The organism is Blastomonas sp. (assembly GCF_030373265.1).
In the GTDB taxonomy this organism is placed as follows: domain Bacteria; phylum Pseudomonadota; class Alphaproteobacteria; order Sphingomonadales; family Sphingomonadaceae; genus Blastomonas.
In genome coordinates, this window is the sequence record NZ_JAUCZC010000013.1 from 1 (window position 1) to 109,615 (window position 109,615).

101 protein-coding genes and 1 tRNA gene are annotated in these 109,615 nt (G+C 63.0%); 56 read left to right on the forward strand and 46 right to left on the reverse strand.

Translation table 11 applies throughout. The features are described 5' to 3' along the window. Window positions 1–124: 124 nt before the first annotated feature. From QUV11_RS09255 to gatC, 6 genes are all read right to left on the reverse strand, one after another. Window positions 125–1,387, reverse strand: a complete 1,263-nt coding sequence (locus QUV11_RS09255; RefSeq protein ID WP_300881917.1) for an HD-GYP domain-containing protein — start codon at window positions 1,385–1,387, stop codon at window positions 125–127. Window positions 1,388–1,578: 191 nt separating this feature from the next. Continuing rightward, entirely contained in the window at window positions 1,579–3,081 is a 1,503-nt protein-coding gene (gatB, locus tag QUV11_RS09260) for an Asp-tRNA(Asn)/Glu-tRNA(Gln) amidotransferase subunit GatB (RefSeq protein ID WP_300881920.1), read from the reverse strand. Then, window positions 3,078–3,494, reverse strand: coding sequence for a type II toxin-antitoxin system VapC family toxin (locus QUV11_RS09265; RefSeq protein WP_300881922.1), 417 nt, complete (start codon window positions 3,492–3,494; stop codon window positions 3,078–3,080). The genes gatB and QUV11_RS09265 overlap by 4 nt, the downstream gene beginning before the upstream one ends. Then, on the reverse strand, window positions 3,491–3,790 hold the full coding sequence (locus tag QUV11_RS09270; RefSeq protein ID WP_300881924.1) for an AbrB/MazE/SpoVT family DNA-binding domain-containing protein: 300 nt from the start codon (window positions 3,788–3,790) through the stop codon (window positions 3,491–3,493). Before QUV11_RS09270 ends, QUV11_RS09265 begins: the two co-directional genes overlap by 4 nt. Window positions 3,791–3,856: 66 nt before the next feature. Further along, window positions 3,857–5,341, reverse strand: coding sequence for an Asp-tRNA(Asn)/Glu-tRNA(Gln) amidotransferase subunit GatA (gene gatA, locus QUV11_RS09275; RefSeq protein ID WP_300881926.1), 1,485 nt, complete (start codon window positions 5,339–5,341; stop codon window positions 3,857–3,859). Window positions 5,342–5,343: 2 nt separating this feature from the next. Further along, entirely contained in the window at window positions 5,344–5,631 is a 288-nt protein-coding gene (gene gatC, locus QUV11_RS09280; protein WP_300881928.1) for an Asp-tRNA(Asn)/Glu-tRNA(Gln) amidotransferase subunit GatC, read from the reverse strand. Window positions 5,632–5,802: 171 nt separating this feature from the next. Here gatC and QUV11_RS09285 point away from each other — a divergent pair, with 171 nt between their 5' ends. Further along, complete coding sequence (locus QUV11_RS09285; RefSeq protein WP_300881930.1) at window positions 5,803–6,915, forward strand: DUF3089 domain-containing protein; 1,113 nt, start codon at window positions 5,803–5,805, stop codon at window positions 6,913–6,915. Next, window positions 6,912–7,370 (forward strand): Holliday junction resolvase RuvX, encoded by a 459-nt coding sequence (gene ruvX / locus QUV11_RS09290; protein ID WP_300882110.1) that lies wholly within the window; start codon window positions 6,912–6,914, stop codon window positions 7,368–7,370. Before QUV11_RS09285 ends, ruvX begins: the two co-directional genes overlap by 4 nt. Before the next feature lie 36 nt (window positions 7,371–7,406). On the opposite strand, the gene QUV11_RS09295 is transcribed toward ruvX, so the two are convergent. The 5 genes from QUV11_RS09295 to QUV11_RS09315 all read right to left on the reverse strand — a co-directional run bounded on the left by QUV11_RS09295 (window position 7,407) and on the right by QUV11_RS09315 (window position 13,540). Beyond that, complete coding sequence (locus QUV11_RS09295) at window positions 7,407–7,685, reverse strand: NADH dehydrogenase ubiquinone Fe-S protein 4 (RefSeq protein ID WP_300881932.1); 279 nt, start codon at window positions 7,683–7,685, stop codon at window positions 7,407–7,409. Window positions 7,686–7,913: 228 nt separating this feature from the next. Beyond that, window positions 7,914–10,355: an ATP-dependent helicase HrpB gene (gene hrpB, locus QUV11_RS09300; RefSeq protein ID WP_300881934.1), complete on the reverse strand. Its 2,442-nt coding sequence runs from the start codon at window positions 10,353–10,355 to the stop codon at window positions 7,914–7,916. Between the two features lie 158 nt (window positions 10,356–10,513). After that, a complete protein-coding gene (locus tag QUV11_RS09305) occupies window positions 10,514–11,920 on the reverse strand; it encodes an MATE family efflux transporter (protein ID WP_300881936.1) in 1,407 nt (468 codons plus the stop codon). A gap of 213 nt (window positions 11,921–12,133) precedes the next feature. Further along, window positions 12,134–12,418 carry a hypothetical protein gene (locus QUV11_RS09310; RefSeq protein WP_300881938.1) on the reverse strand — a complete coding sequence of 95 codons (285 nt, stop codon included), beginning with the start codon at window positions 12,416–12,418 and terminating at the stop codon, window positions 12,134–12,136. A gap of 93 nt (window positions 12,419–12,511) precedes the next feature. Beyond that, complete coding sequence (locus tag QUV11_RS09315) at window positions 12,512–13,540, reverse strand: polyprenyl synthetase family protein (RefSeq protein ID WP_300881940.1); 1,029 nt, start codon at window positions 13,538–13,540, stop codon at window positions 12,512–12,514. A 105-nt stretch (window positions 13,541–13,645) separates the two neighbouring features. On the opposite strand from QUV11_RS09315, the gene QUV11_RS09320 reads away from it, so the two are divergent. After that, window positions 13,646–13,933, forward strand: a complete 288-nt coding sequence (locus tag QUV11_RS09320; RefSeq protein ID WP_300881942.1) for a chorismate mutase — start codon at window positions 13,646–13,648, stop codon at window positions 13,931–13,933. 159 nt (window positions 13,934–14,092) lie between these two features. Here QUV11_RS09320 and QUV11_RS09325 read toward each other — a convergent pair whose 3' ends face one another. The 5 genes from QUV11_RS09325 to QUV11_RS09345 all read right to left on the reverse strand — a co-directional run bounded on the left by QUV11_RS09325 (window position 14,093) and on the right by QUV11_RS09345 (window position 18,604). Continuing rightward, complete coding sequence (locus QUV11_RS09325) at window positions 14,093–15,412, reverse strand: sensor histidine kinase (protein ID WP_300882112.1); 1,320 nt, start codon at window positions 15,410–15,412, stop codon at window positions 14,093–14,095. 64 nt (window positions 15,413–15,476) lie between these two features. Beyond that, window positions 15,477–16,154, reverse strand: a complete 678-nt coding sequence (locus QUV11_RS09330; protein WP_300881944.1) for a response regulator transcription factor — start codon at window positions 16,152–16,154, stop codon at window positions 15,477–15,479. A 124-nt stretch (window positions 16,155–16,278) separates the two neighbouring features. Then, entirely contained in the window at window positions 16,279–16,599 is a 321-nt protein-coding gene (locus tag QUV11_RS09335; RefSeq protein ID WP_300881946.1) for a PepSY domain-containing protein, read from the reverse strand. Between the two features lie 197 nt (window positions 16,600–16,796). Then, window positions 16,797–17,528, reverse strand: a complete 732-nt coding sequence (locus QUV11_RS09340) for an SIMPL domain-containing protein (RefSeq protein ID WP_300881948.1) — start codon at window positions 17,526–17,528, stop codon at window positions 16,797–16,799. Between the two features lie 176 nt (window positions 17,529–17,704). Then, entirely contained in the window at window positions 17,705–18,604 is a 900-nt protein-coding gene (locus QUV11_RS09345; protein ID WP_300882114.1) for a D-amino-acid transaminase, read from the reverse strand. A gap of 71 nt (window positions 18,605–18,675) precedes the next feature. Between QUV11_RS09345 and QUV11_RS09350 the strand changes: the two genes are divergently transcribed. After that, window positions 18,676–20,496: an ABC-F family ATP-binding cassette domain-containing protein gene (locus tag QUV11_RS09350; RefSeq protein WP_300881950.1), complete on the forward strand. Its 1,821-nt coding sequence runs from the start codon at window positions 18,676–18,678 to the stop codon at window positions 20,494–20,496. Window positions 20,497–20,866: 370 nt separating this feature from the next. On the opposite strand, the gene QUV11_RS09355 is transcribed toward QUV11_RS09350, so the two are convergent. After that, a complete protein-coding gene (locus QUV11_RS09355) occupies window positions 20,867–21,391 on the reverse strand; it encodes a DUF6456 domain-containing protein (protein ID WP_300881952.1) in 525 nt (174 codons plus the stop codon). A 102-nt stretch (window positions 21,392–21,493) separates the two neighbouring features. On the opposite strand from QUV11_RS09355, the gene QUV11_RS09360 reads away from it, so the two are divergent. Together QUV11_RS09360 and QUV11_RS09365 are read left to right on the forward strand one after the other, a co-directional pair. Continuing rightward, window positions 21,494–22,057 (forward strand): helix-turn-helix transcriptional regulator, encoded by a 564-nt coding sequence (locus QUV11_RS09360; protein ID WP_300881954.1) that lies wholly within the window; start codon window positions 21,494–21,496, stop codon window positions 22,055–22,057. Between the two features lie 12 nt (window positions 22,058–22,069). After that, window positions 22,070–23,230 (forward strand): glycosyltransferase, encoded by a 1,161-nt coding sequence (locus tag QUV11_RS09365; protein ID WP_300881956.1) that lies wholly within the window; start codon window positions 22,070–22,072, stop codon window positions 23,228–23,230. On the opposite strand, the gene QUV11_RS09370 is transcribed toward QUV11_RS09365, so the two are convergent. Both QUV11_RS09370 and QUV11_RS09375 read right to left on the reverse strand, forming a co-directional pair. Next, a complete protein-coding gene (locus tag QUV11_RS09370) occupies window positions 23,227–23,574 on the reverse strand; it encodes a PilZ domain-containing protein (RefSeq protein WP_300881959.1) in 348 nt (115 codons plus the stop codon). The two genes, QUV11_RS09365 and QUV11_RS09370, sit on opposite strands and share 4 nt — an antisense overlap. A 206-nt stretch (window positions 23,575–23,780) precedes the next feature. Continuing rightward, window positions 23,781–24,041: a hypothetical protein gene (locus QUV11_RS09375; RefSeq protein ID WP_300881961.1), complete on the reverse strand. Its 261-nt coding sequence runs from the start codon at window positions 24,039–24,041 to the stop codon at window positions 23,781–23,783. Window positions 24,042–24,587: 546 nt separating this feature from the next. On the opposite strand from QUV11_RS09375, the gene QUV11_RS09380 reads away from it, so the two are divergent. From QUV11_RS09380 to QUV11_RS09405, 6 genes are all read left to right on the forward strand, one after another. Then, window positions 24,588–25,577, forward strand: coding sequence for an aldo/keto reductase (locus QUV11_RS09380; RefSeq protein WP_300881963.1), 990 nt, complete (start codon window positions 24,588–24,590; stop codon window positions 25,575–25,577). Window positions 25,578–25,823: 246 nt separating this feature from the next. Then, window positions 25,824–27,143: a site-specific integrase gene (locus QUV11_RS09385; RefSeq protein WP_300881965.1), complete on the forward strand. Its 1,320-nt coding sequence runs from the start codon at window positions 25,824–25,826 to the stop codon at window positions 27,141–27,143. Beyond that, complete coding sequence (locus tag QUV11_RS09390; protein ID WP_300881967.1) at window positions 27,140–27,442, forward strand: hypothetical protein; 303 nt, start codon at window positions 27,140–27,142, stop codon at window positions 27,440–27,442. The genes QUV11_RS09385 and QUV11_RS09390 overlap by 4 nt, the downstream gene beginning before the upstream one ends. Before the next feature lie 84 nt (window positions 27,443–27,526). Continuing rightward, on the forward strand, window positions 27,527–27,751 hold the full coding sequence (locus QUV11_RS09395) for a DNA-binding protein (protein ID WP_300881969.1): 225 nt from the start codon (window positions 27,527–27,529) through the stop codon (window positions 27,749–27,751). Window positions 27,752–27,770: 19 nt separating this feature from the next. After that, entirely contained in the window at window positions 27,771–29,249 is a 1,479-nt protein-coding gene (locus QUV11_RS09400; protein ID WP_300881971.1) for a DUF3987 domain-containing protein, read from the forward strand. A 346-nt stretch (window positions 29,250–29,595) separates the two neighbouring features. Beyond that, complete coding sequence (locus tag QUV11_RS09405) at window positions 29,596–30,222, forward strand: hypothetical protein (RefSeq protein ID WP_300881973.1); 627 nt, start codon at window positions 29,596–29,598, stop codon at window positions 30,220–30,222. A gap of 140 nt (window positions 30,223–30,362) precedes the next feature. Here the strand turns inward: QUV11_RS09405 and QUV11_RS09410 are convergent, their stop codons facing one another. Then, on the reverse strand, window positions 30,363–30,812 hold the full coding sequence (locus QUV11_RS09410; protein ID WP_300881975.1) for a hypothetical protein: 450 nt from the start codon (window positions 30,810–30,812) through the stop codon (window positions 30,363–30,365). Here QUV11_RS09410 and QUV11_RS09415 point away from each other — a divergent pair. Next, window positions 30,805–31,512: a hypothetical protein gene (locus QUV11_RS09415; RefSeq protein WP_300881976.1), complete on the forward strand. Its 708-nt coding sequence runs from the start codon at window positions 30,805–30,807 to the stop codon at window positions 31,510–31,512. The two genes, QUV11_RS09410 and QUV11_RS09415, sit on opposite strands and share 8 nt — an antisense overlap. Next, window positions 31,509–32,093, forward strand: a complete 585-nt coding sequence (locus QUV11_RS09420; protein WP_300881978.1) for a hypothetical protein — start codon at window positions 31,509–31,511, stop codon at window positions 32,091–32,093. The genes QUV11_RS09415 and QUV11_RS09420 overlap by 4 nt, the downstream gene beginning before the upstream one ends. 212 nt (window positions 32,094–32,305) lie before the next feature. Here QUV11_RS09420 and QUV11_RS09425 read toward each other — a convergent pair whose 3' ends face one another. Further along, window positions 32,306–33,895 carry an ATP-binding protein gene (locus QUV11_RS09425; protein ID WP_300881980.1) on the reverse strand — a complete coding sequence of 530 codons (1,590 nt, stop codon included), beginning with the start codon at window positions 33,893–33,895 and terminating at the stop codon, window positions 32,306–32,308. Window positions 33,896–34,138: 243 nt separating this feature from the next. Then, window positions 34,139–34,215: transfer RNA gene (locus QUV11_RS09430), tRNA-Pro, on the reverse strand. Between the two features lie 208 nt (window positions 34,216–34,423). On the opposite strand from QUV11_RS09430, the gene yajC reads away from it, so the two are divergent. The 6 genes from yajC (at window position 34,424) to QUV11_RS09460 (ending at window position 39,184) form a co-directional block, all read left to right on the forward strand. Continuing rightward, window positions 34,424–34,750, forward strand: coding sequence for a preprotein translocase subunit YajC (gene yajC / locus QUV11_RS09435; protein WP_300881982.1), 327 nt, complete (start codon window positions 34,424–34,426; stop codon window positions 34,748–34,750). A gap of 117 nt (window positions 34,751–34,867) precedes the next feature. Next, window positions 34,868–36,472, forward strand: a complete 1,605-nt coding sequence (secD, locus tag QUV11_RS09440) for a protein translocase subunit SecD (protein ID WP_300881984.1) — start codon at window positions 34,868–34,870, stop codon at window positions 36,470–36,472. Between the two features lie 11 nt (window positions 36,473–36,483). After that, entirely contained in the window at window positions 36,484–37,476 is a 993-nt protein-coding gene (gene secF, locus QUV11_RS09445; protein WP_300881986.1) for a protein translocase subunit SecF, read from the forward strand. Window positions 37,477–37,491: 15 nt separating this feature from the next. Continuing rightward, window positions 37,492–37,884: an Mth938-like domain-containing protein gene (locus QUV11_RS09450; RefSeq protein WP_300881988.1), complete on the forward strand. Its 393-nt coding sequence runs from the start codon at window positions 37,492–37,494 to the stop codon at window positions 37,882–37,884. Window positions 37,885–37,976: 92 nt separating this feature from the next. After that, complete coding sequence (locus tag QUV11_RS09455) at window positions 37,977–38,903, forward strand: hypothetical protein (RefSeq protein ID WP_300881990.1); 927 nt, start codon at window positions 37,977–37,979, stop codon at window positions 38,901–38,903. After that, window positions 38,900–39,184 carry a hypothetical protein gene (locus QUV11_RS09460; protein WP_300881992.1) on the forward strand — a complete coding sequence of 95 codons (285 nt, stop codon included), beginning with the start codon at window positions 38,900–38,902 and terminating at the stop codon, window positions 39,182–39,184. Before QUV11_RS09455 ends, QUV11_RS09460 begins: the two co-directional genes overlap by 4 nt. Before the next feature lie 17 nt (window positions 39,185–39,201). On the opposite strand, the gene QUV11_RS09465 is transcribed toward QUV11_RS09460, so the two are convergent. Continuing rightward, window positions 39,202–39,972: a sulfite exporter TauE/SafE family protein gene (locus QUV11_RS09465; protein WP_300881994.1), complete on the reverse strand. Its 771-nt coding sequence runs from the start codon at window positions 39,970–39,972 to the stop codon at window positions 39,202–39,204. A gap of 248 nt (window positions 39,973–40,220) precedes the next feature. On the opposite strand from QUV11_RS09465, the gene katG reads away from it, so the two are divergent. After that, window positions 40,221–42,422: a catalase/peroxidase HPI gene (gene katG / locus QUV11_RS09470; protein ID WP_300881996.1), complete on the forward strand. Its 2,202-nt coding sequence runs from the start codon at window positions 40,221–40,223 to the stop codon at window positions 42,420–42,422. Between the two features lie 71 nt (window positions 42,423–42,493). On the opposite strand, the gene QUV11_RS09475 is transcribed toward katG, so the two are convergent. Both QUV11_RS09475 and QUV11_RS09480 read right to left on the reverse strand, forming a co-directional pair. Then, a complete protein-coding gene (locus QUV11_RS09475) occupies window positions 42,494–42,904 on the reverse strand; it encodes a metalloregulator ArsR/SmtB family transcription factor (protein ID WP_300881998.1) in 411 nt (136 codons plus the stop codon). Then, the gene (locus QUV11_RS09480; protein WP_300882000.1) at window positions 42,901–43,530 is read right to left on the reverse strand and encodes a peroxiredoxin; all 630 of its coding nucleotides are present in this window, start codon (window positions 43,528–43,530) and stop codon (window positions 42,901–42,903) included. Before QUV11_RS09480 ends, QUV11_RS09475 begins: the two co-directional genes overlap by 4 nt. A gap of 104 nt (window positions 43,531–43,634) precedes the next feature. On the opposite strand from QUV11_RS09480, the gene QUV11_RS09485 reads away from it, so the two are divergent. Genes QUV11_RS09485 through QUV11_RS09505 form a run of 5 tightly spaced genes read left to right on the forward strand, consistent with a single transcriptional unit; the run spans window position 43,635 to window position 48,491 of the window. Beyond that, entirely contained in the window at window positions 43,635–44,552 is a 918-nt protein-coding gene (locus tag QUV11_RS09485) for an MBL fold metallo-hydrolase (RefSeq protein ID WP_300882002.1), read from the forward strand. Further along, window positions 44,552–44,992, forward strand: a complete 441-nt coding sequence (locus QUV11_RS09490) for a YeeE/YedE thiosulfate transporter family protein (protein ID WP_300882004.1) — start codon at window positions 44,552–44,554, stop codon at window positions 44,990–44,992. The genes QUV11_RS09485 and QUV11_RS09490 overlap by 1 nt, the downstream gene beginning before the upstream one ends. Then, the gene (locus QUV11_RS09495; protein WP_300882006.1) at window positions 44,989–45,399 is read left to right on the forward strand and encodes a DUF6691 family protein; all 411 of its coding nucleotides are present in this window, start codon (window positions 44,989–44,991) and stop codon (window positions 45,397–45,399) included. The genes QUV11_RS09490 and QUV11_RS09495 overlap by 4 nt, the downstream gene beginning before the upstream one ends. Before the next feature lie 44 nt (window positions 45,400–45,443). Next, window positions 45,444–46,718, forward strand: a complete 1,275-nt coding sequence (locus tag QUV11_RS09500; RefSeq protein ID WP_300882116.1) for an FAD/NAD(P)-binding oxidoreductase — start codon at window positions 45,444–45,446, stop codon at window positions 46,716–46,718. Window positions 46,719–46,721: 3 nt separating this feature from the next. Then, window positions 46,722–48,491 carry a SulP family inorganic anion transporter gene (locus QUV11_RS09505; RefSeq protein ID WP_300882008.1) on the forward strand — a complete coding sequence of 590 codons (1,770 nt, stop codon included), beginning with the start codon at window positions 46,722–46,724 and terminating at the stop codon, window positions 48,489–48,491. A 90-nt stretch (window positions 48,492–48,581) separates the two neighbouring features. Here QUV11_RS09505 and QUV11_RS09510 read toward each other — a convergent pair whose 3' ends face one another. Next, complete coding sequence (locus QUV11_RS09510; RefSeq protein ID WP_300882010.1) at window positions 48,582–48,863, reverse strand: hypothetical protein; 282 nt, start codon at window positions 48,861–48,863, stop codon at window positions 48,582–48,584. A gap of 264 nt (window positions 48,864–49,127) precedes the next feature. On the opposite strand from QUV11_RS09510, the gene QUV11_RS09515 reads away from it, so the two are divergent. The 6 genes from QUV11_RS09515 (at window position 49,128) to QUV11_RS09540 (ending at window position 56,226) form a co-directional block, all read left to right on the forward strand. Then, entirely contained in the window at window positions 49,128–50,636 is a 1,509-nt protein-coding gene (locus QUV11_RS09515; protein ID WP_300882012.1) for a lipopolysaccharide biosynthesis protein, read from the forward strand. A 289-nt stretch (window positions 50,637–50,925) separates the two neighbouring features. After that, entirely contained in the window at window positions 50,926–51,645 is a 720-nt protein-coding gene (locus QUV11_RS09520; RefSeq protein WP_300882014.1) for an ABC transporter ATP-binding protein, read from the forward strand. Next, entirely contained in the window at window positions 51,642–53,090 is a 1,449-nt protein-coding gene (locus QUV11_RS09525; RefSeq protein ID WP_300882016.1) for a DUF3526 domain-containing protein, read from the forward strand. Before QUV11_RS09520 ends, QUV11_RS09525 begins: the two co-directional genes overlap by 4 nt. After that, window positions 53,087–53,425, forward strand: coding sequence for a hypothetical protein (locus QUV11_RS09530; protein ID WP_300882018.1), 339 nt, complete (start codon window positions 53,087–53,089; stop codon window positions 53,423–53,425). The genes QUV11_RS09525 and QUV11_RS09530 overlap by 4 nt, the downstream gene beginning before the upstream one ends. Window positions 53,426–53,957: 532 nt before the next feature. Continuing rightward, entirely contained in the window at window positions 53,958–54,356 is a 399-nt protein-coding gene (locus tag QUV11_RS09535) for a DUF3526 domain-containing protein (protein WP_300882118.1), read from the forward strand. After that, complete coding sequence (locus QUV11_RS09540) at window positions 54,289–56,226, forward strand: TonB-dependent siderophore receptor (RefSeq protein WP_300882020.1); 1,938 nt, start codon at window positions 54,289–54,291, stop codon at window positions 56,224–56,226. Before QUV11_RS09535 ends, QUV11_RS09540 begins: the two co-directional genes overlap by 68 nt. A gap of 49 nt (window positions 56,227–56,275) precedes the next feature. Here the strand turns inward: QUV11_RS09540 and QUV11_RS09545 are convergent, their stop codons facing one another. The 4 genes from QUV11_RS09545 to QUV11_RS09560 form a co-directional block, all read right to left on the reverse strand. Then, a complete protein-coding gene (locus QUV11_RS09545; RefSeq protein WP_300882022.1) occupies window positions 56,276–58,408 on the reverse strand; it encodes a S46 family peptidase in 2,133 nt (710 codons plus the stop codon). Window positions 58,409–58,607: 199 nt separating this feature from the next. Then, window positions 58,608–60,512 (reverse strand): TonB-dependent receptor, encoded by a 1,905-nt coding sequence (locus QUV11_RS09550; protein WP_300882023.1) that lies wholly within the window; start codon window positions 60,510–60,512, stop codon window positions 58,608–58,610. Continuing rightward, complete coding sequence (locus QUV11_RS09555) at window positions 60,505–61,071, reverse strand: DUF1826 domain-containing protein (protein ID WP_300882025.1); 567 nt, start codon at window positions 61,069–61,071, stop codon at window positions 60,505–60,507. The genes QUV11_RS09550 and QUV11_RS09555 overlap by 8 nt, the downstream gene beginning before the upstream one ends. 3 nt (window positions 61,072–61,074) lie before the next feature. After that, window positions 61,075–62,316, reverse strand: a complete 1,242-nt coding sequence (locus QUV11_RS09560) for a GTP-binding protein (protein ID WP_300882028.1) — start codon at window positions 62,314–62,316, stop codon at window positions 61,075–61,077. An 82-nt stretch (window positions 62,317–62,398) separates the two neighbouring features. On the opposite strand from QUV11_RS09560, the gene QUV11_RS09565 reads away from it, so the two are divergent. The 5 genes from QUV11_RS09565 (at window position 62,399) to QUV11_RS09585 (ending at window position 65,760) form a co-directional block, all read left to right on the forward strand. Beyond that, entirely contained in the window at window positions 62,399–62,815 is a 417-nt protein-coding gene (locus tag QUV11_RS09565) for a MerC domain-containing protein (RefSeq protein WP_300882030.1), read from the forward strand. Window positions 62,816–62,918: 103 nt separating this feature from the next. Next, on the forward strand, window positions 62,919–63,275 hold the full coding sequence (locus QUV11_RS09570; RefSeq protein ID WP_300882037.1) for a hypothetical protein: 357 nt from the start codon (window positions 62,919–62,921) through the stop codon (window positions 63,273–63,275). A gap of 16 nt (window positions 63,276–63,291) precedes the next feature. Further along, window positions 63,292–63,948: an ABC transporter ATP-binding protein gene (locus tag QUV11_RS09575; protein ID WP_300882039.1), complete on the forward strand. Its 657-nt coding sequence runs from the start codon at window positions 63,292–63,294 to the stop codon at window positions 63,946–63,948. After that, entirely contained in the window at window positions 63,945–65,243 is a 1,299-nt protein-coding gene (locus tag QUV11_RS09580) for an ABC transporter permease (protein WP_300882041.1), read from the forward strand. Before QUV11_RS09575 ends, QUV11_RS09580 begins: the two co-directional genes overlap by 4 nt. Before the next feature lie 13 nt (window positions 65,244–65,256). After that, complete coding sequence (locus QUV11_RS09585; RefSeq protein ID WP_300882043.1) at window positions 65,257–65,760, forward strand: DUF3299 domain-containing protein; 504 nt, start codon at window positions 65,257–65,259, stop codon at window positions 65,758–65,760. 42 nt (window positions 65,761–65,802) lie between these two features. Here QUV11_RS09585 and paoC read toward each other — a convergent pair whose 3' ends face one another. The 7 genes from paoC to QUV11_RS09620 all read right to left on the reverse strand — a co-directional run bounded on the left by paoC (window position 65,803) and on the right by QUV11_RS09620 (window position 77,957). Then, complete coding sequence (gene paoC, locus QUV11_RS09590) at window positions 65,803–68,001, reverse strand: aldehyde oxidoreductase molybdenum-binding subunit PaoC (RefSeq protein ID WP_300882045.1); 2,199 nt, start codon at window positions 67,999–68,001, stop codon at window positions 65,803–65,805. Between the two features lie 5 nt (window positions 68,002–68,006). Continuing rightward, window positions 68,007–68,957: a xanthine dehydrogenase family protein subunit M gene (locus QUV11_RS09595; RefSeq protein ID WP_300882047.1), complete on the reverse strand. Its 951-nt coding sequence runs from the start codon at window positions 68,955–68,957 to the stop codon at window positions 68,007–68,009. Then, window positions 68,954–69,601, reverse strand: coding sequence for an aldehyde dehydrogenase iron-sulfur subunit PaoA (gene paoA / locus QUV11_RS09600; RefSeq protein ID WP_300882049.1), 648 nt, complete (start codon window positions 69,599–69,601; stop codon window positions 68,954–68,956). The genes QUV11_RS09595 and paoA overlap by 4 nt, the downstream gene beginning before the upstream one ends. Window positions 69,602–70,027: 426 nt before the next feature. After that, window positions 70,028–71,311: a sugar MFS transporter gene (locus QUV11_RS09605; protein WP_300882051.1), complete on the reverse strand. Its 1,284-nt coding sequence runs from the start codon at window positions 71,309–71,311 to the stop codon at window positions 70,028–70,030. A gap of 116 nt (window positions 71,312–71,427) precedes the next feature. Continuing rightward, window positions 71,428–72,654 carry an MFS transporter gene (locus QUV11_RS09610; RefSeq protein WP_300882052.1) on the reverse strand — a complete coding sequence of 409 codons (1,227 nt, stop codon included), beginning with the start codon at window positions 72,652–72,654 and terminating at the stop codon, window positions 71,428–71,430. A gap of 178 nt (window positions 72,655–72,832) precedes the next feature. Beyond that, a complete protein-coding gene (locus tag QUV11_RS09615) occupies window positions 72,833–75,457 on the reverse strand; it encodes a TonB-dependent receptor (RefSeq protein ID WP_300882054.1) in 2,625 nt (874 codons plus the stop codon). A gap of 22 nt (window positions 75,458–75,479) precedes the next feature. Next, on the reverse strand, window positions 75,480–77,957 hold the full coding sequence (locus QUV11_RS09620; protein ID WP_300882056.1) for an exo 1,3/1,4-beta-D-glucan glucohydrolase: 2,478 nt from the start codon (window positions 77,955–77,957) through the stop codon (window positions 75,480–75,482). A gap of 223 nt (window positions 77,958–78,180) precedes the next feature. Here QUV11_RS09620 and QUV11_RS09625 point away from each other — a divergent pair, with 223 nt between their 5' ends. Next, window positions 78,181–79,227 (forward strand): LacI family DNA-binding transcriptional regulator, encoded by a 1,047-nt coding sequence (locus QUV11_RS09625; protein WP_300882058.1) that lies wholly within the window; start codon window positions 78,181–78,183, stop codon window positions 79,225–79,227. A gap of 7 nt (window positions 79,228–79,234) precedes the next feature. On the opposite strand, the gene QUV11_RS09630 is transcribed toward QUV11_RS09625, so the two are convergent. The 3 genes from QUV11_RS09630 to QUV11_RS09640 all read right to left on the reverse strand — a co-directional run bounded on the left by QUV11_RS09630 (window position 79,235) and on the right by QUV11_RS09640 (window position 83,258). Beyond that, window positions 79,235–80,449, reverse strand: coding sequence for a glycoside hydrolase family 6 protein (locus QUV11_RS09630; RefSeq protein ID WP_300882060.1), 1,215 nt, complete (start codon window positions 80,447–80,449; stop codon window positions 79,235–79,237). Between the two features lie 1,108 nt (window positions 80,450–81,557). Next, the gene (locus tag QUV11_RS09635) at window positions 81,558–82,379 is read right to left on the reverse strand and encodes an alpha/beta fold hydrolase (RefSeq protein ID WP_300882062.1); all 822 of its coding nucleotides are present in this window, start codon (window positions 82,377–82,379) and stop codon (window positions 81,558–81,560) included. A 117-nt stretch (window positions 82,380–82,496) separates the two neighbouring features. Beyond that, window positions 82,497–83,258 (reverse strand): crotonase/enoyl-CoA hydratase family protein, encoded by a 762-nt coding sequence (locus tag QUV11_RS09640; protein WP_300882064.1) that lies wholly within the window; start codon window positions 83,256–83,258, stop codon window positions 82,497–82,499. Window positions 83,259–83,579: 321 nt separating this feature from the next. On the opposite strand from QUV11_RS09640, the gene QUV11_RS09645 reads away from it, so the two are divergent. Beyond that, window positions 83,580–85,214 (forward strand): acyl-CoA synthetase, encoded by a 1,635-nt coding sequence (locus QUV11_RS09645; protein WP_367279850.1) that lies wholly within the window; start codon window positions 83,580–83,582, stop codon window positions 85,212–85,214. 105 nt (window positions 85,215–85,319) lie between these two features. After that, on the forward strand, window positions 85,320–86,150 hold the full coding sequence (locus tag QUV11_RS09650; protein ID WP_300882066.1) for a coniferyl-alcohol dehydrogenase: 831 nt from the start codon (window positions 85,320–85,322) through the stop codon (window positions 86,148–86,150). Here the strand turns inward: QUV11_RS09650 and QUV11_RS09655 are convergent. Next, the gene (locus QUV11_RS09655) at window positions 86,147–86,812 is read right to left on the reverse strand and encodes a TetR/AcrR family transcriptional regulator (protein ID WP_300882068.1); all 666 of its coding nucleotides are present in this window, start codon (window positions 86,810–86,812) and stop codon (window positions 86,147–86,149) included. The two genes, QUV11_RS09650 and QUV11_RS09655, sit on opposite strands and share 4 nt — an antisense overlap. A 135-nt stretch (window positions 86,813–86,947) precedes the next feature. On the opposite strand from QUV11_RS09655, the gene QUV11_RS09660 reads away from it, so the two are divergent. Further along, a complete protein-coding gene (locus QUV11_RS09660) occupies window positions 86,948–87,721 on the forward strand; it encodes an SDR family oxidoreductase (protein ID WP_300882070.1) in 774 nt (257 codons plus the stop codon). 3 nt (window positions 87,722–87,724) lie between these two features. Here QUV11_RS09660 and QUV11_RS09665 read toward each other — a convergent pair whose 3' ends face one another. After that, window positions 87,725–88,120 (reverse strand): OB-fold domain-containing protein, encoded by a 396-nt coding sequence (locus QUV11_RS09665; RefSeq protein ID WP_300882072.1) that lies wholly within the window; start codon window positions 88,118–88,120, stop codon window positions 87,725–87,727. Between the two features lie 79 nt (window positions 88,121–88,199). On the opposite strand from QUV11_RS09665, the gene QUV11_RS09670 reads away from it, so the two are divergent. Genes QUV11_RS09670 through QUV11_RS09685 form a run of 4 tightly spaced genes read left to right on the forward strand, consistent with a single transcriptional unit; the run spans window position 88,200 to window position 92,408 of the window. Next, entirely contained in the window at window positions 88,200–89,369 is a 1,170-nt protein-coding gene (locus QUV11_RS09670) for a thiolase family protein (protein WP_300882074.1), read from the forward strand. Continuing rightward, a complete protein-coding gene (locus tag QUV11_RS09675) occupies window positions 89,366–90,814 on the forward strand; it encodes an MFS transporter (protein WP_300882076.1) in 1,449 nt (482 codons plus the stop codon). The genes QUV11_RS09670 and QUV11_RS09675 overlap by 4 nt, the downstream gene beginning before the upstream one ends. Continuing rightward, complete coding sequence (locus tag QUV11_RS09680) at window positions 90,811–91,227, forward strand: OB-fold domain-containing protein (protein ID WP_300882078.1); 417 nt, start codon at window positions 90,811–90,813, stop codon at window positions 91,225–91,227. Before QUV11_RS09675 ends, QUV11_RS09680 begins: the two co-directional genes overlap by 4 nt. Beyond that, complete coding sequence (locus tag QUV11_RS09685; RefSeq protein ID WP_300882080.1) at window positions 91,224–92,408, forward strand: thiolase family protein; 1,185 nt, start codon at window positions 91,224–91,226, stop codon at window positions 92,406–92,408. Before QUV11_RS09680 ends, QUV11_RS09685 begins: the two co-directional genes overlap by 4 nt. Window positions 92,409–92,492: 84 nt before the next feature. On the opposite strand, the gene QUV11_RS09690 is transcribed toward QUV11_RS09685, so the two are convergent. Beyond that, on the reverse strand, window positions 92,493–93,278 hold the full coding sequence (locus QUV11_RS09690; protein ID WP_300882082.1) for an SDR family oxidoreductase: 786 nt from the start codon (window positions 93,276–93,278) through the stop codon (window positions 92,493–92,495). Between the two features lie 14 nt (window positions 93,279–93,292). After that, window positions 93,293–94,744 carry an aldehyde dehydrogenase gene (locus tag QUV11_RS09695; protein ID WP_300882084.1) on the reverse strand — a complete coding sequence of 484 codons (1,452 nt, stop codon included), beginning with the start codon at window positions 94,742–94,744 and terminating at the stop codon, window positions 93,293–93,295. 187 nt (window positions 94,745–94,931) lie between these two features. Between QUV11_RS09695 and QUV11_RS09700 the strand changes: the two genes are divergently transcribed. The 11 genes from QUV11_RS09700 to QUV11_RS09750 all read left to right on the forward strand — a co-directional run bounded on the left by QUV11_RS09700 (window position 94,932) and on the right by QUV11_RS09750 (window position 108,073). Beyond that, window positions 94,932–96,407 carry an aldehyde dehydrogenase family protein gene (locus tag QUV11_RS09700; protein ID WP_300882085.1) on the forward strand — a complete coding sequence of 492 codons (1,476 nt, stop codon included), beginning with the start codon at window positions 94,932–94,934 and terminating at the stop codon, window positions 96,405–96,407. Between the two features lie 11 nt (window positions 96,408–96,418). After that, window positions 96,419–97,654: a CaiB/BaiF CoA-transferase family protein gene (locus QUV11_RS09705; RefSeq protein ID WP_300882087.1), complete on the forward strand. Its 1,236-nt coding sequence runs from the start codon at window positions 96,419–96,421 to the stop codon at window positions 97,652–97,654. Continuing rightward, window positions 97,654–97,962: a hypothetical protein gene (locus tag QUV11_RS09710; protein WP_300882089.1), complete on the forward strand. Its 309-nt coding sequence runs from the start codon at window positions 97,654–97,656 to the stop codon at window positions 97,960–97,962. Before QUV11_RS09705 ends, QUV11_RS09710 begins: the two co-directional genes overlap by 1 nt. Window positions 97,963–97,968: 6 nt before the next feature. Continuing rightward, the gene (locus QUV11_RS09715) at window positions 97,969–99,465 is read left to right on the forward strand and encodes a class I adenylate-forming enzyme family protein (RefSeq protein WP_300882091.1); all 1,497 of its coding nucleotides are present in this window, start codon (window positions 97,969–97,971) and stop codon (window positions 99,463–99,465) included. A 15-nt stretch (window positions 99,466–99,480) separates the two neighbouring features. Then, entirely contained in the window at window positions 99,481–100,473 is a 993-nt protein-coding gene (locus QUV11_RS09720) for an enoyl-CoA hydratase/isomerase family protein (protein ID WP_300882093.1), read from the forward strand. Further along, window positions 100,470–101,462: a CoA transferase gene (locus QUV11_RS09725; RefSeq protein ID WP_300882095.1), complete on the forward strand. Its 993-nt coding sequence runs from the start codon at window positions 100,470–100,472 to the stop codon at window positions 101,460–101,462. The genes QUV11_RS09720 and QUV11_RS09725 overlap by 4 nt, the downstream gene beginning before the upstream one ends. Beyond that, entirely contained in the window at window positions 101,459–102,886 is a 1,428-nt protein-coding gene (locus QUV11_RS09730) for an amidohydrolase family protein (RefSeq protein ID WP_300882097.1), read from the forward strand. Before QUV11_RS09725 ends, QUV11_RS09730 begins: the two co-directional genes overlap by 4 nt. Window positions 102,887–102,975: 89 nt before the next feature. After that, entirely contained in the window at window positions 102,976–104,283 is a 1,308-nt protein-coding gene (locus tag QUV11_RS09735; RefSeq protein WP_300882099.1) for an amidohydrolase family protein, read from the forward strand. Between the two features lie 128 nt (window positions 104,284–104,411). Then, window positions 104,412–105,602 carry a cytochrome P450 gene (locus tag QUV11_RS09740; RefSeq protein WP_300882101.1) on the forward strand — a complete coding sequence of 397 codons (1,191 nt, stop codon included), beginning with the start codon at window positions 104,412–104,414 and terminating at the stop codon, window positions 105,600–105,602. A 27-nt stretch (window positions 105,603–105,629) separates the two neighbouring features. Continuing rightward, window positions 105,630–106,688, forward strand: coding sequence for a hypothetical protein (locus QUV11_RS09745; protein ID WP_300882104.1), 1,059 nt, complete (start codon window positions 105,630–105,632; stop codon window positions 106,686–106,688). Beyond that, window positions 106,688–108,073: a phosphotransferase family protein gene (locus QUV11_RS09750; RefSeq protein ID WP_300882106.1), complete on the forward strand. Its 1,386-nt coding sequence runs from the start codon at window positions 106,688–106,690 to the stop codon at window positions 108,071–108,073. Before QUV11_RS09745 ends, QUV11_RS09750 begins: the two co-directional genes overlap by 1 nt. Here the strand turns inward: QUV11_RS09750 and QUV11_RS09755 are convergent, their stop codons facing one another. Together QUV11_RS09755 and QUV11_RS09760 are read right to left on the reverse strand one after the other, a co-directional pair. Beyond that, window positions 108,074–108,853: a tyrosine-protein phosphatase gene (locus tag QUV11_RS09755; protein WP_300882108.1), complete on the reverse strand. Its 780-nt coding sequence runs from the start codon at window positions 108,851–108,853 to the stop codon at window positions 108,074–108,076. It lies immediately after the preceding gene. A gap of 5 nt (window positions 108,854–108,858) precedes the next feature. Further along, window positions 108,859–109,615: enoyl-CoA hydratase/isomerase family protein (locus tag QUV11_RS09760; RefSeq protein WP_367279851.1), on the reverse strand; the 757-nt coding region annotated here is incomplete at its 5' end.

The following is a 109,615-nucleotide window of genomic DNA, read 5'->3' on the forward strand; positions in this document are numbered from 1 at the left end:
ATGGTGGAGGCTCCGCCTTTGTCCCACCCGCACCTGACGCCAGTGTCGTGCTAATTTCCGGAGCATGGGACGCAATACGCCCCGGCAACCGAAGCGCGGCCCTTAACGGCGATTCCTCGTCCGGTCAAGCCGCAGCGGAGCGTGGCATCGACTGAGACAGGATCGCATGGCGCATTCCTTCCCAATTGTCGAAATGCCAGAACTCCGGCCGCTCGGTGCCCAGGATCTGGACGCCCTGATCCGGAGTGATGGTGATTTCCTCCGGCTCGAGCTCCTGCAGCCGCGAGGTGCAGTAGAACGGAAGCACTCTGACGCCGGTGGGATCTTCGGTGCAGTTGTCCACCACCAAGGCCAGCCGGTGGTCGTTGAGGCGTACCAGGCCGCCGGCGGGATACAGCCCCATGCTGTTGATGAAGACCTGCATCAGCCGCTCGTCGAAATGGCCCTTCCATTGCAGCATCCGGGCAAGCGCGGTGCAGGGTGTCCAGGGATCCTTGTACGGCCGGTTTGAGGTGACCGCGTCGTAGACGTCGCAGATCGCCCCCATCCGCGCCGCGAGGCTGATCTCGTTGCCCTGCAGGCCGAACGGATAGCCGGAGCCATCGATCTTTTCGTGATGGTGCAGGCACACATCGCGCGCGATGTCCGGTATGTCCGGATTGTCGCCGATCAGCGCATGGCCCCGCACCGGATGGCTGCGGATCGTGATCAGCTCGTCATCGGTCAGTCGCTCGACCTTGTCGAGGATGATCTGCGGCACGGCCATCTTGCCCAGATCATGCAGCAGCCCGGCCACCCCCATCGAGCGGATGGTACTTTCGTCCAGATCGAGCTTGCAGGCAAAGTTGATCATCAAGGTGCACACCGCGACCGAGTGCATATAGGTGTACTCGTCCTTGTTCTTCAGCCGGACAAGGTTGGTCAGCGCCTTGTTGTTGCGCTCGACCGAATCGCGGATCTCGTCGATCAGCGGCAGGATCTCGGGCACCTTGAGCGCCTGGCCCAGGCGCGCGGCCTCGAACATTGCGCCGACCTTCTTTTTCGATTTCTCGACGATTTTGGCCGCGCGGCGCGTTTCCTGACGAAAGCTGGTCGGGCGCGGCGCATGGCTGGCAGGCGTATAACGGCCGGTAACCGGAGGCAGGCGCGGCGGGAGCGCACTGGCTGGCGCAAGCACCGGCACCGCGGGCGCTGCAGACTGGGGCGCAGATCCCAGCGCGACATCGACAATCACCGCGGACACTTTGCTCTCGCGGATCTTGATGGCATCGGCCTCCTCGGTGAGAAGGAACTTTTTGCGCCAGAACGGATGGTCAAACCACGAGCCGACAAAGCCCTGGACGAACATCCCCGTTTCAACCTCGGCCGGTTTGATATGTTTCAGCAACAGCCCGCTTCCTGCTCATGACCAAGCACGGGGTTATTGCAACACGCACCCTTTTTCACAGATGCCCCCCGGCGTTCTATCCCTTGTTCGAGACACCGGTATCAGGCAAATTTGTTAACGCGGGGTAACTGCCGATAAGCCGTCAGATAATGTTACAAAATGGCACTGTCCTGCGGGCTAGCGGACTGCAATCAGTTAAGGGCTTTCTTCAGCAGCTCGTTAACCATCTGCGGGTTGGCCTTGCCCTGCATCGCCTTCATCGTCTGCCCGACGAAGAAGCCGAACAGAGCCTCCTTGCCACCGCGATACTGTTCCACCTTGTCGGCATTGTCGGCCAAGACCTTGGCGATGGCAGCATCGATCGCGCCGGTGTCCGACGTCTGCTTGAGGCCGCGCGCCTCGACGATGGCGCCTGCCCCCTCCCCGGTCTCGAGCATGATCTCAAAAACCTGCTTGGCGATGGTGCCCGAGATCGTGCCATCGGCAACCAGAGCGATCAGCTCAGCGCCCGCCGCCGGGGTGACCGGACTGTCGTCGATCGTCTTGCCCGTGCGATTCAGCGCGCCGTAGAGTTCGGACAGCAGCCAGTTGGCCGCAGCCTTGGCGACCTCGGTTTCCGGCTTGCCCTGCGCCTTGACGCATTCGGCGAGCAACGCTTCGAACCAGCGCGCGGTCTCTGCCTCGGCGGTCAGCACCGCAGCGTTGTAGGCGGACAAGCCCAGTTCGCTTTCATAGCGCTTCCGCTTGGCATCGGGGAGCTCCGGCAGCGATGCCTTGCAGCTTTCCACAAACGCCTCGTCCAGCTCGAGCGGGAGCAGGTCAGGATCGGGGAAGTAGCGATAATCGTGCGCGTCTTCCTTCGACCGCATCGAACGGGTCTCGTTCTTGTCGGGATCGTACAGCCGAGTTTCCTGGACGATCGTCCCGCCGCTTTCCAGCACATCGACCTGGCGATTCGCCTCGTGCTCGATCGTCGCCATGACATAGCGCACCGAATTGACGTTCTTGGTCTCGGTGCGGGTGCCGAATTCGTCGCCGGGCTTGCGCACCGAGACGTTGACGTCGGCGCGCATCGAGCCTTCTTCCATGTTGCCGTCGCACGAGCCGACATAGCGCAGGATCGAGCGCAGCTTCTTCAGATACGCCCCGGCCTCGGCGGGCGAGCGCATGTCGGGCCGCGAGACGATCTCCATCAGCGCGACGCCGCAGCGGTTGAGATCGACATAGGACATCGTGGGATGCTGATCGTGCATCAGCTTGCCCGCGTCCTGCTCGAGATGCAGCCGCTCGATGCCGATCGTCTTGGTGTGCGCGTCGGGGTTCTTTTCGTCGAGACTGATCTCGATCCCGCCCTCGCCCACGATCGGATGATAGAGCTGGCTGATCTGATAGCCCTGCGGCAGATCGGCATAGAAATAGTTCTTGCGATCGAACCGCGAATAGCGGTTGATCTGGGCGTTCAACGCCATGCCCGTACGCACCGCCTGGCGGACGCATTCGCCATTGAGCACCGGCAGCATGCCCGGCATCGCGGCATCGACGAGGCTCACCTGCGCATTGGGCTCCGCCCCGAAGGTGGTCGACGCGCCCGAGAACAATTTGGCGTGGCTGGTGACCTGGGCGTGCACCTCAAGCCCGATCACGACCTCCCACTCACCGGTGGCGCCCTGGATACGATAGGTTGATTCGGTCATGCTGATTCCGCTTCGGGTGTTATGAGAGGAACGGTGGGAAAATAGCTGCGATAGAACCGCGGATCGCGGGTCAGCACAGTGGCATTGAGCGCCTGAGCGTGTCCCCCGATCAGAAAATCGGCCAGGATGGATTTGGCACCCTCGCGCCTGCGTTGTCGGTAAGCACGAAAAGCGCGGCCTGCGAGAAAGGCCGCATCGGCGTCGATCGACTCGATTGTCACATCGATGCGCTCCATTTCGCGGCGAAAGGCTTCGAGCGTTGCCATTCCAGGCGCCGCTTCTGCAATGACGACCTCGTTGATCGCGACATCATGCTCGGCAGACAGCTGGACGATCTGTTCGATCGACCAGTCGCTCCATCTGGGATCGTTTTCGATGATGTCGATGATGATATTGGAATCGATCAGGATCACGGCTCCCAATCACCCCGCAGATCGCGCATGATATCATCTGTCGCTCTGCCGCTCGCGTATTTGCCGCGCAAGGCTTCCAGCCCGAGCCTGATGCGGGCCTTGCGCTGATCTGGCGTTTCGGCGGGCTGTGGAACGGGCGGCAGGATGACCGTCTCGCCCCGATCATTGATGCCCACCCGCACCGGGCCATTCGGCACCAGGCCATTGCGATCGCGCAGGGCCTTTGGGATCAATACCTGACCCTTGCTCGTCATGTTGACCAGCGTTTCGTGCTCGATTTTGCTGTGAGCGTTCATTGTGGGCCTCCGGTGTTACCCAAGGTAACACCTCTTTTCCAGCGGTTCAACTAGCGTTGCGTTTGGTCACCACCATTGTTGCGGGCGCGCGGTAAACCCTGCGCGTTCTTCAATTGCCAGACCTGCATTCAGCACGCCCTGCTCGTCCATCGGCTTGCCGATGATCTGCAGGCCAAGCGGCAGGCCCTGGCTGTCGAGACCCCCGGGCACCGACATCGCGGGCAGGCCCGCGAGCGAAGCTGGCACCGCGAACACGTCGTTGAGATACATCGCGATCGGATCGTCCGATTCCTGGCCCAGCGCGAAGGCGGCGCTCGGCGCGGTCGGCGCGAGCAATACATCGCACTTTTCCCACACGGCTTCGAAATCCCGCGCGATCAGGGTGCGGACCTTTTGCGCCTGGGTGTAATAGGCATCATAGAAGCCGGCGGACAGCACATAGGTGCCGATCAGGATGCGGCGCTTGACCTCTCCCCCGAAGCCTGCGGCGCGGGTGGCGGCATACATGTCCTGCAGCCCCGCGCCATCGGGCAGGTTGCGCTGGCCATAGCGCACGCCGTCATAGCGCGCGAGGTTGGACGAGGCTTCGGCCGGGGCGATGATGTAATAGGCCGGCAGGGCGTGACGGGTGTGCGGCAGCGAGACATCGACGATCTCGGCGCCCGCGTCGCGCAGCCACGCGATGCCCTGGTCCCAAACGGCAGCCACTTCGGCGTCCATCCCGTCGAGGCGATATTCCTTGGGAATACCGACGCGCTTGCCCTTGAGATTGCTCGACAAACCGGCTTCCCACTGCGGCACGGGCAGATCAAGCGAGGTCGAATCCTTAGGATCGAAGCCGCTCATCGCTTCCAGCATGATCGCGCAGTCGCGCACGTCGCGCGCCATCGGGCCGGCCTGATCGAGCGACGAGGCGAAGGCGATCACGCCCCAGCGCGAGCAGCGGCCATAGGTCGGCTTGATGCCGCTGATCCCGGTGAACGCGGCGGGCTGGCGGATCGATCCGCCGGTATCGGTGCCGGTCGCCGCCGGACACAGCCGCGCCGAGACCGCCGCCGCGCTGCCGCCAGACGAACCGCCGGGGGCGAGCGCGGCACTGCCGCCATCGTTGCGCCGCCAGGGCGAGATCACATTGCCGAACGCGCTGGTCTCGTTCGACGATCCCATCGCGAACTGGTCCATGTTGAGCTTGCCGAGCATGCCGGCGCCCGCGTCCCACAATTTCTGGCTGACCGTCGATTCATAGGTCGGCTTGAAGCCGTTGAGGATTTCGCTCGCCGAGCGCGCTTCCACGCCGACGGTGCAGAACAGATCCTTCATGCCGATCGGCACCCCGGCCATGATCGGCAGGTCCTCGCCGGCGGCGCGCTTGGTGTCGATCGCATCGGCAGCAGCCAGCGCGTGGTCGGGCGTGTCGATCAGAAACGCATTGAGCGCCTTGGCTTCGGCGACGCGTGCGTTGAAGGCGCTCGCCACGTCGCGTGCGCTGAAGGTCCCGGCGCGCACGCCGTTGCGGATGTCGGCGATGCCGAGGTCGGTCAGGTCGGTCATGTTTATTCGATCACTTTCGGGACGCCGAAGAAGCCGTGCTCGGCGGCGGGCGCATTGGCCAGCACCTTGTCGCGGATGTTGCCGTCGGTGACGACATCGTCGCGCAGGCGCAACGTGTTGGGGATGACGGCGGTCATCGGCTCTACGCCGGTCACGTCGACCTCGGCCAATTGCTCCACCCAGCCCAATATGCCGTTGAATTCGGGGACCATGGCCTCGATCTCGGCGTCGGTCATCGCGATCCGGGCGAGGCTGGCGATTTTTTTCACGGTTTTGCTATCTACTGACATGGCTAAAGCGGCTAGCACCGCCCCGCCCGGCCATCAAGCGGGCAAATGCTGCGCCAGCACGAACAATTGTGGCGTCAAACACTGCTGGCGGTGTTCACAACCCGCACCTATATGCGCGCATTCACAGGGTGCGTCGGCGGACGGCCCCTGCCTGCCGTTCGGAGAGTGTTTTTGGCCCGCAAGTTTCTGTATGTGATCGCGACGATCATCTTCCTGCTCGTCGCAGCCTTTGCGATCTACCGATTGTTCCCGCAGCAGATTTTCGCCGCCGCGTTTGTGCCGTCGACCGAATTCGTCAAACCCGAGGCGGTCGAAACCAGCGCCTATGCCGACGAGGCCATGTGGTTCTCGCGGCCCGAAATCACCGGCAGCGCCAACCCGTCGCTGTGGACACCCGAGGGGTTCGAGCCGACCACCGACCCCAAGGTGGCGGTGTTCTACATCCACCCCACCTCCTACATGAAGCGCAATTACTGGAATGCTCCGCTGGGCGACAAGGAATCGCAGGACCGCGCACGCATTTTCCTGCGCAGCCAGGCCAGCGTTTTCAACGGCATCGGCCAGATCTGGGCACCCCGCTACCGCCAGGCCGCGATCGGCGCGTTCCTGACCCAGAAGCCCGAAGCACAAATGGCGTTCGATGCGGCCTATTCCGATGTGCTTGCCGCGTTCGATGAATTCCTGCTCGAGATCCCCGATGACATGCCGATCATCATAGCTGGGCACAGCCAGGGCGCGCTGCATCTGACGACGCTGATGCGCCAGCGCGTCGTGACCCGCCCGCTCGCCGACCGGATCGTTGCCGCTTATGTCATCGGCTGGCCAGTCTCGCTGACCACCGATCTGCTCGCGCTGGGTCTGCCGGGGTGCGCCGATCCTGACCAGGCCAACTGCCTGCTCGCCTGGCAAAGCTTCGGCGAACCGGCAGAACCCGGGCTGATCCTTTCGGTCTACGATGTCAGCGTGGGCTTTGATGGCGAACTGCGCGGAACTTCGCCGATGCTGTGCGTCAATCCGATCACCGGCGTGATGGGCGATGAGGCTGCTGCAGACCAGAACCTGGGCACGCTTGTTCCCAATGACGAACTGACCGATGGTGTCATCACCCCGAGCCTGGTGCCGGCACGCTGCGATGATCGCGGGCTGCTGCTGCTGGGCGGGGAGCCCAAGATGGGCAATTACGTGCTGCCCGGCAACAACTACCACGTGTATGACTACCCCCTGTTCTGGGCGAACATTCGCGCGGACGCCGAGCGGAGGGTCGCAGCATTTCTGGCGCGCTGATCACGACCAAGCCCGCGGAATTTCGTGAGGCATTGCCTGAATACGGGCGGCTGATCGGGCTCGATGTCGGCAGCAAGACCATCGGCACGGCGTTCTGCGATGCCGGCTGGAGCTTTGCCACCGCCGCCAAGACGATCAAGCGCGCCAAGTTCGGCAAGGACAAGGCGGCGATCGAGCAGCTGGTCAGCGAGCAGCACATCGTCGGGCTGGTCATCGGCCTGCCGCTCAACATGGACAGTTCGGACAGCCCGCAAACCCAGAGCGTTCGGGCCTTCGCACGCAACATCGCGGTGCTGGGACTGCCGATCCTGCTGCAGGACGAACGCTGGTCGACTCAAGCAGTCGAACGCGCGCTGATCGATGCCGATGTCAGCCGCGCCAAGCGCGCCGAGCGAGTCGACTCGGCGGCTGCAGCGTTCATCCTGCAAGGCGCGATCGACGCGATGGTGGGCTGAAGGGGCCGCTTGGAGGCCAGCCCTCAGCGCAGAAAATCAGCGAAAATTATCGGCATAAGCCTGAATCTTCAGGCGGCGTGGAGGTGTCTGCTCGATGCGCGCTTCGATGCCGTATTTGTCGGCATAGGCCTTGGCGGCCGCCAGATCTGGGAAGCGCAGGTTGACCTGCTGCTGGGTATCGCCCGAGCCCGCCCATCCGGTCAGCGGATCGGGCTTCTTCGCCTCGGCAGGCTCGAACTCGAGCACCCACAAATCGGTAAGCGCGCGGCCCGACTGCATCGCGTTCTTGGGGCGCTGATAGATTCGTGCGGCCATTGGTCTTCGTCCTGGGAAAGATTGCTACGCCGTGCCCATGCTACAGCGGGGGCGCTCGGGTCAAGGCTGGTGTGGATGGTTCAGGGATCTCTCCCCTTTAGGAGAGAGATACGCAGGCTTGGCAGCTTGCTGCCTCGTCGAAGTTGAGAGTGGCAGCAGATCACACGGAATGTCGCTTAACTGCCCCTCTCCCAACCCTCTCCCCTGAAGGGGAGAGGGCTTTTCAGATCAAATTGCCTGCCGCTTCTTTGTCGCCAGACTAGCCTGCGCCTCCCAGGGGGCGTCGGGCCAGTGGTGGCGAGGGTAGCGGCCGCGCATGTCCTTGGCGACATCGCGCCAGCTGCCGCGCCAGAAGCCGGGCAGATCGCGCGTGGTCTGGATCGGGCGGCCGGCGGGCGAAGTCAGCGACAGCACCAACGGAATGCGGTCGCGCCCGACCGCCGGGTGCTTGTCGAGGCCATAGAGCGCCTGCACCCGCAGTTCGACCGTCGGCCCGGCGGTGGCGGAATAGTCGATGGCGTGGCGGGTACCAGCGGGGCTGGCGAACTCGGGCGGCGCGATCCGGTCGATCGTCGGCGCCGCATCCCAGCCCAGCCGGTTCTGCAGCGCCGTGTGCAGGTGCCCCGGCGTTGCCGCTGCCAGCGATCGGTGCCCGGCAAGCAGCGGGGCGAGCCAGTCGTCGAGCATATCGAGCAGGTCCGCATCGTCCAGCGCGGTCACCCCGGCAAATCGCGCACGCTGGCGCAACGCCTGCGCCTTGTCGCCCCAATGCAGCAGGTCGAGGCCATGCTCGCGCACCCCTTCGATCAACGCGGCGCACAGTGCATCGGGGGAAGGCGAAGGGTCGGGCCCGCTCGTCAGCCGGATCGCGCCCAGCCTGCGTTCGAGCCGGGCTTCGGCGCGGCGTTCGGCGAGCGCAAAGCTGCAGCGGCTGACCCGCTCGATTCGCGCCGCCAGATGCGTTTCGACATCGGCCACGTCGAGCGCCATCGCGCTGAGGACGCGCGCGTCGGCGGCCTTGCCCTGCACCTCGCCGATCGCCAGCCACTGTGCGGTGATCAATGACGACGTGGAATCGAGCCGGAAGCTGCGCCCGCCCGCGCTCGCCCAAGCCTCGCCCGATCCGTCGCGGCGCTTGGCCACCCGGTCGGGATAAGCGAGCGCGAGCAGGATCGCGGGCGGAAGATCGGCAGGCCGGGCGTTACCCACCTGCCGCTGCGCCAGCGTCGCCCAGCGCTCGGCGAGCTTGCGCGACTTGCGCGCGCGCTCGCTGCGGTCGGAGCGCCAGCGCATCAGCCGCGCGTCGAGATCCTCGCCCTGCCCGCCCAGCCCGCGCTCCTGCAACAGCAGGGCGATTTCGGCTGCGAGCATCGCGACACCGGCGCGCGCGCCGCACAGCAGCATGTGCGCCAGATGCGGCGGCAGCGGCAGCGCCGCGATCGCGCGGCCATTCGGCGTGATCGCGCCGCTACCATCCACCGCGTCGAGTGCCTGCAGCCGCTTGCGCGCTTCGGCGAGCAAAGGCGCAGGCGGCGGATCGAGCCAGCGCAACCGCAGCGGATCGCTCTCTCCCCAGGCGGCGCATTGCAGCACCAATGGGGCCAGATCGCTGTCGAGGATCTCGGGCGGATCGAAGCGCGGTAGTCCGCCGGTCGCGGCTTCCTCCCACAGCCGATAGGCGACGCCCGGCCCCTGGCGCGCGGCGCGGCCCGCGCGCTGGGTGGCGGCGGCCTGGCTGGCGCGTTCGGTCACCAGCCGACTGGTCGCGGCGAGCGGATCATAGCGCGCGCGCCGCGCCATGCCGCTATCGACGACGATGCGGACGCCATCGATGGTCAGGCTGGTCTCGGCGATGCTGGTGGCGAGGATGACCTTGCGGCGGCCCTCGGGATCACGGCGGATCGCGGCGCGCTGCTCGGGCGGGGTCAAAGTGCCGTGCAGCGGGAGCACCGCGATGGCATCGCCCAGGTTCGCCAGCCGTTCCTGAGTCCGCGCGATCTCGGCGACTCCGGGCAGGAAGGCGAGGACGTCGCCCTGCTCCTCGCGCAGCGCGGTGCGGATCGCCTGCGCCATCGCATCCTCGAGCCGCTGTTCGCCGCGCCGCCCCAGATAGCGCAAATCGAGCGGGTGCGAGCGGCCTTCGCTCTCGATCACCGGCGCATCGCCCATCAGGGTCGAAAACCGCGCGCCATCAAGCGTCGCCGACATCGCGAGCAGGCGCAGGTCCGGCCGGAACGCGCCTTGCGCCTCGAGCGCCAGCGCGAGCCCGAAGTCGCTGTCGAGGCTGCGCTCGTGGACCTCGTCAAACAGCACTGCCGACACCCCCGCGAGTTCCGGGTCGGTCTGGATGCGGTTGACGAAAATCCCCTCGGTCAGCACCAGCACCCGCGTCGCCAGGCTGCTCTTGCTGTCCATCCGGGTGGCGTAACCGATGGTCTGCCCGACGCTTTCGCCCGCCAGCTCCGCCATCCGTTCGGCCGCCGCGCGCGCGGCAAGGCGGCGCGGGGAGAGCAGCAGGATCTGCCCGGTGCACCAGGGCTGATCGAGCAGCGCAGGGGCGACAGAGGTGGTCTTGCCCGCGCCGGGAGGGGCGACGAGGACAGCATTAGGGCTGGTCGCGAGCGCGGATATCAGATCGAGCAGAACTGCGTGAATGGGAAGCACCGTCATGCTAGCTGCCCTCACCGCGTTCCCGAGCCCCTCGGCTGGCTGGCAAGCCAGCCGCTCGGGATAAACTTCCCGGCCATGCCGGGAAGTCGAGGGACCTTCCGCAACCCTCGCGCATGCGTCCCTCGACTTCGCTCGGGAACGCGGTGAGGTTGGATGGCCTAGCCATAAACCCCCAGCCCCAGGCGCTGGCGCATCATCCAGCGCGAGACAACCAGCACCGACACCACTGCAAGCCCCGCTGCAAGGCCGACCCATACCCCTATGCCGTCCCAGCCCAGGTTGAAGGCGAAGAACCACGCGGTCCCCATGCCGACCACCCAATATCCGAACGCGGCAAACAGCATCGGCCAGCGGGTATCCTGCAATCCGCGGAGCACCCCTGCCCCCACCGCCTGCACGGCATCGACCAATTGGAAGATCGCGGCGACGACGATGAAGCTCAGCGCGAGCTGGAACGCCACCGCGGCGGTCTTGTCCGCCGGATCGATGAACAGCCCGACGAGGAAGTTTGGAAACGCGGTCATGATCGCCGACATCGCACACGCCGCGATCACCCCAAGCCCCAAAGCCGCCCAGCCCGCACGACCCGCTGCAACGGCATCGCGCGCACCATGGTGCAACCCGACCCGGACCGTCGCCGCCTGCGAGATGCTGAACGGCACCATGAACGCGAACGAGGCGATCTGGATCGCGACCGCATGCGCCGCGAGCGAATCGCGGCTGATCAGCCCCATCAGGAAGGCTGCTGCGCTGAAAATCGCGACCTCGAAGGCAAAGGTGATCGCGATCGGCAGGCCGAGCTGGAAAAGCCCGGTGTACCGCGGCCAATCCGGCACCCAGAACCGCCCGAAAAGCCGGTAGCGGCGGAACGGCCGTACCGTGGTCACCACCAGCGCCATAACGATGAACAAGGTGCAGTTGGCGATCAGATTGGCATAGGCCGCACCCATCAGCCCCATTTCGGGGAATCCGAGATTGCCGAACACCAGCGCCCAGCAGGCGACCAGATTGACCGCGACGCCGCACAAAGTGACGATGACGCCCCAGATCGGGCGCTCAAGCGCGGAGACATACATCCGCAGCACGAACTGCAGCAGCCAGGGCAAAAGACCCCACATCGCGACGCGCATGAATTGCCCGGCGTCGCGCGACAGATCGGGCTGCTGGCCCATCAGCAGAAACAAGGCTTCGGCCTGCCACAGCACCACCCAGATCGGCACACAGGCGGTCAGCGCCACCCAGAAGCCCTGCCGCACGGTGCGGCGGATATCGCGAACCGAATGCGCGCGGCGTCCGCGCTCGGCCGCGATCATCGGCGAGGCCGCGGTCATCAGCCCCATGCCGAAGGTGCCGCACGCGAAATACAGGTTCACCGCCAGCGCCGCTGCCGCCAGCGCCTGCACGCTGTAGCGGCCCAGAATGATCACCTCGGTGGTGTGGATCGCCATCTGCGCGAGGTTGCCCAGCACCAGGGGACCTGCGAGCCAGAGCAGCGCACGGATTTCGATCCGCAAGGAAGCGGGGCGGGCATCGCCAGGAAGGGAAGTGGCTGAAAGCGCCGTCATGATTGACTACCTACACCAGCCGCGCGGTGACAGGCTTGGTCGTGTGTGTTGGGAATGAATTTTGGCCAAGGAATTTGCTGTGTTTGACCGCTCAGCGCAGAACAGGGCCTTAGCGCAAGTGGTTGCGCTGCTTCTGCCAGTAAAAGCCCGCCACCATTGCTGCTACGGCGACGACATTGCCAACAATGGCCATTGCAAGGAATACCGACTGGGTCATGGCACGAATTTCTCACATCTTCGAAGGATTTGCAACTGATCGCCCACCAGCGTCTGCGCTTGCGCAGGGCTAAGGGCCGGGTTCAACGCTTCGTCAGCGACAATCATATACGCCTGCTGGCAAATGGTTGCCTGACGGCTGGAGGCATTGCCATCGCCAGCGCCGAAATACCCGATTATCGCGGCACCGATTATGCCGACAAGGCCGGTCACCGCGCCTGCCAATGCAACCGGATTCCAGGGGTTGCGGTCTGTCCGGTTTAACTCAAGCAAACGCCGCAATTCATCCGCTTCGCTGCGAAGCCGTTCGAACTCGTTTTCCAGAACCTCCAGCTCCGACCTCGTTGGAGGTCTTGCTTACGGTTCGGTCACTGCTCAATAGCCTCTTGCGATCGCAAACTCGACCGTTTCGATCAGCGCCGCCTTGGCCTTGCCGTTGGGGAAGCCGGCGATGGCATCGATGGCGCGCTGGCCGAAGTGGCGGGCGCGGTCGAGTGTCAGGTCGATCGCGTTATGGCGGCGCAGCAGATCGGTCGCGTGGGCGAGATCCTCGTCCGATGTCCGGTGACCGATGATCGCAGCCTCCCAGAACTTGCGCTCTTCGGGCGTGCCGTGCGCATAGGCCAGGATCACCGGCAAGGTCACCTTGCCGTCGCGGAAGTCGTCACCGACATCCTTGCCCATCTTGGCCGCGTCCGAGACGTAATCGATCGCGTCGTCGACCAGCTGGAAGGCGATGCCGAGGTTGCGTCCATAGGCATCGAGCGCGAGCTCGTCGGCCTCGTTGCGCTCTGCCACCACCGCCGAAATCCGGCAGGCAGCCGCGAACAACGCCGCGGTCTTCGCGCCGATGATCGCCAGATAGCGCTCTTCGCTGGTCTCGATCTGACGCTGCGCGGTGAGCTGGTCGACCTCGCCCTCGGCGATGATCGCGGACGCACCCGAAAGAATCTTCAGCACCTTAAGCGAGCCGTCCTCGACCATCAGTTCGAACGAGCGGCTGAACAGGAAATCGCCGACCAGCACCGTGGCCGGGTTGCCGAAGATCAGATTGGCGGCCTTCTTGCCGCGGCGCATGTCCGACCCGTCGACGACATCGTCGTGCAGGAGGGTCGCGGTGTGGATGAACTCGACGGCCGCCGCCAATTTGTAATGGCGGGTGCCGGGATAATCGAGCAACCGCGCGCAGGCCAATGTCAGCATCGGCCGCATGCGCTTGCCGCCGCCTGCGATCAGATGCCCGGCAAGTTCGGGAATCAACGGGATCTTGGACTGCATGCGGTCCAGAATCACGCTGTTTACCGAATGCAGATCGTGCGCGACCAGCTCCATGATCGGGTCCAGGCTGGGAGCTGCGGCAGGCGCGCTGCCGGGGCGGCCGATCGGGTGGATAGTCGCTGTCATGGGTTGCGATGTGGCAATCCGCATGGCTTAAGGCAAGCGCAAAGCGCAGCGGTCACATGATACGCCGCGTGATTCTGGTCCCGTAGCTGACAAGGCACTACCGTTATGGCGCACGATCCCGTCCTGGCCGCTTTCCGGCAGAGCATCGACAACATCGATGCGGCTCTGATCTTCATGCTCGCCGAACGCTTCAAGATCACCAAGGCGGTGGGCGAATACAAGGCCAAGACCGCATTGCCGCCCGCCGACCCCGGCCGCGAGGAACAACAGATCGCGCGGATGAAGCGGCTCGCGGTCGACGCCGATCTCGACCCTGATTTTTCGGAAAAGTTTCTGCGCTTCGTGATCGACGAGGTGATCCGGCATCATGAGCAGATCCGGGATGCCGGGTGAGATAGCCTTCAAAATCCTCCCCCGGGACGGGGAGGTGGCAGCCCGCAGGGCTGACGGAGGGGAAGCGGCCAGACGCAACTTTGGTAGGGCGGCACAACCCCGCCTCCCCTCCACCACTGCTTGGTCCCCCTCCCCGTTCCGGGGAGGAATTTGAATGCCCTACCCCGCCCGCGGCAGCCTCAACCGCACCAGCAGCCCGCCCAGATCCTCGCTCTCGTCGAGCTCGACCAGCCCGCCGTAAATCTCGGCGACATCGCGCACGATGGCGAGCCCCAGCCCCGTGCCCGGCTTGCCGGTATCCAGCCTGGCGCCGCGATCGAAGATGCGCACGCGTTCGCTGTCCGGGATGCCGGTGCCGTCGTCCTCGATCCAGATATCGACCAGCTTCGGGTCCACAGACCCGGGCGGGTCGATGGTGACGAACACACTTCCGCCGCCGTATTTGCCCGCATTCTCGACCAGGTTGCCGAGCATTTCTTCCAGGTCCTGCCGCTCGATCGCGACCATTGCGGTCTTGCTGCCATCCAGGTCGCAGCGGACGTGCGGATAGAGCCGCGATACCGCGCGCTCCACCGCCTGCGCGCTTTCCCAGACATTGGCACGGGCGAGCGCCTGTCCGCGCCGGCCGACCGCGCGGGCGCGGGCGAGATGGTGGTCGACCTGGCGGCGCATCACCGCGGCCTCGCGGATCACGGTATCGGCAAGGTCATCGGCGCGCGCGGTCGCGCTGTTCATCACCACGGTGAGCGGGGTCTTGAGCGCATGGGCGAGGTTGCCGGCATGCCGCCGCGCCTCCTCGGCCTGCTTCTCGTTGTGCTCGAGCAGCGCGTTCAATTCCTCGACCATCGGCATCACCTCGATCGGCATCGGATCGCGCACCCGGTCCATCTTCCCGGTGCGCATCGCCTGGATCGCCTCGCGCACCTTGCGCAAGGGCCACAGGCCATACAGCGTCTGCAGCCCGGCCAGAATGATCAGCCCCAGCGCCAGCAATGCGAAGCTGTAAGTCAACGTCTGGCGAAGCTGGCGGATCTGCAGATCCATCGCTTCACGCGACTGCGCCACCATGAAGCGCCACCGCACCTTCGATCCGGGCAGATAGATCGACTGTTCGATGATCCGCAGTTCGCCATCGGTGAACTGCTCGCTGTTGTAGATATGCGGCTGCGAATCGCTGTGGTCGGTCTCGATCGTGAGCGCCCGGTCCCATAAAGAGCGCGAGGTGAAATCGGCATGCCCCCTGCCGCTGATCTGCCAGTAAAGCCCGCTGTTGGGCTCGAGGAACCTCTGGTCGCCCAAAGGCCGGTTGAAGAAGACCTCGCCATCTGGCCCGATTTCCGCCGACGAGATCATCGCGGTCAGCACGTATTCGAGCTGGTCGTCGAAGCTGGTGGTGACGGTGTTGGTCAGAATGCGATCAAGCGCCAGCCCGCCGCCGAGCAGCAGCACGAAAATCCACGCCGCCGCGATGCCGATCATCCGGCGGCTGAGCGATCCGGTGTTGGGCAACGGTGCCGCGGGCGCGGCCGATACCGGGTCGGGATCAGCCGTCGGCACGCTCTGCCGGGTCTTCAAGGCTGTAGCCAAGCCCGCGGATCGTGGTGATCACGTCCGAGCCCAGCTTCTTGCGGATGCGCGTGACGAACACCTCGATGGTGTTGGAATCGCGGTCGAAATCCTGGTCGTAGATATGCTCGATCAGTTCGGTGCGGCTGATGACCTTGCCCTTGTGGTGGAGCAGGTACGACAGCAACTTGTATTCCTGCGCGGTGAGCTTCACCGGCTCGCCGTTCAGCGAAACCTTGCCCGAGCGCGTGTCGAGCCGGACATCGCCTGCGGTCAGCTCGCTCGAGGCGTTGCCCGATGCACGGCGGATCAGCGCGCGCAGCCGGGCGATCAGCTCTTCGGTCTGGAAAGGCTTGGCGAGATAATCATCGGCGCCGGCGTCGAGGCCTGCGACCTTGTCCGACCAGCTGTCGCGCGCGGTCAGGACCAGCACCGGGAAGGTGCGGCCCTCCTTGCGCCACATGCCGAGCACAGTGAGACCGTCGATCTCGGGAAGGCCAAGGTCGAGGATGACCGCGTCATAGTCCTCGGTCGAGCCCATGAAATGGCCGTCCTCGCCATCGACCGACAGATCGACGGCATAGCCGGTGGCCTCCAGCGTGGACTTGAGCTGTTTGCCAAGGGTCGGTTCATCCTCGACGATCAGAACGCGCATCGGCTACTCCTGCAAAATGGTCGGGGAAGCGGCAAGGCGGGTGCCGGGGCTTCCGTGAAAGGGTGCATATTGGCCAAAACGCGCGTGGTGACAAGTTGGCGGACGGAAAAGAAGACGGTACCGATCAACCCGTCTGGCGCAGAATGGCTCCCGTCCGCGCATCGACATCGACAAAGATAACCCGCCCGCTGTCGAGAAATTTGAGCCGGTAGACCTGCGATCCGGCGTCATATTCGGGGCCGAGATACTGCATCCCGCGCATCTTGGGGAGAATGCGTCCCTCGATTTCGCGCAGGGATTTGACCTGGCCGGCCATGAACTGTTCGCGCGCCTCGCTCTGTTCGCCGCGACGCTTGCCGTCGAGCGCGTCCGCATGCGGCGCGCCCGCCACCAGCAGGGCAGCGCTCAGGGCCAGACCCGGTAGCCAGAAAGAGAACAGTGTCATGCCGACCGCATTATCCCCCGATCATTGAATAACCGCTGAATAAGGCGCTAACGTCTTCTTCAAGCTTTGGCCAGAGCCACGCCGTTGCTTAATGCTCGCCCCCGTCATTCCCGCAATGGCGGGAATCCCGCTTCGGCAATGGTAGCGCCAAAGCGGGACCCCCGCTTTCGCGGGGATGACGAGGTTCAGCTGAGCAATTATCGTGTCATCTGATAGGTGACGTTGACCGTGACGCTGGTGCCCACCTGCCCGCCTTCGATCGGCGGCGCTGCGGCCACGGACTGCACCGATGTGCGCTTCATGTCGGCCATGCCCATCGGCGAGACATTGGAGGTGAATTCCGACACCGCGAGCAGCTGGACCCCGGTAAACCCGATGCGCCGCGCATAATCCACCGCCTGCGCCTGGGCGCGTTGCATCGCCTTGTCGCGCGCCTCGCGCTGCGCCGTGCTGTCATCGTCGATGCTGAAATTGGGACCCGAAATGTTGTTCGCACCCTTCGACACCACCGCATCGAGGATCGCGCCCAGCCGTTTCATGTCGCGGACCTTGACCGTTACCTGGTTGGTGACCTGATAGCCGATGAAGCGCGGCTGGCGGCCATCATTGCCGTATTCGTAATCGGCATTGAGGTTGATGCCCGATGTCTGGATATCCTCGCGCTTGATCCCCAAAGCAACGATCTGCGCGATCACCTTTTCCATCTCGGCCGAATTTGCGCGCAGCGCTTCCTGCGCGGTGGGCGCCTTGCTGGTGACGCCAGTGCTGAAGGTCGCGGTGTCGGGCGCGCCCAGCACCGTCTCGGTCACGCTCAGTTCGACCACCGGATTGGCGGCGGTTGGCGTCACGTCGACGGCGGCAAGCGCGGGGCCAGCTGCGAGGGTGGCGAGAAAGGCGAGCGGCAAGGCACGGGCGAAGGTCTTAGTCATATGTGGAGTCTCCAAGTGGCAGAAGTTCCTGTTTTCCGGCGCACGCCGGAATCCAGAGGCGATATAGCACCGCAGCCGCCCCTGGATTCCGGCGTTCGCCGGGGAACCGTGGCGATGCGCCTGCGAAGGTGTCATTCAACTGAACGGAGACGTCAGCCGATTGACAATCCCGCACCTCATTTCGGTCCGCAGGCCTGCTCGATATAGGCCGAGCGCAGCGCCATCGTTTCAATGCCGGGAAGACCGTCGCCCACCTTGAGCCCGTCGATCTCGACCACCGGCATCACGAACAGCGAGGCCGATGTCACGAACGCTTCTGCTGCGCCCTGCGCTTCGGCGATGGTGAACCGCCGTTCCTCGACGGTTATTCCGCTTTTGTGCGCGATCTCGATCAGGCTCAACCGGGTGACGCCGGGCAGGATGTGATGCCCCAGATCGCGCGTGACGAGATGGCCCTGACGCGTGATGATGCACGCATTCTGCGACGTCCCCTCGGTGATCACATCACCATCGACCAGCCAGACATCGTCGACGCCCGCCGCCTTGGCCTCCATCTTCATCATGCTGGCATAGAGCAACTGCACGGTCTTGATATCGCGCCTGCCCCAGCGCCGGTCGGGCCGGGTGATGATCCGCATGCCACGGTCCGCCATCGGATTGGCGACCAGTGACCGCGCCTGGGTGAAGGCGAACACCGTGGGCGGGGTGCCGGGCGCAGGGAACAGGAAATCGCGATCCGCCGCGCCCCGGCTGATCTGGATGTATATCGTGCCTTCGATCAGATGGTTGCGCTCGATCAGTGTCGCCAGAATATCGTCCCAGCCGGTCGCGGCAACATCATGGGCGATGGCCATCTCGGCCAGTGAGCGTTCGAGCCGCGCCAGATGCGCCTGCTTGTCGATAATCCGCCGATCGAGCACCGAGCAGACCTCGTACACTGCATCGGCAAACATCAGTCCGCGATCGAAGATCGAAACCGTCGCATCGCCCTCGGCGACATAGCTTCCGTTGAGATAGACCGTGCGCACTATCGACCCCCATAATGGCTTGCCACCGTCTTGCGACGCGGCGGCCATAGCGGTCAAGCCGCTTGTCGCTGGGCGAGCCAGGGATTGCGCCGCGCCGCCTGCCCGCCTAAGTGCGCGCCATGTCCACACCCCCTGTATTGTCGTATGAAGACCTTGGCCTGAACCAGGGCACCGGCTGGCTGTTCCGCGATATCAGCATGCACATCGGCCCGCGCGATCGGTTGGCGCTGATCGGGCGCAATGGCGCAGGCAAGACCACGATGCTGCGGCTGATCGCGGGCGATATCGAGGCCGACCGCGGCACCCGCACGATCCAGCCGGGCGTCCGCTGCGTCATGCTGGCGCAGGATCCCGACTTCAAGGGCTTCGAGACGCTGAACGACTGGGCGCTGGCAGGCGACGATGCGCCGCCCGCGCACGAGGTCGCCGCCATCGCCGACCAGCTCGGCATCGACCTGTCGCGCGAGGCGGCGACCGCGAGTGGCGGCGAACGGCGCCGCGCCGCGATCTGCCGCGCGTTGGCCAGCGATCCCGATGTGCTGCTGCTCGACGAGCCGACCAACCATCTCGACCTGGCCGCGATCGACTGGCTCGAGAACTGGCTGAGCCGCTACACCGGCGCCTTCGTCGTGATCAGCCATGACCGGACCTTCCTCGAGCGGCTGACCAAGCAGACCCTGTGGCTCGACCGCGGCAACCTGCGCCGGCTCGAGATCGGCTTTGGCGGCTATGAGGCGTGGATGGAGCAGGTCTATGCCGAAGAGGCGCGCGCTGCCGACAAGATGGACGCCAAGCTCAAGATCGAAGCGCACTGGCTCGAGCGCGGGGTTACCGCGCGCCGCAAACGCAACCAGGGCCGGCTCGCCAAGCTCTGGGAAATGCGCGCAGCCCGCGCCGCGATGCTCGGCCCGCAGGGCACCGCCAAGCTGAAGGCGGTGAGCGACGACAGCAAGACCAAGTCGGTGATCGTCGCCGAGCGGGTGTTCAAGACCTTTGGCGAGGGCGAGGACGCGCGCACGATCATCAAGGACTTTTCGCTCAGGGTGCAGCGTGGCGACCGCATCGGCATCGTCGGCGCGAACGGCGCGGGCAAGACCACCTTGATCCGGCTGCTGACCGGCGAACTCGAACCCGACAGCGGCAAGATCACGCTCGCCAAGACATTGGACGGGGTGATCATCGACCAGCAGCGCAAACTGATGTCGCCCGAAAAGCGGGTGCGCGACGTGCTCGCCGAGGGCGGCGACTGGATCGACGTGCGCGGGGTGCGCAAGCATATCCACGGCTATCTCAAGGAATTCCTGTTCGACCCGGGGCTGGTCGAAGCGCGCATCGGCACGCTGTCGGGTGGCGAGCGTTCGCGGCTGCTGCTGGCGCGCGAGTTCGCCCGCGCGTCGAACCTGCTGGTGCTCGATGAGCCGACCAACGATCTCGACCTTGAAACGCTCGACCTGTTGCAGGAGGTGATCGCCGATTATGACGGCACCGTGCTGATCGTCAGCCACGATCGCGACTTCCTCGACCGCACCGTCACCGTGACCTTGGGGCTCGACGGTTCGGGCGTGGTCGATGTCGTCGCGGGAGGCTATGCCGACTGGGAGGCCAAGCGCAAGCAACGCACCGCCGACTGGGTCAAATCGAACCGCAGCAAGGCGGATGCCGCCGCTGCTGCCGCAGCGTCGGTCCCCAAGCCGGTCTCGCAGAAGGTCAAATTGAGCTACAAGGACCAGCGCGATTTCGACACCCTGCCCGAGCGCATCGAGGCAATCGAGGCAGCGATCGCGCGCGACGAAGCGGCTTTGTCCGACCCGGAACTATACACCCGCGATCCGGCGAAGTTCGCCGCGCTGACCAAGGCGATCGAACAGGCGCGCGAGGAGAAGGATGCGGCGGAAATGCGCTGGCTCGATCTGGCGGAGCAGGTCGAGGCGATGGGGTAACGCCTGCAGCTCGACCTCAATCTCTACGCGCTACCCGGTCCCCTGCGCAGGCAGGGGCCCATCTCCGAACAGTCCCCCTTACAAAACGACCGGTGCATCTGACGCGCCAGCAGGAGATGGGCCCCTGCCTGCGCAGGGGACCGAATGGTACTCGCGGCTCTGCGCCAACAGGCCCTCCCCCTGGATGGGGGAGGGTTGGGTGGGGGTGATCTCTCCGGATTGCGAGGGCTTTTTGCCTCCGCGCTGCCAGCACCCAGCCGCACCATCCCCCTCACCGCTGCGACATAGGCAGCACGCTGCCAAGTCTCGCTGCCTCTCCCATCAAGGGAGAGGTGATACGGTTTTCAAAGGGACGCTCCTTTACCCCCCATCACGGCAGCCGATAGAAATCCGCCAGACGGTCGAGCGCCAGGCGCAGCACCAGGCGGCCTGAGCGGACCGGCCAGCCCAGCGCCTTTTCCGCCATCGGCATCGCCTCGCCCGAGCAGATCACCCGCCAGGCGATGTCGTTGAGATCGCGGCCGAGCGCGGTCATTGCCGCGTCGAAACGCTGGCGCGCCGCGGCCTGGCGCTCGGTCGGCTCGAGATGATCGCTGCCGCCGCGATAGCCGCCCGATCGGGGCGCGGCGTCCCAGCGCATGGTGATCGAGGGCGATAGGTTCGCCCGCTCCCAATCGCCACGCAGTTTTTCCCCCGCATCGAACTGGCGCTGATCGATCATTCCGCGCGCCAACAGCCAGCCCAGCGGCGACTCCGCCAGATTGACCGTAACCGATCGCGCGGGGCGGTGGGACTGCCGTGCGTGCGCCGCCACCGTTTCACCCTCGATTGCACGCTCAGCCCGCAGGCGTCCTGCACCGGCCCTGATGGCACCAAATTTTCCTGTTTTCGTCATAACGAATATCCAAACCGGTTAATTACTGACGGATAGGATATTGCCATTATGGTTGGATTGTAGGAAAGTGCTTTCCCGATCCGGTTTTTCGAGGGGTTCATGATGATCAATCGTATTCGCGATGTGCGCAAGGCGCGCAGCATGACCCTGGACGATGTCGCCCGACGCTGCGACCCGCCGACGACCGCGCAGACCATCGGACGTCTCGAGACGGGTATGCGGACACTGTCACTCGACTGGCTGAACCGCATCGCCGCCGCGCTCGAGGTCGACAGCAGTGCCCTGGTCAGCACCACTGCTGCAACCGAACTGGGAGTGGTTGCGCTGCTCGACGCGGACGGCGCACGGGCGCCTACCCGGACGGAGCGCGCAGCACCGCCGACGCCAACCGACCAGATGGTCGCGATGCGCGTGACCGGCAGTCTGGGCGACTATCGCAGCGGCGACATGCTGTGGCTGCGGCGGATCGATGGCGGTGGCGTCGCCGCCGCGCTCAACCGCGATGTGCTGGTGCCCCGCCCCGCCGGGCGCTTCGTGTTCGGCAGGCTGATCGCGCGCGATGGCGAGCGTATTCAGATCCTGCCCCCCGGCGCACGCACCCGCCAGCAGGTGGTGAACGCCCCGCCCTGGCTGGCTGTGGCAGAAACGTTAATCCGCACGCTTTAAAGCAGCGGCATCATGCGCATCCTCACCCTCGCCACGCTGTTCCCCAATGCGGCGCGCCCCAATTTCGGCATCTTCGTCGAGCGCCAGACGGCAGCGTTGGCCGCGCGCGAGGGGGTGGACGTCACCGTGATCAGCCCGCAGGCGGTGCCGCCCTGGCCGCTGTCGCGCCATCCCCGCTACCGTTCGATAGCAGCGCTTCCCCCGCACGAAAGCTGGCGCGGGCTCGACGTGCATCGCCCGCAATTCCTGCATTTGCCGGCGATCGGCAGCCACTGGCAGCCGCGTCTGCTTGCGCGAGCGGTGCTGCCGCTCGTGCGCAGCCTGCATGCGCAAAACCCGTTCGACCTGATCGACGCCGAGTTTTTCTATCCCGACGGCCCGGCGGCCCGGATCATCGGCAAAGACCTCGGCCTGCCCTATTCGGTCAAGGCGCGCGGCGCCGATATTCATCATTGGGGGCACGCGCCAAAGACCCGCGGGATGGTGCTTCAGGCGGGGTGCGAGGCCGCCGGCTTGCTTGCGGTGTCGGCAGTGCTCAAGGCCGACATGATTGCGCTGGGCATGCCGGGTGATGCAATCAGCGTGCATTATACCGGCTGCGACCAGCAGCGCTTTGCGCCGCGCGACGGCAGCGATCTGCGCGCCGAACTGGGCATTGATGGGCCGATGCTGATCTCGGTGGGCGCCCTGATCCCGCGCAAGCGCCAGCACCTCATCATCGAAGCACTGCCCCTGCTGCCTGGGGCCAAGCTGGTCCTCGCGGGAGCTGGCGAATCCGAAGCCGGCTATCGTGCGCTTGCCGCGAAGCTGGGCGTTGACAACCGCGTGATTTTTGCCGGGTCCCTGCCGCACGACGATTTGCCGCGATGGCTGGCGGCGTCCGATGTCATGGTGTTGCCATCGAAATCCGAAGGGCTGGCCAATGCCTGGGTTGAATCGCTTGCCTGCGGTACGCCGATCGTGATCTGCCACGCAGGCGGGGCGGCAGAGCTTCTGACCAATCCGGTGGCTGGGTCGATCGCACAGCCGCACCCCTCAGCTTTGGCCGATGCGATCAACGGAATCCTTGCTGCACGGCCCGACTCCGCGGCCGTTCGGCAATGCGTCGCGCGGTTCAGCTGGGAGCGCAACGCAGCCGAGCTCCACCAGCATTTTGAGCGAATTGTGGCTTAGACGTGCTTTGCGCGGTCGCGCAGCGTGCGGATGATGCGGTTGCAGATCGTCGGGCTCAGCGGCTCGCTGAAATGGCATCCGACAAGCTTGCCCTTTGCCCAAACCACCTCACCGACAATCGGATCGACCCCGTCGATCAGCAGCGTGATCGGCGCGGGCAGACGCAACGGGTAATCGGATTCAAAGCGACAGCCGGTGATCGAAAGATTGGTGAGCATGACACCGCAGCGCCGACGGCCCTGATCGAGCAGATCGGCATCGATCTGCACGTTGATGCGGATCGCGTAGCGGCGGTCGGTTGCCGCTTGGCTCGCCCCCACCTGCTTGCGCATCATCGCCGTCATCACCTGTCTCCACTGGAGCTGATCCGTGATCCCGCCGCCGGCCATCGCTGCCGATGGGTCACATGATGCCGATCCATAGACCCAAGAGCCTAACCGATGGTAAATGGGCAGAACCGCTGAGACGAAATAAAAACGCCCGGCAAACCCTTATGGGTCGCCGGGCGTCTTCAATGGCTTTGCCTTTTCAGGCGAAGCTATGCGTCTGCTTATTCAGCAGGAGCGGCCGGAGCAGCTTCTGCACCAGCAGCGGCACCGGCTTCGGCGCCAGCTTCTGCACCGGCATCGGCGCCAGCTTCAGCACCGGCTTCCATGCCTGCTTCAGCAGCCGGAGCTTCCATGGTTTCTTCCATGGGGGCTTCGGTGGTTTCTTCGGCAGGAGCTTCAGCAGCTTCTTCCGGAGTGCAGGCTGCGAGAGCCAGGATGCTAGCGGCGGCGAAAACCGGGCTCAGCTTGATGATGGACTTCATGGTACTTTTCCCCTTCGTTGCGGAAACAAGAGCCCGCGTTGTATCGACACCCTTGGGACTCTGGCAAGACATATTTCTTGCACTGGCGCAGGAAGGACACGCACATAGCCCGACCCCTATCCCCCGCACCCTTGGGAGAGGTGCATATAGCCGAGTTACCAAAGGCGGAAAAGAGGATAAAATTCTGTCCCGGAATGCGCCAATTGCGACCCTCTCGCGCCAATCATCGGCGCCCCGGCGCGTCGCAAGCCAGCACATAATGCCGGTAGCAGACCCGGCAATCTCGGAACTTTCTGTAATAATCCGGCGCTGTTACGCGCCAGGCATCTTCCCGCAGGCTCCCGATCGAGACAGGCGGGTCATGCGATCGGGGCGACATGACACCTCGGCCATTCCCCTGCCCTTCGGGGCCCTCGGCGATGCTCGAATCACGCGATCCTGCACCCGCGATCAGACCTGCCAGTGCGACGCTGGTGTTGACCTGCAATCGCCACCTGTGCCAGCGCCCGGCACACTGCATCCTCCCGCTCAGAAAGGTTCAATGCCATGGCATCGCGCACGCTCAACGGCAGACCGGTCAACCCCATTGGACTTGGCTGCATGTCGCTCAGCTGGGGCTATGGCGCGCTGCCCGCGCGCGACAGTGCGATCACGCTGCTCAACCGCGCGCTCGATCTGGGATACAACCATCTCGACACCGCCAATATCTATGGCCTGGGTCATAATGAAACGCTGATCGGGGAGGCGCTGAACGGCCGCCGTAGCGAGTTCTTCCTCGCCACCAAGATGGGTATCGTCATCGAGGGCGAAACGCGCGGAATCGATTGCAGCCCGGCCAGCATCCGCCGCTGCATCGACGACTCGCTGACCCGGCTGCAGACCGACCATGTCGATCTGTATTATATGCATCGCCGCGATCGCAGCGTGCCGATCGAAGATTCGGTGGGCGCGATGGCCGATCTGGTAGCGGAGGGCAAAATCGGCAGCATCGGCCTGTCCGAAATGTCGGCGGACACGCTGCGCCGCGCGGCTGCGGTCCACCCGATCGCCGCGATGCAGACCGAATATTCGCCGTGGACGCGCGAGCCCGAGATCGCGGTGCTCGAAGCTTGCCGCGAACTTGGAACGACGTTCGTCGCATTTTCGCCGGTGGCGCGCGGGGTTCTGGCAAACGGTGTGCGCGACGTGACAACCCTCGCCGACAACGACCTGCGCCGCACGATGCCGCGCTTCAACGCGATCAACTGGCCCGCGAACCGGGCGCTGGTCGATGAGTTCTGCAAGATCGCGGCGGAATGCAGCGTGACGCCAGCGCAACTCTCGCTCGCCTGGGTGCTGTCGCGCGGCGAGCATATCGTCGCGATCCCCGGCACGGCGTCGATCGCGCACATGGAAGAGAACTTCGCCCGCGCCGACTGGATCATCCCGGCAGACACCGCCGCACGGATCGACGCCCTGATCAACCAGCACACCGTAGCCGGCCCGCGCTATGGCGAGGCCATGCAGCGGTCGATCGATACCGAGATGTTTGGCTGAAACCCGGCGCGATCTTCGGATCGCTGTGGTTTGAAAATTGGTCGGGACGAGAGGATTCGAACCTCCGACCCCCACACCCCCAGTGGCGGGCCATAGGATTACTGGCGGTTTCCAGTGATTACGCAGACTTCCGTTAACCACGAATATCAGTGACTTACAGGCTTATTTTGCTTTACCGGGTTGTTTTGGGGTGGCATCGAATTACCGAATGCCACCTACCCAAGACCTACCCGAAGGGAAGTCGCTATGTCCAAGCCCAAGCTGAATAACGGTGTTGTTGACCGCCTACAGGCCCGCGCCAGCGACTATGTGACGTGGTGCGGTGCGTTGCCGGGGTTCGGCGTTCGGGTGCGTCCATCGGGCCGGAAATCGTTCATCGTTCAATACGACTTCGAAGGCCGGTCGCGCAAAGTGACGGTCGGCACGTTCCCCACGTTGACCGTTGACCAAGCCCGGAAAAAGGCAACGGAACTGCTGGCGAAGGTCCAGTTGGGCGAAGACGTTGCCGCAAAGCCGGTCGCCGAAGAAAACCCGACCATCGCTGAACTGTGCGACGAATACCTGACGAAGGGTTGTGGGCATAAGAAGGCTTCGACGAAGGTTACGGATAAGGGATGCATTGAACGGCATATCAAGCCGCTGTTGGGGCATCGCCGCGTCAAGGATTTGAAGCGTCGTCACATTGAAGATTTCTTCAGCGCCGTCGCCGCTGGCGAAACCGCGAAGAACGAAGTTATCGACGGCAAGCGCATCATTGTGAAGGGCGGCGAAGGCGCTGCCCGTCGCACCGTTAGGCTGTTCGGCGGCATTCTCACTTATGCCATTGGCCGCGAATACATTTCGGAAAACCCGCGTCGTGGCGTCAAAATCGGTAAGGATAACGCCAACGAACGCTACCTTTATGGTGACGAACTTCGCCGCCTTGGCGATGCTTTGCGCGAAGCTGAAACCGTAGGGTTGCCGTGGCAGTTCACCCAAGGCGCGAAGACGAAGCACAGGCCGAAGAACGCCGACACGTTGCGCGAAGTGATTGACCCGTATGCAATAGCCGCGCTTCGCCTGTTGCTGTTGACCGGCTGTCGCTTGGGCGAAATCTTGACGTTGGAATGGTCGCAAGTCGATTTGGAGCGCGGCTTTCTTCGCCTGCCAGATTCAAAGACCGGGAAGAAGGACGTAATCCTTGGCGCACCCGCGCTGAAGGTATTGGCGGACATTCCCCGCGTGAAGGACAATCCATACGTCATTGTCGGCGAAGCTAAGGGCAAGCCGCGTAGCGACCTAAAGCGGCCTTGGCGGCGGGTGATTGCCCACGCGGGATTGCCCGGCCTTCGGTTGCATGACCTTCGCCATAGCTTCGCCAGCATGGGTGCGGCGTCGGGCATGGGGCTTCCTATTGTGGGCAAGCTGCTAGGCCATGCTTCGCCTTCCACGACCGCCCGCTACGCGCACCTTGCCGACGACCCGCTACGCCGTGCGTCGGACAGCATCGCCAACAGCATTAACGCCGCAATGGGTGTGGCACCCGAAGCATCGAACGTTGTTCAGTTCAAAGAAGGTGTGGCGTGACGAAGTATCCCAGTCTCAACGTTGATTTCGGCCTGACGAAGCCAGTTTGGGAGGAAAGGCGCGGTCGCCCTATTTCAGCCGACGCTGAACGCAAAGCCGACGTCATCAAACGGGCCGCCGCCGCGCTTGTCAGCGAAAACTACATGGACACTGCCGCGAAGTTTCAAGACGAATATTACGCCGAAGACTCAGTGAAAGACGACGGGACTTCCGCAAATTACGAAAAGCGTTACAACCAACAAAAGCACGTAGCAAAGAATATTAGAGAAGAAGTTAGAAAGCGGGCTTCGTTTAAGTAATTATCTCTCCACATGGCCTAGTGACGCTTTGGTTTTTAGGTAATATCTATTCGTCTCTGTTCTGTTTCAGTCAGGAGACGACACATGGATACACCAACCTATCTTCGCCGCCATCAAGCGGCTGACTTCCTTCAGGACCGCTTTGGCTTCGGAACGACCGAAACCCTTGCCAAGCTGGCCTGTGTCGGCGGCGGGCCGCGTTTTCGCAAGCTTGGCCGCTTTCCGGTCTATACCGCCGACGACCTTCAAGCATGGGCGGAAAGCCGCCTGTCCGACCCTGTGGCATCCACTTCGGAATATGCCGAATAGCAGCGTCAGGGGTGATCCTGTGGACGATAATGAAGACGTGCTGCCGCCGCCCGGCTTGGTCGGCGACGTAGCGAAGTTCATCTATGATGCCGCTCACCGCCAAGTCCCCGAAATCGCCTTAGCCGGGGCCATCGCATTTATAGCCGGTATTGTGGGCAGGGTGTTCAACGTATCCGGCACCGGCTTAAATCACTTCGTTCTATTGCTGGCACCGACCGGCACCGGGAAGGAAGCAATCAACAGCGGCATTTCGAAGCTTGTTGGGGTTCTCACCGACATAACGGGCGGCAACCCCTACTTCGTATTAAATGCCGACAAGTTCATTGGCCCCGCCGACATGGCATCCGGCCAAGGCTTACTTCGCGACTTATCGATGCGCAATCCGCCCTCGTATGTCGCGATTGTGGGCGAAGTGACGTTGCGCTTGACGCAACTCGCACGTCCGAACGCGACTAATGCCGAAGTTGCGCTGTTGCGTGCCTTGCTGGACCTTTACAACAAATCGGGCGGCGGACAGTTCATCGGCGCGACGGTCTATAGCAATGCCGCGAACAACACGGCCCGCATAGATGCACCGGCCTTCAGCTTGGTCGGCGAAGGCACACCCGGTCCGTTTTACGACAACCTGTCCGAAGAAATGATAGCCAATGGGTTGCTGCCCCGCTTCAATATCATCGAGTATCGGGGTCAACGTCCACGCCGCAACAGGAACGCACCGTTCGCAACGCCTCAAGCCGGGATGATGACGCGGCTAACCGCGTTGGTCAAAAAGTGCATTTCGGACAATCAGACGAACCAAGTTACGAACGTCGAAATCACACGGGAAGCCGAAGCGTTACTGGACGATTTGGACGAATATTCCGACGACCAAATCAACGCGGTTGGCCATTCGATAAGCGCCCACCTTTGGAACCGTGCCCACAAAAAGGGGCTGAAACTTGCGGCATTGCTTGCCGTCGGATGCGACCATGAACAGCCAATAATTACGCTGGAACACGCGCAATGGGCGCGCAAGCATGTTGAACGCGACATTCGCCGCCTTGTCGCGAAGTTCGAAGACGGGGACGTAGGTAGCGCGGTCGGCGACCTACTCATTCAGCAGGACAAGGTTCGGAAAGCGTTTAACGAATGCTTGAGCAAGCCATACGACGGGTTGGGCAAGATTTATGGCGGCACTGTAGAAATGCATGTCGCCGGGATTGTCACGCATAAATACATCTCCAATCGCTGCTACAGTCTCCCGATATTTCGGAACGATCGTCGCGGGCCAAAATCTGCCTTGGAAGCCGCTATTCAAGGGTTGATCGACAACGGCGAAATTGTTCGTCGGCCCGGTCATCAAGTCGAGCGCGGCTGTGGTCGTAGTTTCCTGTCCTACACCCGCGCGAAGTATAATCCCGACAACGACATTGAACGCATCAAGGCTCAAATCTTCTTCAAGGATGATTTTGCGACGGTGTTCGAACCGAAGAAAATGAATGGTGGGAAAGGCGTATGACGCTGAAACCCGCACAAAACAGCCAAATATGGATAAATGAACGTATGGAAGGGCGCGACGGCGCGCCCCCAAAAGTTCACTCAATCTGTAACCCCTTCATATCTTCATTTCTTCATACTCGTATAGAAAATAGCGCAATTACAGCATGTTATGGGATTTTTCGCTTCCATACCGTTTTCATACTCGCTCATACCGGCGAACGTGAACCTGCCCACGGCCTACCCGGCGATAAAGTGGGCAAAGGTGCCGTCGCATATCTCATTGAAACTACGTTCAATTCTACAACAAACGAACTGTTGAACCGCGCCTTAGGTAGGCGACGGTCGCCATTGAAGAGGTCATCGTGATGAACAACGAAATAGAAACGCTATGGAAGCAACCGACCTTGGAAAACTTGGACCTTGGCGTTCGGTTGCATCGGGGCGACAACGGCGCGCGGGTCCACGGCCTGTTTGCTCACTTGTTGTTCGCAACGTCGGACGCGCTGCCCATGAAAGCTTCGGCGGAAACGCTGAAGCTGGAAACGGCGCGCAAGGTAGTGTGGGCATATCACCGCGACGCCGAAGCCGCGTGGCAAACACAAGGCTTCATAACGAAATGGTCGCCCAACTGCCTTGAAGGCATCGCCCGCGAAATGGCCGACAAGCTGGCACGTCACCCCATCGTTGCCAATGTCGTTGCTGCGAAGTTGGACCGGCGGCGCGACGTAGTGTTCGCCGATCCTTCGTTAACGCACGGCGACGCAATGTTCGTCGCACGAAATTTATTTACAGCGAACATGCCGGACATATTTCGCGAACTTCTAGAACAAGAATGCATCGCAGTTATCAAAGAAGATGCTGACGCAACAATAACACGGGCATTAGATCACTTAGAAGATCTGCGCTCAACTGGGGAATATTGGAAATATACTCGCCTACATAGAATTTTGTCTTCTCTAAAGCGGGTCCATAGTGTAGTTTTCGGCATCTGACTGCCTCAAACTATGGTCTATGGTGTCGAATGTCGCTCGTTGAACAGCCCGCAAACTCGCAGAATGCATGGGGAAAGCCTGCGGCCACCCCTTCGGCGAAGAAGGTCGTTCGCCTGCCGCTGGAAACGACGCGCGATTGCTCAAGGGCACTGGCCAAGCTGATTCGCCGCACCTTGGCAGGCGATATGGAAACCGCCGATTTGAGCCGGTTCGCCAATGCCATCATGCTGTTGTCGCGCATCATCGAAGGTGGCGACCTCGCGGCCATGAACGCCCGCCTGGACGAACTCGAAAAGCGCGGGTTTCATTGAGCCGTGGTTAGCGTCGCAACCGTCATGCGCCGACTGCAACAGTTCGAAGCGTTGTATGCCCCGGTCGTTCCCAACGTCATCGAATGCGACGACGAAGACCTGAAGTCGGCCATTGCCCGACACGTCGAGCGCTATGGCCGCGCCCCGCCAAGCTACGTCGTCGTGCCGACCCGATGCAACGAAGCGGAGTTGCCCGAACTCGAAATTCAATGGGCCGAATTGCAACGAAATTTGATTGAAGCGGCAAAGTCCGAACGGAAGGAATACGACAATGAACATGGCACCGAACATCGCACTCGTGAACACAGAAGCCGCCGTATCGTTAATTCAGGGAACGCAACGGGACAGCCAAATGAAGGCATGGCTAGGCGACCCTTCGCAGTTCGAACACAACACTGAAATTAGCGGCGCAATCAACAGCGCACATAGCGCGCTTCGCAGCGGTGCCGAAACGATCACCGCGTTGACTGGCGACGCCACCCGGTCGGACCCCGAACGCCATGCCGTCGGCGGCGAAGTTTCGGCGCGCACGGTGGCGAAGTTGGAAGAAGTGCAGCAAAGGCTAAAGGCCAACGCTGATGCCTACGCCCAAGCGGCGAACCAAGCCTTGAAGGAACGGTTCGCGCTGAAATCTGAAAATGCGTGGTTGAACGACAAATGGCTTGGTTTCGTTCGCGAGACATACGCCAAAGAAGGCGGTCCCGCGACGATCCGCGAAACCATGCTTCAGCATCGCGACTTAGCAACGTTGATGGTCAAAATGCCGACGCCATTGTTGGGCATTCCCGAAAAACAGCACCAAGAATGGCGCGTTAAGGCCGTCGAGAAATTTGAGCCGGAAATTCAGAGCGGGCTTCAGATGGCCGAAGACATTCGCGACGTGGCTTCGCGCTACACGCGCATTGTGGGCATGGTCCGCTTGAACTTCCATTCGCAGGGCATCGCGGCGAAGGTCGCGACGCGGGTTCGGCTTACATGACGATGGCCGGGCAGAGCCTTGCGTGGTTCGCCCGTTGGCTTGATGCAAGTTCGGCGTCGCGCCTGTCGCCATGCGCCCATAAGCGCCGCGCGCCACGTCGCGGATTGTTGGGCGCGCGTATGCCAGTTGTCGAACGTTACGACGACATTCTTGTGAAGGGGCGCTTCGCCGAACTGTTGCCGCATGATTTCAACGAACCGTTCAATGGTGAGTTCGGCGAACAATCGCTTCCATTGCTGGTATCGTTCGAACATTGCGATGGCCTGACCCTGCCTGAAGCGGCGGACCTGTCGCCATATCCGCCCGGCCAACCTCGCGTCGCAGAGCGTGTGGCAAGCGTCCGGTTCAATGCCGAGACAGCCGCCAAGCCCCACCTGTCGCCGTGGCTTGGCAAGAATGGCAATGGGTGGCCCGCCCTGTGCCTTATCGGGCTTGGCGACCCCTTGCAGCCTGTTGCCGACGCAATCAGCGCCGCCGGGGCCGACGACCTTGACCCCCATGTGCCTGTGATCGCGATTCCTCTCTGGCGTGGCTTCAGCCGCAAGGAACGCGCGAACGTGGCCTTGCCGTTCGTTCCCTAGCCGCGCCGGACCACCTTCCCCGGTTGCGTCGCTGGACCCCGGCCTTACGTCGTGCCAACGTAGGGTCGGGGTCTCGTTCGAACTATATACCCTCGCCGTATTGAGGCGACGGCCAATGACAATTGCGAACCAGAATGCTCAGCGAAATCAACATAAGGTTGTCAGCCGAATGCCCCGGTGTCCGATTGGGCAGGGTATGGGTAGGCGATCGGTCAAAGACGATCCAAAATTGCCGCTTTCATCGCGGCGTGCGTCGGCATACCGGGCGTAATTAGTGGTGCAAGTGTGTCCCGCATAAATGCGTCGGTGGTGTTGCCAGGCCTAGCCAACGTCAAAGTCTGTCGAACGTTGGTGAAAATTTGGCCTGCTGCTGATTTCAGATCGTCCGGTTGATTGCCGCGCGCCACGCTGGCCGCGAGTGCGTCGGCCTTGATCTGAAGCACGTCGCCAACTTTGTCGCTATGACCGGCGCTTTGCGCAAGCTTGGTGAGAACATCGTCCGCAAACAGGTAACACTCCAAGTTCCGTTCGCCCAAAACAAGGTTTCCGTCTTTCTCGAAGTCTTGCACTTCTTTTTGGGATTTGTCGTCTCTGTCACACAGGGATATAACGCGCGCGCCGTTTGCAATATCGTCCAAGGCAGAACGAACGCTTGCACCTGCTGTTGCGACTTGGTTTGATGACCCGCCCGAGACGAAAACGATCTCTGCCGCCGATGAACCTAAAACGCGATTGTAAATCTCAGCGTCGAAATTTTTGCGTCGATTGCCGACCGCAGAACCCTCGCAAACTACGATGATCGATGGAACGATGCGGCTAGACAAGTCGTCAATCGCTATCGAAAGCATTTTCTCCCAAGCAATTCGACCGATACTACTTGGAACAAGCTGGCGAGGTTCGTCAGGTTCGACGCCATCAAAATCTATGATTGCGACGGTGCCGGGCGCTTCGATGCTTAAAGCTTGCGCCGCCCTCATCACGCCTAGCGAGTGGGTGGTAATCCAAAGTTGGGACTGTTCAGGAATCAGTGCATACATCTCTCTCATCAATGCACCCTGAACGCGCGTATGCAAGTGAGTCTCCAATTCATCTATACACCAAATTGCATCTGCATAGAATTTTCGCTTCATGTGCATGTCTAATAATAGATCAAATGCAGCCTTCTCACCGCCAGAGAGGTTTTTATAGTGATACGAAGCAACAGATCCTTTTGAAAAATTGAAGGTTCCGTCTCCCAAAGGATCACTTATGTTATTTAGCATGAGATCGCCAAAGACCGATTTCATAGAATGCCTAATTCCGCCAATTAGTTCGTTTCTAAGGTTTTCAACTGTTTTTTCATTATTATCTGCATTATAAACGCCTGAAATAGTATCGTATATCAGTCTCTGATAGTTCAATGATACAACTTGATCATTTTGAATAGATTTCTGAATACGCAAATTTTCTGAAGGCGATTTTTGCTTTTTCAGCTCACCAACAGTGAAATCAGCATCATTTCTATAAGCAGTTCTTACGTATAGAGAGCTTTTGACTGGCGCTATTCCCTCATGCGTTTCGACCACAGCCGACTGATTCCAAGAAAATGAATTCTCCTCACCCTTCTGGTAGTAGGCCTGATCCCCATCAATGCCCCAACCAACTTTCTGACGATGCCAACTCATGAATGCGTCAAACAGTGAGGATTTTCCACTGCCGTTAGGTCCAACAACGACAACCAATTTTGCAGCTTCGGGTATCCCAGTGATTTCCAAGTCAGTAAAGCGCTTGAAGCTTTTTAGATGAATGCGTTTGACCTTCATAACGATATCCCGACAAGCTGCTAAAAGTTCGTCGGGCACGTCAACAAGCGGTGCGGTTGGAATCCGACGGGAAGATTGATCGCATTTCAACTTGGCGTTGGCCAGAAATCTTTCACGGAAGGAGCATGCGTCAACATTTGACCGTCTCTCCGCATGCTGACGCAGAGAACACTAGCGGCCTACCCATTGCCTACCCGCGCGACAAGCTGCGGCGGGTAGGTATGGTTAAGTTGTTGGTTAAATTGGTCGGGACGAGAGGATTCGAACCTCCGACCCCCACACCCCCAGTGTGATGCGCTACCAGGCTGCGCTACGTCCCGACCGTGCCATCGCCGCGCTGCGGCTGATGGGAAGCGCGCCTATATGGGCATGGAACGCGATTGGCAAGCCTGTCCTGCACCCATATGTGCCGCAGCCGAGATCAATTGCCATAAGCGGCCGATGGTGATAGGCGCGCCCATCGCTGCGACCGGGTTTTTGCCCGTGCCGCTCTTCTGTGCATTTTTCAGACATTCGGAATTTATCGTCATGGACTCGACACTTCTGCTTGCATTGGCCGCAGCCGCACCCGGCGGGGCGCCTGCCTGGACCCAGCTTTTGATGTTCGTGCCGCTGCTCTTGATCTTCTACTTCCTCATCATTCGCCCGCAACAGCGCCAGATGAAGGCGCACAAGGCGAAGATCGAAGCGATCAAGCGCGGCGATCAGGTGATCACCGGCGGCGGCCTTGTCGGCAAGGTGACCAAGGTCGACGACGCCTATGTCGAGATCGATCTGGGCGGCGCCAAGGTCCGCGCGGTCAAGGCAACGATCAGCGATGTCGTGCTGCCCGGCGGCGCGCCTGCCAACGATTGATCCGAGCGCCTTGCCGCGCACGGGCCCGATGAATATATGGCGCGCACATCCGGTCCGCGCCAGCCTTGCCCGCCCCTGCGCGTCGCATGAGGCAGCTCTGCCAAGGAAGCCTTGAGAATGCTTGATTTTCCGCGCTGGAAAACGATCTCGATCAGCCTCGTGCTCGCCTTGGGCGTGCTGCTTGCGATCCCCAGCCTGCTGCCTGCCAGCGTCGGGCAATATTATCCCGGCTTCCTGCCGCAGGCCAAGGTCAACCTCGGGCTCGACCTTCAGGGCGGAAGCCATATCCTGCTCGAGGGCGACCCCGCCGACGTTGCGGCCCAGCGGCTGCAGAACATGGAAGAAACCGTGCGTGGCGCGATGCGGTCGGCGACGCCGCGCATCGGCATCGGCGATATTTCGCGTGAGGGCGGCAGGCTTTCCTTCCTGGTGCGCGATGTCGGCCAGGTCGATGCCGCGCGCGAGGCGATCCTGCCGCTGACCACCGGCGCAGGCCTGACCGGCCAGCGCGACTGGGATATCGAGGTGCGCGACACCAGCCGCATCGTGCTGACCCCCACCGACGCGGGCCTCACCGAGGCGCTCGATCAGGCGATGGAAACCGCGACCGAGGTGGTGCGCAAACGCATCGACGAACTGGGCACGCGCGAACCGACAATCATTCGCCAGGGCGACAACCGCATCGTGGTGCAGGTCCCCGGACTCGACGATCCCGAAGCGCTCAAGGAACTGCTTGGCCAGACCGCCGAGCTCGAATTCAAGCTGGTCGATCTCAACGCCAGCCCCGAGGATATTGCCGCGGGCCGCGCGCCTGTCGGCAGCGAGATCGTCCCTTATCCCAGCAATCCTGCGGGCGGTACCGCGATCGCGGTCCGCCGTCTGGGCGGCATCCGCGGCGACAAGCTGACCAATGCCCAGCAGAGCTTCGACCAGCAGACCAACGAGCCGGTTGTGTCGATCACCTTCGATCGCGACGGCGGCACGCGCTTTGCCCGGCTGACCCAGCAGAACGTCAACAAGCCGTTCGCGATCATCCTCGATGGCGAGGTGCTCTCGGCCCCCAACATCAACGAGCCGATCCTGGGCGGATCCGCGCAGATCTCGGGCAACTTCACCACCGAAAGCGCCAACCAGCTGGCCATTGCACTGCGCTCGGGCGCGTTGCCGATCGAGCTCAAGGTGGTCGAGGAACGCTCGGTCGGACCCGATCTTGGCGCCGAATCGATCCAGCTGGGAATGCTCGCAGGCGCCGTCGGCACGGTTGCGGTGCTGGCGTTCATGATCATAACCTATGGCCGCTTCGGGGTTTACGCCAACATCGCGCTGATCCTCAACATCCTGCTGATCCTCGGCGTGATGGCGCTGATGAACGCGACGCTTACCCTCCCGGGTATCGCAGGGTTCGTGCTCACTATCGGTGCGGCGGTCGACGCCAACGTGCTGATCAACGAGCGCATTCGAGAAGAGCGCAAGAACGGCAGGCGGATCATCCAGGCGATCGAGGTCGGCTACACCGAAGCCTCGCGCGCCATTTATGATGCCAACATCACCAATGTCATTGCAGCGGTGCTGCTGTTCCTGTTCGGATCGGGCCCTGTGCGCGGCTTTGCGGTGGTGCTGATGATCGGTATCGTCACCTCGGTGTGGACGGCGGTGTATGTCACGCGCATGTTCGTTGCCATCTGGCTGAAGCGCGCACGTCCGCGCGAACTCGTAATTTAAGGCTTTATCCCATGAAGCTCCTCAAGCTCGTCCCGGACGACACCAACTTCCGCTTCCTGCGCTGGCGCAAGATCGCGATGACGATCAGCCTGCTGTCGATCATCGCCTCGATCGTATTGGTCGGGGTGCGCGGTCTCAATCTCGGCGTCGACTTTGTCGGCGGCCAGATGATCCAGGTGACGTTCGACAAGGTGGCAGAAGCGCCAGTGGCCGATCTGCGCGACGATATCGAGGCGCTGAACCTCGGGGAATCGACGATCCAGCGCTTTGGCGAACCCAACCAGGTGTCGGTCCGCATGCGGCTCTCCGGAGACAATGTCGACGAGGTCAACGCGGTCACCAGCCGGGTGACCCAGATGATCACGACGGAATATGCCGCGCAGGGCGCGCGCATCGATGGGGTGGATTCGGTCTCCGGCAAGGTGTCGGGCGAATTGCTGTCGACCGGGGTCTATTCCTTGGTGTTCGCGATGATGGCGATCGCCGTCTATATCTGGTTCCGGTTCGAATGGCAGTTCGGGGTCGCGGCGCTGTTTGCGCTGGTCCACGATGTCACCCTGACCTTCGGGTTCTTCGCGCTGACCCAGCTCGAGTTCAATCTCAACATCGTCGCCGCACTGCTCACCATCATCGGCTATTCGCTCAACGACACCATCGTCGTGTTCGACCGCGTGCGCGAGAATTTGCGCAAATACCGCAAGATGGACATGATCGCGCTGCTCGACCTGTCGACCAACGAGACCCTGGCCCGCACGATCATGACCACGCTGACCATGCTGATCGCGCTGATGGCGCTGCTGCTGATCGGCCCGGGCGTGATCTTCGGCTTCACCGCGGCGATGACCCTGGGTCTGTTCGTGGGTTCGTATTCATCGGTCTATATGGCCAACCCCATCCTCGTCTGGCTGGGTGTCGGCGCCCACAGCTTCGTGCCGCATGCGACCGATGCCGACAAGGCCGCGGCCAAGCTGAAAGAGGGCATGGGCGGCGGCGCCCAGCCCTGATCGGCATCACAGGCCATGGCTGAATTCAACCAGGACCCGCGCGCTTCCGGACCGGTGATCACCGGCTTTACCGCGCGCGGATTCAAGCTGGACGGCGACAATCTCGGTCCGCGCCGGGTGGAATCGAGCCTGGTGCTCACCCCTGTGTCCGCGATGCCCTGGGATGCGCCGGCGATCGATGCGCTCGACGTCGCGGCGATGGATCAGGTGCTGGCGATGGACCCTGCGCCCGAGTTCATGCTGCTGGGCACCGGCCCGGCGCTGGCCCACCCTCCCCGCGCCTTCATCCGCGCGATGGAAGCCCGCGGCATTGGCGTGGAAACCATGGACAGCCGCGCGGCCGCCCGCGCCTGGGGCATCCTGCGTTCCGAAGACCGCTGGATCGCCGCCGCAATCATGAGGCTTTAGTGCCCGACAGACCGATTACCGTATCATAATTTGACCAGCCTCGTTTTGAACTGCTGTGGTGTGCCCGATCGAAACGGGGGGATCACAACATCATGGTCAATCGCTGCAGTGGTCTGCTTCTCCTGGTTAGCTGCGCGCTGGTCGGTGGCTGCTCCAGCCTGAGCGGAGCGCAGCGCCCGGTATTGTCCCCTGCCGATAGCGTCGCCACCGCACAGAAGTTCAAGCCGGAGATTTCGCTCCTGCGCTTCTATGCGGACGATGACAGCGCGCGGCTCGATTTGTCGGCGATGGATTATCGCAACCTCGTCATTGCCTTGTATCTGGATGCGATCGACGCCCGGTTTGCAGAGTTTCGCGCACAGGCAGGATCGGAAAGCCGGGCGTCCGGGCTGGCATTCGATATTGCGCTGCTTGGCCTCACCGGGGCTGCGGCGGTTGCAGAGGCGGACGAGGTCAATCCGTTCGCGACGGCTGCTGCAGCCTTTCTGGGTGCGCGCGCATCGTTCGACAAGAACCTGTTCTACGACCGCACGCTGCCTGCGATGTTCGCGACGATGGAAGCCGAGCGGGCCCGAATCCGCACCGATATCATCCGCGCAATGATGCAGGACGCCATCGCCTATCCCCTCCCCCTCGCCTTTGGCGACCTTGCTGCATATCAGCGCGCCGGATCATTCGAATTCGCGATCGCCAAGGTGGTCAACCGCGCGGTCGAGGCGCAGAACGCAAACGAGGCCATTCTCTCCAAGGCGCTGACCGCCTGCAGCATTGCCGAGGACATGGCGGAAACGAACGAAGCGCTGGCGGCGGCGCTGGAGGACGAGACCGACCCCACGCGGCGCGCGCGCCGCTTGGCGCTTGCCGCACAGGAATTTGGGGTTCCGGAAGGCGCGACCGAAATCGACACCTGGCGCAATATCGGGATCAAGCTGGATACCGATTACTGCCGGGCGCCCGATCGCGCGGCCAAGGTTTCCGATATCCTGACCAAGATCCAGGCAATGGAGGCAACACCATGAGCGACGACAGAAAGTACCCACCCACGCACACGCTGGCGCAGTTGCAAACAGCGCTTCGCACGGATGAGGCATGGTGGGGGGCGATCACCGCGATCCGGGCGATCGGCGATTATACCGTGGTGACCTTCGAACGCCCGCGTCCTGTCAAGCGCCCGATCACGCTTTTGCCGATGATCGGCGACACGGCCCCGCCTGCACCGCCGGGAACAGCGCTGGTGGTGACGGGGGAGGTGAACATCAGACCCGGGGTGATCAAGATAGCGGCCTACCGCAAAGGCTAGGCTGGTCGAAACTTCCCTCAGGCGAGCGCCTTGTAGATGCTGAAGGCGCTGGTCACGGTGAGCACCGCGCCCACCAGGAACAGCAGGATGCGCGGGCGGACGTTCTTGGCGAGGATTGCGCCGAACGGCGCAGCCAGCACGCCGCCGATCAGCAGGCCGATGGTCGCCCTGGTGAAGGCCTCGAACCCCAGGGTCAGGATGAAGGTCAGCGAGATCGAGACGGTCAGGAAGAACTCCGACGCGCTCACCGTACCAATGGTCTTGCGCGGCTCGCTTCCCTGGATCAGCAGGTTGGAGGTCACCACGGGCCCCCACCCGCCCCCGCCGGCGGCATCGAGAAATCCGCCGGCAGCGCCCAGCGGCGCAACCACCCGCGGGTCCTCGAACTTGTGCGGCGGAAAGCGCCAGGCGCGATAGAGCAGCATCAGGCCGACAACCGCGAGATACGCCATCACCAGCGGCCGGGCGATGCCAGCATCGATGTTCGACAGCACATAGGCCCCGACCACACCTCCAATCACGCCAGGCACCACCAGCCGGCCGAACAGGGCCCAGTCGATATTGCGGTGCCAGGCGTGGCTGAGCCCGGACGCACCGGTCGTGAACACCTCGGCCAGATGCACGCCTGCCGACGCCTGCGCCGGCGGTACGCCGAGCACCGACACCAGCAGCGTGCTCGAGATCACGCCGAACGCCATCCCCAACGCGCCATCCACCATCTGCGCGGCAAAGCCCGCCAGGACGAAGGGCCAGATATCGGCAAAGTTGAAAAGTCCCAGGTCCGGCATCCACAGTTGCTTTCATGGCGGGAGCCGTAGCTCCGCAAAAATCTGGCACGGACCATCTGGCATCCGTATCGCAGGCGTATTCTCTACTAATTTTATTGGCAACATATAAAAACTTCCATCCCCCAACGGCGAAGCGGTCGGTTTTCGCCTCCATCGGGGCTCTCGATCTGGCTGATGGGATTTCCTCGTTTGGGATCGAGCCGTTGAAGGGGTATCTTGGCGGCATCAGAGTCAAAAGGAGAGCGATCATGGACATGAAGACAAGCGGCACGGGCGGCCAATGCCCGTTCGGTGGAAGCGATGGCGGTGTCAGATCCCTGCTTGGTCGAACCAATCGCGAATGGTGGCCCGAGTCTCTGCAGCTCGATATCCTGATGCAGAACGGCGCGTCGCCCGACCCGATGGGGCCGGATTTCGATTATGCAAAAGCCTTCAACGAACTGGACTATGAAGCGCTGAAGGCGGATCTGACCGCGCTGATGACCGACTCGCAGCCCTGGTGGCCGGCGGACTACGGCCATTACGGACCGTTCTTCATCCGGATGGCGTGGCACTCGGCGGGCACCTATCGCACCGCAGACGGGCGCGGCGGATCGAGCAGCGGGCAGCAGCGTTTCGCCCCGCTCAACAGCTGGCCCGACAATGGCAATCTCGACAAGGCGCGCCGCCTGTTGTGGCCGATCAAGCAGAAGTACGGCAAGCATATCAGCTGGGCCGACCTGTTCATCCTCACCGGGAACGTCGCGATCGAATCGATGGGCGGACCGGTGTTCGGCTTTGGCGGCGGCCGCAAGGACGTGTTCGAGCCCGAACAGGTCTATTGGGGCACCGAAGAGCTCTGGGTCGACCAGGGCGCCGAAACGCGCATCCATCCCGATGAGGGCAAGGCGCTCGAAACCCCGCTCGCGGCGATCCAGATGGGGCTGATCTACGTCAATCCCGAAGGCCCGGGCGGTGTGCCCGACCCGCTGCAGTCGGCGCGCGACATGCGCGAAACCTTCGCGCGGATGGCGATGAACGACGAGGAAACCGTCGCGCTGACCGCGGGCGGCCACGCCTTCGGCAAGTGCCATGGCGCGGTTCCGCCCGATCAGCTGGGCGGCGCGCCCGAGGCTGGCGACCTGCACCTAGGTGGCTTCGGCTGGATGACCGACGCCGAGATGATCGAAAAGGGCCATATCACGACGTCGGGCCTCGAAGGCGCATGGACCCCCAATCCGACGCAATGGGGCGGCGACTATTTCCGGTTGCTGTTCAAATATGACTATGCGCTGGTGAAAAGCCCCGCTGGCGCGCAGCAGTGGCAACCGGTCAATCCCGACCCCGAGGACATGGCGCCCGATGCGCGCGATCCGTCCAAGAAGGTCCCGACGATGATGACCACCGCCGACATGGCGCTTAAAATGGACCCCGAGTATCGCAAGGTATCGGAGCGCTTCCGCGACGACCAGGCCGCGCTCGACGACGCCTTTGCACGCGCATGGTTCAAGCTGACCCATCGCGACATGGGGCCAAAGGTCCGGTATCTCGGCCCCGAGGTGCCGCAGGAAGAGCTGATCTGGCAGGACCCGGTACCGGCAGGCACGGTGCCCTCAGACGGCGACGTTGCGAACTTCAAGGCAGCGGTCCTCGACAGCGGGCTGGGCATCAGCGAACTGGTCAAGGCAGCGTGGGCGTCGGCGTCGAGCTATCGCAATTCGGACCATCGTGGCGGTGCCAACGGCGCGCGCATCCGGCTTGCGCCGCAAAAGGACTGGGCGGTCAACGACCCCGAGGAGCTGGCAAGGGTGTTGAGCAAGATCGACGGCCTGCGCGGCAGCATGTCGATGGCCGACGCCATCGTGCTGGCGGGGAGCGCCGCGGTCGAGAAAGCGGCCAGGGACGCCGGGGTCGACGTGCTGGTGCCGTTCACTGGCGGGCGCGGCGATGCCAGCGAGGCGCAGACCGACGCCGAGAGCTTCGAGCCGCTCGAGCCCTTTGCCGATGGTTTCCGCAACTATCTCAAGACCAAGATGAGCGTGAAGACCGAAGAACTGCTGGTCGACCGCGCCAATCTGCTCGGTCTCTCGATCCCTGAGATGACTGTGCTCGTCGGCGGGCTGCGTGTGCTGGGCGCGGTCAGCAAGCATGCCGACCACGGCAACCATATCGGCGTCCTGACCGACCGGCCAGGGCAGCTGACCAACGACTATTTCGTCAACCTGCTCGATATGAGGACGCTCTGGACGGTCGTCGACGAGAGCGGGGACGAGGAATTTGTTGGGGTCGACCGCGCGACCAAGGCCGAAAAATGGCGCGCGACGCGCACCGATCTGGTGTTCAGCTCGAACTCGCAGCTGCGCGCGGTGGCCGAGGTTTATGCCGAGAGCACCAGCCGGGAGACATTCGTCCACGACTTCATCAAGGCTTGGACCAAGGTGATGGACGCCGACCGGTTCGATATCGCCTGATTGGCAATGGGCTGAATGCGTAAAAACCCCGGGCGGCGACGTCCGGGGTTTTTCGTATGCAATCCGACGCGCTAGCCGATGCGCGCAAATCCGGCAGCGCCGCGTGGCACGCGCACGGCGGGCTCGGCGGAACCGGCGCCCAGGGGGATCTCCAACGCTTGCTGCAACGCGCCCGCCGGGTCGCTGCTGTCGCCCATCATCGCCTCCATCGTTCGGACGCACAGTGCGGTCCGATCGTCCGCCAGCGTGTAATAGACCTGCTTGGCGGCGCGGCGGGTGCGCACGAGTTCGGTGCGGCGCAGCTCGGCGAGCTGCTGGCTGAGCGCGGGCTGGCCGATCCCGGTGGCGGCGTCGATCTGCCCCACGGTACTTTCGCCATTCAGCAGATAGGACAGGATCATCAGCCGCTGCGGCTGGGCATAAGCGCGCAATTTCTCGGTCATCGCCTCGGCCAGCGCCCGGTTCTGATGGATCGCGGTCATGATGCCGCGACCGTGCGGCAAAACCAGTCGACAGCTGCGCCGTCGGGCATCGCTTCGGGATCGGGGGCCTGCAGCAGGGCGTCGCCGGGACGCCAGCCCTCGGGGGTCATCACCGCCCCGTCATCGGCGCGCTGCAGGGCGGCCAGCAACCGCAGCATCTCGTCGACCGAGCGACCGACATTGTGCGGATAGACGGTAATCGCGCGGACCACGCCGTGCGGGTCGATGAAATAGCTGCACCGCATTGCCGCGCTGCTTTCGGCCTGCTCGTCGATCATGCCATAGGCCCGCCCGATCGCCATCGACGGGTCTTCGACCACGGGAAAGCTGATGCTGACGCCAAAGCTGTCGCGGATCGCGCGCAGCCAGGCATGGTGCGCATAGAGACTGTCCACCGACAGTCCGAGCAACGCGCAATTCAATTCGCCGAACCGGTCCGCCGCGCGTTCCATGCCGATGAACTCGGTGGTGCACACTGGGGTGAAGTCCGCCGGGTGCGAGAAAAACACCAGCCACTGGCCGCGAAAGTCGCGCAGCGCCTTCTCGCCTTGGGTGGTGCGCGCTGTGAAATCGGGCGCGACATCACCGATGCGAACCGCGCGGGCTGGGGTCTGGGACAGGGTCATGGGTGCGCCATCTCACATTTGCGGGGGCCAGATCAATTGGCTTGACGGCTATCCATTACTAACTTACACATTTCATGTAAATATGAATTTGAAGAGGATTTCCCATGTCCGACTCCGCCCTTGCCACCGCCGCCGCGCAGATCACCGCCGCCCGCACGGGCGTGCCGGTCATCAAGGCGTTCTTCGACAAGGCCACCAACACCGTGTCCTATGTCGTCCACGATTCCGAAACCCTGCGGGGAGCGATCATAGACAGCGTGCTGGACTATGACCCCGCATCGGGTCGCACCTCCTTCTCCTCGGCAGACGCGATTATCGCCTATGTCGGGGAGAAGGACCTTGCGATCGACTGGATGCTCGAGACGCACGCCCATGCCGATCACCTCTCGGCTGCGCCCTATCTGCAGCAGAAACTGGGCGGCAAGATCGCCATCGGCGCATCGATCACGCTGGTGCAGAACGTGTTCGGCAAATTGTTCAACGCCGGCACCGAGTTCGAACGCGACGGCAGCGACTTCGATGCACTGTTCCACGACGGCGATCACTTCAAGATCGGCAATCTCGACGTGACCGTGCTGCACGTGCCCGGGCATACGCCTGCGGACATCGCCTATGTCATCGGCGATGCGGCGTTCGTCGGCGACACGATGTTCATGCCCGATTACGGCACCGCGCGCGCCGATTTCCCCGGTGGCGATGCGCGCACCCTGTTCCGCTCGCTGCGCCGCATCCTCGAGCTTCCCGGCGATACCCGGCTGTTCATGTGCCACGATTATCTTCCGGAAGGCCGCGAACATTTCGTGTGGGAAACCACGGTGGCCGAGCAGCGCGCACACAACGTCCACGCGCATGACGGCATCACCGAGGACGCGTTCGTCGCGATGCGCGAGAAGCGCGATGCCGGGCTCGGCATGCCCAAGCTGATCCTGCCTTCGATCCAGGTCAACATGCGCGCAGGGCACCTGCCGGATGCGGAAGACAATGGCGTGCGGTATCTCAAGATCCCGCTCGACGCGCTGTGATGCTGCCCGGCTTTCCCGATGCGATGCCGCTGCAGGGGCTGGCGGGCGGGCTGATGATCGGCCTGTCCGCCGCGATCATGCTGCTGGCTTTGGGGCGGATCGCAGGCGTGAGCGGTCTTGCCGCGCGCGCCACCGGCCTTGCGGCCAGCGGCGCCCCGCGCAGCGTCGCAATCGCGTTCATCCTCGGCCTGCCGCTGGGCGCACTGCTGGTCAGCGTGCTGGTGGGCGGCGTCGAGACGACCTTTCCAGCCAGCCCCTGGCCACTGCTGATCGGCGGGCTGCTGGTCGGCTTCGGCACCCGGCTGGGTTCGGGCTGCACCAGCGGACATGGGGTGTGCGGCATGTCGCGGCTGTCGCCACGCTCGCTGTTCGCGACCGCGATGTTTATGGCCGCCGGTTTCATCACCGTCGGCCTGCTGCGCGCAGGAGGCCTGCTGTGAAACAGACCGCCATTGCCCTCGCCGCCGGACTGATCTTCGGCGCGGGGCTCGCCATCTCGGGCATGGCCGATCCGCAGCGGGTGCAGGCTTTTCTCGATCTGTTCGGCGCCTGGGACCCGACGCTCGCCTTTGTCATGGGCGGGGCGATGATCCCGATGGCGTTGGCCTGGCGCGTCCAGCGACGGATGGCGGCGCCGCTGACCGTCAGTCGCTTCGACCTGCCCGGCACCACCAAGATCGACCGCAGACTGGCGATCGGCGCGCTGATCTTCGGCGCCGGCTGGGGCATCGGCGGATTGTGCCCCGGCCCCGCCATCGCCGATCTGGCCATCGCCCCTGCCCCCGCTGCGATGTTCATCGCCGCGATGCTGGCGGGCATGGCCGTCCACAAGTTCGCCGTTCGATAACGACAATCCGCCGGCGGGCGGAACGGGAGAGTATGATGCAAACCATGGCCAACGGCGCTTCCGATCCGGCGCGCGTCCCTTCTACAACGGCAAAGACCTATGACGTGGTCATTGTCGGCGGCGGCAGCGCGGGCATCGCGACCGCAGCCAGCCTGCTCAAGCGCAACGCGCGGCTGTCGATCGCGATTATCGAGCCGTCCGAGGTGCATTATTACCAGCCCGGCTGGACGATGGTCGGCGGCGGCATTTTCGATGCGCCGTTCACCCGCCGCTCGCAGGAATCGGTGATGCCCGATGGGGTGACATGGATCCGCGCCTCGGCCTGCGGCTTTGCGCCCGAGGACGACCGCGTCATCCTGGCCGATGGCAGCGACGTGCACTATCGCGTGCTGGTCGCGTGCCCCGGAATCAAGCTCGATTGGGACGCAATCCCCGGCCTGCGCGAGGCGCTGGGCCATTACGGCGTGACCTCGAACTACGGCTATGACCTCGCCCCCTACACCCGCAGGCTGGTCGACGGGCTGAAGGGCGGCCGTGCGCTGTTCACCCAGCCGCCGATGCCGATCAAATGCGCCGGCGCGCCGCAAAAGGCGATGTATCGCTCGTGCACCCGTTGGGAGAAATCGGGCGTGCTGCCCAATATCGACGTGCAGTTTCACACCGCAGGCGCGGTGCTGTTCGGCGTGCCGGCCTATGTCCCGGCGCTGATGGAATATGTCGAGCGCTACAACGCGCATCTGAACTTCGAATCCAAGCTGGTCGCGGTCGATGGCCCCGGCGGCTTTGCGACCTTCGAGCAGAAGCGGGGCGATAGCGTGACCCGGGTCGAAGAGCATTTCGACATGATCCATGTCGTGCCGCCGCAGATTGCTCCAGATTTCGTGCGCTCCAGTCCGCTCGCTGCCGCATCGGGGTTCATCGATGTCGACGAGGCGACGCTGCGCCATGCCCGCTACGCCAATGTCTTCGCGCTGGGCGATGCGTGTTCGGCCTCCAACGCCAAGACCATGGCCGCCGCGCGCAAGCAGGCCCCGGTGGTCGCGGTCAACGTGCTGGCCGCGCTCGAAGGCAAGCCCCCGGTTGCCGCTTATGACGGCTATGGCAGCTGCCCGCTGACCGTGGAATCGGGCAAGATCGTGCTCGCCGAGTTCGGTTATGGCGGCAAACTGCTGCCCAGCTTCCCCAAGTGGTTGATCGACGGGACAAAGCCCTCGCGGTTGTCATGGCTGCTCAAGGACACCATCCTGCCGCCGGTCTATTGGCACGGGATGCTGAAAGGCCGCGAGTGGATGGTCAAGCCGCACATGATCGGCGCCTGATCGATGGCGCTTGCCCGCTATCTGCCGGTGCTCGATTGGGGCCGGGGCTATAACCGCAGCATCCTGACCAACGATCTGGTAGCCGCGGCGATCGTCACGATCATGCTGATCCCGCAGAGCCTGGCCTATGCGATGCTCGCCGGGTTGCCGCCCGAGATTGGGCTCTATGCCTCGATCCTGCCGATCGTTGCTTATGCGCTGTTCGGCACCAGCCGTGCGCTGGCGGTGGGGCCGGTCGCGGTGATCTCGCTGATGACGCTGACTGCGGCGAGCAGTATTGCCCCACCGGGGAGCGCCGAGTTCATCGCGGCGGCTTTGGTCCTCGCTTTTCTCTCAGGCGTGATGCTGATCGCGATGGGGGTGTTGCGGCTGGGGTTCCTCGCCAACCTGCTGTCGCACCCGGTGGTCTCGGGGTTCATCACCGCGTCCGGGCTGATCATTGCGACCAGCCAGCTCAAGTCGATCCTCGGCGTCTCGGCGAGTGGCGAGGCGATGCCCGAACTTGTCGGCACGCTGGTGGCAAACCTTGCCAGCACCAATCTGCCGACCCTGATCATCGGCGTTGCCTCGACCGCTTTCCTGTTCTGGGTGCGCAAGGGGCTGAAGCCTTTGCTCGTCACGCTGGGCCTAAAGCCGCGCACCGCAGACCTCACCGCCAAGGCCGGGCCGATCGCTGCGGTGGCGGTATCCACGCTGGCAGTAGTGTTGCTCGGTCTGGAAGCGCAGGGCGTCAAGGTCGTCGGCCAGATCCCGCAGAGCCTGCCACCGTTCACCGTGCCTCTGTTCGATGCCGCGCTGTGGCAGCAACTGGCGGTTCCGGCATTGCTGCTGAGCGTCATCGGCTTTGTCGAAAGCGTGTCCGTCGCGCAGACTTTGGCGGCCAAGAAGCGCCAGCGGATCAATCCGGATCAGGAACTGATCGGCCTCGGTGCGGCGAATGTCGCAGCCGCGTTCAGCGGCGGCTATCCGGTCACCGGCGGCTTTGCGCGGTCGGTGGTGAATTTCGATGCTGGCGCGGAAACGCCGGCAGCAGGCGCCTTCACCGCAGTCGGCATTGCGGTCGCCGCACTGTTCCTTACCCCATTGCTGGCATCGCTGCCGATCGCGACGCTGGCGGCCACAATCGTGGTTGCGGTACTCAGCCTGGTCGACTTCAAAACCCCTCGGCACATCTGGCGCTATTCCAGGCCCGATTTCGCAGCCATGGCCGCAACGGTGCTGGTGACCTTGCTGGCGGGCGTCGAGCCCGGCGTCATCGCGGGCGTCAGCCTGTCGCTAGCGCTTTTCCTGTGGCGCGCATCGCGGCCCCATGCGGCGGTGGTCGGGCGGGTGCCGGAGACCGAGCATTTCCGCAACGTCAAGCGGCACAAGGTGCTCACCGATCCGCGCATCCTGACGATCCGCATCGACGAAAGTCTGACATACCTCAACGCGCGCTGGCTCGAGGAGTTCGTGCTCGAGCAGGTTGCCGAACATCCCGAGCTGCGCCATCTCATCCTGATGTGCTCGGCGGTCAACGGCATCGATGCGTCCGCGCTGGAGAGCCTCGAGGCGATCAACCACCGGCTCGCCGATGCGGGCGTGAAGCTGCACCTGTCCGAGGTGAAGGGTCCGGTGATGGACGCGCTCGAACGCTCGCACCTGCTGCACGACCTGACCGGCGAAGTCTGGCTTTCGCAAAACAACGCCTTTGCGGCGCTGCTGGAAAGGGCGGATGAGGACGACGCGCCGGCATCCCGGGAAGATCCCTGGGCCGCAAGGGGGCTGATCTGACCGGCGACCGCGGACGAACGCACGCGAATACAAAAATGGCGGCGGACCTGAGGTCCACCGCCATCTTGTCAACCTCGAAGGGGGATGAGGTTACTGGTTGGGCACCGTTGCGGGCGGAGCCATGCCTGCATCAGGCGCGATTTCGTTGTTGTCGATCTGGTCTGCGCGACGCTCACCGGCTTCTTCCACTGCATCAGCCTGCGCATCAAGCGCATCTTCCTGTGCTTCGGTCGGTGCCTGGTCGGCCATGTCTTCCAGACGATCGGCTTCGGCATCAGCCTGGTCTTCGACCTGTTCGGCCTGCTCGCTCTGGCATGCTGCCAAGCTCAGAAGTCCAATGCTGGCGATGCCGGTAAAAATAAGTTTACGCATAATTTGCTCCACTACCCTGTTTCATGCACGACGCATGACGGGATTTACGGGCGTCGCCACAGATGGTTGCACGGCACGTCGCATTTTTTCCGCCCCGGGTGGCGGAGCGTGAAACCAGACATCCGCCGTGCCGGCCCTAGCCAAGGCGCGACAAAGCTGCTTAAGAACATGCCCGATTTTGGGGTTGGAACCAGAAGCTTGACATCAGTGCCCCCGCCTCACCAGCCCTCGCAACCGGACGTATCGTCTGGCAAGCGACAGGCTGTGCCAGACGAGGCGCCGGACACAAAAGCCGCCAAAGCCGATGGCGACATTGCCGCCCTGGCCAAAGGTGGCCGCACCAACTTTCTGGGCTTTCTGTTGCGGCTTGCCGCCAGGCTGCCATTCCTGTTCATCGCGGGGCGTCTGTACGGCGCGGAATCGCTGGGCCGCTTTGCCTATGCGATCCTGGTGGTGGAGTTTGCCGCGCAGCTGGCCACTCTTGGCCTGAAGCGCGGGCTGGCGGCGCAGCTTGCCCAGACATCGCGCCCCCATGCGCAGGTCGTTGCCGATGGGCTGCTGGTCAGCTTGATCGCATCTGCGGTCGCGGCCTCCTTGCTGATGCTGTTTCCGGAAATCATGTTTCCCAACAGCCAGGCCGGCGATATCGACCGGCTGCTGCCGCTGATCATCTTTGCTGTGGCAGGGTCGGACATTGCGCTCGCCGCTTTGGCCTATCGCTTCGATATCGCCTCGGCGGTGCGCGCCCGATCGGTCATCGAGCCCTGGACGATCAGCATCGCCGCCTGGATCTTCTTCTATCTCACACCGCAAGACGGCCTGATTCTGGCATATATCGCCTCGATGGCGGCGGCCTTCATCGCCTCGATCTGGCCGCTGCTGCGCAGCTATGGCCTGCCCTGGGGCTGGCAACCTCGGCCGATGAAGCTTGCCCGCATGGCGCGGCGCAACTCGCCGCTCGCTGCCGCCGACGCCATCGAATGGGGGAGCAGGCGGCTCGATCTTGCGGTGCTGGGCCTGTTCGCCTCGCCCGCGATTGTCGGCATCTATTATATCGCCCAGCAGGTGGCCAGCCTGCCGCAAAAACTCAAGACCAGCTTCGACCCGATCCTCGGCCCGGTGATCACCCGCAACCTGCAGGAAGGCAAATTGACCGAGATTGCCCGGCAGGTCAGCCAGGTCGGCTTCTGGATCATCGCAGCCCAAGCCGGGGTTGCGCTGGCACTGGGCATTCCGGGCGAGGGCGTCATGGGACTGGTCGGTCCGAACTTCGTTGGCGGCACCGGCGCGCTGGCGTTCCTGCTGGCGGCAGAAGTGGTCGCGGCGACCGCAGCGGTCAGCGAGGCGGCGCTGATCTATATCGCCCGGCACCGCAACCTGATGATCTCGCTGGCCATGCTGGCGTTGCAGGCGGTGCTCAGTGTCGTGCTGATCCTGACAGCGCAGGCGCTGGGCCTGCCGCCCTTGTTCCAGGCGGCCAGCGTCGCGCTGGCGCTGGCGCTGGCACTGGGGTTCGCGTCCATCGTCAAGGCCCGATTGCTGTCCAAGCTGCTCGGCGCGCCGGTCAACGGCTGGCGCTGGGCATTGGTCTGGGCCGCAGCGGTGGCCTCGCTGGTCGGCTGGGGCTTTACCAAACTTCCCGAATGGGCGGAGCTTGCCTTCGGCATTCCTGCAATCCTGGGCGTCTATGGCTGGATCATCTGGCGGCGTGGCTTTGGTCCGGAAGACCGCGAACTTTTCCGTTCCCGCAAACCCGATACACCCCCAGCCTGATTGCCGGATCGACCGCTGACGCGAAACTGACCGCATTTTGCTTGCGCGTGTGATGATATTTTGTATCCCCCACCTTCGTAGCGAATTGGCCGGGGGGTTTCATTAAGGCAGGATCGCATTCACCATCGCCGGCCGTGGTGTTGCAACCAGATCTCAGGCTGCAGCGAGCGTGCCCTGCGCGTGCAACACCCGGCATGTCGCCAACAGCTTCACCCGATTGCGGGTGCAACCAGGAACGCCGCGCGTGGCCACAGTTGCCGTCCGCGCATCATTTTGAAAAGGGAATCCGGTGACCGATTATACTCTGGCCATTGACAATCTTGTCGTCGAGCGCGGCAGCCGCCGCATCGTGGACGGTCTTTCGCTTTCGCTCGCGCCGGGTGAAATCTACGCGTTGCTGGGGGGCAATGGCGCGGGCAAGTCCACCACGCTGTTTGCGATCCTCGGTTTTCTGCCGGTGTCTTCGGGCACGTTGACGGTGTGCGGGCACAGCCCTGCCGCCAGCCCCGACGCGGTGCGCGCCTCGGTCGCCTACCTTCCCGAAAATGTGGCGCTGTATGATCACCTCACCGCGCGCGAGAATGTCGACTATTTCCTCAAGGTCGCCGATTGCACGCGGTCGCGGGCAGATATCGAACAAGCGTTTGCCAGCGTCAGCCTGGCCGAAGCCGCCTGGGACCAGCGCGCCGGACGCTTTTCCAAGGGGATGCGGCAGAAGACCGCGATCGCGCTCGCGTTGCTGCGCAACACCCCGTTGCTGCTGCTCGACGAGCCGACTTCCGGGCTCGATCCCGCTGCCGCGGCCGATTTCCATGGCTTGCTCGAGGCGCTCTCGGCACGCGGCGTTTCGATCCTGATGGTCACCCATGATCTGCTCGGCGCGGCCGATACCGCAGACCGCATCGGGCTGATCGCGGGCGGGCGGATCGCCAATGAATGGCGCGCGCAGGCGAGCGGACCCCGGTTCGATCTCAATACGCTGCACGACGGCTTTGCAGGCGTCAAATGAACCGCAGCCTGATCATTGCCGCAGCCGAGCTGCGCCTGATCCTGCGGTCGCGGCTGGCGCTGGTCGGCGTCGTGACGCTGCTGCTGTTGTCTGCCATCGCGGCGGTCACCTCTGCCGTTCAGATGGCCGAGACCGCTCAGGCGCGCGCGCAGGCGCAGATCGAGACCGACGAACAGTTCAAGGCGCAGCCGAACCGCCACCCGCACCGCATGGTGCACTACGGAACCTATGCGCTGCGGCCCGTCGGGCCGCTGGCCGCGTTCGATCCCGGCGTCGATTCCTTCACCGGCACGGTCGTGTTTCTCGAAGGGCACCGGCAGAACAGCGCGACCTTCGGTGCGGCGCGTGAATCGTCGGATCTGCTGCGCTTCGGCCAGCTCACCCCCGCGTTCGTGCTGCAGACACTGGCGCCCCTGCTGCTGATCTTCCTGGGCTTTGCCACGATTGCGCGCGAGCGCGAACGCGGCAGTCTGCGCGCTCTGGCGGCGCATGGGGCGAGCGCGCGCAGCATATTGGGTGGCAAGGCGATGGCGCTGGGCGTCGTCGCGCTGCTGGCGCTGGCGCCTGCGCTGGTCGCTCTCGGGTGGGCGGCGTTGCGCCAGCCGCACGAGGGCGGCATCGCTCTGCTTATCGCGCTGGCTTATGCCGGATATCTCGCAGCCTGGGTGCTGGGCATCGTGGCCGTGTCGGGCATCGCGCGGACATCGCAGGGCGCGCTGATCGCGCTGATCGCCGCCTGGGCGTTGATCGTCGTGCTGGTGCCGCGCGCCGCCGCCGGCATTGCAGGGGTAGCCGATCCGCTGCCCAGCCGGGTCGACACCGAACTTGCGATTGCCGCCGATCTGCGCCGCATCGGCGACAGCCACAATCCCGACGACCCGCATTTCGCTGCGTTCAAGGCCGAGACCCTCAAGAAATACGGGGTCACCCGCACCGAGGACCTGCCGTTTAACTATCGTGGCTACATGGCGCAGGAGGGCGAGCGGATCACCTCGCAATTGTTCAAGGATTATGCCGCACGCGCCGATGCCATTCGCGCGCGCCAGTCGGGCTGGCTGGGCTGGGCGGGCGTGCTGAGCCCGGCGCTTTCGGTGCGCGACGCATCGATGGTCGGCGCGGCCACCGATCTCATGACGCACACCGCCTTCATGAACGCCGCCGAAGCCTATCGCTTCGATCTGGTGCAGAGGCTCAACGGGCTGCAGGCCACCGCCGTCTCCGGCGCCGATGACGCCGCGCGCAGCAAGGACCCGCTGGCCGACCGGCGCACCCGCATTTCTGCCGATTTCTGGAAGACCATGCCCGAATTTGAGTTCAACGCACCCTCCCCTGCAGCCCGCGTGACCGTGATGGTGCCGTCGCTGCTGCTGCTCGGGCTGTGGATCGCATTGGCGTTTGGCGTGCTCGGCTTGGCCGCGCGACGGATGGAAAGGCACGGCGCATGAGCAACGTAATACGCGAAATCTGGCTGCTGGGCCGCAACCGCGCCGCGCTCGCGGCACTGGTCCTGCTGGCGGTGTTCGCTGCCGCCGGGGTGGCGATCGGGCTTGCCAATGTCGCGCGCGATTCTGCGATGATCGAGCGGATGCTCGCCGGCCAGCCCGCCGAGGACGCGGCAGTCGCCGGCTTTGTCACAGACGCGGGCTATGGTGCCTATTACGGCTTTCCGGCCGGTCTGGGATCCCCCATCGGATCTCGCTTTTGCCGCGCTTGGCAACCGCGATATCGCGCCTGCGATCCTGCGGGTCCGCTCGCTGTCGCTGGAGGCGCAGCTCTATGAAAACGAGAGCGCCAACCCCGAATTGTCGCTGGCCGGACGGTTCGATCTGGTGTTCATCACCATCTATATCGCGCCCCTGGTGCTGATCGCGCTGCTGCACGATGTGTGGTCGGGCGAGCGCGAAGCGGGACGGCTGTTCATGCTGTCCTCGCTGCCCCGGGCGCGGCGGCGGCTGTGGACGGTGCGGATCGCGGTGCGGATCGCCGGCGTGCTTGCAGCGCTGCTGATCCCGTTTGCGGTGGGGGCCATTTTGGCAGGCACCGCGCTGCCCCGCGTGCTGGCATTCGGCGGACTGATCACGCTCGCCTGTCTGTTCTGGTCGGCGGTCATCCTGCTGGTGGCGCGACGCGGCGCGAGCTCGGTGGTCAACGCCGCAACCTTGGCGTCGATCTGGTTCGCGCTGACGCTGGTCGTTCCGGCGGCGGCCAATCTGGTGATCAACGCGTCGGTGCCGGTGCCCGATGGCGCGGAACTGGCGCGCGAGAACCGCGAGTTCGTCCATGGCGCATGGGATCGTCCGCGCGAGCAGACGATGGACGCGTTTCTGGCGCTCTATCCGCAGCATGTAGCGGGCAGCGCGTTGCCGCCGACCTTCCATTACAAATGGTATTTCGCTTTCCAGCATCTGGGCGATCTGCATGTCGCCGACCAGTCGCGGGCCTATCGAGACGGCATCGCGGGCCGTGCGGCCTATGCCCGGGCGGCAGGCTGGCTGCTGCCACCGGCGGGGATCGCGCAAGCGATGACCGCATTGGCGGGAACCGACGTCACCGCCCAGCTTGAATTTCAACAGCGCATTCGCGCCTATCATACGCGACTGCGTGAGTATTATTATGATTATCTGTTCAGTGAACGCCCTTTCGATGTCTCGATTCTGGCGAACGTTCCGCGTTTCGCTCCTGCTGACGACGACGACGCTGGGGCTCACTGAGACGGCATCCGCCCAGCGCGTCAGCGACAATGCCGCAGTTGGTGCGGAGGACGCGTTCGGCACCAGCATCGGCAACGAGCGCGTTGGCCTGTACAGCGGCAACGACGTGCGTGGCTTCTCGCCGGTGACCGCGAACAACATCCGGCTCGAGGGGCTGTATTTCGATCGCCCGGCCTCGTTCACCGACCGGCTGGTGCAGAGCAATGTCGTGCGCGTCGGGCTGACCGCGCAGAACTATCTGTTCCCCGCGCCCACCGGCATCGTCGATTACACGATCCGGCCGGCGGGCAACGACTTCGTGCTCAGCACGATGTTCGGCCTCAACAGCTGGGGCGGTGGGCGGCTTGAGCTCGACGCGCAGATCCCGGTGATCCAGGACAAGCTCAGCCTGGTCGCGGGCGTGTCGGGCTTCGTCGATGAACTCGCGCCGGGCAACCAGTCGTTCTATGGCTCCTATGCGCTCGCCGCGCGGTGGAAGCCCGCGCCGGGGGTCGAGGTCATTCCGTTCTGGAGCAGGCTCGATCTGTACAACCGCGAGGCCGCACCGCTCTATACACCCGAGGGCGCCTTCCTCCCGCCACGCGTCGAGCGCCGCCGCTTTCCGGGGCCCGAATGGGCCGATCAGCGCAACACGGTGCAGCATTACGGCGCGCTGACCAAGGCGCGGCTGAGCGAAAAATGGCAGCTCGCCGCCGGACTGTTCCGCTCGACATCGGACAGCAAGACCAACTTTGCCCAGAACTTCATCGCGCTACGCCCCGATGGCACCGCGATCCGCCGCGTCACCAGCGATCCGCCGCTGTCGCTCGCCGGATCCAGCGGCGAATTGCGGCTCAGCAGAACCTTCACCGATGGCCCGCGCCGCCACACCGTGCATGCCGCGGTGCGCGGGCGCGAGCGGGTGAGCCGCTATGGCGGCGGCGGGCGGATCGATTTCGAGCGCGCCCCGGTCGATCAGGTGCTCGATATTCCCGCGCCAGACTTCGCCTTTCTGCCGCAGACCGGCGAGACCGTGCGCCAGGGCATTGCGGGCATTGCCTATGATGGCCGCTGGGCGGGTGTCGGCGGCTTGAGCGTCGGTCTGCAGCACACCTGGTACGCCAAGCGCGTCGATCGCCCCGGCGCTCCGCTGGCGCGCACCGATGATCAGGCGTGGCTGCCCAATGTCACCGCCTCGCTCGAGCTGACCGAACGGCTGGCGCTGTACGGCAGCTACACCAAGGGGCTCGAAGAGAGCGGCATCGCGCCCGACAGCGCCGCCAACCGCACCGAAGCGTTGCCCGCGATCCAGACCTCGCAGATCGATGGTGGCCTGCGCTGGAAGGCGCCGTGGGGGATGAGCCTGATCGCCGGGCTGTTCGATGTGCGCAAACCGTATTTTGCCGCCGATGAAGCCAATGTCTTTCGCCAGCTGGGCGATGTGCGGCATCGCGGGGTCGAACTCTCCGCCGCCGGGCCGCTGGCCAAAGGACTGACCGTGGTCGCAGGGGCGGTGCTGATGCAGCCGCGCGTGACCGGCGACGGCGTCAGGCTGGGTCGCGTCGGGCGCCGCCCGATCGGACAGCCATCGCAGCTGCTGACGCTGGCGACGCAATATGCGCTGCCCGGTGTCGAGGGCGTGCAACTGACGTTCAACGTCACCCACCGTGGCACCCGCGCTGCCGATACGCGCAATCTCGTCACCCTGCCCGCGCGCGCCATCCTGGACGCGGGCGTACGCTGGCGGTTCGATCTGGCCGATAACCCCGCGCTGTTGCGGGTGCAGCTACAGAACCTCACCAACGCCTATGATCTCGCCCTGGTCGGCAGCGGCAGCTATCAGGTCAATTCGCCGCGGCAGCTGACGATGTTCCTGACCGTCGATTTCTGATCCGGCAGCGAGACGGGCGGAGCATTGTCGCCCCGCCCGCGCTCGTTTGTCAGCGCGTCACGCCCATTTCGGTCAGCAGCCGCTGCGCACCGTCGACCTTGTCCATCGTCCACAGCATGAAGCGGCTGTCGACATGGATGGTGCGGTTGATGCTGGCGTCGTACGACCAGTCGGACACCACGCCATCCAGCGTGCCATCGAACGCCAGTCCGACAAACTCGCCGCGCGCATTGAGCGTGGCAGACCCCGAATTGCCGTTGGTGATATCCACAGTGGACAGATAGTTCACCGGTAGCGTGCCAAGCTTGGCATCGGCATAGGTGCCGAAATCGCGCGCCTTGAGCGTATCGATCGCAGCCTTGGGTGCATCGAACTCGCCGCGCCCGGTCTGCTTGGCGACCAGACCTTCCGCCGTGGTGAACGGTGTCCAGATCAGACCGTCGCGCTGCTTGCCGGTAACCTTGCCATAAGTGAAGCGCAGCGAGCCGTTGGCATCGGGATACAGTGTGCGGCCCTGCGATTTGGCGAACGCGAGTTGCCCCGCCATCACCTGCGAGCGTGCCGCCTGAAGGCGCCCGGCCCGCTCCTTGGCCTTGTCCTCATCGGCCTTGGCCCCCGGATAGGCGGCAACCGCGAGCTGGAGGAACGGATCGGCCGACGCCTCGAACTCGGACGCGGGCTTGTCCATCCAGCCGATGCGCTGGGCGGTGTCGCCGAGCTGCGTATCGGCATACATCCGGTCCATGCCGATCTCGGCGATCTTGGCCTCGAGCGGCGCGTTGCGCTTGTCGGCGGCGACCTTGGCGTATTCGCCCAGCGCCTGCTGGAACAGCGCGCGATCGACGCCCGCATCGAAGCGCCGCTCGATCTGGGTCAACCGCTCGCGGATCGACAAGCGGTCGCGGTCCTGGAAGCCGGGCTCGCGCTGCGCGTCGGGCTTTTCGCGTTCCTTGGCCCAGCGATAGAGCAACTGCGCCGCGGTCAGCAGCTGCGCGCGGTTGACCGTCGCAAGCCGCATGCTGTCGACCCGCGCCTGGTTGGATTCGGTCACCAGCGTGTCGAGATCTGAGAGCGCCTGACCATAAGTCCGGGTGCGCGCCGGATCCTCGGCCACCCAGGCGCGGAACTCGGCATCGGCCTGGTCCTTGCGGCCCAAAAGGTCGATGGCATCGGCCCCGGCGATCTCGCCGAGCAGCTTCTTCTTGTAGTTGTCCGAACCCTTCAGGATCGAGGCGTATTTGATCTCGGCATCCGGGTTGCCCGCCACCGCCTTTTCAATCGCGTCCGAATACTCGGCACGCAGCTGCTGGTCGATCGCGTAGACCTGCTCGAAATTGTGGCGCACTTCAGCGGCGGTCCAATGCCGCTGGGTGACGCCGGGGAAGCCCGCGACCATCACGAAGTCGCCGTCCTCGAGCGGCTTGTCCGCGATCTTCAGCCACGACTTGGGCTGATAGGGGACGTTCTGGGCCGAATATGGCGCCGAAGACCCGTCGGGCGCGACATAGGCACGGTAGAATCCGAAATCGCCGGTATGCCGCGGCCACTGCCAGTTGTCGGTCTCGCCGCCGAAATTGCCGATACCGCCCGCGGGCGCATACACCAGCCGGACGTCCTTGATCTCGAGCTGCTGCTGCAGGAAATAGGTCTGCCCGCCAAAATAGGGCCGCACATCGCAGCGGCGGTTGGCCTGCTTTTCGCACTGCGCGATCAGGCCTTTGCGGTTGGCCTCCAGCCGGTTGTAGCGATCAACACCCGAGAGCCGGGTGGTGACGCCCTTGTTCATCGCCGCGGTGACATCGCGCAGATCCTCGATGACATAGATCCGCGATCCCGGCGCGGCCTGCAGCTCATCCGCATTGGTTTTGGCCAGGAACCCGTCGACCAGATAATCCTGCCCGGGCTTGGAGTTGTACTGGATCGATCCGTAGACGCAGTGATGGTTGGTCGCGACCAGCCCCTGAGGGCTGACGAACGAGGCCGAGCACCCGCCCAGCGAAACGATGGCGTTGAGCGGCGCGGCGTTGAGGTTGCCCAGATCGGCGGGCGAAAGCTCGAGCCCGGCCTCTTTGAGCTTGTCGCCCAGCGCGGGGGTCTGACCGGGCAGCCACATGCCCTCTTCGGCAATGGCAGGCGCGGACAGCAACAGCGCGGTGGTGGCAAGCAACAGGGGATGACGCATTGAAAATACTCCGGAAGATCGCAAAAGCGATTGCTGGCCGACCAGATAGACCGGGCCAAAGCGCTGGGCAAGCGCGCGTGAAAGCAGGAAGCGGACCATCAAAGGTCGACCGTGAGATAGGCGTTGAGCAGCCTTCCATCGAAGATGTCATAGGCGCCCGGCCCCCGCAGATCGAAGCCGCGCACATCGAGGACGTTGTTCATCGAAATCCGCAGGGTCGCAGGGGTACCGTCGAGATCGAAGGCATAGCGCCCCCCAGCGAGACCAAGGTGCGCGCCTGAATGAACACGGTGTTGTCGATCGTGGCAGGCAGTCTGCCCGCATGGCTGATCCCGGCATCGATCGACACGCCCGGCAGAGACGTCAGCCGCCAGTCAAGATTGACATCCAGCCGCTGACGCGGCGTGCCGACCGGCCGTCGCCCGAGCCGTCCCAGCCGCACGCCATCGCCCGTCACCTTGGGGTCAAGCAGCACGCCGCCAAGGGCGATGCTGAGGTTTCCTGTGACCTTGCCCGACAGCGACAGTTCGATGCCCCGGTTGCGCACATCGCCCAGCGCGCGGAACACATTGTCCACGTCCAGATCGAAATAGGGTTTGCGCAGATCGAACACGCCCGCCACCAGCCGGACATCCGGGCTGATCTGATAGCGCAGGCCCGCCTCCGACTGGCGGGTGATGATCGCAGGCAGCGCCTCGTTGCGGTTGAGCGCAAATGCGGGGGCTACTCCGCTTTCTTCCAGCCCGCGAGTATGGCTGGCGTAGATCGCCAGGCCCGCGATCGCGGTAATCGCCACGCCAAGGTTGTACAGCAAAGGTGTCGCGCGCGTGCCGACCGTGCCGAACACCGGCTGGTCCACCCGCTTGCGATAGTCACTGTAGCTCAGCCCCAGGGTGAGCTCGCCCACCGACTGCCACTGACCCTGATAGGACAGCCCCGCAAACCATTGGCGGACGCTGTCGTTCGCCTGGGGGCCGAAGGCGAAATCGGGTCGCGGCGGGTTGAGCACCTGGCCGATGCTGACCGGTCCCAGATCGATCACAGCCGCGCCATCGAACACCTGCGCCCGATCGCGCCCGCGCAGGCTGACGGTCATGCGGTGCGAACGCGGTCCCTCGGCCAGCAGCTTGCTCAGCCGCACCTCGCCGCTGGTGGACTTGAGCGTGCTGGGCGGATCAGCGAGGATGAGTTGCGAGCCCTCGCCTTGCGGCGTGAGGTCAACGATCAGATTGGTGAAGGCGCGCGCATCATCGAACAGCGATCGAAACACTCCGGCCCGCAATTGCCAGTCATCGCCGAGGTCGACGCGCCCGAACGCGCCGTAATTGATCGCAACACCGCGATAGCGTGCCCAGTCCGGCCCGAAATAGCGGCGACGCGGGACGCGCGGCGGACGAAAGTCGCCAGCCGGGATATAGATTGGCCCGGCCTCGTCGCCATACAGGTCCGATCGCGCCCAGAAGGGGACGATCTCGATCCGGTCATTCGGGGTCAGCTTGAGCGACACCGCTTCGATATGCTGGAAGCTGTCGGTGGCGTTGTAAAAGGCGTTGCGATAGACGCCGGCGCCCACGCCGAGCGCGATGCGATCCTTGACCAGCGGCACACTGGCGTCGAACTCGACCCCGCCGGCGCCAAAGCTGTTCACATTGGCCAGCACCGCGACCGAGGCGGTGTCTTCGGGCTTGCGGAAGCTGTAATCGACGATGCCGGTGGGTGCGGGAAAATCGAAACCGAACGCGCTCAGCCCGACCCGGATGGTGGTGGAACGCCGGATGCGCCCGGTCAGCCCCCAGACCTGATCGAAATACAGCCCTTCGATGCGGACATTGCCCGCTCTGGTCGGCGAGAAACCACGCACCTGTCCGGCATTATAGATGCCGATTGTCTCGCGCCCGACGCTCACACCGAAGCCGTCAGACGCTGCACGGACCGCGTTCTCGCTGGCCCTGCCCTGCTCGCCAAGCGCGCTCGCCTGCTCACCCGCCGGCGGAGCGGGCGCGCCGGCGGGTGACTCGGTAGCCTGCGCGAGCAGAGGCGCAGGCGCAACGCACAAGGCCAGCGTGCCGGCGGCCCACCCCCGGACCCCGCGCACGTCAGCCATCGGCTTGCCGCGAAGGGGTATCGATCACCAGCACCAGCCGGCGTTCTTCGCTTCCCTCAATCGGCGGCGAGCGGTGCAGGCAGGCGCTGTGGCCGGGACCGAACATGTGCCCCTTGAACAAGGCCACCGCGCCGGTGGCGACGCGAAGCAGCGGCGCATCGGGATCATCACCCAGGGTATAATCGGTGCCCGGCCCCGCTAGCGTGCAGATCAGCCGGAGATCGGTATAATCGGCGTGCACCTTGCGGCAGGCATTGCCGGTCACCCCCTCCAGCCGCACCCGCACGGTGTCACAGCGCATCAGCGCGGCAAAGCGGGTGGCCAGATCGGTGATCGCGGTCGCGAGCGTCTCTGGCAGCGGCGGCAGGTCGCCTGTCACCGTGCCGGGCGGACCGGATGCGCGATGGCCGAAGGGGGCGAGATCGAGCAAAGGCGCGATGTCGCCGCGCTGCAACGGCACGGCTTCGGGATCGATGATGATCCGCGTATCGGGATCGAAAATCGCCTGCCAATCGCTGGCGGCCAGCAGGCGGTCGTGGGTCAGCGGTGCGCTTGCCATGGCTCAGGCATTCTCCAGCACGCGGGCCTGCTCGCCCCAGGCCGGGAAGGGATCGGCAAGCTCCCGCCAGCGCTCGGGGGTGTAGCCGTCTGCCTCGACCAGACAGGCGTCGAGCCCGGCGCGCAGCCGTGCTTCGTCCATATTAATGCCGATGAACACCATCTCCTGCCGCCGGTCGCCCCAGACGGAATCCCAGTTGTGCGCGACGAAATCCTCGAACTGGTTGTCATGTGGCCATTGGTTCTTGGGGACCGACGCCCACCAGCGCCCCATCCGCGCGGTCTTCGTCTGCGATCCCGCCACGGCAAGCTCGCCCACCCAGTCGGTGCGGGTTGCGAGCCAGAAGAAACCCTTGGCGCGCACCACCCCCTCGAGGCCGTCTCCGGTCAGGAAAGCGTAGAACAGCTCGGGCGCGAACGGACGCCGTGCCCGGTAGACGAAGCTCTCGATGCCATATTCCTCGGTTTCTGGACGGTGGCTGGCATAGCCGTATAGCTCCTTGGCCCATAACGGATGCTCGGCCGCGCGGTCGTCGTCGAACAGCCCGGTGCCCAGGATCTGCGCAAGGTCGACCTGGGCGCGGCTGGCGGTGACGATGCGCGCGTCGGCGTTGAGCGATGCGCACAACTTGGTGACGGCCCCCAGATGCTCGGCCGTCACGTCATCGGCCTTGTTGACGATGATGACATCGGCGAACTCGATCTGCTCGACCAGCAGGCCAACGAGGCTGCGCGTGTCATCTTCGCCCAGAGATTCGCCGCGATCGGTCAGGAATTCGTGACTGGCATAGTCGTTGAGCAGGTTCACCGCATCGACCACGGTCACCATCGTGTCGAGGGTGGCAACATCCCCCAGCGACTCCCCGGCTTCATCGCGGAAGCTGAACGTTGCCGCCACCGGCAGCGGTTCGGAAATGCCCGTGCTTTCGATGACCAGATAATCGAACCGCCCCGCCTCGGCGAGGATGCGAACCTCCTTGAGCAGATCATCGCGCAGCGTGCAGCAGATGCAGCCATTGGTCATCTCGACCAGCTGCTCGCCCGCGCGGCTCAGCGCCGCCTCCCCGCCGCGCACCAGCGCAGCATCGATGTTCACCTCCGACATGTCGTTGACGATCACCGCCACGCGCAGCCCGTCGACATTGGCAAGGATGTGGTTGAGCAGCGTGGTCTTTCCCGCGCCCAGAAACCCCGACAGCACGGTAACCGGGAGCTTGCGATCCGAGACCGCTGATAATGTGGACATTCGAGGGAACCTTTCCAGTGCTTGTCATGTAACGTTATATCATTATAAGCTATCGGCCAGTTCGACAAGTGGAGAAGTTGCGATGACCATGGACCGCCTAACAGCCACGGCCCGCCCTGCGCGAACCGCCGATGTCGCCGAAGGCGTGGCGATCTCCGCGTCGATCCTGTGCCTGATCCATTGCCTGGCCCTGCCTGTGCTGCTCGCCGGTTCGCCCTGGCTCAGCCGCACCATGGACCTGCCGTTCGACGCACATCTGTGGATCGTGCTGCTGGCAGGCCCGGTCAGCGCATGGCTGCTGTCGAGGGCAGCGCGCCAGCACCGGATCGGCATTTTCGCAGCGGGCATAGCCGGACTGGGCTGCCTGGTCTTGGCGCTTATCCTGCCCGTCTCCGAGCCGATGGAAGCCGTCATCAGCACTTTGGGAAGCTTGATGCTCGCGAGCGCGCATGTCGCCAACTGGATGGCCCGGCATGACCAAGGCCAGCATTGCGCCTGACACATCGAAGCCCAGCGCGATTCATCCAGAAAAGTAGTGAAAGCCTTTGCGATTGTCTGTGGTTATGTTGTATCGTTCCACCTTGACTGAAAAGGGGTGTTTCGTGCGCAAGGCATTTTTCACGGTAATGGCGGGAACCGCTTTTCTTGGCACCACGCAGGCCGCATCGGCGTGCGATCTCGAAGGCTTCGGCTTCACCCGGGTCAACCCGTTCGGGCTCAGCTCCTCCTGGGGGGTGCCGCAGGATCACAAGCAGAGCCAACCTGCATCAGCAGACCAGACCGCCAGTGTGCAAAGCGCCCGCCAAAACGAGGCGTCGACTGCCCGCTCGCAGAGCGAGCGCGAAACTGCCGAACGCCCGCGCGCGGACCGCGCCTCGGCCACCACGACCGGCTTTGTCCCTGTTTCCGCCGAAGCCGCCGCCAGCCAGGCGCAGCGCTTTACGGGGACCAAGGATTGATCGCGCCACGCCAGCCATGAGTCTTTCGCTCCAGCACGTCGCGTTCCGTTTTGCCGGACGCCCGATCCTTTCCGATTTCAGCTTCGACATGGCGCCGGGCGAACACAGCCTGCTGATCGGCGCGTCGGGCAGCGGCAAGTCGACCCTGGTCAACCTCGTCTGCGGGCTGCTCACCCCCGACAGCGGCAGCATCAGCATCGGCGGCGAAAGCATGACCGGACAGTCCACCAGCAAGCGCGACGATCTGCGCCGACGCCGCATCGGCCTGGTCTTCCAGACGCTCAGGCTGGTCTCCGCGCTCGATATCACCGGCAATCTGCTGCTGGCGCAACGGCTGGTGGGCGGCACCGGCGGCACCGAGCGGGTGGCGATGCTGATCGACCGGCTCGGCCTCTCCCACCGCACGCATGCCCTGCCCCGCCAGCTCAGCCAGGGCGAGGCGCAACGTGCCGCGATCGCCCGTGCGCTGATCGGCCAGCCGGACCTGATCATCGCCGACGAGCCGACTTCGGCGCTGGACCACGCCAACATGGAAAAGGTGATCACTTTGCTGCGCGATTGCGCGCGCGAGGCCGGATCGAGCCTGCTGATCGTGACGCATGACGACCGATTGCGCGCCCACATCGAGTCCGTGCGCGCAATCGGCGCGATGACCCCTCAGGCCGCCGCATGATCCGGCTTGCCCTGGCCTATATGCGCGACCGCCCGATGACCGTGGCGCTCAATGCACTGCTGCTGGGGATCGCGGTGGCGACGCTGGTGCTGCTGCTGCAGTTCGCTACCCAGGCGAGCGAGCGGTTCGAGCGCGATGCGCAAGGGATCGACCTGGTGGTAGGCGCCAAGGGATCGCCGCTGCAACTGGTGCTGTCGAGCGTCTACCATATCGACCAGCCGACCGGGAATATCCCGCTGGGCGAGCTCGCGCGGCTGCGCGGCGACCCCGGCGTCGCCAAGGCCGTGCCGCTGGCGCTGGGCGACAATTTCGAGGGCTTCCGCATCGTCGGCAGCGACCAGGGGCTGCTCGAGCTATATGCCGCCCCGATCGCGCAGGGCCGGACCTTCACCAAGCCTTCCGAGGTCGTGCTGGGGGCCGAGGTCGCGCGGCGCACCGGCGCCGCGCTGGGGCAGAAGTTCATCGGCAGCCATGGCCTGGGGCCCGACCCAGATGGCGAGCAGGGCCATGACCACGCCCCCTTCGTCACCGTCGGCATCCTCGCTCCCACCGGCACCGCGCTCGACCGGCTGATCGTGACCTCGATCGAATCGGTATGGGACGTTCACGGAATCGAGCATGACGATCACGGCGATGAGGCCGACCACGACGAAGGCCATGACCACGAAGGCCATGACCACGAAGCCGGGCACGCCGAGGGCCATGATGACGCGCATCACGACGAGGCGCTGCAGGCAGACGGCGCGCAACCCGAGATAACCGCGATCCTGGTGCGCTATCGCAACGCGGCAGCCGCCATGCGCCTGCCCACGCAAATCAACCGCCAGACCGCGTTGCAGGCAGCAGCCCCCGCAACCGAAGCCGCCCGGCTGCTCGGGCTGTTCGGGTCGGTTATCGAGGGGGCACGGCTGTTCGGCTGGCTATTGGCCTTTTCGGCTGGGCTCAGCCTGTTCGTCGCCCTGTGGAGCGCAACCCGCGCACGCGAGGGCGATCTGGCGCTGCTGCGGGTGATGGGCGCGACGCCCGGTGCGGTGTTCGGCACGATCCTCGCCGAAGGGCTGCTGATTGCGGCGATCGGTGCGCTGGGTGGCATCATGCTGGCGCATGCGCTGATTGCAGTGGCGGCAAGCGCTTTCCCGACGATCAGCGAACTTGGCATTTCCGCAGCCCGGTTCCTGCCCGGCGAAGCTGTGATTTTGGTGGCTGCACTCGGCATAGGCCTGGTCGCAGCCGCGCTTCCCGCCATCCGCATCTTCCGGGTGGATCTGGCGGACACTCTGGCAAAATACAGTTGAGGACCTGATTTCCATGCGCAAGCTCATCTCCCTGATCGCTGCCTTTGCCTTGGTGGCGCTGCCGCAGACCGCGTCACAGGCGGCCATGCAGCAAGGCAAGAAGGCCCCGGTCGAAGATGTCTGGAAACCTGCGGCCACCCCCAAGGGCGGCGTATCCTGGGCGGTGCTCGAGGCAACCAAGGAGCAGACCCGTACTACCGGCAAGGATGGTTATCTCTATTCCAAGCCGCTGTTCACTCCGGCCGTCAAGTCTCTGGCGGGCAAGCGCATCAAGGTCGCAGGCTGGATGAAGCCGCTCGACACAGGGAGCCGGCAGAAGCACTTCGTGCTGCTCGCCTACCCGCCGGGCTGCCCGTTCCACTTCCACGCCATCCCGACGCAGTTCATCGAGGTGTACGCCGACATCCCCTTCCCCACCAACGAGACCAAGATGTTCGTGGTGACGGGTGTGCTGGAGCTGACCGGGCAGGACGAAAGCGGCATCTTCTACCGCATGAAGGCCGCGAGCCCCGCTTGAGCGAGGCATCTCACCCCCGCGAAGCGAACAGGTGCGGCGCCCCTACGCGATGGTCGGCAGCTTCTCGAAGTATTTGTCCAGCGTGATCGGATAGTCGCGCACCCGCACGCCGGTCGCGTTGTAGATGGCGTTGGCGATGGCCGCGCCGGGTCCGCATATGCCCAGTTCGCCGACGCCCTTGGCCTTCATCGGCGAGATGATCGGGTCGAGCGTATCGAGGAACACGACGTCCTGCCGGGTGATGTCGGCGTGGACCGGCACTTCGTATCCGGCCAGGTCATGGTTGATGAACAGGCCGAACCGCTTGTCGACAGCCAGTTCTTCCATCAGCGCCGCGCCGGCCGCCATCACCATCGCGCCGATGACCTGGCTGCGCGCCGAGAGCGGATTGAGGATGCGCCCGGCATCGCACACCGCGAGCATCCGGCGGATGCGCGCCTCGCCGGTATAGGCGTTGACTGCGACTTCCGCGAAATGCGCGGCATAGGTACCCACGTCATAGCCGCGCTTGAACTCGCCGAAGGTGATTTCGCCATCGGCCGACAGGCTGCCCGCATCGGCCAGATCGACCACTTGGTTGCCCGTACGGATGCGACCATCGGCGAACACCGCATCGTCGCCATTGAAGCCCATTTTCTCCCCGATCGCGCGGCGCAGGTTGACGCACGCAGCGTAAACGCCCGCGGTCGAACTCGCAGCGCCCCATTGGCCACCCGAGCCGGACGAGGCAGGAAAACGCGAATCGCCCAGCGTCACGACCACGCGATCGAGCGATACGCCCATCGTCTCGGCGGCAGTCTGGGCGATGATGGTATAGCTGCCGGTGCCGATATCGGTCATGTCGGTCTCGACGATCACCTTGCCGCTGCCATCCAGGCGGACGCGAGCTGCCGATTTCATCGTCGGTGCAGCGCGGTACCCTGCGGCGACGCCCATGCCGACCAGCCACTGGCCATCGCGCACCTTGCCGGGTTCCGCCTGGCGGTCCGACCAGCCGAACCGTTGAGATCCTTCGCGCAGACAGCGCACCAGATTGCGGTCGGAAAAGCGCTTTTCCGGCTTGCTGGGAACGCTCGTCGGTTCGTTGCGAATGCGCAGCTCGATCGGGTCGATGCCCAGCTTTTCCGCCAGCTCGTCCATCGCGACCTCCAGCGCCATATGGCCGGGTGCCTCGCCAGGTGCGCGCATCGCGTTGCCCTCGGGCAGATCGAGCGTGGCGATGTAGTTTGCCGTCTTCCGGTTGGCCCCGGCGTAGAGCACAGGCGTCTGCAGCGTGCCGTTTTCGCCATCCTCGCCGTTGATGTTGCCCGACCAGTTTTCATGCGCGATCGCGGTGATCTTGCCGTCTGTCTGCGCACCGATGCGGATGCGCTGGATCGTGGCGTGACGATGCGTGGTGTTATTGGCCATCAGCGGACGCTGGAGCGCAACTTTCACCGGCCGTTTGGCGGCCTTGGCGGCGAGCGCGGCGACCAAGACATCGGCGCGGATGAACAGTTTTCCGCCGAACCCGCCACCGATATAGGGCGAATCAAGCCGGATGTTTTCAGGGTCGATGCCCAACGCCTCGCCCATGCTCTTTTTGCCCCAGGCGATCATCTGGTTCGATGTCCACAAGGTCAGCTGGTCGCCTTCCCAAGCGGCGATGGTGGCATGCGGCTCCATCATCGCGTGGCTCTCATCGGGGGTGGTGTAGGTCGCATCCAGCTTGACCGCCGACGCCGCGAAGGCGCCATCGAAATCGCCCAGGCTTGCCTCGTCAGGCTTGCCGCCCCGGCCCTTGGCGAGCGGGGCCCCGGGGGCCAACGCGGGAAAATCGAACCGGCCCTGTTCGCGGTCGTACTTCGTCCGGATCAGCGCCGCAGCCGAGCGCGCCTGCTCGAACGTTTCGGCAACCACGCAGGCGATCGCCTGATGGTAATGCGCAATCTCGCTGCCACCGAACAACCGGGCATTGTTCATCGAGCTGATGCCCGGGATATCGCTATCGGGCGATGTCACCACGGTGATCACGCCGGGCGCAGCCAGCGCCTCGGAAACGTCCATGGACGTGATCCGTCCCTTGGCGATCGCCGAGCCCAGCACATAGCCATAGGCCTGGTTGGCCACGACATCGTGCCGTTCATAGGCGTAAGGCGCGGTGCCGGTGGTCTTGAGCGGACCATCGATCCGCGGCGTCGACTTGCCGACGATCTTGGCCGTATCGAACAGGTTTGTCTCGGCAGGAGCTTTGAATTCCATAGTGATCAGCTCCGTGTCTGTGCGACGGCCGATGCCAGCGCGCGCTGGGCCAGCGGGATCTTGAAAGCGTTGTCTTCGGTCGGCCGCGCTCCGGAAAAGATGGTCTCCATCGCCGCAGCCGGGTCTTCATGCAGCCCCGCCTCGCCCGCTTCGACCCGCCACGGCTTCGGCGCCATGCCGCCAAAGGCCGCGCGGACCTTTCCGTCTGGCTGGATCACCGCCGCGACAGACACCAAAGCGAACGCATAGGAGGCGCGATCCCGCACCTTCCGGTAGACATGCTGGCCGCCGATCGGGCGCGGCAGGTCGACATGGGTAATGAGCTCGCCGCGTTCGAGCACGGTGTCGAACTGCGGGGTGTCGCCGGGCAGCCGGTGGAAATCGGCCATCGCAATCGTGCGGGTCGCGCCATCCGGCTTGACCGTGGCGATCGTGGCGTCGAGCACGCGCAGGGCGATAGCCATGTCGCCAGGATAGGTGGCGATGCACGAATCCGATGTGCCGATGACGCCGAGCTGGCGCGAATAGCCCTGGATCGCGGCGCAGCCCGAGCCGGGCTGGCGCTTGTTGCACGCCATGTTGGTGTCATAAAAATAGGGGCAACGCGTGCGCTGAAGCAGGTTGCCGGCCGTTGTCGCCTTGTTGCGCAGCTGGCCCGACGCGCCGGCGACGATCGCGCGCGACAGCACGCCATAATCGCGGCGGATCCGCTGATCGGAGGCAAGCGCAGTGTTGGTGACCAGCGCACCGATCCGCAGCCCGCCGTCCTTGGTCTTCTCGATGGTGTCGAGCCCTATATCCTGCACATCGACCAGATGCGTCGGCGTCTCGATTTCCAGCTTCATCAGGTCCAACAGGTTGGTCCCGCCCGCCAGAAACTTTGCGCCTGAGGCCTTGGCGACACTCCCAGCAGCCTCGGCCGGTGTCTTGGCGCGCTCATAGGTAAAGCTCTTCATGCCTTGGCTCCCGCAGTCTCGAGAATGGCCTCGGCAATGTTCGAATAGGCGCCGCAGCGGCAGATGTTGCCGCTCATCCGTTCGCGTAATTCATCGGACGTCACGCGGGGCTTGGCGGTGATGTCGTCCTGCGCATGGCTGGGCACGCCTGCCTTGATTTCGTCCAGAACCGCCACCGCGGAACAGATCTGGCCTGGGGTGCAATAGCCGCACTGATAGCCGTCATGCTTGATGAACGCTGCCTGCATCGGATGCAAATTGGCGGGTGTCCCCAGCCCCTCGATCGTCTTGACCGTGTCGCCCTGGTGCTGGACGGCGAGGCTCAGACACGAATTGATCCGCTGGCCGTTAACGATCACCGTGCACGCGCCGCACTGGCCATGATCGCAGCCCTTCTTCGTCCCGGTCAGCTTCAGATGCTCGCGCAGCGCATCGAGCAGCGTCGTGCGGGTATCGAGCGTCAATTCGACCGGCGCGCCGTTGACCTCGAACGCCACGGGCATGGCGGCAGGGGGCATGGAAGCGGAGGGTTGCGCCTGGGCGCGCTCCTGCCCCGACGCTGGCAGCGATGCCAGCGCAACCGCGGACGTACCGCCGACGATCACACCACGGCGCGACACTGCCAGTTCACCTTTGCCATTCATGCTTGAGCTTTCTTTTGTGCCGCACCAGCGGCTCCCCGGAACAGAAGCAACGCGCGATCGATCAATAGGATGCTACCGCCAGAAATTCGAAAGCGATACAGGGTTTCGGCGCATTCTGCCGGTTTCGGGACTGCATGCCCGGCAGCGGCCCGATCTACAGGCCACAACATGCCGCAAGCGTCGGCTCAACACTCTATTGGTGTTGAATATTGCTTAGATTGCCTCAGCCAGCGGGTGAAGAAATTCGATCCACTATCCTGGAGGTTCATCTGCAAGACCCCGTATGCACATGCGAGGAGATCAGCCAGCCCGATGGGCGCGACACCCACCATAATCCAGCTCTTCCCCGATACTGCGCCAGTTCCCCCGCCACGCGTTCACGCGCGGCTGGCGCGCCGCACCGATGGCCGCCAAGCATCGCTAGCGTCACGCCGCCTTCGGCCGCGCGTAATAGCCATAGCCGCCGATCACCGCATAGCACAAAGCAGGAAGCAGCAGCGCGAGGCCCAGGTTGCCGGTCGCATCGGCCAGCGCGCCGGTGGCAAGCGGGATCACCGCCCCGCCGAAGATCGCAATGTTGATGATGCCCGATCCGTCGGCAGCGCGTGGGCCCAGCTGGTCCGACGCCAGGCTGAAGATGGTCGGGAACATGATGGCGTTCATCAGGCCGACGGCCAGCAGGCTGTATCCCGAGACCGCACCGCTGGTGCTGGTGGAAACGAGAATCAGCGCGATGGCTCCGATGGCTACGGCCGCGAGCAGCTTGGCGGGACTGACAAAGCGCATCAGGCCGGATCCGATGAAGCGGCCGACCATCGCGCCGCCCCAGTACAGGCCGATGAGCTTGCCTGCCGCCTGTTCGGGCAAGCTCATGACCTGGGGCTGCATCAGATAGTTGACGATCAGCGAGCCGATCGAGACTTCTGCGCCGACATACAGGAAGATGCACAGGGCGCCGAAGCCGAAGCGGCGGCGCTTGAGCAGGTCGAACCCGGCAAGGCCGCTGCTTGGTTCGTGCGTTTCGCCCTTCAGCCGGTTGCGGAACAGCCACACCGCGCCGGCCACCACCGCGAGCGCGGCCGCAATTCCGAGATAGCCGTTGACGATCGCCTGGCTTTCCGCGGTGCGATAGGCATCGAGCGCCGGGCCGGTAAACTGGTCCGCACCGACCGAGGCGAGGCTGCCGAGAATGAGCGCCGATCCGACAATGGGGAAGATGGTGGTGCCCAGCGAGTTGAACGCCTGGGCAAAGGTCAGGCGGCTCGACGCGGTCTGCGGCCGGCCCAGCATCGAGATCAGCGGATTGGCCACGACTTGGACGATCACCACGCCGCTCGCCAGCACGAACAGCGCGAACAGGAACAGCCCGTAGGTCGCATTGCGCGAGGCGGGGATGAACATCAGACAGCCCAGCATCATCAGCAACAGCCCGCACACCGCGCCGCGCATATAGCCGACCTTCTTGACCAGCTTGGCCCCCGGAATGCCGATCAGCAGATAGGCGGTGAAGAAGCAGAACTGCACCAGCATCGCCTGTGTGTAGTTCAGCGTGAACAGCTCTTTCAGCTTGGGGATGATCACATCATTGAGCGAGGTGATGCCGCCGAAGATGAAGAACAGCCCGAAGACGAACAGGCGCAGTTCAGGCGCATCGACATGCCCGCCTGACTCTGCCGGATTGCCGTTCATGTTCTGCGGTGCGAGCGCCATGCAATCATCCTCATTCTAGCGGCGGGCCCTCGCCCGCCTTCTTGTCAAATTTCCATGCGCCATCCGTGCGCGGATCGCCCAAGCCATAGAGCATCGGACCATCCAGCCAGGCGGCATCATGCATCTCGAGGCAGGCTGAACAGCAGCTGCGCCGCCGCCAGCGCCAGCAGCGCCAGAACCAGGAACAGGCTGGCATAGCCAAAGTCCGGCACCACCGAAATCGCGATCCAGGGCATGATCAGCGATGGTGCGGTGTTGGTGAGGTTGAACAGGCCGATCCCCAGCCCGCGCGAAGCCGCATGAGGCAGTATGCGCAGCGTCTGGCTGGCATGCAGCGCCAGAAACGCCGCATTGGCGGTAGCAAACAGCATATAGGCCAGCTTGGCGATCGCCGGGGTGTCCGCCAGTGCCATGACCAGCAGCGCCGCTGCCGCCGCGACGGCGGTCAGCGCCAGAGCGGCAAAAGGGCGGCCATGGCGATCGGTCCAGCGCCCCAGCAACAGCGCAACCCCGACTGAGGCCGCCAGCCCGCCTGCATAGAGCAGCATCTTGCCGTCATCGTCCAGCGCGGGGTCGAGGCTGCGCAGCCAGAAGTACAGATAGGCTGCCAGCGCTGCACCCGATAGTTGCATCAACAGCCGCGCCAGCCAGACCCGGACGGTGACCGAAGCGGGCACGACAGCCGTGTCAGCCGATCTGACGGGCGCAAGCGGGGGCGGTGCCGATGGGGACAACAGCAACAGGGGCAGCACGAGCGTCACCGTCATGGCCGCGATGGTCGCAGCCTTGGCGCCCAGATCTTCCGAGCCATTTGCAGGCAACAGCATCGCGGACAGTGCGCCCAGGGGCGGCGCAAGCGACAACAGGCCGCCGAGCAGCCCTTTCTGGTCATCGGGCACGTGATCGCCGGCCCAGGCGACCAGCGGCGTGAGCATCAAGTTGAGCGCCATCTGCCAGCCGACGACGAGCCATAGCAGCGTCTGGATGGTGCCGGCCTGTGCGATGGCGAGTTGCAGCGCCACCGTCGCTGCCAAGCCCAGCGCGACCCATTCCCTGCGGCGGCGGCTTGTGTCGCTCAGCCAGCCGGAGGCCACGCCCGAAAGGCTGGCGGCGATGGCCCCGGCAAAGACGATATAGCCCAGCCAGCGCACATCCTGGTTGCCGGCCAGTTCGGTCACCCGAGCGGGCAGCATCAGCATCAGGAACGGGGTATAGGCGATGACGCCGCCGGCATAGGCAAGCGCATAGAGCAGCAGAAAGCCGGGCCTCGGCGGTGCCGTGTCCTGGGTCACCGGGTCTGCCGCCCAACGCTCATGCTCCAGCTCCGACACCCATGGCTTCATCCGCACTGTACCCAGGCCCGCCGTCCCGGACCGCCCATCCGCCAGAAGCGCATGAACGGCCCGGGCGTTGGCCCCCTTATGCCTGAAGTGATCGCGCGGGAAATGGTCCATTTCACCGCGCAGAGATCACCGAACACCAGAAATCCGGACGAAGGACCGGCAGCAGCCGGAGCCCCGCCTAGAAGTCCACGCGAACGCGAAGACCATAGCTGCGCGCATCGTTGAGGAAGCGGATATTGAGCGACGATCCGACCAGCGCCTTTTGCGATATCTCTTCGTTCAGGAAGTTGCTGGCCCAGGCCTCGATGCGGAAGTTGCTGATCGTATAGCCCATGCCCAGGTTCAGCGTCGAAAAGCCTTTTTGCCGGTCGGGGAAGCCCGCAGCCAGCGAGGTCTGCCGCGTGCCGTCGAGGAAGACGATGTCATCCTCGTTGAACTGGCTGAGGAAATAGGAGGAGCGGTAGTTGAGCAGCGCCTGCCAGTCGAACCGGCCCGGGCCCGCCTGGAAGGACTGCGACAGCCGCGCGCTGATGTTGATCTTCGACGCCAGCGGCAGGCGGTTGCCCACCAGGCTGATCAGCGGCGAATTGCCACCTGCGCCAAAATCCTGCGCGCGTGCATCGGCCACCGTGCCGCGCGTGATCTTGGTGTCGAGGAACGCCGCGTTCAGATCCACCGCGAAACTGCCCGGCAGCTTGAAGCGCAATTCGGCCTCTGCACCATAGATCCGCGACGCGCCGATATTGCGGTTGACCAGTGAAAAGCCGTTGCACACCGGCGGGGCCTGCGTGGTGTCGAGGTTGATGCAGGTCAGGTCCTGAAAGACCTGGTTGTTATAATCGTAATAGAAGCCGGTCAGGTTGAACACCGCCGGGCGGTTGAACAGGTCGAAGGCATTGCGGCTGCCGAATTCATAGACCAGCAGGTCTTCGGGCCGGAATTCTTCCGGGATCGCCGACCCGTTGAAGCTGTCGTTGAAGCCGCCCGATTTATGCCCGGTCGAGACCTTGGCATAGAGCATGTGGTCGTCGTTGATGTCGAATTCGACCCCGACGCGCCAGTCGATGAAATCGAACTTGGCCCGCCCGATCTGCTGGCCTGGAATGGTGAGGTTCGCAAAGCTGAAACCGCCATTGCGATCCGCCGGGTTGAGCGCGGGACAGTTGACGAAGCCATTGTCGATATCGGGCCGATCGATACAGGTGCCATTGGGGTTGGTGCCGTTGGCGATCGATCCGATCTGCGCGATCAGCGTATCCCTCAGTCCCGGCCGGGCGATGCCTTCGATCAGGAACTGCGCCTGGCCGCTCGGCGTGGTGATGTTCGACACGTTGAAGTTGGGCCGGTCGAGCAAGGCCGGGCGGAAGCCTTCGGTGCCGACGCGCGTCGCAAAGCAGCAGGCGAAATCCTCGCCGCCCAACGTCAGCGCCCAGTTGCCGCCGATACCGAAACGCGACTTCTTCTCTTCGGTATAGCGGATGCCCGCGATCAGCCGCAGCCGGTCGGCGACGTCATAGGTTCCGTCGGCATAGAAGGCGAAGCTTTCGCCCTTCACCTCGGGCATCACGAATTCGGTCGCCGAATAGCAGCAATAGCCGCGATCGGCGAGCGCGAGATAGCCGACCGCCTGGTCCTCGTTGAAATAGAAGCCGCCCAGATTCCAGCGGAACGGCTGGTCTTCATTGGCGAAGATGCGCGCTTCATAGACCTGGCTCTTGGACTTGGTCTGCCAGAAATTGCCCGAGAAATTGTCGTACTGCACCGCCGACAGGTCGCGACCGGGAAAGTCGATGCCGTCGCTCGAGGCATTGACCTGATAGAAATCGACCGAGCGGTAGCTGCCTGTCAGCTCGGCACCGAAGGTACCGAAATCATAGGCAATCTTTCCCTGGACACCCCAGAGCTCGTTTTCCATATCGCCCTGCAGGCCGCGATAGACGACATCCCTGAGGTTCAGCTTGTCGGGCCTGAGGCCGGTCGCTGCGACCGCGCTGAAGATGTTCGCACCCGGATAGCCAGTCCCCGTCTCCTTGCCGTAATCGCCGATGATCGAGATGCTCAAGCGGTCGCTTGGCTCCCAGAGGAAAGAGAGGCGGGCGGCGTAATTTTCTTCGAGCCCCGCAGGCTTCAGCGTGTTGGCCGGCGCACCGGTGGACACGTTGTTGAAGCCGTAATCGCGGTTGACGTAGTAAGCCGAAGCGCGCAGCGCCGCGGTGCTGCCCAGCGGCACATTGATCGCGCCTTCCGCCGCATAAGACGAGCGGTTCGATACCTCCGCCTGAGCATAGCCGCCGAACTGGCCCAGCTTGGGCTTGGCGGTGATGATATTGAGCGTGCCCGCCAGCGCGTTGCGCCCGTAAAGCGTGCCCTGCGGCCCCTTGTTCACCTCGACGCGTTCAAGGTCATAGAACATCAGGCCGAGCCCGCGTGGACGCGGGATATAGGTGCCGTTGAGATGCGGCGCTGCGCCGGGATCGCCCAGTTCGGTATTGTTTGCCGAACCCACGCCGCGGATGAAGATTTCGACATTGCCTTCCTGGTTGGCGATGCTGAGGCCGGGTACGGACAGCTGCAGCTGGCGCAGTTCGACGATACCGTCCCGGCGCAGCTGTTCGGAGCCCAACGACTGGACGACGCCCGAGACGTCCTGCAGATTTTCCTCGCGCCGGTTGGCGGTGACGATGATCTCGTCCTTGTCGCGCTCCGCCCCGTCGGCAGGGCGATCCTGCGCATAGGCAGGCAACGCCGCCGAGGTCGACAGCAGCACGAAAAGCGCGGCGCGTGTGAACTTGTTTGTGTTCATGACATCCTCCCTATTCTCAATCTTATTTGCATTGAACTACCGGTCCGCTCGGCGAGACGATTCTGGCCAAGGACATGACGATTTCGAGCCTGCCCGCGGTCGCGAGGCTGAGCGGCGTATCGACGCGGGTCATGTCGACGCCTGCCTTGGCAAAGCAGCTCAGCGGAACCGCGATCCGCGTCCACTGGCCGGTCTTTGCGGCGGCAGTGAGCATGGGGCCGAGCGGGAAGCCGCCAGCACACTGCGCGCCGCACCCCATCAACAGGCTGACCTCAGCCGTGGGCGGGGTATCGACCTTGAGTTCGATTTCGAGGGCCAGCTCGCCATTCGACTGGCGCGAAAGATCCTCGGGGGCGTCGCGGACAATGGCGGCAACCGCCTGCCCCGCTCCTGTCCAGCGCAGCCGTACCGAATCTTCCTGCGCAATCCGGTCGGCAGCGCGCGCCTCGATCAGATCGGGGCCGGGATTGGTCGAAAGGCTGCCCGGCGGACCGATCAGCAGCCGGCGCCCGGCGCCGGGCTTGCCCGCAGCGAACAGCACGCCGGGATCAGCGACAGCGACGCTGGCGCGCGCTTCCGGCAGCGGGGCAAGCTCGCCCTTGTCGGCCAGGGTCAGGCCAAAGCCATAGGGGAAGAGCGGATCATAGCCCGGATCGCCGATATTGACCGCGGTCTGGTCGCTGGCCTTAGGCCAGCTATAGGGTAGCTTGCCGCGGAAATCGGCCTTGCCGAACAGCATGTCGGACACGCCGCCGCCTTCCGACCCCGGCAGCCAGGTGGCGACGAAGGCGTCCGAGGCATTGAGGAACGGGTTGACCCACATCGCCCGGCCCGAGAGGAAGACCGAGACCGTCGGGATCCCTGCCGCCTTCAACTTGCGCAGCAGGTCGAGCGATCTGGCGTCGTCATAGCCAATGTCGGGCCGGTCGCCCTGAAATTCGGCATAGGGGTCTTCACCGAAGACCACGATGGCGACGTCGGGCTTGGTGGCAAATTTGCCGTCGGCCGACAGCGTTGCCATGCCGCCTGCGGCCTTCGCCTCGGCGGCGATGCCTTCCCAGATCGACTGCGCATTGGGGAAATCGCTGCGCTTGGTGCCGGTCCCCTGCCAGCTCAAAGTCCAGCCGCCGGTCTGCTTGGTCAGGTTGTCCGCACCGTCGCCCGCAACCAGGATGTTCGCGCCGGGATTGAGCGGGAGCAGGCTGCCCGCATTTTTCAGCAGTACGAGCGATTCGCGCACCGCCTCGCGCGCCAGAGCGCGGTGTTCGGCGCTGCCCAGCAGCTCGAAGCGACCGCCATAGGGGCGCTGCGAAGGCTTGCCCGCCTCGAACACTCCGGCGCGCAGCTTCACCCGCAGGATGCGGCGCACGGCATCATCGAGCCGCGCCATGGGCAGTGCGCCCTGTTTCGCATGCGCCAGCGTGGTGCGGTACAGGTCCTTCCAGCTATCCGGTGCCATGTACATGTCCAGCCCGGCAACCGCCGAGGCCGCGCAATCGGTGGTGGTGCAGCCTGCAACCTGACCATGGCCGTTCCAGTCGCCGACCAGGAACCCGTCGAAGTTCCAGCGATCCTTGACCACATCGGTCAGCAGCGAACGGTTGCCGTGCATCTTCACGCCGTTCCAGCTCGAAAAGCTGACCATGACCGATTGCACCCCGGCATCGAGCGCGGGCAGATAGGGCGGGCTGAACAGATCGCGCAACGCTGCCTCGGGCATCTGAGCATCCCCCTGGTCCTTGCCGCCATAAGTGCCGCCATCGCCGAGGAAATGCTTGGCCGTCGCGATGATGTGCGGCCCGCGGAGCCAGTCCTTGTCGCCGACCTTGCCCTGCAGCCCTTCGATCAGCGGCGCAGCATAGCTGGCGGCGATCTCCGGGCTTTCGCCAAAGCCCTCATAGGTTCGCCCCCAACGGTCGTCGCGCACGACGGCCAGCGTCGGGGCAAAGGTCCAGTCGAGCCCCGTGACCCGCATCTCGATGGCTGTCGCCTCGCCGATCCGGCGCACCAGGTCCGGGTTCCGCGCGGCGCCGAGGCCGATATTGTGTGGAAACAGCGTTGCACCGACGATGTTGTTATGGCCGTGCACCGCATCGCTGCCCCAGATGACCGGGATGCGCGGCAGCTTCGCGTTGGGCTTCATCGACGCGGTGTAAAAGGCATCGGCAGCAGCCAGCCAATCCTTGGCAGGCGCATTGTAGCGGTCGCCGGGGGCTGAGTTGCCGCCGTTCAGCACCGATCCCAGATGATAGCGATAGACGTCGTCCGGCGTGACGCTGGCGATATCGGCCTGGATGATCTGGCCAACCTTCTGCTCGACCGACATCGCGGCGATCAGGTCGTCGATCTTCCGCTCGACTTCAGGATCGAGCGCCAGTTTCGATTCGCGCTGCGGCCAGAGTTCGGCATGCGCCTCTGCGCTGGCTGCAGCGGCGCTGGAGGCATCGGCGGCTGCACAAAGAGGGCCGGCGCCAAGCGCGAGCGGCCAAGCCAGCGCCATTAGCGACGCATTACGCAATGCAAGAACAGCCCCACGCGGCACGATCATCACCCCTCCCATCCTGTCGGCGGTTGTTTACGCCTGACAACGTTTACCGATTCTCGGTCAACGTTTACCGCCATCCATCGACACAAGTCAAGAGAGGCGCTAAAGGGGACATATCGCATCGGCCTATTGGGGGGTTTCCGTTGGAGGAATTTCCCCTGGAACCTGTTCAGGGGCCATGCAACGTCTGGAGGGAATAATTTCAAAGCGCGCCACGATCGTTGATATTGCGCGGGTGGCCGGGGTCACCCCCAAGACCGTATCACGCGCGCTCAACGACGCGCCGCATGTCAGCGCCGCGGTGCGCCACAAGGTGAAAGAGGCTGCAAAAGCGCTCGATTATCACCCCAATCTGGCGGCGCAGAGCCTGATCGCTCGACGCTCGTTCCTGATCGGCCTGACTTATGAACGGCCCAGCCCCAGTTATGTCGTCGAATTGCAGAACGGCGCGCTCAGCCGGCTCGACGATGAGCGTTACCGGCTGGTAGTGCTGCCCTTCGCCCATGTCGCGAGCCGCACCGAAGAGCTGGGCAAGCTGCTGCTGCGGGCCGGGCTGGACGGGGTCTTGCTCGCCCCACCAGCCTGCGACCAGCCGCTGCTGCTGGACATGCTGGAGCGCCAGCGCCTGCCCTATGCGCGGATCACGCCGCACCGCGATCTGGGTCGCGGGCTCGTGGTGGCGATGGACGAAAGCGCAGCCGGGCATGCGGTCGCGCAGCATCTGCTGATGCTGGGGCATCGCCAGATCGGCATCATCCTGGGCGATCCGTCGCATGCCGCCAGCGGCAGCCGGCTGGAAGGCTATCGCCGCGCCTTTGCCGAGGCTGGCGTGGCGATCGACGAGGCGCTCGTGATCACCGGCGATTTCACCTATGACATCGGCTATCGGGTCGCCCGCACCCTGCTGTCCCGCAAGCAGCGCCCCACCGCAATCCTCGCACAAAATGACGACATGGCCGTGGCAGCGATCGCAGCGGCCAGGGAAATGGGGCTGTCGGTCCCGCAGGACCTTTCGGTCGCGGGCTTTGACAATTCTGAGGTCTCGCGCACCGCCTGGCCGCAACTGACCACGGTCAACCAGCCGGTGCAGCAGATGGCCTGGGACGCCGCCGATCGGCTGATCGCGCTGCTCGACGGCAACGGCGCGCCAGAGCCTGCCCAGCGCCGCGACCATGCGCACGAGCTGCTGGTGCGCGCATCGACTGCGGCCCCGGCGATCGCCTGATGCGCGTCTAGTCGCGGTCCAGCGGCGGCTTGGCGAGCTCGATCAGTTCGCGCGCCTGCTCGACGAACCACTGGCTTGCCGCTGGTGCCTTGGTCCGGCGTTCCGGATCTTGCGGCCCGGCGGTGCCGCGCAGGCATTCGCCATCCGATTCGCCAGGGACCTTGATCCACAGAAAGCCATCGACATAGGCCTCGCCGCTCGCGAGAGTCGGCCTGCGTCCCAGCCCCCTGGCCGGCGGATTGCACCACACCTCGGCATCGCGATACCGCCCGGCAGGCGGCTTCCACGACCCCAAGCCATTGCGGCTGCTATCGATCAGCGCGTGTTTCTGCGACTGGGGCGCGCGCTTCAGCCCGCGCTCGGCAAACAGCCGGTCATAGGCGGCATCGATCCGCCTGCGGTTATCGGGCTTCTCGAAAGGGTCGGCGGAAAACTGGCTGGGGCAGGCGCGCGGATCGAGCCCGGTGCGGCTGACCAGCGCGATGCAATCGCTGACCCAGCGGGCATAGGGCACGACGCGCGCGTCGCTCTCAAAGTTCGAGACGTTGAGGAAAAAGCCCGCGACCTTGTCCACGTCGGCGCGGATCAGGCGGCTGGCAATCTCTCCGGGGGCAAGCCAGCTGCTGCCGGTGCCGTCGAGATAGATGCGGACGTTCGGCAGCGCGGCCAGGATCGCCACCGCGCCGCGCAGCTGATCGTACCGGCGCGCGGCGGCGGCTTCGTCCTGGCCCTTGGGCCGGCACCCCTCGATAATCCCCGCCAGCGTGCGATGCCAGGGGATGACGCCAAGCCCGTCGGGTTCAAGCACGACGATCGCCTTGCGGTCTCCGACTCCTTTGGCAAGCCCGCGGATCCAGGCGAGGTAGGAGGCTCCATCCGCCGCGCCCCCGGCCGAATAGAGCGCGCAGTCGCGATAAGGGATGTTGTACGCGACCAGCACCGGAATCTGCCCGGCAGCAGCGGCACGCTCGGTGACATCGCGCGCCAGTCCCTCGGCGATCTCGGGCGTGCCATAGGCCAGCCAGGTGGCGGAAGGGATGCGCGCCAGCCGCATGGCATCGGCGCGCGCTTCCCCCGCCAGCGTTTCGGCGGCTTTCATGGTTGTGCTGCGGTGATCGATGAACAGTCTGGACGGATCGTCAGCGGCGCGCGCGCCCATCACGGGCGCCAGCAACACCGGCGCCAGCAACACCAATGCCAAGGCAAGCCTGTTCCGTCGCATCATCGCTCCCCCATACGTCCATGCTGGCGGATTGTCCGATGCTCCGCCCTCGCGCGCGAGGGTCGCGCCATGGTTCGGGCAAATCAAGCAGGTCACGCAAAAAACTGCGACCGGTTCGGTGCCGTTAGCCCGAATGGCGCGGTGTCCTGGAGCTGCGCGCGCACATCGCGATGGGCAGGCCGATCATGCCGAGCGCAGCCCCGGCAGACCCAACTGCTGGTCCCTCCCGGCCTGTCATAGCGAAAAAAGGCCCTCGCCAAAACCGACACGGCGGCTGGACTGACCGTTGGACTTCGGGCCGGTGTTCGAAGTCGCTTCCATGGCGCTGATCATGATTTTATGTCCCACATTTGCAAAAATGTCGGTCCGGACAACGTGGGACACACTTGGATCCGAATCACCAGCAAACCCCGCAGGGACGCTGGACTTTCGGAGCTGATCAGGGATTGTGTGGGATTGGTACCTGGCGGAGAGGGTGGTTTCAATAAGTTAACCTTAAGTATTTGATAAGGTTGTTCAAATTACTCGCACAGATAAATAGTCCCACGCACCGTTCCCTTAGAGAGCACTCGCGCGTTCAAACCGCATCTGAACTATGCCAAACTACTCAATTGTTGTCGATGATTTTCTGTAATTTTCTTCCATCCGATTTAAGTACCTACTAATAGATTGGCTCATTAGAAAGGTGGCAAGGGATGTGGGGCATTGGCATGGCTGCGGAAGAATTGTTGTGCAACGTCGAGAGCGGTAACGCGTGTGTCGGAAAGACACCGAATGTCATGCACTTTTGAACTGGGGGAAGCCTTGCGGCACGGCACGCCGTCATTGAGGACGATACCGAACGAAACCTATCGGATCATCTTATTGCTCGTTTGAATGTTGGCGCAAGAGACGGGCGCGGTAACAATGGCGATAACGACCCCGAAATTGGCAACGAATGCCCAATTGTCGCTATCGATGATCTGCTGTCTATTGCATGTGCTGCGTCAGATTTTCGATGCTCCTCGCATGGCCGGACCTGGCTCAAAGCTGAAGGAGAATGCGGCGTTCAACAGGCAGAGTAGAGCGTAGATGCCGGAGCAGAAGATGGGCCAAACCATTACCCGCATCAGTGGCCTGCACCAACATAAGGAACGCGCGCTTCCTCAATCAGGATTTCTGCCAGAGAGTATGGCCGTGTGTTCATACCCTGATGACCGCAGTCTAGGCGCACCAAGCGGCTTGCGTTGAGCCTTGCAGCAAATCGCTCCTGCCAAGCCAAAGGAAGTATGTTATCTGCAAGGGCAAGGACATACGTCACCGGAACGTAGCAGCCTGAATCATAATGCCATTTGCTCCATTCTGTCGCGCAAGCTGTCGGCCAATGGTCCATACCAAGCTTGGCCGCGAAGGTGCGTGACTGCTTCTCATCCATATCGTTGCAGAAACCAGCATGGAACATTTCTGATGACGACGTGGTGGCTGGATCTCGCGGCCACCCGACCTCTCTTTGATGACTCCCGTGTATGCCACCCCCCATCATTTGCACAACGGTCTGCCCAACGTCGGGAGCCGCGCAGGTAAAATAGACTGCGCGCGCAATACGATCGGATCGCGCTGCGCAAAGGCCGGGAAGCAGAGTGCCAGCCTGCGAATGCCCGACCAGCAGTGCATCGCTAACATTGTTGGCATCCAGTTCTGACGCAAGCTCGTCGATCACATCTGGAATGCTCATGCCTGTTGTATCTTGACCGCGCTTATCCCCACAGCCCGGCACATTCAGGCAAAAAATCCGCCCTGCGGTTGCTCCAGCCTCCACGCGAATCGCGGCAATGGTCTCGGCCCAAACCCAGGCTCCCTGCCCGCCGCCATGAACCAATACTATATCTCTAAGCATGCGCCCACGACCTTCGAACTTCTTGCCGACCTGAAAAACCAGATCACCATTCAATCATTGATATTTGCTCGACAGATGGTTCAGCTGTCACCTGCACTATGAGCATCTAGCTTCAGTCACCACAAATGACTGACTGAAGCGCAAACGGTGTCGGGAGATTTTAAGATTGTATTATTCACCTCGCCAGTTTGGTTTGCGCTTTTCTGCAAATGCCAGCGCGCCCTCTCTGGCGTCAGCGGAGTGCAGGACCTCTGGCAGGTATTCATTCTGTTTTTCCCAGCGCGTATCAAGCGACCAGGCTCGTGACTGCGTAATGATCTGCTTTGAAACACGCACAGCAATCGGGCCGTTGGCGACAATCTCGAGAGCCAGTTCCATGGCGGCTTCCAGGGATGGTCCAGACGAAATCCTGTTGATCAAGCCCATGCCCAAAGCCCGTTCCGCATCGAACAAGTTACCTGTCAATGCCAGCTCCATCGCTATCCGCACAGGTATCTGATCTGGCAGACGCATTAATCCACCTGCCCCCGCCACCAAACCACGCTTCGTTTCGGGAATTCCGAATTTTGCGCCAGCACTCGCAACAACAAGATCGCATGCAAGCACCATTTCGAGTCCACCAGCCAGCGCATATCCATCCACCGCCGCAATCAGGGGTTTGACTGGCGGTTGAAGGACAAGGCCGCCGAAACCCCGCTTGGCATCGACAGGATGTTCGCCGCGCAAAAATCCTTTCAGATCCATGCCGGAACAAAAGTGTCCGCCGGCACCAGTAAGGATGGCAACGCGAACTTCCGGGTCGGCATCGAGAGTTTCTAGTGCCTGGGCAATGCCTTCAGCCATCTCCTTGTTCATGGCGTTCCTGGCGTCGGGGCGATTCATGGTAATGACCATGACGCCATCACGAACGTCCACACCTAATTCATCCGTCATTTTCACTACTCCGATCGTTCAACTGAGAATACCGATACCCTCACCCTATCTGGGCAATGCACCCCTTCACGAAGCCAACGTCCCTTGTCAGCTGTACCGGGCGAGGCGCTATCGCATGGGATCTGCCATCAAGATTGGAAAGATCGGAGCACCGCATAATCATCATCATTGGCACCCTCCGTCCGCGCCGCATACGCTGGAAATGTATTACCTAGTGTGATAACTAGGTCGGCATGCCTTGGCAAGGTTTGCAATCGCATCATGCGGACGAGATCATTCAGACCGACATTGACTCAAATATGACGTAGTTATATTTCTGTGATGTCGCCCTGGCGCGACCGGGGTCGTCCGCAGACCCAGCAACCTTCGGCATCAAAGCCTGGAGATCTCATGCACCCACGCTTTCATGCCCTCGATAATCCAGACAAACCCTGCGCCATCCATGCCGATACAGGCGAGCATCTGGCCTATGGGGCGCTCGAGACGTGGGCCAATCAAGGTGCGCACCTATTCCGTTCTTTAGGGCTGGGAACAGGTGATACGCTGGCGCTCTGGGCACCCAACACCTTGCGTTATTTCGAGATATACTGGGCAGCTCAGCGGGCCGGGCTTTACATCACGCCGATCTCAACCCGTCTGGGCGCTGATGAGGCTGCCTATATCTTGAACGATTGCAGCGCAAAGCTGCTGATCGGCGATGCGTCAGTCACCGCGATGTCGGCTTTGCTCGATATTCGGAGCACCCACTGCCCATCGCTTGAGCACGTCCTGTTCGCAGACACCGCGTTTGGTCTTGGCTGCAAATGGCACGATGCCATCACTTCGTTCTCGCCACACCCGATTTCGGACGAGAGCGCCGGGTTCCATATGGTATATTCGTCTGGCACGACGGGGCGACCAAAGGGCGTTCGACTTCCGCTCACTGGCGGACCTGCGACCGAACCCCACATGCTCGCTGCCCGTCAGCAGATGCGTTACGGCGTCGGCAAGGACACGGTATTTCTCTCGCCCGCGCCCTTGTACCACACTGCCCCGCTCGCCTTCAGCACCTCTGTCCAGCGACTGGGTGGCACAGTCATTATACCGGACAAATTCACACCCGAGGGCACCTTGCAGGCAATCGCGCAACACCGGGTAACTTTCGCGCAGATGGTGCCTACAATGTTCATTCGCCTGCTCCAGTTGCCGCAGGCGCAGCGCAAAGAGTTCGACACCGCATCGCTGACCCATATCGTCCATGCCGCTGCTCCCTGCCCAGTCGAGATCAAACGCGCGATGATCGACTGGTTGGGGCCGATCATCTACGAATATTATGGCGGATCGGAAGGCAATGGATCGACCTTCATTACACCGCAGGAATGGCTGGAGAAGCCCGGCTCGGTAGGCAGGGCCGATTGGGGAGTGGTGCACGTTGCAGATGAATCAGGCAATGTCCTGGCTTGCGGTGAACAAGGCCTGATCTACTTCGAAGGCGGCTGGGATTTTGCTTATCTCAACGACCCAGAGAAGACCGCCTCTGCGCGCCATCCCGTGCACCCCGGATGGACGACGCTGGGCGATATCGGATATCTCGACAGCGACGGCTATCTGTTCCTGACAGATCGCAGGAGCTTCATGATCATTTCAGGCGGTGTGAACATCTATCCGCAAGAGGCAGAAAATATACTCGCCGCCCACCCAAAGGTCGCCGACGTCGCGGTGATCGGTGTTCCTGACGCGGATATGGGCGAAGCTGTGAAGGCTGTGGTCCAGCCGCGCAACTGGCAGGAAGCGGGCGACGCGCTGGCCAACGAACTGATCGCGTTTTGCCGGTCCCGACTCGCTGACTACAAATGCCCGCGCAGCATCGATTTCGAGGCCAGCCTCCCTCGGCATGAGACCGGAAAGCTTTACAAGCGCGAGCTTCGCGACCGGTACTGGCCGGATTCAAGGGCCAGCTGCTCGGTTCCCGCTTAGACCAAAAGTTGAATCATCGTCAGTTTTTCGCTTCCATGCGCGGTGGCCGTGTGTATCAGATGTATCAAGCAGCGCCGTGATCATTGGACTGCAAAGGAGATGGGGATGTCGGATATCTGGTCTTATGTTGGCAAGCGCGTTGTCATCGCGGGCTGCTTTTCGGGCATGGGCGAGGCGTGCGCCCGGGAACTGGTTCGATTGGGGGCAGAGGTGCACGGCGTGGACATCAAGCCCAGCCCCGTCGGTCTGGCATCCTTCACTCAAGTCGACCTCAAGGACACAGCGGCCATCGAGGCAGCGGTCGAAGCCATTGGCGGAGAGGTGGACGCAGTGTTCAATTGCGCAGGCCTGCCTCAGACCTTTCCTGCGCAAGACGTGGTCCAGGTCAATTTCATCGGCATCCGCCACTGGACCAACCAGTGGATTCCCCGAATTCGGGAAGGCGGTGCCGTTGTCACAGTCTCGTCGAACGCTGCAATGAACTATCACGCTCGTCTGGCTTTGCTCCAGGAGTTCATTGCCATTGACGATCCCGCCGCGGCGATGGAGTGGGTTAAAGCCCATGCCGACGCTGTCGCCGACGGATATGGATTTTCAAAAGAGGCTCTGGTGGTGTGGACGCAGCAGCGCGCAGTCGACCTCATCAAGCGCGGCATCCGCATCAACGCCACCCTGCCCAGCCCGACGGCCACGCCGATGATGAAGGACTTCGAGGTCGTTGCCGGTCCAAAGATCCTGGAGATTTTTGCGCTCCCCTCCGGACGGCAATCAACCGCTGAGGAACAGGCCTGGCCGCTAATTTTCCTCAACAGTCCGGCAGCCGGCTTTATCAGTGGTGTGTGCCTTCCGGTGGACGGAGCCTTTACCGGCGGCGTCAATACGGGGCTCATCAATGTGCCCGCGCTGATCGCCGCGGCGATGCAGCCTGCCAGTTAAAGCGCGCCCATGGCGTGCGCGACCATATTGGCAGCAGCAAGCTTTATGTCGCTGTGATCAGGTCCTTCTGTACTGACAAGCGAGCCGACCGCTGCCAGCCTCTCGAGCAGAATGAGTATAGCCGCAGCATTGGCGCTCGCATCAATCGATTGAGCGACACGGCCCGCAATCCTGCCCGCTTCGACGCGTGCCGTCAGCCGCGAAAGCAGGACACGCACAGCGCTCCGCCTGGCTTCAATGAACCTCAAATCGCCCTCTTCAGCTGCGAGGTTCCTGACGCGAAACACGGTGCTGTTTTCCAGCCAGATGCCACAATACATGGTCACGAAACTGCGCGCCTGCTGAAGGCCATCCTCTCCAACCCAGTCGGCGTCCAAAAGCGCCAGCATTTCCGGCGAAGTCTGGCTTGCGGCTTCAAGAGCCGAGAGCACAACCTCAGGCACACCATCGAAATACACATAGAAAGTCGCAGGCGAGGTTTGCGCGACCCTTGCGACCTCAGCGACGGTGAGGTCGCGCAGGCCGTGGGTCTGAAGAAGTTCGACCGTGACATCGATCAGCTTCTGCCGGGTCCGTTGGCCTTTGGCTCCAATGCGCTGACCATTCTGATTGACGAGGCGAGGCTGAGCTGCAGGTTTATCGATGCTCGCGGTTCGGTTCACTTTGGGCCCCTAGTCTGGCGCATTGAGGACTAAGCCAAGCTGCGTCAAATCTCAACAAACAGTGACAGAAATTGACAGGTCGTCAATATCTGCAGTTAATCCGGGATGTCACTTTAACCGAGCAAGGGCAACAGGATGAACGATCACGCAAGCAAGGTGGCCATCGTCACCGGAGCATCCAAGGGCATGGGGCGGCATTTCGTCTTGGCGCTTGCCGCTGCCGGATGGCGCGTAGCGGGATTGGCGAGGGCTTCGGCCGAGTTGTCGAGCTTGCCGACGCACGACGGACAGGTAATAGCCATCGAATGTGATATCGCATCGCCGCAAGCCGTAAAAAGTGCTGTCGAGCGCACCGCCGCGCAGTTCGGCCGGATCGACCTTATCGTCAACAACGCTGCCGTCTTCTGGCCATTCATGCTGGAAGACGCCAGCGACGCTGATATCGCGCAGCATGTCTCGATCAATGTACTCGGGCCAATCTGGCTGATCCGAGCCGCAATTCCGCATCTGAAACAGACTAGTGGCCAGATCGTGTCGTTGAGCAGCGAATCGGTCAACCATCCCTTCCCGATGCTCACCATTTACGCCGCCACGAAAGCAGCGGTCGAAACGCTTTCGGCCGGGCTGCGCGGCGAACTACAGGCTGACAATATCCGCGTCTCCATTCTGCGCTCGGGATCGGTCGCGGGCAGCACCGGATCGGCCAACTGGTCTGTCGCAAACAGCCAGGCATTCTACAAAAAAATCGTCGAAACCGGCCATGCCAGCATGGCAGGCGAGGCAGCCAGTCCAGAATCCATGGCTGCTGCACTGCTGGCGATCGTCTCGCTGCCGCGCGATGTTAATGCCGATCTGATCGAGGTGCGTGCCGCGCGCGCCGGTGTGCCAGAAGGCGCAAGGTTCGGCTGAGCGTCAGCCAAGCCTGAAATACGGAATGTGGACATCCTCACGCTCGTGGAAGTCCACCACTACCGGGGCACCAACGGCGATTGCGCCGAGATCATCCGCCTCCAGCATCGCGGTTATCCTTACGCCCGGCTGATCGTCGAGATCTACGATCACCAGCGCATAGGGAACCGGGAGTTCGGGTATCCACGCCTGATGGTTGATCGTGTAGCTGTAAATGGTCCCCATCCCCGATGCTGCCACCGGCCTAACGTTGCGTGAGAGGCATTGCGGGCACATCAACTGCGGCGGGTGGATACGGTGATCGCACATCGTGCATGCCATGATCTGCAGCACGCCATGCGCGCCGCCAGTCCAGAAAGCGGCAGATTCCGGCGTGATCGCAGGCAACGGCAAGGCCATGCACTTTCCCCTTTTAAAAAACTGACGGTTCGTTACTAATAGCGCGCAACGACAAGAATGCAACGGGACAGGACGAGCTATGCTGAAAGCTGCAATCACTGGCATCGGCATGTCTGAACTGGGCCGCAACACCCAGCGGCCCTGCATCGATCTGCTGGCAGATGCTGCGCTGGAAGCGATGGCGGATGCAGGTCTTGGCCGCGACGACATTGACGGCATCACCACCTATCCTGGCAAGCATGACGGGTCACCGGGCATGTCGCCGCTTGGCTGCACCGAGGTGCGCGAGGCTCTGGGGTTGAAGACGCGCTGGCATTCGTCAAGCTCTGAAGGTCCGGCGCAAATGTCTCCGGTCATGATCGCCGCGATGGCGGTCAGCACTGGGCAGGCGCGGCATGTGCTGTGCTTTCGTGCACTCACCGAATCCTCTTCACAGTCCGCAGGACGGCGCGCGAGCGTTCCGGTCGGTAATGGCGGGCGGATCGACGGGTGGACGCAATGGCTTGTCCCTATGGGGGCATTGTCTGCCGCGACCTGGGCCGCGCAGTTTGCGCGCCGAAGGATGCACGAATTCGGCGCGACGCGCGAACAGCTCGGCGCGCAGTGCGTCCTTCAGCGGGCCAATGCCCAAGCCAATCCGCGTGCCATCTTCCACGGCAAGCCTATGTCGATGGACGATTATCTCGGAGCCCGGATGATCGCCGATCCACTGGGCATGTTCGATTGCGACATCCCCATCGACGGAGCCTGCGTGGTGATCGTTTCGGCTTCCGATGCTGCGCGCCACCTTCGCAAACCGCCCATCACCATCGCCGCCATGGGTGCCGCGCTGACCCGGCGCGACAGCTGGGACCAGCGCGCTGACCTGACCCAGATGGCTTCGCTCGACGCCTGCGAGGACATGTGGAGCCGCACCGACCTTAAGCCTGCCGATGTCGACATCGCCGCATTGTATGACGGTTTCAGCGTGTTCGTGCCGATGTGGCTCGAATCCTTCGGCTTCTGCAAGCGTGGCGAAGGCGAGGCGTTCATCGGTGACGGCCATACCGCGCTCACTGGCAGTCTGCCCACCAATACTGGCGGCGGGCAAATGTCAGCGGGACGCCTGCATGGCTTTGGCCATCTGCATGAGGCGTGCACCCAGCTTTGGGGCGAAGGCGCAGGGCGGCAGGTGGCGGATGCCCAAACTGCGGTGGTCGGCATGGGGGGCGGACCGCTCGCCGGCTCCATGCTGCTGCAACGCGCATGAACGGCGCAAATATCAGCACCACGGCCAACACCGATTGGGCGGCCCTCAAACCCTACAGGTTCATGATCTTCGCGCTGTTTATTGCCGAAATCACCGGATCGTTCGAATCCGCCATGATCATCGCCGTGATGAAGTATCTGATCGAGGATTTCGGCGACCCTGCGCTAGTGGGCTGGCTGGTCACGGCCTATCTTATCGTCGGAGCGGCAGCTGCAGCGCTGGTGGGCCGGATGGGCGATATATTTGGGCGACGGCGCGTGCTGCTGATTGTTCTGGCGATCGGGGTTGCCGGATCGCTGATCAGCGCCTTTGCCCCCAGCTTCGGCTGGCTGCTGGCTGGACGGATCATGCAGGGCATGACCGGCGCGATCTTGGCGCTGTGCATCGGTCTGGTCCGTGAGAATCTGCCTCAGCAACATGTGCCGATGGGCATAGGCCTGATGATTTCAGGCGCTTCAGTGGGCACCGCTGCCGGGCTCATCCTTGGCGGATGGATTGCCGACAACTACAGCTGGCACGGCGTTTTCATTGCAAGCGTCGGCTTTTGCGCGGCGGCCTGGGGTGCCGTTCGACTGTGGGTACCCAGATCGCCACTCGGCGCGAACACTGCCGGGATCGACTGGTTCTCAGGAATCCTGTTTGCGCCGGGCATCATGTTGGTGCTTTATTATGTCGGCAGTATCGCCAAGCTGGGGCTGTTCGACAACACCGGGCTGGTTGCTTTCACAGCAGGGATGGCACTGCTCGCCTATTGGCTCTGGCGCAGCCTGACTGCCAAGGTGCCGCTGCTCGATGTCCGGCAGTTTCGCAATCGCAACGTGCTGGTCGCCAATGTCGTCACCGCGCTGGTGGCACTCAGCTCGTTGCAGATCACACTCATCTTTGCGATCCTGCTGCAATCGCCGGTTTGGACGGGCATTGGCCTGGGAGTCAGTGCCTTCGTGTCCGGTCTTGCGAAGTTGCCCTCCAACCTGCTGTCGACCTTTGCCGGTCCGCTGAGCGGCTGGATCACAGGACGCGGCGGTGGACGCATGGCAATGTTGCTGGGCGGCGCGCTGGCTGCGAGCGGCTGGGTGATGGTCTATTTCCTTCATGACAGCATCAGCACCGTCGTCGCGATCCTGTGCGTCATCTCGTTCGGCACCACAATCTTGTTCGCGGTTGGCCCCACGATCCTTGCCGAGGCGGTCACACCTGACCGCACGAGTGAGGTTTCGGGCATGCTGGCCGTAGTGCGTGGGCTGTTTCAGGGCATTGGCGCGATGATAGTAACCAGCCTGTTGGCCTCGCAGGTCGTCACCGATCCGGCAAGCCAGGCGCAATATCCGACCCAGGCAGCATTTCAACTGACCATAGCGGTGGTGATAGCTTTCAGCATTCTGGCAACCCTGTGCGCGTTCGCTCTCCCGAGAGGCAGGGCGACTGCTTCCGCAACCTCCGCATGAACACTCATGCGCCGCGCCCGCTGCCCGCGCTGACCAGCGACACCATGCCATTCTGGACTGCCGGTGCGCACGGCCAGTTGCTGATTCAGCAATGCTGCTTGTGCAGCTATTTTATTCATCCGCCCACCGGCTTCTGCCCCGAATGCGAAAATAGCGAAACGGTGTACACCGCCGTATCCGGGCGCGGCTTCGTCGAAACGTTCACGGTCAACTACAAGATATGGATGCCCGGCCTGCCAGATCGCTATGTGCTGGCGCTGGTGCGCCTTGCGGAGCAGAACGATGTTCGGCTGGCAACCAACATCGTAGGATGCGATCCAGCTTCGGTGCGCTTCGACATGCCGGTAAAGGTTCAGTTCGAGCAAACCGGTGACTTGTGGATCCCGCTGTTTGCTCCTGATCCTGTGCCATGAAAAGCTATCCCGAGAAGCAGACTGCGATCAGCGGCATCGGCCAATCGGTCATTTCTCGCGGAGCAGACAAATCCGCGCTTGGCCTGACCATTGATGCAGCGCTGCAAGCGATCGGCAATGCCGGACTCAAGCGCGCCGATATTGACGGTATCGCCTGCTGGCCGGGCGGCAGCGGCGAGGCCAACGGCTTTGCCCCGGTCGGTATCCCGCAGCTGCAGGATGCATTGCGGCTCAAGCTCGACTGGTATTCCAACGCATCGGAGACCTCCGGCCAGTTCGGTGCCTTATTCAATGCCATCGGCGCAATCGCAGTTGGGCTGGCGCGCCATGTACTTGTCTATCGCACGATGTACGAGGCGACCGCGCGCAAGACCGGGTTCGCCAATGCACTCAACCGGCCAGGCGAGCGCGTCTACGGCATTTTCAACTGGTACGCGCCTTATCATTGCTATGCTGCGGCATTGCAGCAGGCGCTCTTCTTCAATCAGTATGTCCACAAATCGGGGATCAAGCCCGAACAGGTGGCTCAGATCGCAATCAACGGGCGGCGCAACGCTGTACTCAATCCGGCGGCGATCTATCGTACGCCGATCACAGTGGAGGATTATCTCGCCTCGCCCATCATCGCGACGCCGCTGCGCCTTTACGACTGCGACGTGCCGATCGATGGGGCGACCGCAATTATCCTGTCGCATCGTGATGCTGCCCGTGATGGCCCCAATCCGCTGACCTGGATCGAGGCGGTGGGCAGTTCGATGCGCTATCGCAACAGCTGGACCCAGCTCGATGCGCTTTCGACGCAGGCGCAGCCTGAAGTCGCACGGATGATGTGGAACCGTACCGATCTGACGGTGGGCGATATCGATGTTGCCGAACTGTATGACGGGTTCAGCTTTCACACCATCAACTGGCTGGAAAATCTGGGTGTCTGCGGGCTTTACGAGGCCAAGGACTTTATCGGAGACGGTGCGAACATCGCGCTCGACGGCGCATTCCCGATCAACACCAATGGCGGCGCGCTGTCGGCCGGACGCATGCACGCTTATGGCCAGGTGCATGAGGCATGCACGCAGCTTTGGGGACTGGGCGGCGCACGTCAGGTGCAAGGCAACCCCAAAGTCGCGGCACTGACAACCGCGGGCGGACCACTGGCGGGGTGCTTTTTGCTGGCACGGGATTGATACTTTCTGGCTGCCGTACTTCAACCCGTTCGCGCCAGAGACCTATTTTGCCTGGCAGCGACACAATTCGGCATGATTCGTGCTCTAGCTGCGCATTACCCAGCCGCCGTCAACATTCAGCGTTTGCCCAGTCATCCAGCGTCCGGCTTCGGAGACCAGCAATAGCAGAGGGCCAACCAGCTCTTGCGGATCGGCCATGCCGTGGATCGGGGTGCGGCCCTGCACGTAGGCAACAAGCGGACTGTCTGGCGGGGTCAAAGACAAACCTGCCGCGCTGGTCGTCATCCCCGGCGCGATCGCATTGACGGTGATGTTCTGGCTGCCGAGTTCGGTCGCCAGCGTCGTCGTCAGCCCCAGCAGAGCAAGCTTGGTGACGCCATAGACGGTCTGCGCCGGAAATGCCCCTGCCGAAAGCTGGTTGACGATCCGCCCGCCGCCGCGCGCGGCCATCGATGCGATCACTGCTTGTGTGCAGTTGAGCGCACCGTGCAGGTTGACGCGCAGCGCGCGGTCGAAATTTTCGGTGCTGATCTGGCTGGCGGGTGCGCCTACGATTTCAACCATCAGTGCAGCGTTGTTGACCAGTATATCGATGCCACCAAACGCTTCGGTCGCGGATGCGGCCATCGCGGCAGTGGACTCTCGGTTAGTGATGTCGACGCGGACCGCAATTGCCTTGCAACCCAGCGCAGTGATCTCGTCGGCAACAGATTGTGCGCCGTCACCATTGATGTCGGCCACCACGACGGCCGCACCCGCATTGGCGAGGCCCAGCGCATAGGCGCGGCCGATGCTGTTGCCGCGTCCCCCTGCGCCGGTGACAACAGCTACCTTGCCATCAAGACGGAACTGCTCGTTCGAAAAAGCCATAAGTTGATCCCTTCTCAGGCGATGGTGACGGTCTTGTAGCGCAGGAACTCGTCAATACCGGCCTTCCCGCCTTCCTTGCCGAAACCGGAAATTCCGACGCCGCCGAAGGGCGTGTGCGGGTTGATTTGCGTCGCGCCGTTCACGTAGACGCCGCCAGCATACAACCGCTCGGCCAGCCGGTGGACGCGTTTGAGGTCGTTCGACTGGATGTAGGCGGCCAGGCCGTACTGGCTGTTGTTGGCAATGGCGACAGCTTCGTCCTCATCGTGGAACTTCATCACCACCAGTGCGGGACCGAAGATCTCGACCTGCGCGATTTCGCTGTCAGGGTCGGCATCGGCAATGATCGTCGGCTCGATGAAGTTGCCGCTCGCCAAAGCCCCGCCGCTGCGGGTGCCGCCGAGCAGGAACCTCCCGCTGCCCTCACTGCGTACCCGGTCGAACATGCCGCTGACGCGCTCGCACGCCGCAGCGTTGATCAGCGGACCGACCTGGACCCCTGGTTCGAACGGATCGCCGACCTTGTACTGGCTGGCGATGGCGTGGAGCTTGCCCAGCACCTCGTCATAAATATCGGCATGGACCAGCAGCCGCGTCGGCAGCGCACAGCCCTGACCCGAAAGAATGCCGATCGACCAGAACACCGCGCGTTGGCAGGCGGCATCGATATCGCAATCCGGAAACATCAGGCTGGCGGATTTGCCGCCCAGTTCCATGACGCACGGTTTGATCTGTTCGGCGCAGACCGCCATGATTTTGCGCGCGGTTATCGGCCCGCCGGTAAAGCTGATCAGCTCGACTTTGTTGTTGCGCACCAGTGCCTCTCCTGCCTCAGCTGTACCCGGCATGATGGCGATGACGCCATCGGGCACACCTGCCTGCTTGCACAGCCGCGCAAACAATTCTGGCGCAAACGGCGTAATCTCGGCGGGTTTGACGATCACGCAATTGCCTGCCGCGAGCGCCGGGGCAACCTTCATCGCCAGAGAAATCAGCGGACCGTTCCAGGTGATTATGATGCCAACGATACCGATTGGCTCCGGCACGGTATAAGAAAATTCGCCACGCGTGTCGAAGGTGCTGATGAGCTCGCCCGAGAGCTTGTCGCACCAGCCCGCATAATAGCGAGTCCAGGCAACTGCAGTATCGACACCTCGCTCACCGGCGAAGAGCGGTGTGCCACCGTCGAGCGCCGCCGCTTCGGCGAATTGGGTCTTATTGGCCTCCATGAGATCGGCCAGGCGATTGAGGATGTCGCGGCGCTCTTCGGGGCGCGAGCGCCGCCAGCCATCCCGCGCAGCGTGCGCGATAGTCACAGCCTCTGCCATTTCGTCGGGACCGGCGAGCGGAATGGTGCCCTGCACTTTGCCGGTCACCGGACTGACATGATCATGACTGCCGCCGGAGCCTTGGGCGCGCGACATTCCGCCGATATGCAGGCATACTTTCGGGGGCTCGGTGGCCATCATCACTCTCCGGACAACATTATCTTTTTCATCGATTACCTAGTTATATATCTCGGTGCAATCGCAAATTCTTGTCCCCCAGATCGGCGGTTGACGTACTCGCTCATCCGCCGTAATAACTGACGAGTCATCAATTATAAGGCGCGTGCTGGAGTCGCAGCAAAGCCGCCAGATCCGGAGAGGCGCCATGGGTTATCTGAAGCATCCCGATTGCCTGTATGTCGGTGGCGAGTGGTTAGCCGTCCCAGGCAGCGAGGCGGTGATCAATCCTGCCGATGAAAGCCTGATCATGATGGCGCCAGTGGGCACCTCCGCGATTGTCGAGGCCGCAATCGGCGCTGCGCGCGAGGCGTTTGATGCCGGGCCATGGCCGCGCCTTCCGCAAGCCGCACGGCAGGCGAAGCTGGCGGAGTTTCTAGATGCCATCGACCGTCGCAAGGCCGAGATCGTGCAGCTTATCGTTGCCGAGGCCGGAGCCACCCAGATGCTGGCCGACTATCTGCAATATGGCATCCCGATGCAGCATGCCCGTCACATGGTGGCGCTGTCGGCGCGCGATGCGGTGACCCCCCTGCCCGTGGAAGTGACGCCCAATATGCACGGCACGCTCACATTGGGCGGCGGCGTACTTTCGCGCGAACCGATGGGTGTGGTCGCGGCGATTACGCCCTACAATTTTCCGTTCTTCCTCAACATCGGCAAGATCATTCCGGCTATGGCGGTGGGCTGCACAGTTGTGCTCAAACCTTCGCCCTACACTCCGATCGAGGCACTGATCCTGGGCGAAATCGCCGAGGAGGTCGGCTTGCCCAACGGGGTACTCAACATCGTTACCGGCGATGTCGAGGCGGGCATGCTCCTCACCACCGACAAGCGGGTCGATCTGATCAGCTTTACAGGGTCTGACAAGGTCGGCGCGATGATCCAGGCGCAGGCAGCCCCGACACTCAAACGCTGCCTGATGGAGCTCGGCGGCAAGTCCGCGTTGATCGTGCGCGCTGATGCCGATCTCCAGCAGGCCGCGATGCATGGCATGGGTGGGTTCGTCACCCATTGTGGACAGGGCTGCGCGCTACTCACGCGGCATATCGTCCACAATTCCGTGCGCGACGCTTATGTCACAACGCTGCAGGCGATGCTCGGTCACATCAAGATCGGTAACCCGGCGGATCCTTCCGTCAACTACGGTCCGCTGATCCGCGAAGTCGCGCGCACGCGCACCGAGCATTATGTCGACATCGCCCGCAGCGAAGGCGCAACCCTGGTCGCGGGCGGCAAACGCCCGGACGGGTTCGACAAAGGGTTCTATTACGAACCGACCCTGTTCAACAACGTCAGCAATTCGAGTCGTCTGGCGCAGGAGGAGGTGTTCGGTCCCATTGGCGCGGTCATCGGTTATGATACCGACGAAGAAGCCATCGCGATGGCCAATGACAGCGACTTTGGCCTGTCCGGCGGCATCTTTTCCGCCAATGTCGGCCATGCCTATGAAATGGCCTTGCAGCTGCGCACTGGCGGCGTGTCAATCAACGGCGGATCGGGCCGAATGTCCAGCCATGCTCCGTTCGGCGGCATCAAACGGTCGGGCTATGGTCGCGAATATGGCGTCGATGGCCTCAACGAGTTCACCTACATCAAGACCATCGGTTTCCACGGGGCATAAGGGGGTAGCATATGACTCAGGTAATGAAGGGCGTACGCGTCCTTGAGATCGCCCAGTTCACCTTCGTGCCGGCAGCCGGCGCGGTGCTGTCGGACTGGGGCGCCGATGTCATCAAGATCGAACATCCTGTGCGCGGCGATGCCCAGCGCGGCATCAAGATGCTCCAGCGCCTTGCCGTAAACCCGCAACGATCTTCGCTAATGCAACACCCCAATCGCGGCAAGCGCAGCGTTGGCGTCGACGTCTCTTCAGCCGAGGGGCAAGAGCTGATCTATGAGATCGCCAAAACCTGCGATGTGTTTCTGACCAACTATCTGCCCGCGCAGCGTCAGAAGCTGAAAATCGATCTGGAGCATATCCGCGCCGCTAACCCTGACATCATCTATGCGCGCGGATCGGCCTATGGCGACAAGGGGCCCGAGCGCGAGAAAGGCGGCTTCGATTCGACCGCCTTCTGGGCGCGAGGCGGCTCGTCGATGATGGTTACCCCCAAGGAGCTGGACGGCCCGCTTCTGCAACCCGGCCCGGCATATGGCGACACCATCGGCGGCATGAACATCGCAGGCGGAATTGCCGCAGCACTTTTCCACCGCGAACGCACCGGCGAGGCGAGCGAGGTCGACGTATCGCTGCTGTCTTCGGGCATCTGGGCAACGGCCTGTGCTGTCGATATCGCGATGGAAATGCCCGACCAGCAGGATTTGTTCGTTGCGGCCATGCCCGGCGGTTCTACCGTCGCCACCAACCCCTTTATCGGCGCGTTCCGGACTGCCGACGGCAAGTATATCAACCTCACCGTGCTCTCGCCCGGCCCCTATATCGAGGACGTGTTCGGCCATCTTGGGATCGCCGATCATGCCTCGGATCCCCGCTTTTCGACAGCAGAAGCGATCATGACGAACGCCAAAGAGGCCTATGAGCTTGTGAAGGCAGCCATCGCCTCGCAACCCTTTGCCCATTGGATGCAGCAGCTGAAGACGATGCGCGGTCAATGGGCACCGTATCAGTCGGTGCAGGACATCGGCACCGATGAACAGGTCAAGGCCAACGACATGATTTTCGACGTCGAATCCGCAGATGGCGGACCGCCGATCCGGCTGGTCGCCAACCCTGTTCAATTCAATCGCGAGGGTGCGACCAATACTCGCGCGCCTGAAGCATCCGAACACACCGAACTTTTCCTGATGGAAATGGGTGTAGAGTGGGACCGCATAGAGAACCTGAAGGCCAAGGGGGCCATTGCGTAATGGAAATCAAGCCTGGATCGCGCTGGAAGAGCGCTGTGTGCACTGCAGAGTTGGTGGTGGTCCGGCCCCCCGCCAGCGCTGGCGAATTGCAGTGTGGCGGCGTTGCTGTCATCGCGCAAGCTTCGGATCAAGCACCTACGGGCGCGATCGATCCCGCTCACGCCAACGGCGTACTGATCGGCAAGCGCTATACCGATCTGCCAACGGGACTTGAAGTGTTGGGTGCAAAGCCCGGCAAGGGCTCGCTGGCATTCGACGGCCGACCGCTCACCCTCAAGGAAGCCAAGCCGCTTCCGGCATCGGACTGATCCACGGTGCAGACCGCGCTCATCCTCGAAATCGCCGCAGATGCCTGCCCGGAGCGGATCGCGCTTGGCAGTTTACACGATGGCATGCGCTTTGCGGCGCTGCGCGCGCGGGCCAATGCTGCGGCACATTGGCTGCGCCAAAGCCAGGGCCATAACGCCGCGTTCATCGGCATGAACGGTGCAGCGTTACCGGTACTGCTGTTCGCCAGCGGGATGGCCGGGATGCCCTTCGTGCCGATCAACTACCGGCTCGGCGACGACGACCTGCGCAGGCTTGTCGCCCGCACGGCGCCGGGCGTCGTGGTTGTCGATGATGACATGGCCGACCGGATATCAGGAACACCCGGCATCGACATTATCTTGCGCAGCACATTCGAGTCGCGCTTTGTGGACGGCCCCCTCCCGGTGCCGGCCCCCCTTCCTGATCACGAGAACGATATTGCGGTGCTGCTGTTCACCAGCGGCACCACCGGTGATCCCAAGGCGGCGGTGCTGCGACATGTCAATCTGACATCCTATGTCATGTCTACCGTAGAGTTTCTGGGTTGCGATGAGGACGAGGCCACGCTTGTCAGCGTGCCGCCTTACCATATCGCAGGGATATCGGCGGTTTTGACAGCAGCCTATGGCGGGCGGCGGCTGGTCTATCTTCCGGCATTCACTGCAGAAGCCTGGGTCGAGATTGCAGCGCGCGAAGCCATCACCCACGCCATGGTGGTGCCGACCATGCTGGGCCGGATCCTCGATATCATGGCCAGTACCGGCCAAACGCTCCCAAATCTCAAATCCTTGTCCTATGGTGGGGGAAGGATGCCCGAGCCCGTGATCGCCCGCGCGCTGCAAGTCTTGCCTCATGTCGATTTTGTCAACGCATATGGCCTGACCGAAACCAGTTCGACGGTCGCCCTGCTGAGCGCCGACGATCATCGCAACGCCATTTTGTCCAGCGATCCTGCAGTGCGACGTCGGCTTGGCTCGGTCGGCAGGCCTCTGCCAGCACTGGAACTGGAGATCCGCGGACCCGATGGCGCACGGTTGGGGCCGGGCGAGCCAGGGGAAATCTTCGTCCGGGGCGAACAGGTGTCGGGAGAGTATCTGCACAAAAAGACGATCGCACCTGATGGCTGGTTCGCGACCAACGATGGCGGCTGGCTGGACGAGGATGGCTATCTGTTTATTGAGGGGCGCCTGGACGATGTCATCGTGCGGGGCGGTGAAAACATATCGCCCGGGGAGATCGAGGACGTGCTGCGCGGCCACCCGCAAGTCGCCGACTGCGCGGTGCTGGGGCTGCCCGACGTGCAATGGGGCGAGAAGGTCGCCGCCGTCATCGTCTGTCGGCCCGGCATCTGCGATACCGATGCGCTGGCAGACTTGGTCAAGGCGAGGCTGCGCTCGACCAAGACTCCCGAAGCGTGGTTCTTCCGTGACACGCTGCCGTATAACGAGACCGGCAAGCTGCTGCGCCGGGTGCTTAAGGCCGAGCTTGCAGTCGAGAGCTAGGGGCGTTTGTGGCGGATGGATCCGATCGACCATATCGAAGCCGATGAATATTCAGCGCTAGGCTCGATCCCTGTCATGATCGTCGATGCCGCACGCTTTGCTCGGAGCCCTGTATCGATTCAGGCAGTAAAGATCGGGGTCGATGCCCAGGGCGACTTGCCGCTGATCGACCAGGCACTGTTTGACGTCCTGCTCACCTCAGTCGCCAACGCACCCGCCCCCTGGGTCTCGATTGCGCCTTCCGGGCTGTGGCAAGCCGCCAATGGACTGGCGGCCATGGTCAGACGATCGCCGATAGCGAGCACAGTTTTATGCCAGACTTTGCGGATCACCGAGCGTCTGGGTTTTGCCGATGCAATCATCGCCGAATCCCTTGCTTACTCGGCGCTGTTGGGAGGTAGCGAATTTGGTCGCTGGCGCGATACCCGGAAACGATCGGATGCGCCGCCAACATCCGGTGCGCCCGTGATCGTGCAGCGCCACGGCGACCAGATCGGCTTGACCCTGAACGATGCTGCCGGTCGAAACGCAATGACGGCAGAAATGCGCGATGCGCTCTATGCTGCTCTGGCCAATGTCGCGGACGACCCGACCTGCCCGATTGTAACGCTGAATGCAGCAGGCAGATGCTTTTCGACAGGCGGCGCGCTGCATGAATTCGGGACTGCTGACGATCTTGCCGCCGCCCATGTCGTACGTACGTTGCACAGCTGCGCCAGGCTGATCGGCGAATTGGGTGACCGGGTGACTGTCTTTCTGCATGGCGCCTGCATCGGGTCGGGTATCGAGCTTGCGGCGGCAGCCGGGCATCGCATCGCGTCTCCGGATGCATGGTTTCAGTTGCCTGAGCTGCGCATGGGCCTGATTCCCGGTGCAGGGGGCACTGCGTCCGTTTCGCAAGCGATCGGCCGGCATCGGTGTGCATGGCTTGCCCTCAGCGGCAAGCGCATTTCGGTTCATACCGCACTGCAATGGGGTCTTGTCCACGGCATCGGAACTCAGCCATGACCGCCGCGCTTTTCGACCATGTCGCGGCTACTGGCGTACAGCTAGCTGAAGGTGCACGGCAAATCGGGGGCAGGATTTCCATCGACCCCGGAACAGTGCTGCACAGGGACCGCGTGCCACCACTGGCGGAACCTGGGCGGATTTCGGCAAACGGCCACTGCCGGTTGATCGAAGCACAGGATGGCTGGCTTGCTGTCAATCTTCCTCGCGATGAGGACAGGCTTTCGGTCCCTGCCTGGACGCAGTGCGATGTGGATGCCGAACCGTGGCAAGCGGTCGAGATGGCTGCGAGACAGGGCAGCGCAACAGACATTCTGGAACGCGCTGAGTTGCTGCATTTGCCGGTGGCGCGGGTTGGCGAGACGATGCTTTGCGCAAGAGCTCCTCTGCGCAGGCGCGACAGGCCTCGGCGCGAAGCCCTGTCTGCGATCGATCTGTCGGCGCTTTGGGCAGGTCCGCTCTGCGGTGGGTTGCTGGCCGACGCAGGCATCGCCACCACACGCGTTGAGAGCCCAGCACGGCCTGACCCCACAGCGCGAACGTCTCCGGAACTCCATGGACGAATCAATGGCAACAAACGTTGTTTGTCCATGTCCATCGCTGATCCGGCGTTGACAGCGCTGATCGCCGCAGCAGATGTGCTGATCACCAGTGGGAGGGCCCACGCGCTGGCGCGGATCGGATTGTCGCCTGAGCGTCTGTTCGCGCTCAATCCCGATCTCATCTGGGTAGCGATTACTGCCCATGGTTGGCTAGACTCCAATGCCATGCGCGTAGGCTTCGGCGACGATTGTGCAGCGGCAGGCGGCCTTGTTGCATTGGAGGATGGATGTCCGTCGTTTGTGGGCGATGCTCTTGCCGATCCACTGACCGGGCTACTTGCCGCCAAGTCCGCTTTGGATGCCCTGGCCAGTGACAATGTCGGACTGATCGATGTTTCGCTGGCTCAGTCTGCAGCGCATTTTGCCAATCTGATGGAAATATCATGAGCGACCGATTCGATCTGATCGTCCGCAATATACGTCTCGCCGACAGTCCGCACACCAGCCTGGCTATCCGTGATGGGCGGGTTGCAGAGATAGGTTGTGACAGATCCGCCTTGGGCCCCGAGCTGGACGGGCAGCGCGCAACGATGTTGCCGGGGTTGGTCGATCATCATCTCCATTTGCTGGCCACCGCCGCGCAGATGCAATCGGTAGACCTGTCAGGGTCGCTGACGTACGAGGCAGTCAGGGACAAGCTGCACAGGGCGGTGCGGGGCCTCGATGCAGGGACATGGCTGCGTGCCACGGGATATGACGAGCGTGCAGCGGGCCTTCTTGATGCTGCGGCTATCGACCAGTGGGTCTGCGACAGGCCTGTGCGGATCCAGGATCGCACTGGCGCGCTTTGGGTGCTCAATGGTGCTGGGCTCGCGCGGATCGGCGATGCGCCTTATCCCCAAGGCGTCGAGACCAGCCCGGACGGCGTGCCTACGGGCCGCATCTGGCGGTGCGACGACTGGCTGCGAAGCAGGATCGGCTCAACCCCCCCATCGCTTGCACGGCTGGGCATGAGTCTCTTGCGCTACGGTATCACTGGCGTGACCGATGCCGGAGCGGATAACGGTCCGCCGCAGGCCGGTATCCTTGCCGCGGCCGTACGATCGGGAGCGCTGCCACAGCGCCTCACTGTGATGGGCCGCGAAGACCTTCCAGCATCAACAGCTTACAAGATTGGCGCACTCAAGCTGCTGTATGACGAAACCGACTGGCCTGACACTCACATCGTTGCCGCGCGTATCGTCGAAGCCCGGCGGCAGGGGCGGAATGTAGCGGCGCACTGCACGACAGCCGCAGAACTGGTGTTGTACCTTGCTGCGCTCGAGGAATCAGGCGGCGCACGCACCGGTGATCGGATCGAGCATGGCAGTATGATCCCGCACAGCATGATCCCGGATATCGCCAGGGCAGGGCTGACGGTGGTCACACAGCCCGGATTTGTGCATGATCGCGGCGACCGATACCTCGCGCAGATTCCGGCACATGAGATCGATGACCTTTACCGGCTAAGCTCATTGCGTGATGCCGGGGTGGCGCTCGCAGCAGGTTCAGATGCGCCTTATGCGAGCGTCAGCCCTTGGATAGGCATAGCAGCGGCGCAGAACCGCCTCACCCGGCACGGCGCAAGGCTTGGCGCTGCCGAAGCTATTTCGGCACGCGAGGCATTGGCGCTTTACAGCCCTGGCGGATTAAAGGGCGTTGCCGCCGCGCCTAGAATTTCGGTCGGGCAGAATGCAGACCTGTGCCTCGTTGCACTCAATGATAGCCCGCAAACAGAAACAATCGTTCGTGCGACGATCATAGGCGGAAACGTGTTCGAGCCCAATCCGGACGCGGCAGAATTGACTTGCAAAACGAGTGACATCCAATAAACTGACGATCCGTCAAGTTTAGAAGAAGACTGCCGTCTCGAGACATCTCGACGATCAGCGCGGCGCAGCAAAGGAGAGAGCCGATGGACATGAACGACATGGTAATCATCAGCGTGGACGACCATGCTGTCGAGCCGCCTGAAGCCTTCATCCGCCACTATCCCGAGGGCAAGAAGGATCGTGCACCCAGGATCATTGACAGGAACGGTCAGGATGTCTGGGAATGGAACGGCGCAATCTACCCGACCATCGGGCTGAATGCCGTGGTTGGACGTCCACGCGCTGAATACGGCATGGAACCAACGCGCTTTGCGCAGCTGCGCGAAGGCTGTTTCGATGCCAAGGCGCGCGTCGACGACATGAATGTCAATGGCGTGCTTTCCTCGCTGAATTTCCCGACCATGCCCGGGTTCGCTGGTGGCGTTTTTATTGCCGCAGCGCAGAAATCGCCTGCAGAGGCACTGCTCGCCGTGCGGGCGTGGAACGACTGGCATGTGCAGGAATGGTGCGCATCTGCACCGGGCCGCTTTATCCCGGTGTGCCTGGTGCCTTGCTGGGACATGGATGCAACGCTCGCAGAGATGAAACGAATGAGCGATCTTGGCGTCCACGCCGTGTCTTTCTCCGATAATCCATCCAATATTGGCCTGCCGAGCATCCACAATGCCTATTGGGAGCCGTTCTGGAAGGCGTGCAGCGATTACAAGATGGTGATCAACTGTCATATCGGCACTGGCGCACGGGCTATGCACCCCTCGCCCGAAAGCCCGATCGATGCCTGGATCACCGCGATGCCGATCTCGATTGCCAACTCGGCAGCGGACTGGACCTTCGCCAGCTTCTGGAAGCGGTATCCGGATCTGCGCATGGCGCTTAGCGAAGGCGGGATCGGCTGGATCCCCTATTTCCTTGAGCGTGCAGATTTCACGTACGACCATCACCACGAGTGGACTTACAGCGATTTTGGCAAGGAACGCCCCAGCGACGTCTTCAAGCGCCACGTGATTTGCTGCTTTATCGACGACCAGTTCGGAGTGAAAAACCTCGACTACATGAATGTCGATATGGTCGCGTATGAATGCGATTATCCTCATTCGGACACCGTTTGGCCCAATGTTCCCGAGTATCTTTGGGCATCGGTGAACGGATTGAACCCTGACGTGATCAACAAGATCACCCACCAGAATGTTATGAGAGAATACAGCTTCGACCCGATCACCACTCTGGGTGGCCGCGATAACTGTACGGTAAGCGCGCTGCGAGAACTGGGCAAGCATGTCGATGTCAGCCCGCGTGTCGGCCTGGGCGGCCTGAAGACAGAAAGCATGGACGCCATCGGCAATGCCCGGCGTCCGGTCACTTCGGGCGATATCGAGCGGATGTTCGCCTCGGCATGAAGGGTGTTTGCCCCCTCCGGGGGGCAGGCCCGGCAGATGCTTGACAGGAGGACTGCGTGACGGCGACTGATGAGATAGGGCACTACACGGGCACATTCCCGATTCCGGCACATGTGCCAAGAGACCGGGTGACCGATCTCAACTTCGCCAATGGCAACGTCCCTAACGACCTGCCCGATCCTTATGTCCAGACCGACCGTTTGCGCGGCCCTGATGTACCACGCCTTCTCTACAATCCCGATTCCGCCGCCGGGAGGCAGAGCGGAGCCTGGGCGGTGTCGCATTACGAGGACATTCGCCGGGTCTATGAGGACAACGAGTATTTCTCGACTCAGGGCGCAGCGGAATTTCAGGCAATGGTCGGCGAAACTTTCCGGTCGATCCCGCTGGCCATCGATCCACCCGAACACGGCAAGTATCGCCGCTTCCTCAACCCCCATTTCTCGCCAGTGGCGATGAAGACTATGGAGCCCAAGATTCGCGCGGTTGTCGTCGAAATGATCGACGCCATTGCTCAAAACGGCGAGGTCGACATAGCCTACGACTTCGGCCGGATTTATCCGGTGCGCATTTTCCTAGATCTGATGGGGCTGCCATTCAGCATGTTCGAGCAGTTCCTGGAATGGGAATATGAAATTCTCCATTCCAAGGACTATCCGCGCATCGGCGCAGCCGTGACTGCGGTGATCGCATATCTGCGCGGTTTCATCGCCGAGAAAGAGGCGGAGCCCGACAATCGGCTGGGCAGTTATATCGTGCATGGCGAAATCGACGGGCAACCGCTGAGCGCAGACGACAAGATCGGCATCATCTGGTTCCTCTGGCTGGGCGGTCTCGATACCGTGGCATCCACTATCAGTCAGATGTTCCGCCGTCTGGTGCTCGACACGGCGCTACAGGACCGCATCCGTGCGAACCCGCAGATCATCCCCAGTGCCGTGGAGGAATTCCTGCGCACCCAGCCACTGGTCAATTCCGCTCGCGTTGTGCGCAAGGACTTTAGCTGGCACGGTGTCGAACTGAAGGCAGGCGATGTTATCCAATGTATCGTTACCTCCGGCAATTTCGATCCCGCCGCATTCAAATGCCCGCGAGAATTCGACCCCGAGCGCACTGCCAATCGGCACTACACCTTTGTAGGTGGCGCGCACATCTGCTTGGGCGCGCATCTGGCGCGCCGCGAACTGCGCGTTCTACTGGAAGAGTGGTTTGCGCGCATTCCGCCATTTCGCCTCAAGCCCGGGGCAGACACGACCGTTACACCGGGCCTGCTGTCGATCCGCAACCTTCCTTTGGTCTGGGACCGCGCCGCCAAATAACTAGAACAAAAAAGCCGGAGAGCAGATTTGACCGACCCAGCCTACGATCCTTACGCCTTCAAGCCCGAGGACGATGGCTATCACCAGCTTTCGAATGACCCGTTCGAGACCGAGACAAACTGGTGGTCGTTCAACATACCGGAGCGGAAGATCGGCTGCTGGATTCACACGCCCTATTACCCACACCGCAAAACGGTGACCTGGCGAATCTTCGCATGGGACGAGACCGGCTATGATCCGGCGCGCTTGGCATATTACAAAAAGGTCGAGGAAGCGCCGATGCCGGACAACCCGGATCTTCGCGAGATAACCTTTCCATGCGGTGGCTATTCCCTCAAGATGTTGTCGCCCGGCATGCAATATCATCTGCAATATTCCGATCCGGCGCGCGGTTTTGCGCTCGACTTCACGTTTACCGGTTCGCACCCGCCGCACCGGTTCGAGCCAGGTGAGCCGCCTTTCATCAACACGCCTCACTACGATCAGGTCGGCCATGTACTGGGTACAATGACGCTGCGCGGCGAAGTCATTCCGATCGACAGCTACTCCGTGCGCGACCGGACTTGGGGCCCGCGTGGCGGCCCTTATTCTCAGAGCCGCAAGCAATATGCCAGCGATGCCGAGCGGGTGAAACACCCCGGCGGGCCGCGCTGGCGCGAGATCGAGCGTGAACGCGGACGCGGCCGCATTCAGTACATCTTCGGTCATTGTGGCGGTAATACCGGATTTCTCGGTTTTGTCCGTACCCAGGACGGCACCGCCGATGGCTGGAGCCCGATGAACGGCGGCTACATCCTGCGCGACGGGGTGTTCGGCTCGCTGGACAAGGACCGGTGCCGCATGCGGGCATTTCGCAACCCGGAGACCGGCTGGTGCACGCATATGCAAGTTGAAATGGCCGACCGGCTTGGCCGAGTTATGCATGTCGAAGGCTTTGCCGTCAGCCGGATGAGCGAGGCCGGCTACGGCACCAATCAGCTCATGCGATGGGACATCGATGGCCAGATTGGCTGGGGCGAAGACCAGGATGTGTGGCGTGGTGAGCATTTCGTCAGGATGCTCGACGCGCTGAAATTGTGGAAATGATGAACCCGCGCTCCGACATGCTTGCCATGCTGCCTGTAGGTCTTGTGGCGTCGGTCGAGAACGAAACCGGCGCGCAGGTGACCGCGATAAAGCCGCGCGGCGGCGGCGGGGCTTCGCGTGAGGGAGCGGAACTGGTGCTGGCATGGCCCGATGGCCGAGAGCAGCACGCCTACATGAACTACGACGTGCACCGTGCGGGTGCTGGCGATGACGCTGCCTTCTTGCGTGAGGCTGCGATCATCAGGGCGCTGTCGGGCCCACTTGCCGATGCAGGTGTCAGGGTCGCGCCGTTTATTGCCGCGATTCCTGAGCAACGCGCTCTGCTGGGCGGCTTCGTCGGAGGCGAAGCGAATTACAATACCCTGGCGACGTCAGAGGAGCGGTTCACGGTGGCGCGTGATTTCATGACCCAGCTGGCCCGGCTACATGCCATCGAGCCGACGGCAAGCCCAATCGATGGCATGGGCGTAGTCGAACGGCCGCATGCAGCCATCCGGAACCGTCTGGCCGCGCTAAGGCTGCGCAACAGCGGCGACGGCTGGGACCCGCTCATACATCTTTCGCTAGACTGGCTGGAAGCAAATATTCCCGCCGACACCGTCGATCCGGTCATCGTGCATGGCGATGCGGGGCCTGCGAACTTCCTGTTCGAAAACGGCAGGGTCACAATCCTGCTCGACTGGGAACTGGTGCATTATGGTGACCCGATGGCGGATCTTGCCATGCTGTGCCTGCGCATGCTGTTTCAACCCTTTGTGCCACTGCCTCAGGCATTTGAAGCTTACCGAGCCGCTGGCGGCAAGCCGCTCGACCTGCAACGTCTTCGCTACTGGCGGCTGCTGTTCCAGACGGGCTTTGCCGGGCGCGCCAGGCTGGACGATCCGAATGCACCGCCGCCGCCCAATCTGGGCATGAACCTGGTCTATTCCACTATACACCGGCGCGTGCTGGCAGAAGCGCTTGCTGAAATGGCAGGAGGAGCACCTTTTGCGGTGTCGCTCCCCGAAGTGCCCGAAGGCAGGCGCGGGCGCAGCTTTGGCATTGCGCTCGATGATATTCGTGATGTGATCGCGCCGCGCTGCGACGATCAGCAGGCAACGGTCAAGGCCAAGGGGCTGGCGCGGCTGATCAAATGGTGGCGCGCGATCGAACGCTATGAACCGGCACTGCTGGACGCCGAACGACGCGAGATCAACGAGGCGCTAGGTGCGTGTTATCCCGACCACGCCTCTGCCTGGCGGGCATATTGTGAAGCCGTGCGCACCGGATCGCTTGATGTTTCCACAGCTGTCCGCCTGTGCAACGCGCACATGTCCCGCGAGGCTGCGTTGATGGCCGATGCTATGGGTAGCCTCGCTGCAATCGGCTTTGCGCCTCTGGAATGATCAGACCAGCAACTGGTCTTCTATCCGGCCAATTAGGCGATCGGTCACACCCAACACCGTTCGGGCATAAGCACTCACCGAACCATGCGCATCAATCATCGCCGCAAAACTGCGCTCGAGATAGTCAGGATGCACCGACATAAGAGTGCGCACCGCGTCATCGTGCATGGCTGACCCGAAGCGGGTACGCAGAATTGGCGCACGTTGCTCCATTCGGGCATCGATGTCTGCAACCACATTCGTCAGCAGGTAATCATCGACGATCTCGTCCTCGTGAACGCCCAGCAAGCTGTGGAGCAGCGCGGCTGCCATGCCGGTGCGGTCCTTGCCCGCCAGACAATGCAGCAGGCTTGCGCCATCGCGCTCGGCCAGCGCAGCAAAATAGAGCCGCATGGCAGCAACCATGTTCTGCTGGAACGGCATTTCGGCGTAAAGACGCAGCATGTTGGCGTGTGCATCATGTGCCGTTATCACGGCCCGGGCAGCCTCGTCGTGTGGTGCCTGCCCCGATGCCGTCGTTTCGCCATCAGCAAACAGCACCCTTGCCTCAAAATTCTCAGGCCGCCTGCAAGGATACAATTCCCGCTCGCTCGATCCGCGAAGATCAATGACCGTCGCCAGGGCAAGACGCGCAACGATCGCGATGTCGGAAGGTGTCGCATGGACATGATGGCCGGACCGATAAAGCCGCCCTGCAGCAATGCGCGCACCTGCGCGCGCCGGATAATCGCCATAGTCACGAAAGTTGCTGATGCCATCGCAGACCAGCACCCGCACCATGCCGTTCAATGCCCCCGGAATTTCGCCGCGCGCCGCTCCTTGACCGCAGCCAGGCCTTCGCGAAAATCGTCCGTGCCCAGTAGCATCGCTTGGTTGGGCAGATTGACCTGCCATTCAGCGTCCATTGAGCTTTCCAGCCCGCGATGCAGCGATTGCTTGACGGTTGCATAGGCCAGAGGCGCAATCGCCGCGAGTTCGCGGGCAAATTCCAGCCCGCGCTCTGGCAACGCACCCGCCGCGACCATCTCGGACACCAGCCCAATGCTGAGGGCCTCCTCGGCCTTCACTGGCTTGCCCAAGAGGCACATCTGAGCGGCGCGGCCTAGCCCGACGATGCGCGGCAAAAGGAAAACACCGCCGAGCGGCGGCATGATACCCAGCTTGATCCAGCTTTCCTGAAACATGGCATTGTCGGCTGCGATGCGGAAATCGCACGCCAGCGCCAGTTCGCACCCGACCGTGATCGCAGCGCCCTGGACCAGCGCGACAGTGGGCTTCGGGCAACGGTAGATGGCCTTTGCCGCACCCTGGAAATTTGCATAGACGGTGGTCTTGATCTCCACCGCCGTCTGGTGAGTCAAGCCGTCCAGAAACGCGAAATCCGCGCCGACCGAGAAGTGTTTGCCATCTGCAGCTAGGATGATTGCACGCACCGAGTCATCGTCTGCCAACGCCAGAAAGGCATCGCGAAGTTCCCCGAGCATCTTTGGGTGATGGGGTGGACGCCCCCCGACGGCATCGATGTGCCATAGTGGAGGTGTT

What these genes read in the sequence shown, in the direction of transcription:
- QUV11_RS09545 (WP_300882022.1), bottom strand. Translation starts at nt 58,408, where the DNA reads ATGCGTCATCCCCTGTTGCTTGCCACCACCGCGCTGTTGCTGTCCGCG.
- secF (WP_300881986.1), top strand. Translation starts at nt 36,484, where the DNA reads ATGAAGCTCCTCAAGCTCGTCCCGGACGACACCAACTTCCGCTTCCTG.
- QUV11_RS09650 (WP_300882066.1), top strand. Translation starts at nt 85,320, where the DNA reads ATGTCGGATATCTGGTCTTATGTTGGCAAGCGCGTTGTCATCGCGGGC.
- QUV11_RS09380 (WP_300881963.1), top strand. Translation starts at nt 24,588, where the DNA reads ATGGCATCGCGCACGCTCAACGGCAGACCGGTCAACCCCATTGGACTT.
- QUV11_RS09630 (WP_300882060.1), bottom strand. Translation starts at nt 80,449, where the DNA reads ATGCGACGGAACAGGCTTGCCTTGGCATTGGTGTTGCTGGCGCCGGTG.
- QUV11_RS09680 (WP_300882078.1), top strand. Translation starts at nt 90,811, where the DNA reads ATGAACACTCATGCGCCGCGCCCGCTGCCCGCGCTGACCAGCGACACC.
- QUV11_RS09750 (WP_300882106.1), top strand. Translation starts at nt 106,688, where the DNA reads ATGAACCCGCGCTCCGACATGCTTGCCATGCTGCCTGTAGGTCTTGTG.
- QUV11_RS09370 (WP_300881959.1), bottom strand. Translation starts at nt 23,574, where the DNA reads ATGACGGCGATGATGCGCAAGCAGGTGGGGGCGAGCCAAGCGGCAACC.
- QUV11_RS09575 (WP_300882039.1), top strand. Translation starts at nt 63,292, where the DNA reads ATGAGTCTTTCGCTCCAGCACGTCGCGTTCCGTTTTGCCGGACGCCCG.
- gatA (WP_300881926.1), bottom strand. Translation starts at nt 5,341, where the DNA reads ATGACCGACCTGACCGACCTCGGCATCGCCGACATCCGCAACGGCGTG.
- QUV11_RS09480 (WP_300882000.1), bottom strand. Translation starts at nt 43,530, where the DNA reads ATGACCCTGTCCCAGACCCCAGCCCGCGCGGTTCGCATCGGTGATGTC.
- QUV11_RS09540 (WP_300882020.1), top strand. Translation starts at nt 54,289, where the DNA reads ATGTCTCGATTCTGGCGAACGTTCCGCGTTTCGCTCCTGCTGACGACG.
- katG (WP_300881996.1), top strand. Translation starts at nt 40,221, where the DNA reads ATGGACATGAAGACAAGCGGCACGGGCGGCCAATGCCCGTTCGGTGGA.
- QUV11_RS09585 (WP_300882043.1), top strand. Translation starts at nt 65,257, where the DNA reads ATGCGCAAGCTCATCTCCCTGATCGCTGCCTTTGCCTTGGTGGCGCTG.
- QUV11_RS09360 (WP_300881954.1), top strand. Translation starts at nt 21,494, where the DNA reads ATGATCAATCGTATTCGCGATGTGCGCAAGGCGCGCAGCATGACCCTG.
- QUV11_RS09665 (WP_300882072.1), bottom strand. Translation starts at nt 88,120, where the DNA reads ATGGCCTTGCCGTTGCCTGCGATCACGCCGGAATCTGCCGCTTTCTGG.
- QUV11_RS09405 (WP_300881973.1), top strand. Translation starts at nt 29,596, where the DNA reads ATGAACAACGAAATAGAAACGCTATGGAAGCAACCGACCTTGGAAAAC.
- QUV11_RS09510 (WP_300882010.1), bottom strand. Translation starts at nt 48,863, where the DNA reads ATGCGTAAACTTATTTTTACCGGCATCGCCAGCATTGGACTTCTGAGC.
- QUV11_RS09415 (WP_300881976.1), top strand. Translation starts at nt 30,805, where the DNA reads ATGAACATGGCACCGAACATCGCACTCGTGAACACAGAAGCCGCCGTA.
- QUV11_RS09565 (WP_300882030.1), top strand. Translation starts at nt 62,399, where the DNA reads ATGACCATGGACCGCCTAACAGCCACGGCCCGCCCTGCGCGAACCGCC.
- QUV11_RS09375 (WP_300881961.1), bottom strand. Translation starts at nt 24,041, where the DNA reads ATGAAGTCCATCATCAAGCTGAGCCCGGTTTTCGCCGCCGCTAGCATC.
- QUV11_RS09730 (WP_300882097.1), top strand. Translation starts at nt 101,459, where the DNA reads ATGAGCGACCGATTCGATCTGATCGTCCGCAATATACGTCTCGCCGAC.
- QUV11_RS09595 (WP_300882047.1), bottom strand. Translation starts at nt 68,957, where the DNA reads ATGAAGAGCTTTACCTATGAGCGCGCCAAGACACCGGCCGAGGCTGCT.
- gatB (WP_300881920.1), bottom strand. Translation starts at nt 3,081, where the DNA reads ATGACCGAATCAACCTATCGTATCCAGGGCGCCACCGGTGAGTGGGAG.
- QUV11_RS09735 (WP_300882099.1), top strand. Translation starts at nt 102,976, where the DNA reads ATGAACGACATGGTAATCATCAGCGTGGACGACCATGCTGTCGAGCCG.
- QUV11_RS09525 (WP_300882016.1), top strand. Translation starts at nt 51,642, where the DNA reads ATGAACCGCAGCCTGATCATTGCCGCAGCCGAGCTGCGCCTGATCCTG.
- QUV11_RS09460 (WP_300881992.1), top strand. Translation starts at nt 38,900, where the DNA reads ATGAGCGACGACAGAAAGTACCCACCCACGCACACGCTGGCGCAGTTG.
- yajC (WP_300881982.1), top strand. Translation starts at nt 34,424, where the DNA reads ATGGACTCGACACTTCTGCTTGCATTGGCCGCAGCCGCACCCGGCGGG.
- QUV11_RS09330 (WP_300881944.1), bottom strand. Translation starts at nt 16,154, where the DNA reads ATGCGCGTTCTGATCGTCGAGGATGAACCGACCCTTGGCAAACAGCTC.
- QUV11_RS09725 (WP_300882095.1), top strand. Translation starts at nt 100,470, where the DNA reads ATGACCGCCGCGCTTTTCGACCATGTCGCGGCTACTGGCGTACAGCTA.
- QUV11_RS09315 (WP_300881940.1), bottom strand. Translation starts at nt 13,540, where the DNA reads ATGACAGCGACTATCCACCCGATCGGCCGCCCCGGCAGCGCGCCTGCC.
- QUV11_RS09500 (WP_300882116.1), top strand. Translation starts at nt 45,444, where the DNA reads ATGGCCAACGGCGCTTCCGATCCGGCGCGCGTCCCTTCTACAACGGCA.
- QUV11_RS09385 (WP_300881965.1), top strand. Translation starts at nt 25,824, where the DNA reads ATGTCCAAGCCCAAGCTGAATAACGGTGTTGTTGACCGCCTACAGGCC.
- QUV11_RS09660 (WP_300882070.1), top strand. Translation starts at nt 86,948, where the DNA reads ATGAACGATCACGCAAGCAAGGTGGCCATCGTCACCGGAGCATCCAAG.
- QUV11_RS09710 (WP_300882089.1), top strand. Translation starts at nt 97,654, where the DNA reads ATGGAAATCAAGCCTGGATCGCGCTGGAAGAGCGCTGTGTGCACTGCA.
- QUV11_RS09580 (WP_300882041.1), top strand. Translation starts at nt 63,945, where the DNA reads ATGATCCGGCTTGCCCTGGCCTATATGCGCGACCGCCCGATGACCGTG.
- QUV11_RS09505 (WP_300882008.1), top strand. Translation starts at nt 46,722, where the DNA reads ATGGCGCTTGCCCGCTATCTGCCGGTGCTCGATTGGGGCCGGGGCTAT.
- QUV11_RS09465 (WP_300881994.1), bottom strand. Translation starts at nt 39,972, where the DNA reads ATGCCGGACCTGGGACTTTTCAACTTTGCCGATATCTGGCCCTTCGTC.
- QUV11_RS09485 (WP_300882002.1), top strand. Translation starts at nt 43,635, where the DNA reads ATGTCCGACTCCGCCCTTGCCACCGCCGCCGCGCAGATCACCGCCGCC.
- QUV11_RS09395 (WP_300881969.1), top strand. Translation starts at nt 27,527, where the DNA reads ATGGATACACCAACCTATCTTCGCCGCCATCAAGCGGCTGACTTCCTT.
- paoC (WP_300882045.1), bottom strand. Translation starts at nt 68,001, where the DNA reads ATGGAATTCAAAGCTCCTGCCGAGACAAACCTGTTCGATACGGCCAAG.
- QUV11_RS09420 (WP_300881978.1), top strand. Translation starts at nt 31,509, where the DNA reads ATGACGATGGCCGGGCAGAGCCTTGCGTGGTTCGCCCGTTGGCTTGAT.
- QUV11_RS09700 (WP_300882085.1), top strand. Translation starts at nt 94,932, where the DNA reads ATGGGTTATCTGAAGCATCCCGATTGCCTGTATGTCGGTGGCGAGTGG.
- QUV11_RS09755 (WP_300882108.1), bottom strand. Translation starts at nt 108,853, where the DNA reads ATGGTGCGGGTGCTGGTCTGCGATGGCATCAGCAACTTTCGTGACTAT.
- QUV11_RS09450 (WP_300881988.1), top strand. Translation starts at nt 37,492, where the DNA reads ATGGCTGAATTCAACCAGGACCCGCGCGCTTCCGGACCGGTGATCACC.
- QUV11_RS09615 (WP_300882054.1), bottom strand. Translation starts at nt 75,457, where the DNA reads ATGAACACAAACAAGTTCACACGCGCCGCGCTTTTCGTGCTGCTGTCG.
- QUV11_RS09325 (WP_300882112.1), bottom strand. Translation starts at nt 15,412, where the DNA reads ATGATCGGCATCGCGGCGGCGTGGATTTTCGTGCTGCTGCTCGGCGGC.
- QUV11_RS09620 (WP_300882056.1), bottom strand. Translation starts at nt 77,957, where the DNA reads ATGGCGCTGGCTTGGCCGCTCGCGCTTGGCGCCGGCCCTCTTTGTGCA.
- hrpB (WP_300881934.1), bottom strand. Translation starts at nt 10,355, where the DNA reads ATGACGGTGCTTCCCATTCACGCAGTTCTGCTCGATCTGATATCCGCG.
- QUV11_RS09555 (WP_300882025.1), bottom strand. Translation starts at nt 61,071, where the DNA reads ATGGCAAGCGCACCGCTGACCCACGACCGCCTGCTGGCCGCCAGCGAT.
- QUV11_RS09270 (WP_300881924.1), bottom strand. Translation starts at nt 3,790, where the DNA reads ATGAACGCTCACAGCAAAATCGAGCACGAAACGCTGGTCAACATGACG.
- QUV11_RS09720 (WP_300882093.1), top strand. Translation starts at nt 99,481, where the DNA reads ATGGATCCGATCGACCATATCGAAGCCGATGAATATTCAGCGCTAGGC.
- QUV11_RS09345 (WP_300882114.1), bottom strand. Translation starts at nt 18,604, where the DNA reads ATGGCCGCCGCGTCGCAAGACGGTGGCAAGCCATTATGGGGGTCGATA.
- QUV11_RS09475 (WP_300881998.1), bottom strand. Translation starts at nt 42,904, where the DNA reads ATGACCGCGATCCATCAGAACCGGGCGCTGGCCGAGGCGATGACCGAG.
- QUV11_RS09560 (WP_300882028.1), bottom strand. Translation starts at nt 62,316, where the DNA reads ATGTCCACATTATCAGCGGTCTCGGATCGCAAGCTCCCGGTTACCGTG.
- QUV11_RS09530 (WP_300882018.1), top strand. Translation starts at nt 53,087, where the DNA reads ATGAGCAACGTAATACGCGAAATCTGGCTGCTGGGCCGCAACCGCGCC.
- QUV11_RS09625 (WP_300882058.1), top strand. Translation starts at nt 78,181, where the DNA reads ATGCAACGTCTGGAGGGAATAATTTCAAAGCGCGCCACGATCGTTGAT.
- QUV11_RS09425 (WP_300881980.1), bottom strand. Translation starts at nt 33,895, where the DNA reads ATGAAGGTCAAACGCATTCATCTAAAAAGCTTCAAGCGCTTTACTGAC.
- QUV11_RS09305 (WP_300881936.1), bottom strand. Translation starts at nt 11,920, where the DNA reads ATGACGGCGCTTTCAGCCACTTCCCTTCCTGGCGATGCCCGCCCCGCT.
- QUV11_RS09410 (WP_300881975.1), bottom strand. Translation starts at nt 30,812, where the DNA reads ATGTTCATTGTCGTATTCCTTCCGTTCGGACTTTGCCGCTTCAATCAA.
- QUV11_RS09610 (WP_300882052.1), bottom strand. Translation starts at nt 72,654, where the DNA reads ATGAAGCCATGGGTGTCGGAGCTGGAGCATGAGCGTTGGGCGGCAGAC.
- QUV11_RS09685 (WP_300882080.1), top strand. Translation starts at nt 91,224, where the DNA reads ATGAAAAGCTATCCCGAGAAGCAGACTGCGATCAGCGGCATCGGCCAA.
- QUV11_RS09695 (WP_300882084.1), bottom strand. Translation starts at nt 94,744, where the DNA reads ATGGCCACCGAGCCCCCGAAAGTATGCCTGCATATCGGCGGAATGTCG.
- QUV11_RS09455 (WP_300881990.1), top strand. Translation starts at nt 37,977, where the DNA reads ATGGTCAATCGCTGCAGTGGTCTGCTTCTCCTGGTTAGCTGCGCGCTG.
- QUV11_RS09705 (WP_300882087.1), top strand. Translation starts at nt 96,419, where the DNA reads ATGACTCAGGTAATGAAGGGCGTACGCGTCCTTGAGATCGCCCAGTTC.
- QUV11_RS09340 (WP_300881948.1), bottom strand. Translation starts at nt 17,528, where the DNA reads ATGACTAAGACCTTCGCCCGTGCCTTGCCGCTCGCCTTTCTCGCCACC.
- QUV11_RS09535 (WP_300882118.1), top strand. Translation starts at nt 53,958, where the DNA reads ATGGACGCGTTTCTGGCGCTCTATCCGCAGCATGTAGCGGGCAGCGCG.
- QUV11_RS09295 (WP_300881932.1), bottom strand. Translation starts at nt 7,685, where the DNA reads ATGGCCGCACGAATCTATCAGCGCCCCAAGAACGCGATGCAGTCGGGC.
- QUV11_RS09670 (WP_300882074.1), top strand. Translation starts at nt 88,200, where the DNA reads ATGCTGAAAGCTGCAATCACTGGCATCGGCATGTCTGAACTGGGCCGC.
- QUV11_RS09675 (WP_300882076.1), top strand. Translation starts at nt 89,366, where the DNA reads ATGAACGGCGCAAATATCAGCACCACGGCCAACACCGATTGGGCGGCC.
- QUV11_RS09640 (WP_300882064.1), bottom strand. Translation starts at nt 83,258, where the DNA reads ATGACGGATGAATTAGGTGTGGACGTTCGTGATGGCGTCATGGTCATT.
- QUV11_RS09320 (WP_300881942.1), top strand. Translation starts at nt 13,646, where the DNA reads ATGGCGCACGATCCCGTCCTGGCCGCTTTCCGGCAGAGCATCGACAAC.
- QUV11_RS09490 (WP_300882004.1), top strand. Translation starts at nt 44,552, where the DNA reads ATGCTGCCCGGCTTTCCCGATGCGATGCCGCTGCAGGGGCTGGCGGGC.
- QUV11_RS09605 (WP_300882051.1), bottom strand. Translation starts at nt 71,311, where the DNA reads ATGGCGCTCGCACCGCAGAACATGAACGGCAATCCGGCAGAGTCAGGC.
- QUV11_RS09350 (WP_300881950.1), top strand. Translation starts at nt 18,676, where the DNA reads ATGTCCACACCCCCTGTATTGTCGTATGAAGACCTTGGCCTGAACCAG.
- QUV11_RS09365 (WP_300881956.1), top strand. Translation starts at nt 22,070, where the DNA reads ATGCGCATCCTCACCCTCGCCACGCTGTTCCCCAATGCGGCGCGCCCC.
- QUV11_RS09690 (WP_300882082.1), bottom strand. Translation starts at nt 93,278, where the DNA reads ATGGCTTTTTCGAACGAGCAGTTCCGTCTTGATGGCAAGGTAGCTGTT.
- QUV11_RS09335 (WP_300881946.1), bottom strand. Translation starts at nt 16,599, where the DNA reads ATGACACTGTTCTCTTTCTGGCTACCGGGTCTGGCCCTGAGCGCTGCC.
- QUV11_RS09355 (WP_300881952.1), bottom strand. Translation starts at nt 21,391, where the DNA reads ATGACGAAAACAGGAAAATTTGGTGCCATCAGGGCCGGTGCAGGACGC.
- QUV11_RS09550 (WP_300882023.1), bottom strand. Translation starts at nt 60,512, where the DNA reads ATGGCTGACGTGCGCGGGGTCCGGGGGTGGGCCGCCGGCACGCTGGCC.
- secD (WP_300881984.1), top strand. Translation starts at nt 34,868, where the DNA reads ATGCTTGATTTTCCGCGCTGGAAAACGATCTCGATCAGCCTCGTGCTC.
- paoA (WP_300882049.1), bottom strand. Translation starts at nt 69,601, where the DNA reads ATGAATGGCAAAGGTGAACTGGCAGTGTCGCGCCGTGGTGTGATCGTC.
- gatC (WP_300881928.1), bottom strand. Translation starts at nt 5,631, where the DNA reads ATGTCAGTAGATAGCAAAACCGTGAAAAAAATCGCCAGCCTCGCCCGG.
- QUV11_RS09645 (WP_367279850.1), top strand. Translation starts at nt 83,580, where the DNA reads ATGTCGCCCTGGCGCGACCGGGGTCGTCCGCAGACCCAGCAACCTTCG.